This is a genomic window from Phycisphaerae bacterium, assembly GCA_018003015.1.
In the GTDB taxonomy this organism is placed as follows: domain Bacteria; phylum Planctomycetota; class Phycisphaerae; order UBA1845; family PWPN01; genus JAGNEZ01.
Map to the genome: position 1 here is coordinate 1 of JAGNEZ010000007.1, position 115,343 is coordinate 115,343.

Below are 115,343 nucleotides of genomic sequence, written 5' to 3' on the forward strand. Positions count from 1 at the left end.
CTCCGGCGACAACGTGCGATACATTCGTCGAATCCGTTCGATCACTGTTGCATCCTGCATCCACCCAATATCGGAACAACGCGATCGAACCTATCAACAATTGTTCAGGTTATTCTTTTGCGGGCCCATAGCTATTCTCGAGATCATCCACGAAGCCGTCCGCGTCGGAGTCCACTGACCGGACGGTGTTGTGGGCTCCGGGGCACTCGAACACCCGCAGGTTGGGTGCGTACTTGGGATAGTACAGGCCCATGTTATCGCCGCCCAGATTGTAGTAGGTGGAGGAACTCGGGCCGATATCGATCTTGGCCGGGTCCAGGGGTGGGATGTAATCCCTGTGCATGTGCGAGTACTGCATCGCTCCGAGACCCAGCTGGGCGAGGTTGTGGAGGCACACCGTTGACTGCGACACGGCCCTGGCCCGGGTCAGCGAAGGGAACAGGACCGCGATCAGCAAGGCGATGATCGCCACCACCACCAGGACTTCGATGAGGGTGAAGCCCCGCCGACAACGTCCGCTGTGCCAGATGCTGTCCCGCATGAGGCGTATCTCCCGTTTCCGTCGGACCCTCACACCGTCTCGCTCGGATCTCCCGCCTCTTCGGCCTCCAGCCAACGCAGCTGGCGGTCGAAATGCTCTCGAAGAACGCGTGTTGCCAGGGCATCATCGTGGGCGGCCGCGGCCTCGATCAGCAGCCTGTGCTCGTGCACCGTCCTGTCGATTTCTTCCTGATCGAAGTGGCGCTTGACGATGGCGTCCTCCAGGCTGGGATGGGCGAAGAAGGCCCTGAGGAGTCCGACCATATTGGACAAGAGCCGGTTTCCTGAGGCGGCCAGGAACATCTCGTGCAGCCTCAGGTCCAGCTCGATGTGGTCACCGTTGCTGCGGGTTGCGGTCTCAAACCGGCTCTGAACTTCGCGCATCCCCGCGATCTGCTCCGGGGTGACACGCTTGAGCACAAACGGCAAGGCGGCCAGTTCCAGCGCGGCTCGGGCTTCGAGGACCTCACGAAGACTGAGATCGCTGAGGAAGAACTGGGCGACGAGGGCCTCCACCACTTGCTCATAGGCGAACTCGCGCACCCTTGTCCCGCTGCGCGGGCGGGATTCCAGCAGCCCGCTGACCGAGAGGCCCTTGATCGCTTCGCGAAGGGTGGGGCGGCTGACCTTCAGCTGCCGGGCGAGGTCGTGTTCGCCGGGCAGACGATCACCAGGCTTCAACCGGTTGGCGAAGATGTAGTTCTTGACCTGGCGTACCACGTGGTCGGCTCGGGTGCCCTGCCTGCGGGTGTTCAGCTTGTTGGGGGCCTCGGCCATCGCACTCCTCTTCGCTCGAGTCGAATGTGGTGCTCGAGCCCACTCCGCCGGGGAACTGCTGAGGTCATGGTACGGGGAGCGGCCATAAGGGTCAAGAAAAAAAGGTCTATTTGTCTGACAATTGAATCGGCAGAATAGGCCCACAAGAGCATATTCTGGCCTTGATTCAGATGCTCGGGTCTGATAAGGTCCCAATTGTCAGACAAGTCGAACCTGTGGGCAATTGGATATGTCGCCTCGGTGTACCGCGGCGGAAACGGAGAGCCGAGCATGGCGTATGTTCGGATCGAAACCGACTGGAAGTACTGTGATTGCAGGGTTTTACGTCTCGAGAGCGACGAGACTCGGCTGGAGATCATGCCGGAGCTTGGTGGGAAGATCTATCGGTGGATTGACAAGCAGTCTGACCGCGACGTTCTATGGCAGCACCCCAGGCTCAAGCCCGCGGTGGTGGCCCCGGGCGGGTGTTTTGATGACCGGTTCTTTGGTGGCTGGGACGAGCAGTTTCCGAACGACATGCCGGGTTGTCATCAGGGTGAGAGCTATCCGGACCACGGAGAGTACTGGACCACGGGGTTTGACTGGCAGGTCGAGCGTACGGGTGACACGTTGACCCTGTACCTGGTGGCCGAAGGCCCGGTCACGCCCACCCGGATGGAGCGTTGGATTACGGTGACGGCAGGAAGCCGCACGACCACGCTTCGGTATCGGTTGAGCCATCTGGGGCAGCAGGCCTTCGACTACCTATGGAAGCTGCACCCGGCCCTGAATGTGGGACCTGGCTGCAGGCTGATCATTCCGGCGGAGCGGGGGCGGCTGGCGCGAGCGGGGTGCGGGCGGTTCTCTGAGACGAGGGTGGATTTCGAGTGGCCTGATGTGCCCGGGAAGGATGGCAAGCTGATTGACGCGAGCGTCATTCCGGCCGGTTCAGAGGCCTGCGGGTGGGAGATGTTCTACCTTACCCGGCTGCGAGACGGCTGGTGGGCGATTCTGGACGGCGAGAGCCGGTCTGGTTTTGGTCTGGCGTTTGACAAGACGCTGTTCAACACCGTATGGCTATTCCAGACCTTCGGCAGTTGGCGGGGTTTGAACGTGGCGGTGGTCGAACCGGCGACCGGCTACCCGGACACTCTGGCGGAGGCGTCGGCGTCCGGGCGTTTGGCCAGGCTCGAGCCGAAGCAGGTCGTCGAGACGCAGGTCACAGCCACGCTGCTGGCCGGCCGAACCGCCATCAACGGCATCTCACGGGATGGGACGGTGACATGATGGGCCGACTGCAGGGACGAGTGACGATCGTCACGGGTGCAGGTCAGGGGATCGGCGAGGCCATCGCCCGGCGTTTCGCCGAGGAAGGGGCGGCGGTCATTGGCATCGACCGGAACGTGGAGACACTCGAGGCGGTATGCGCGGCCCTGCCTGAGGCGGTGGCCTGCCCGATCGATGTCACCGATCATCAGGCTATGGAGCGGTGCTTCTCGCAGACGGTCGAGCGATTTGGTCGTATCGACGTACTGGTCAACAACGCGGCCACTTCCTATTACGTGCCGGTCGTGGAGACCACGCTCGATCAGTGGCGCGAAACGCTGGCCGTGAACCTGGAGGCCTACTTCCTGGCCGCGCAGCTTGCGGCCCGCCGGATGATCGAGCGGGGCTGTGGACGAATCATCAATGTGGCCTCGACGCAGGCGATCGCGTGTGAGCCGCTGGTCGGGGCCTACGCGGCCAGCAAGGGGGGGGTACTCGCCCTGACCCGCAGCCTGGGCGTGGAGCTGGCTCCGCACGACATTCTGGTGAACGCTGTGGTTCCGGGGTGCATTCACACGCCGATGAGCGTCATCAACGGGATTGACGAGACCCAGACGGAGTTGTTCAAGGAATGGTACGTAGGCCGCCGGAAGATCCCGCTCGGCCGGCCGGGTGAACCTCACGAAGTTGCCGGGGTGGTGCTTTTTTTGGCCTCCGACGACTGTCAGTACATGACCGGCCAGATGCTGGTCGTTGATGGAGGACTGACGATTACCTTCTGACGACCGCCCGCGCAGGCGGATGCCGAGGAAACCGATGGAGATTACCAAGATCGAATGCCATGTGGTCGTGGTTCCCGATGTCAGCCCGGAGGCCTGCAGCAGTGCCCAGGATGACATTGTGGTTTTAGTTCACACCGACGAGGGCATCACCGGAATCGGGGAAGTGGACACGAATCCCTGGGTAGCCCGGGCGATGATTGAGGCCCCGGGAACGCACTGCATGGGACTGGGTCTGCAGGAGATGCTCGTTGGGCAGAACCCGCTGACGCCGGAAGCCTTATGGGACAAGATGTACCTCGGGTCGGCGATGACCGGCCGCCGAGGGCTAGGCATCTGCGCGATGGGGGCACTGGACATGGCCTTGTGGGACATCCGTGGCAAGGCGATGGGCAAACCCTGCTGGCAATTGCTTGGCGGTGCGAAGCAGCCTTTCCTGACGCCGTACGCGTCGTTGTTGCCCACGGGGCGGACGCTCGAGGAGTACCAGCGGAATTTGGTCCAGAAGGCGATCCAGGCCAAGAACGCCGGTTTCAAGGCCGCGAAGATGGAAGTGTGTCTCCGCGGCCCGTACAGCCACAACGCGATCCAGGAGAGTAACGAGGCGATCATCGAGACGGTCGCTGCCTGCCGGGAGGCGGTCGGACCGGAGATGACCATGATGGTCGATGTGGCCTACGCCTGGTGGGATGCCAAAGAAGCCCTGGGCGTACTGGAGCGGTTGGAGAAGTACAATCTGTTCTTCCTTGAGACGCCGCTGAACATCGACGATCTGGACGGCTACGCTTTCTTGGCCGAGCGTGCCCCGTTCCGTATCGCGGCGGGCGAGTGGCAGAACACCCGTTTTGAGTTCATTGACCTGATGGACCGGGGGCGGATCGACGTTGCCCAACCGGACGTGGGGCGGGTCGGGGGGCTGACCGAGGCTCGGCGGGTGGCTGACCTAGCCGCTGTTCGTGGCCGGCTGATCGTCCCTCACTGCTGGAAGACGGGCATCGGGGTGGCTGCCTCGGCTCACCTGGCGGCGGCGACCGCGCATTGTCCGTACATCGAGTATCTTCCGCCGGAGCTGTCCGAGTCGGATCTCCGCAAGGAGCTGGCCGACGACGGACTCAAGATGGACCACGGTCGCGTGGCGTTGCCGGAGCGGCCGGGCCTGGGGATTGAGCTGAACTACGATGCTCTGCGCAGGTATCGCGCGTGATAGAGTGGCCGGCATGGCGTTGACATGCGGCGTGGCACGTACCGGGCGCAGAGCGAGCGGGCATGAGCATGGCGGACTCCACGCACGATCCCGGGCCGGAGGCGGCCGGACAGCTTCGGGCTGATGCCTTGGGCCTGCTCGGCACGGTATCGCTCACTGCGGCGTACATGGCTCCAGCCGCGTCGCTGATCGCACTTTTCGGGCCGATGGTGACCAAGGCCGGGATTGGCGTTGGGTTTGTCATGCTGCTGGGCCTGGCCGTCACCCTCCCTTCGGCGATCAGCTTCGGCGTGATGGCCCGGGAGATGCCGTCGGCCGGTGGAGTATACGCGTGGGCATCGTGCGCGCTGGGCAGGACCTTTGGCCGGTGGATCGGAATCACCACGGCGATCTACTACGTACTCACCGTCGTGTTCCCGCCGATCGTGTTCGGCCAGCTGTTCAACAACCTGCTTGACCTGGCCCATCTGCCGACCGGAAAGGGGACGTGGTTGCTGGGTGCGGGGCTGTCGATACTGATCGCCGGATTCGCGACCTATCGCGGGGTGGCGGTTTCGTCCTACCTGGCTTTTGTACTGCTCATCGTGCAGCTGGTGGTGATGAGTGCTCTGGCGTTGACCTTCGCAATCGTGGCCGGCCGGGAGCAGCATCTGAGTTGGGCGCCGTTTCTGCCTCCTGCCGGCAGCTGGTCGGGGGCGTTGCTCGCCCTGCCGATGGCCATGCTCTCGCTGATCTGCGACGCGGCCACACCGGTGTCCGAGGAGACCCGCGATGCGAAGCGGACGATTCCACTGGCCATCATTCTGACGCTGCTGGTGGTCGGCATCTGGAACGTTCTGGCGTTCGGTGCACTCGGCATGGCTTGTCCTCCTGATCGGCTCATCGATCTGTGCAGGCAATCGGTGGACAACGCGGTTCCCCCGCTGGCCGGTCTCGTCTGGGGCCGGTTCAATGTGCTGGTGACCGTGGTGGGCATGATTGCGATGATTGGAGCCCTGGTCCCGTGCTCGACGGCCGCCTCGCGTCTGCTGTTTTCGCTGGGCCGTGATGGTACGCTTCCACGGGGCCTGGCGGCGGTTCACGCCCGGTACCGCACGCCGTGGAACGCCCTGCACATCGTGTTTCTGGCTACGGCCCTGGCCATCATCCCGTTAGCTCTCATCCGCGAACCCGGCGAAGCCATTGCCTGGTGGAGCCAGGTGATTGCGTGGTTCATTATCGCCGTCTACTTCACCGCCAACCTGTGCAATTTCCTGTTTCATCTGCGATTTCGCCCGGAGCGGTTCAGTATCGCGTGGAACCTAGTTGCCCCCGCCCTGGCGGCGATCATCCAGCTGGCGGTTCTCTGGCAAGTCGTGGTTCTCGAGTTGTGGCGTGCGGGATGGATCGGCATCAGTGCCCAGTTTTTCATCGTGGTTGTCTCGGTTCTCACCGCGGGCTGGGTATACACCCTCCGCGGGTACCGACTGTCGGCGGGTTCAGGAGCATCCCCATGAGATTGCGTGCATCTTTCGCACTGGGAGCGATTTGCCTGGGTTCCCTGGTGACATTCTCGTCAGCCTTGGCGGCCGACGACACGTTCAAGGACGACTACTCATCCGGGCTGGAGCGGTGGAAACCACTGTTCGCCGACGGCGCCTGGTCGGCCCGCGAAGGCGTACTCACCAGCGCCGAACCGAGGGCCACTACCGCTCGCCTGGCCAAGATCAAGCCGGTTGCGGACGCGGTGGTTGAGACCGAGGTGCGCGTGGCCGACATTGGCCGGCGCAACTTCGGCATCGTCTTCCGGGTCACGGACGACGGCACCTGTCATGCGGTGCGGTACTACGACAGTGGCGACCGGCTGGAACTGCTCGATTTTGCGGAGGGCCGGCCGCTGGCGGAGCGGATACAGATATCCAAGACCAAGCTCGATCTGAAGGCAGGGCAATGGTACCGCCTCAAAGCGGCGGCGGTGGATGGTCAGATCGTGGCCAAGATCTGGCCCTCGGGAGCCGCGCGGGAGCCGGATTGGCAGCTTCGAGCCCAGTGCCCGGACAAGCGGGTTGGGCTGATCGGCCTGCTGGTCGATGACGGCAGCCGGATCGACTTCGGCGCCGTCCGGATCGCATGGGGTGCGGAGGTGGAGGCCATGCGGAAGCGGTCGGTGGAGGACCAGGCCGCACGACTGAAGCGGCTCGAGAATGACCTCAAGCTGCAGGTCGACATCACGCCGTTTGTCGTGAGATCGCAGGAGGGTGCCAAGCGGAGGATCCTGGTCGGCACGTTGCTCGAGGGCAAACCCGAGCCGGTCGACGGCAAGCTAGAAGCGGTGATGGGAACGATGAAACGGGCCGTTGATCTGAAGGCCGCCCAATTCGAGGGCGGGGCTTACGAGCTGCTTGTCCCGGAGCCGCAGGCCACCGCCACGCTGCAGGTGAGCTTGACCACCTCGTTCGGCAAGCGATTCGCCGATGAGCAGAAGCTCGACCCGGTGCGCCGGTGGACCTTCCACATGACCCCGCACACCCACTACGACATTGGCTTCACCGAACCGCAGCCGGAGGTCATCGAGCGGTTGAGCCGGGACATGGAAGCGGCGGTCCGGTTCTGCGACCAGACGGCTGACTGGCCGGCCGAGAGCCGCTATCGCTGGACGGTGGAGGTCAGTTCACTGTTTCGCAACTTTGCCGAACGGCACGATGAAGCACAAGTGGCCAGACTGATCGAGCTGGTCCGCCAGAATCGCATCGAGATCTGCGGGTACTACCTGAACATGCCCACCGAGCTGGTCGGCCACGAGGAACTCATCCGCTGTCTGTATTACGCCGAGGGCCTCCGCCGCCGATACGGCGTGACCATCGATACGGCGATGATCAACGACGTGCCCGGCTACGCCTGGGCGCTGCCGCAGCTGTTCAACGAGTTCGGCATCCACAGGGTGGCATTCCGGGCCAACAGCATTCGCGGCCAGTTTCTCTGGTTCAGGCCCGGGGCGGTGGAGCGTCCATTCTATTGGGAGGGTCCAGCCAGCCATAGACTCTTCGTCTGGTACACGGACAGCTATAGAGAGGGCAACTTCTTCCGGGCCCCGGGCCTGCACGAGAACGAGTTCCTGGCGATCATCCGCCGGAACGAGGCTGCGGGCACGTTCGTGGACCACATTCAGCTTCGCATGGGTGGTGACAATCTGCCGCCGGAGTTCAACACCAGCAAGAACGCACGGGCCTGGAACGACAAGTATATCTGGCCGAAGGTCGTCGTAGCCACGAACCGCGAGTATCTCGATCTGCTCGAGAGTCGGTACGGTCCCCGGTGCAAGGCGTACCGCGGCGATATTCCCAGTTGGTGGGCGGAGGGCCCGGCGAGTTCGGCCGCCGAGACCGGCATCACGCGGCTGCTTCACGACAAGCTGGTTGCCGTCGAGGCCTTGTGGACGCTTGCCCGGCTCGGCCAGCCGGAGGCGACGTACCCGGCGAAGGAGATCGAGAGGGCATATGACCGCATGATCCACTACGACGAGCACACCTGGGGAGCTTCTTGCAGCATCGACCGGCCCAAGTCTCCGGAAACGCAGGTCCAATGGCAATGGAAGGCGTCCTGTGCCTATGACGCCCAGAGACTGACCGGCGAGCTGTTTGACCGGGCTGTCCGGCACTTATCCTCCGGTGTCCCCGCCGCGGGCAAGCCCAGCGTTGCGGTGTGGAACACGCTCACTTGGGCGCGGACCGACGTGGTCGAGTTGGCCCTGGCGGGCACGCCGTTCGAGAACGCCACCGGCCTCAAGGTCACGGACACACGGAACGGCGGGCTGGTTGCCTCGCAGCTGGCCGCCGACGGCAAGACCGCATGGTTCATGGCTCGTGAGGTGCCGCCCCTGAGCCACGTCCGGTACACGATCGAGCCCGCGGAATCCGGCCGATCCGGAGCCGTCGGTCGTCCCGCGACCATCGAGAACCGCTTTTACAGACTCTCGCGGTCAGCCGACTCCGCTCTCTGGTCAGGCTGCTACGACAAGGAACTCGGTCGCGAGCTGCTCGATCGCAGGGCTCCGTTCACGATGAATCAAGCGGTTTTCGAGACGGCCATCGGCGGGCGAGCGGCCATCGATCGCAAACAGCCGGTCGAGTTCAAACGCACATCGGCCGGCAGAAACACCCTCGCCAGGAGCCAGTCGGGGCCGGTTTTCAGTGAGTGGACAACCGAGACTTCACTGCCCACCTGTCCGCGCGTCCAACAGACCGTTCGGCTGTACCACGATCTCAAGACGATCGATGTCATCAACGTGGTGGACAAACAGGAGAACTTCGATACCGAGGGGGTCTACTTCGCGTTCCCGTTTGACGTGCCCTCGCCCGACATCCGCTTCCAGATTGCGAACACGACCATGCGTCCGGGCAAGGACCAGCTCACCTACACCTGCCATGACTTTTACTCTATCCAGCACTGGGCTGACGTCGCCGGCAAGGGTTTTGGCGTCACCTGGGTACCGATCGAGGCCCCCCTGGTCGTGGCCAGCGACCTGAACGTCTACAAGTGGGCCGACACCCTGCGATTTGACAAGGGCCATCTCTACTCGCTGGTGATGAACAACTACTGGTCGACGAACTTCAAGGCCGGCCAGAGTGGCACGTTGACGTTCCGCTACCGGCTGACGTCCTATGCCGGGCAGCCAGACCCGATCCGGGCCACACATTTCGCCTGGCAGCCGTTTCATCCCTTGCAGGCGGCCTGGCTCACGAAGGAAGGCGGGGACGAACCCGAAGGCCGGCCCCCGATCGCGCTCGAAGGTGATCCGGCGATCATCAGTTGCGTCAAGATGGCCGAGGACGGCCGGTCGGTCATCGTGCGGCTGCTGGAACTCCGCGGGGCCGCGTCGCGATGTACGCTCAGGTTCGCGCTACCCGGGAAGGTGCGGGTCGCGAGGGCGTTCAAGGCTGACGCGGTCGAACGGGAGGTCGGCGATCTGCCGGTCAGCGGCAACACCGTCGGCGTCGAGCTGCGGGCCAACGAGATCGTCACCGTCGGCGTGGTGCCTCGGTGAGCTCCGGTCTTCTCCCCTCCCAACCGAGCGGACGTCATCGCCCCTCCGTCCATGCGGAAGTCGCTGGCTCGGACCGCGGGCAACCGGTAAAGCCTTGGTTCATGCGCCGGTTCCTTTCTGCGCCGTCGGTCACCGTCCGCAGGATCCAACCACGTCGTCCACGCCGCTCGAGTGCCTCCGGCCCGGCGGCCTGCCCCGCTCGCGAGCCGCGGCGATCCGCTTTGACCATCGACACTCGAGCCGCGGGGGTTTGCAGCTCGCCGAGGCCTTGCCTGTCTGCCCCTGAATTCTCGGGCGATCCGCGGGATTGTTGTGGAACCCACTCGACGCGATCATCAAGTTCCCCTAATCTGGGTGTTCAGAGATTGCCCGCGTTCAGCGTCCCCATTCACCTGAATGCAGGCACTGTACCACCGCAGACTCAATCGCTGGAAGGAGGTCCGTACATGTCGTCGGAACGCATCACCCGCCGCAAGTTCATGATCCAGGGCCGGAACGCAGGCCTGGCGTATGCCGGGGCTGCCGGCCTGGGCGCACTTGGGCAAGGCCAGGATACGGGGCAGCCGCTGGCCGCGAGACGCGAGCGCCGCAAGATCAGCCCCAACGACAAGATCCGCATCGGTCTGATCGGAGCCAACGGACAGGGCAACTGGAACCTGGATCAGCTCCTCCAGCAGCCGGATGTGGAGGTGGTCGCGGTCTGCGAAGTGTGGAAAGATCGACGTGACGCCACGCTGGCCAAGTGCGGCGGGAATGCGAAAGGCTACAACGACTTTCGAGAAGTGCTGGCCCGGGAGGACATTGACGCGGTGCTCATCGCCACGCCGCCGCATTGGCACGCGATCATGGCCGTCGCCGCTGCCGAGGCGGGCAAGGATTTCTACTGCGAGAAGCCGATGACCTTGAGCGTGGGCGAGAGTCTGGCCGTGGTGAAAGCCGCGAAGAAGAACGGTTGTGTCACCCAAGTTGGGACCCAGATCCACGCCACGCCGAACTACCGCAAGATCGTGAATATCGTGCGATCCGGCGTGCTGGGCAAGATCTGCGTTGCCCGCACGTTTCACGTTTTCAACCAGGGTCCCGAGGGCATCGGCAACGTAGCCGACACTGATCCGCCGCCCGGATTGGACTGGGACATGTGGCTGGGGCCGGGTCCCAAGCGGGGCTTCAACGCCCTCCTGGCCAAGGACTCCGCTCATCATCCCTCGTTCATGGCCTACAGCGGTGGCTGGACGCCGGGCATGGCTCCACACCTGGTGGACCTGCCCTTCTGGGCATTGGAGCTCGGTCATCCTCGGTGTGCTACGAGCTCGGGCGGGCGGTACCTGGTTCGCGATTGCGGCGACGCCTATGACTTCCAGGAGGTTCTCTGGCAGTTTCCGGGTTTCACCATGACCTGGACGACCTCGCTGATCAACAGCTTCGCGTTCGACCTCCAGGGTGGTCCCGGTCTGCACCGCCGGCGCGGCATCTACTTCCAGGGCGTGAACGGCACGATCATCGCCGACTACGAGTATCTCAAGATTGTGGAGGAATCGGGCCGGATGAAAGGGGTCAAGATTGACGAGGTGCCCAAGGTCGTCGGCGACTCGCCGGGCCACCACCGGGAGTGGCTGGACTGCATCCGCAGCCGCCAGCAGCCGAGCTGCAACGTCGGGTATCACTACAAGATTGACGTGGCCATCAACCTGGCCATGATGTCGCTCAAGCTGGGGCGGTCGGTTCAGTTCGACCCGGCCACAGAGACGATTCCGAACGACCGGGAGGCGGCCAAGCTGCTCTTCCCGCCGTATCGCGATCCGTGGCGAATGCCCGCCGAATACATGTAAGCGTGCATTCTCGAGTCTGGGCCGCACCGGTTCTGGACGCCCTCGCGGCTTGTACCGGCCGACGACGGTCGAGCGGCCACGAGTTCGAGCAGGGCGACGACCCAGGAGGCGCTGCGCCGGTGGGTCCGCGTGGCGGTTACAGAGTCAGCGGGAGGAATGGTCTATGCGACGCGTGTGTACCTGCCTGATGGCATTTGCGCTCGGTGAAACCGGGGGCTACGCGGCGGCAACCGACCTGGATGCCGGCGTGACCTCGGTGGACATTACCCCGCCGCAAGGCTGGCGTCTCTGCGGCTACTTTCATGAGCGTATCAACACCGCCACGCACGATTCGCTTCACGCCAAGGCGGCGGTCCTGCGTCAGGGCGAGACCCGGATGGCGATGGTCTTCTGCGACCTCATCGGCGTGCCGGCGGAGGTATCGTCCAAGGCCCGCATGCTGGCCAGCACGCGGACGGGCATTCCGGTTCCCCATATCGTGGTAGCCGGCACCCACAGTCACACCGGGCCGCTTTACTTTGGAGCAAGCCGCGACGACTACCATGGGCGGGCCATCGCCAGACACGGGCGGGACGTCTGCGAACCGATCGACTACGCCGCGCAGCTCGTCGAGAAGATCGCCACCGCGATCGAACGCGCCGACGCGGCGGTGCGGCCCGTGGTCCTTGAGGCCGGTCTCGCCCGGCAGGACCCTCTGCTGTCGTTCAACCGCCGTTTTCACATGAAGGACGGGACGGTCCGGTTCAATCCCGGGCAGAAGAATCCCGATATCGTGGGGCCCGCTGGTCCGATCGACCCAGACGTGGGCGTGGTGGTGCTGCGTGACAGGGGCACCAGAGCACCGCTGGCCACCCTGACCGTGCTCACCCTCCACCTGGACACAACCGGCGGCACGGAGTACTCGGCTGACTACCCCTACTACCTGGAGAAGCAGCTGAAAGGGGCGTTCGGACCGGAGTTGGCCTCGTTGTTCGGGGTTGGCTGCTGCGGCGACATCAACCACATCGACGTGAGTACGGCTGATCGCAGGAATGCGGAGGCGATCGGCACGGTCCTGGCCAAGATGGTCCAAGCCGAGATTCCACGGCTTCGACCGCTCGGCCAGGCACAGCTGGCAGCGAGGTCAGCGACGGTCGACGTACCGCTACAGCGGACCACGCCGGAGCAGGTGGCCAAGGCCAAGAGAGTGCTGGCCGAGGCCGAGGCCGGTCAGACCGCGTTCATGGAACTGGTCGAGGCCACCAAGATCCTGGACCTCCAGACGCACAAAGGTCCCACCTTGCCCCTCGAGGTGCAGGTCTTCCGCATTGGAGCGGAACTGGCGGTTGTCACCTTGCCCGGTGAAGTGTTCGTTGAACTGGGCTTGGCCATCAAGCGCGCCTCACCCTTCAAGACCACGTTGGTCATTGAGCTGGCCAACGAGTACCCTGCCTACATTCCGACGAGGAAGGCCTTGGCCGAGGGCAGCTACGAGACCGTCAATAGTCGCATCCTGCCCGGTGGAGGCGAGATGCTGGTCGATGCAGCGGTCAAACTGTTGAAGGAGTTGGCCCCGTCGGCCCCGGAGAAGCGCTGAGGATGGGCCGGAGCCGGCGATCACCCGTTGTCGGACAAGGGGGGCATGGGATGGCCTCTCTTTTTCGGCAAGAAGGATGGGGGCTCAGCCCCCGACGGGCGTAGTTCGATTGGCCGCTCCGGTCCCCTCCCTGGCCGCCTGGGCCTTGCTGAGCCGGGCCAGCAGCGTCGAATCCGGCTCGTAGCGGCCGATGTAGTGGGCGAGCGGCTGCGCGGATGACTCGTAGTAGGCCAGTTGATAGGTGTGCCAGCCGGCGAGCAGATCGCGCATTGCAGACAGCAGATCAGGGCGTTCGTCGACGAGGTTGCGCGTTTCGCCCGGATCGGCCTTGAGGTCGAACAGGTACTCCCGCACGTCGGTGAGGTCGTAGGTGTACTTGATCTTGTTGACGCACGCCACTTCCTGCCAGCGCGTGTACTGGGTCATGGAGAAGACCGGCCGTTCGCGGTCGGAGTAAGCCGGGTCCAGGATGTTGACCCCCTGCCAGCTCGGGTGGGGGGCGAAGCCGACCAGGGCGGCCACGGTCGGAGCGATGTCGATTCCGGAGACGGTGTGCGGCACTCGAGCGGGGATGGTGGCCGGCAGGCGTGGTCGGATATCCGACCCGGCGTACACGATGAGCGGGATGTGGATCATCTCCTCCCAGGTGTGCGTCCCATGGCGTGCCAGGCCGTGCTGCATGAAAGCCTCGCCATGGTCGCCGGTAATCATGATGATCGAGCGATCGAGTTGGCCCGCCTTTGCCAGGGCATCGCGGATCCGGCCGACCCAGTAGTCGGCGTAGCGCATTGCGTTGTCGTACTGGTTGCGAAGCTGGGGCACGATCTCGGCGGGAATGTGAAGGATGCCGTCGCCGTTCGAGTAAAGCGGCGGGACCGGCTGATAATGGCTGAACCAGGGTTCCGGCACCTCATAGTTGAAGTGGGGAGACTGCAGATAGAAGCCGGCGTAGAATGGACGGGGGTTGCTGCGCGCCGCCAGCCATTCCTCGAACCGCCCCACCGCAATCTTGTCGTCCATCCTCATGCAGTCGGCCTGGGCCAGGCCGCACGTATCGTGTGAGAAGTACAGATCGAAGTCCGAAGGCGGACTGAAGTGGTTGATGCGGTCGAAGCTCTCATTACCACTACTGAACATATTAAGCTGGTATCCGGCCAGCTTCAGGGCCCGAGGCAGGCCCATGAACGGGAACTCGTTGCCGAAGTAGTCGAAGCGCCGGCCGCGGAGCATGTACAGTGACGTTGTGATCGAGGTCAGGCCGCAGCTGCTGAACGAGGCCCCGGCCACGCAGTGCTCGAACAGAACGCCCCCCGCCGCCAGGGCGTCAATGTTCGGAGTGATGTCCTCCCTGGGATAGCCATAACAGTGGAGAGCCTTGGCCGAGGTCGATTCCATGAGGATGTAGATGATGTTCGGCGCAGGGTGACGCGGCTTGCCCATCAACGCCTGGTACTGCTGCTCGGTGATGACCGGCGAACCGAAGCGGGTCGGAGCCGGCCGATCGAGATCGATACCCACCAGGGCCCGAGCCAATCCGATGACTCGCAGGGGCGGCGAAGACCGGGCCAGCTCAACCAGCGCGAGGCTCGGCCTGGCGTGGAACTGCCAAGCCAGCACCACGGCGATCACCAGCACCGCCGCCGCCAGTAGCCCGATCAGACGCCCCGGCGACGAGTGGGATGGTGGCGGATCCGTCTGTCCGCGCAACTCCATCGCCCGGTGCGATCGAAGAGCGCGGCGATGGACGACGGCAACGACCAGCACCGTCAGGACGGCAGCGAGCACGAGGTAGCGGGCGGCCATGCGCCAGGCATTCTGGACGACCGCGGCGGTGTCGTGCCACAGCATGGCCAGAGCCCCGATCCCCAGAACCTCGGAAGTCTGCCAGTACAGCAGTTCGTTGAGCAAAAGCCAGAGGAAGGCCGGGGCGATCAGCGCCGTCTCGATGCCGGCGGCCACCGAGGCTCGCCTTTTCGTGGGCACCTGAGCACTGATCAGCGAGACCAGAACCGCCATGCCGCCGCCCGCGATGGCCCCGACGGTAGCAAACAAGGCAACTGCCCAGGCCAGGGCGGCCAGTCGCGTCCCTAGGGCAAGATCGCCGGCCATACGGAAGCAGGCCGTCCACGCCCCATAGAGGGCGAGGAGCATGGCGCCGTAGGCGATGCGTCGTGCGATGTACTGTTCTCCGGTCATGGGCGATTGTCCACCACGACTCACTGCCTTCAAGGTGGGCTTTTCCACCAGGCTTCTATTCTATGCGCGGCCCGCCCTGGGGCAAAACCTGAGCGTTTGTCCCGCCTGAAGCGATGGCGGGCCGTCGGGATTGCGGTTATCTTGGGTTCAGTTGTGGCGAGCGGACCCCACCGTTATGTCAGGAGGAAGCGATGATCGGACACAGGCCAGCATATCTTTGGATGGCTTTGGCGATCGCAGGGCTTGGACTCTGCCCCGCGGGCTGCGCGCTGGCGGAGACGACTGGGAAGGACGTCGCTGCGGCGGGCCAAGCGCAATGGTACAAGGGCAACACGCACACGCACAGCTGGTGGAGCGATGGCGACAGCCCGCCCGAGGTGGTCACCGCGTGGTACAAGGAGCACGGCTACCACTTCCTGGTGATGACCGACCACGGCTCGATCGACGATAGTGATCGGTGGTTCGTACCCAACAACGCCGCTCGCCAGAGAGCGGCCGCCGGGTACGAGAAGGCCTTCGGCCAGCCGTGGGTTGAGAAACGCCCCAAAGGCAAGGAGACGGAGTACCATCTCAAGACGCTGGATCAGATTCGTCAGCGATTCGGGGAACCCGGGCGGTTCCTGCTCATCACCGGCGAGGAGATCACCGATGCCTGCGGCGACAAGCCGGTCCACCTTTGCGGGATCAATCTCCGCCGGCCGATCAAGACGCAGCATGGCGACACCGTGGCCACGACCATCCAGAACAACGTCGATGCGGTGGTGGCCCAGAGTCGGAAGTTCAACACGCCCATGCTGGTACACATCAATCACCCGAACTACAAGTGGGGCATCACCGCGGAAGATCTGTTCCTGGTGAAGGGCACGAAGTTCTTCGAGATCCAGAACGGAGCCGGAGTTCGGGATGCGGGCGACCGGCTCCACACCTCTACCGAACGGGTGTGGGATATTGTTCTCGCCAAGCGACTGGGAGAGCTGGGGCTGCCCATCATGTACGGTGTGGGCACTGACGATGCGCATCGCTTCGTGGCGACGAAAACCAGCCCCGTTGCCGGCGGTCGCTCCTGGATCATGGTCCGGGCCAGGAGCCTCGAGCCCGGTGCCCTGATCGAGGCGATGAACCGAGGCGACTTCTACGCCAGCAACGGCGTGACACTGAAGGATGTCCGCTTCGAGAAGAACACGCTTGCGATTGAGATCGATCCGAAGCCCGGCGTCACCTACCGAACTCAGTTCATCGGCACACTGGCCGGCTTCAACCCGACCAGCCAGCCGGCGGACCCCAAGGACCCGAGGGCTCATCTGACCGGCAGGTACAGCCCGGAGATTGGGGAGGTTCTCAGCGAACAGTCCGGCACCCGGGTGAGCTACAGGCTCACCGGCCGGGAACTGTACGTTCGGGCGAAGGTCACGGCCGAGAATCGAACCGCCACTGCACCCTCAGCGGCGAGCAGTCGGGCGGCCTGGGTACAGCCGGTCCAGCCCGAGAGGTAGCGCCAACGAGCGTGCGACGCCTCGGCGCGGCGACGGTCGGCCTGCGGGCGAGTATCTGCCCTTCGAAGGAACGCGACCGAAGGGCGGGTGGGATGCGTGCTCGTCGAATCGAATCGGCTCAGCTCGTGCCCGGAAGTCCGCAGCGGGAACCAGCAGAACGAAATCGAACGCCAGGTCACGAATCAGGTACTTTCAGCAGCGACGCCATTGCGGAGTCGTGAAGAGACTGGCGGCCGGGCTGCTCCGGCGCAGTCGGTTCCATTGCTCCATCAGGCCGGGCGGGGCAAGCCGGTGGTGTCACACCACGGGAGTCGGCGGATTGGTGAAGGATGACCGGCTGGTGCTCGGTCCGAACCAAGGGTGCCCATCTGCGCCGGCGGCGCGAGCCATGGATATCTTGCGGGCAAGAGCCAGCCAGTGTCGGCGGCCCATCGCGGAACGATAGGTTCCCGGCGACTTCCGGGCCATCACCTCCACTCGCCCCACGGCCAGTTCGTGCATCGCCTCCACGAGGAGCCGGCCGCCAAGCACGGTGGCCTTGGCGAAGAGCGACGGGTAGGTCTCCGCGGCCACCGCGCGAAGATGCTGTCGCTTGAGAATCGGCCCGGTGTCGATTCCCTCGTCGATCAGGTGCACGGAGACCCCTATCCACTCGTGGCGATCTTCCAGAAGACCCCAGGCGATCGACTGACAGCCGCGGATATCGGGCAGGAATCCGTGGTGGACGTTCACCACTCCCTGCCGGGCAAGCTGAATCAGTGGGGAGCGGATGATGCCGGCGCCATTCTGAAACAGAACAGTCACCCCCGCGTCGCGAAGCGCCTGAAGCGACAAGTGATCATGGATGCTGTCTACCAGAACCACCCGCGGGCCCGAGTCATACTCGGAGTGTTCGCCAAGCTCGGCGAAACGACTCTCCAGGTACTGACGGATCTCCCTCTGCCGCTGCCGCTCGAACGACCAATCGAGAACCGAGGAGATGAGCGCCCGGCCACCCTTCCTCGCGACGGTCTCTGCGACCTTCTCTGCCAGACCCAGCGTGCCGCGAGACCGCGCCCGCTGTACCAGGATGATCGGCACATCGAAATGGCGAATGACCTGGTTGCCGAGGTAGAAATCGGTGATTCGGTTCTCGGTGGATGCCAGAATTCCGATTTTCATCTGATGGTCCGCTCCGGGGCTGAAAGCCGCCCGTCACGCAAGCCGCAGACCTGGGCCAGGAACACGTCTTCCGAGGTGTGCAGACCGACGCAGTGTCTCCGCAGGCCCCATACCGACGTACTCGGGGTATTGCACCCGGGCAATTCGGTGACCGCATAGGGCACGTTCAGAGCCTGGAGGCAGATGACGTCGTCGGGGCCGAAATCGCCGGCCAGACCATTGGGATAGGAGAACGGCACGCGATCGAGCCCCAGCCGAGCGGCAATTTCGGCGATGGAACGGGTGATTTCCCGTTGCCGGGTCTCGAGGTCTTCGCGTCCCAGAATCACATGATTGACCGTGTGCGAGCCGATCTCCATCCCCGCATCACGAAGGCAAGCGGCATCTTCCCACGACATCATCCGCAGCGACCGAACCGCAGCCGGGTCGATCTTCTCCATGTTTGTCGACCACAGTGGTTCGATTTCGGATTCGAGAAGCATGTGGTTGTGCTGTTTGTGAAAACCCGGGTGGGCCAGTACCGCCTGCATGAACGGGGACAGGGGCCCCTCGAGCCGTCCGCCGCGCTGCACCTGGCGAAGGAGGCGAATCCGATCGTTGGCCAGGAGACGATCCCCCCCCATGTAGCCGGTCGTCAGGAAGAAAGAGGCGCGGAAATCGCGCTGCCGGAGTATGGGCAACGCAAGCGACACGTTATCGCCAAAGCCGTCATCGAAGGTCAGGCAGACGACGGGCTCGTCCATGATCCCGCCGCGCTGACAGCGGTTGACCACCTCTCCCAGCGGGCGGACGGTACCGGAGCCGAAGCTGGCCAGGAGGTTCATCTGCCGTTCAAACTGTGACACGGTGACATAGTGCGGCGGCACCCAGGGCCGATCGGCCAGTCCGTCGGGCACCAGCCCGTGATATGCCAGGACGCGGAACTGACCGGTTGACGAACGGAATCGGTGCTTGGCCCATCCGGTTCGAATGGCCAAGGTCTCCGCGGCACGGTTGGCGAGTCTGGTCAGGCGTGCGGGCATGGAATCCTCGCGACCTTGTCGTCCATGCGTGTTTATCGGAAGCAGCCGCGACGGGCTCAACTTGCGACTGGCTGAACAGGCACGCGATCCGAATCGCCGGGCCGTCCATACCCTCGACCGATAACATCGGGCCCCTTGCCTGCTGGTGGGCCTCGGCGTCAGGGAGGTCGGGAGGACGGGGGCCGGCGGACTCGGTTGGCGCGATCCGCTTCCGTCTGCTCGGGACTGGCGAGTGAGCGACCCTTCCCCAACCGCCAGCCAGGGCGGTGAATGCGTGGCGACACCACCTGGCGGCACGAGTTCCCGGTCTATCTCGAGCCCGAGAACACGGTTCCCAACGTGCGCAGCAGAATGATCAGGTCCAGTTCCACGGACATGTGCTTCAGATACCAGAGGTCGAGCTGGAGCTTACGACGGGCGTCATCCACGCTGGCTCCGTAGCGGTAGTTGATCTGTGCCCATCCGCTCAGGCCGGGCTTGACGAGGTGCCGCTCGTTGTAGAACCGGATCTTGGTGGCCAGTTCCTGGACGAACTCCGGGCGCTCCGGGCGCGGCCCGACCACGGACATATGGCCGCGTAGGATATTCCAGAGCTGCGGCAGCTCGTCGAGTCTTGTTTTGCGGAGGTACCAGCCGATGCGTGTGATCCGCGGGTCGTCTTCCGTGGCCCAGGTGTGGCCGTTGCGTTCTGCTCCCTGCTTCATGGTGCGGAACTTGTAGAGTCGGAAGGGCCGGCCGTTGAGTCCCACGCGGCGCTGGGAGTAGAAGACCGGCCCGGCGCTGTCGATGGTGATCAGTAAGGCGATGAGCGGCCAGAATGGCAGGCTCAGCAGGAGGCCGATGGTCGCGCCGATCAGGTCGAAGACCCGCTTCATGATGAGCTGAGCTTCACGGTAGTGTTTGAGGTCGGCGAACAGGAACCAGTTGGGCTCGAGGTGGACGACGGGAACCTCGCTCATCACCTGCTCGTAGAAGGTAGCCAGGTTGGTCACTCGGCAGCCGAGTTTGAGGCATCCCAGAACGCGATCCAGGACGCGCGGGTTGCGGGCTGGTCCCGCCCCGACGACCACCTCGTCGATTTCGTGGTCGACGCAGATTTGTTCGAGATCGTCGATGGTGCCGAGCACGCGTGAATCGTCGATCTCGCGGCCGACCTCGATTGAGTCCATCGCGATGTAGCCGACCAGCCGATAGCGGCGTGACAGGGCGTCGCCATGCCGGGTGTCCTGACTGGTCAGCGAGAGTCTGGACTTGCGGTCCGTTCCCACGATCACGAATTTGCGGCTGTGGCTGTTCACGCACCAGCCCACGAACAGGCGAAGCGAAGGCCCGACGGCGAGGTAGAAGACGCCGGCCATGAACAGCACGCGTCGACTCAACTCTTCGTACAGGAAGAGGTGAATGAAGATCGAAGCCAGAATCACCGAGGCCGCGGTGCCGAGCACCGACCGAGCCAGAATTCGCGAATGACGGAGGAGGGCCTGCTGTTCATACAGACCGAAGATGAGGCTGGCGAACAGGAAGGCCCCGCTCTGGATCAGGCCGGTCTGCCACCAGGCCAGGCGCAGCCACTCGAGGCCCTGCCCCCACGCGATCATCCGGTAGCCGAGATAGACGCCCAGGTTGACCAGCATGGCGTCGAAGGCGATCCAGGCCAGCCAGGGCAGTTCCAGGAGCGTGCTGCCCACGGCGGCCAGCCAATGGCGGCGAGTGGCCGGTTCAGCCGGCTCCGTGTAGGCCAGGCGGGGATAGACTTGCCAACGATCGACGGATGCCGGCGACCGTGTCCCGACTGCCGCTGTACCCATGCCTATGGATGAGTCGAAACCCACGATCTTCTCCTTGGACTTGTTCTGGTATCGTCGCGAAGCGGACCCTGAATGAGTTATGCGGTCCCTAAAACCGGACCTTGGATTCGTCCGGATATAACTCAAGCCGGGACGGCAATTACCGATAACTTGCGCGGAAGGTCACAGGCTCACAGTGATCCGGAGTATCGCCATGCGAGTGCGGAGTGGTGGCAATCTGAGTTGTGCGACGGCCGGCGTGGCCTCGGCCATTGTGATCGTGCTTACGGTACCCGCCGGCTGTCACAAGCCGGAACCGCCGCCGGTCGCCTACACGGGCGAGACCCTGGCCAGCACCGCCCTGGGCGTGAAGCAGGTACCGCCCGACGCGTCGAGCTTCCTTCTCATGGAACCCGGTCGCTCACAAGGCCGTTTTCCAGCCGCCATCGCCCTCAGCCGGCTGGAGCCGCCACAGGACTACTTCTCAGAAGACTATAAAGGAGGTCCGACCCGCCAGCGATGGTGGGCCGGGGACATCGATTGGGAAGAGCGGATGCAGTGGAACTCGCTATGCAACACGATCCCCCAGGTCCGCGAGATGATCGTGATGGACTCCAAGTCGCCCGTTGTTCCGGAGACGACGTTGCCGGATCTGGTGGAGAGTGCTCGGCGGCTGCGGGCCTCGCTGTGCCTGGTTTACGGCCCGAGTCCGGCCGAGCCCAGCTACGCCGGTTTGTGGGGCACCATCCTGGACACCCAGACCGGCAACCAAGTGGCGTTCGTTCAGGCCCAGGCCGGACCGGAGGACTTCCAGCCGCTGCAACCCGACCGCAGGAAGGGCGACCTCCGTCGCTGCGACGTCAATTACCTGGCCTACCGCAAATTCCAGGAGCAGACCCGCCAGTGCATCATGGCCCTCATCGCCAAGGACACCACGCCGGCCACAACCCAGCCCAGCCCGTGGAAGGATGACGATCCGCGGCTCAAGCTGTATCTCATCCCCACGCGGGCGACGAACTGGTGAGAAGAACGAGATTTCTCGGAGCGCTGGTCGAAGGCTCAGACGCCGCCGGCCGCGCGACCCGGCTGCCCTGATGCGGTGGACGGTTCCTAGCCATCCGGCCGCGGTCGTGCCCAATACCCTCAACGCCCTGTGAACCCGCCGTCTCTGCCCATCTCGACCCGCCGGTATCCGCCCGCGCTTTTCCCGGATGACCGCATGCCATCGGGCTGGTCGCCACGGGGAATCCCTGCTGCTGCCGCCGAACCGCGATTGACGACCGCGCTGGACCCTGATACAAGCGTGGTGCTGCTTTGGCGGTGCTCAAACGCAGAGCACGGGTCGGTGTTTCGCCGACCGGGTCGAGTCAGACCCAGTGAGATCGAGGCTACAGGAGTCGCACTCCTGCGCAAAGCAGCGGCGGGTGCGGTCGGCCGGCCGGTTGATCGCCCCGCCCATCTTTGGGTTCGCACATCGGGACCGCGACATGGGGATTCTCAACTGGCTACTGGGCAGGCGGCTTCGGGCGAGGCGGCCGGCGGAATACGGCCCGCCGCGTTTTGGCCTCGCTGATCTGGTCCGCCGACTGGGCTTGTCCGAGGCGGAACTGCGCGCCGTCCGTGCATCCTACCGGGAGTTCGAAGTGCCCAAGCGATCAGGCGGCACGCGGCGGCTGGCGGCCCCCGAACCGGCCCTCAAAGCGCTGCAGAAGCGGATTCTCCGCCGTGCTCTTGGCCGCCTCAAGGCTCATCCGGCCGCCACCGGATTTGAGCGAGGCCACTCGATCGTGACCCACGCCCTTTTTCACGCCGGCAAGGCCGTCGTTGTCCGAATCGACATCCAAGAGTTCTTCGCGTCGACGGCAGCGTGCCGGGTTGAGGACTATCTGCGGCGCATCGGCTGGGATGCGGAGGCCACCGCCGCCCTGGTCAAGCTATGCACCCACAACGGCGGACTGCCTCAGGGAGCGCCGACCAGTCCAAGGCTGTCGAACCTGGTGAACCGCGGCCTGGACGCACGGATGCAGCGGCTGGCCGCCGGTTTGTCAGCCTGTTACTCGCGGTACGCGGATGACCTGACGTTCTCGTTTGACCGGGACCAGTCTTCCGCGGATGTGCGCCGGCTGATTGGCGGAGCCAAGGCGATCATCACCGCGTGCGGGTACCGGATGCACTTGAAGCGCAAGCTCCATGTTCGCCGCTGTCACCAGCGCCAGCAGGTGACCGGTCTGGTCGTCAACGGCCAACCGTCCCTGCCAAGGGAGACCCGCCGCCGCCTTCGTGCGATCGAGCATCACCTTCGAACCGGCCGGCCGGCGAGTTTGACTCCCGAGCAGCTGGCGGGTTGGGACTCCCTGCGTTCGATGATCGAGACCCAGCGGGCGCAGTCCCCGGGCGGGACGGGATGACATGCGACTCGTGAAAACCAGTCAGACTGCGATCACCATCATCCCTCCAGAGGAGATGTGGCCGCCGATCCAGGCGATCCGTCGGGTGCACGACCGGCACGCCCGACGGTGGATGCCGCACTTCACGCTCATCTATCCGTTCCTCCCGAGGGTGTTTTTTTCCGCGCTGGAACCGCGTATCGGAGAGGTCTGCTCACAGCTTGAGCCGTTCGAGATCCGACTGGCCGAGTTGGGCCATTTCGAGCACAATCCGCACAGCTACACGATTTGGCTGGTTCCGGAACCAGCGGATCCATTTTTTCGTCTTCAGGCTGCTTTGGTGGCCGCCTTCCCGCAATATGACGACACTTCCCTGTACCCGCAGGGTTTCATCCCCCACTTGAGTCTCGGCCAGGCTCGGCGAAACGACGTTCTGGAGAAGCTGAAGGAGGAAGCACGGGCCGACTGGCAGCCGCTGTCTTTCGTGGTCCGAGAGTTGAGCCTGATCTACCGGAACGCCCGCCCGGACGACATCTTCCGCGTCGACCGGACCATCCCGCTGGGTCGACGCTGAAGCCTGTCTCTGACACGGTGGCCGCGTCAGCCTGCAGCCAGTCCGATGCCCATGGGTCGTTTACGGCCGCTCCGCGAGGACCCGCCGAATCCGGCGAACGGTCTTGATCTTGCCCAGCAGGATCAGGGTGTCGTAGATGGCCGGGCTGACGGTGGTTCCGGAAACCGCCACCCGGATTGGCTGGGCGACCTGGCCCATGCCGGCCGATTGCTCTTCGCAGACCGCCTTGATCAGAGCCTCGAGGCTGGCGGCCGTCCAGGGCTCGAGCCCCTCCAGCCTGGGCAGAAGGAGCTGGAGCATCTTGTAGCCGGCGGCATCGTCCTTGGCGAGGACCTTCTTGACCGCGGCCGGGTCGTGGGAGATCGCCGCGTCGTCCTGGTAGATGAAACCACACTTACGTTGGATGTCGCTGAAGGTGCGGAACCCGCGGTTGATCTCCAGAATGACTCGCCGGGTCGGCTCGTCGAGGCCGGCCTTGCTCAGCGGGGACTCCGGGTTGACCGACAGCCAGTCACTGAGTGCCTCCATAAGCCTCTTCGGATCCGCTGCAGCGATTGCATCGGTGTTGAAGGCGAGGAGCTTCTCGCGGTCGAACTTGGAGTTCACGCGGCTGATGCGGTCGATGCTGAACGCCTTGACGAGTTCGGCCAGGGTGAACTTCTCGCGATCCCCGCCGGGGGACCAGCCGAGGAGGGCCACGAAGTTGAGCAGCGTCTCGGGCAGATAGCCTGCTTTGCGGAACGAGGACAGCTCCACGTCGCCGTCGCGTTTGGAGAGTTTACGGCCCTTCATGTCGAGAATGGTGGGCACGTGAGCATAGCGCGGCGTGGGGTAGCCCAAGGCCCGCTGCAGAGCGATGTGCCGCGGTGTCTGAGCAAGGAACTCCTGCCCGCGGATCACCAGCGTGGTCCGCATGTCAAAGTCGTCGACCACGTTGGCCATGTGGTAGGTGGGAATGCCGTCCGCCTTGAGAATGATGAAATCGTCAAGTTCAGCCGCACCGACGGTGACATCGCCCATCACCTCGTCATGGACGGTGATATCCTCATCGAACGTCTTGAATCGGACTACAACCGGCCGCCCGGCCCGGCGAGCCTGCTCCGCTTCCTCTCCGGTGGCGAACCTCATGGGACGAGGATAGCGAAAGGCCAGCTTCCGGGCTTCGGCCTGCTTGCGCAGGGCGTCCAGTTCCTCCGGCGTATCGAACGCGTAGTAAGCTTGGCCGGCGTCGAGGAGCTTCCTCACGGCGGCGTTGTATCGATCGAGCCGCTGCATCTGGTAGTACGGGCCGTGTGCGCCGCCGACATCGATGCCCTCGTCCCACTGCAGGCCGAGCCAGCGCATGTCTTCCATGATCTGGCGATCAGCGCCCGGGACGTTCCGATCGACATCCGTGTCCTCGATACGCAGAATGAACACGCCGCCGCTCTGGCGGGCGACCAGCCAGTTGAACAGCGCGGTACGGACGCTGCCGATGTGCAGGTGGCCGGTGGGCGACGGCGCGAAACGAACGCGAACGGGCGACTTCTCGTTCATTGGGCTTTTCGATCCGAAGTTGGGGTCGATGACGCGGCCTGGGAGTCGGAATCTGGGGCGACGGCCGGATGAACCGGGCGACCCGCGATCAGTCGCAAGGCGTAACGAATCGGGCCGCTGAACACAAACGCCCAGGCCAGGATGACCAGGACCTGCTGGGGATACAGAAGCAGAAGCAGCACGCCGAGCAGCATAAGTGGAAGCTGCCCGAACGGTCGGCGGCTCAGCAGCAGACTGACCAGATGCGTGTACGGGACTCGGCTGACCATCAGCAGACTAACCGCCAGTGTGCCGATGGGCAGAAAGACGGTGATGGCGCCCGTCAACCGGTCGAATCCGCCAACGCTGTCGAGGTGATCATGCAGGAAGATGAGGCTGATCACCGCCGCCGCGGCTCCCGGCGAGGGAAGCCCTTTGAATCCGTAGTGGGCCGCCTCCTCGAGCGAGGCCTCGACGTTGAACCGGGCCAGGCGCAACGCCGTGCAGCAGGCGAAGACCGCCCCGATCAGCACGGCGGCCTGCCCGAACCGCTCAAAGCCGAGCGGCACCTGGGCCCATTCGGCGAGTTCCCGTCGAAGGAGAGTCACCATCATGAAACCAGGGGCCACGCCGAAACTCACCACGTCCGCCAGAGAGTCCATCTGAATGCCGAACTTGCTGGCCGCGCCGGTCATGCGAGCCACGCGGCCATCCAGTGAATCGCAGATCATCGCCCCGATCAACATGATCACGCCGACGGCCAGATAGGAGGGGGCGATCGCCTCCAGTCGCTGACTCTTGAGCGTGAGAACCGTGGCGGCATCAACCTTGGCACCCAGGTCGTGCATCTCGCGGCCGCAGTAGTAGATTGCCAGGAAACCGCAATAGAGATTGCCCAACGTCAGCAACGTGGGCAGCATGGCCACGGTACGCAGACGCTTGTGGCGGTGCTTGGGCCTCGGTTCCGGATTTGTCGGATCAGACGATGGCTTTTTCGGCTGCCACACGGGCTTGAGCGTCATTCCGATTTCTCCCGTTCCGCCTGAGTCCCGACCGAGAAAGGCGGCAGGGACGGCCCGGCGTTTGTGCCGGCCAGGGGCATCCGACGGGCCAGGACGGTCATGGCCCCGCGAACCTTGTCGCCGACCGCGACCGCCGGCTCATAGGCGTCATGGCCGGCAATAATCAACTCGGTTCGTGAACCGAACTTGATGAGGCCAATCCGCTGGCCGCGTTCGACGCGGTCGCCGGCCTTTACAGTACAGATCACGCGCCGGGCGATCAGGCCGGCGATCTGGCGGACGACCACCGGCCCCAGACCCGGTTCGTCGGGGTCAATCACGATCGTGTTTGCCTCGTTCAGCGAGCCGGAGCTCGGGTCTCGGGCGTCCAGGAACTTGCCCGGCTTGTAGTGAGTCGACCGGATCACGCCGGTGCACGGGCTGCGATTCACATGGACGTTGAAGACGCTGAGAAAGATGCTGATCCGGGTGGCTGGCCCACCCACCCAATCATTGTGATCCTGTCGGATGGTCTCGGTCGTGGTTCCGTCGGCCGGCGACACCATGATCCCCGGGACGCCAGGAACCGCGCGTTCCGGGTCACGGAAGAAAAGCAGGCCGAACGCCCAGAGGGCCAGCAGCAGAATGCCCGGTACCCAAGCCCAGCCCCAGGCCCACGCGACGGCCGCACAGACGAGCACCGCGCCGGGGATACCCAGCAGCAGGCTGAGCATGAGCATCTCCCGAGTCCCACCCGGGTGGAGAGGAATCCGCATGTCGCAAGTCTCCAATACGCGGCCACTTATCATAACCCCATCCGACCAGGAACGGAAGCGGCTGTCCGCACTGTCTCCCGCATGAGCCGAGGCCCCGTATGATCTCCCGTGGCGGGTGAGGAGCGGCGTGCGGCCATTCACCCATGCCGAGAAGCCCCTGTTCGGTACGGGTACCTGAAGCCCTAGAGACACGCAAGTTCGGGCCGTGTTCCACCCACCAACCGGGTCAACCAGGCGAAAACACCCTTCCTGTCCGTTGAAGCCCCCCCGCCCAAGCCAGAGGTCCGTCGATCCGGCGGGTGAAGACCCGGAATCTCCCTGCGTCTGGTCACGAGATCGACTGAGTTTCAGTTTGACTTTTGTATCAGCGTCCAGTAAGCTTCAGGCCGTGGAGGACCCCGCCTTGGACCGGTCATGTCTACACTCCTATCACGTGTCCGGACCAGGGATTGGATGCCGTTCTTTGTGCTGACGGGCGAGCGAAGCCTCGTCGCGGACTCAGCAATCCGGCCGGTATGCAACGTCTCGAACGCCACGCCCAGCCGGTAGTCAAAGGGGGGTCAGGCCACGCTGGAGTGCACACGATGTCTCGCCAGCTGCCGGCCTTCGTCGTCTCCTGCATCGGCCTAGTAATCACAGGCTGCCTCGCAGCCCCTTCACCGCCAGACGAGGTCGCAGTAGCGGACACGGAAATGCCCGCCGCCGACGAGGCCTCGCGAATCCCCTCCCCTTCGGACGATGGCACCGACGCGCCACTCGAGGACAGTGATTCGGACTCCGACCGAGACGAACTCGAGGCGGCGGTGCTTGCCCTGCTGCTACTCGACAGCGACGGCGACGGCTGCACGGACCTGCAGGAGTTGGCCGTCGGTGCGGATCCCAACGACGCCTCAGATGGCCCGGACACCGACGCCGACGGCGTGCCTGATGCCGTCGACGATGACATGGATGGCGACGGACTCCTCGACGGCTGGGACGCGGATACGGATGGCGATGGCCTGCCGAACATGGTTGACCCCGACGTTGATGGAGACGGGATTCCGAACATGGCCGATCCTGACGTCGACGGCGATGGAATCATGAATGGCGCCGACTTCGACGTCGACGGCGATGGCCGTCTGAACGAAGTCGACGATGACATTGACGGCGACGGGCTCAAGAACGACATGGACGACGATGAAGACGGTGACGCCATTCCTAATGGTCAAGATCCTGACGTGGACGGTGATCAAAGACCCAATGAGAAGGACGATGACATCGACGGCGACAAGAAACCCAATGAAGAGGACGACGACATCGACAACGATAATGAGCCCAATGAAAAGGACAAGGACCCCTACGGACTCGAATCCAAGGACAAGCCTGGTGACAAACCCGAGGACAAGCCGGGTGACGAACCCGATGACAAGCCCGGTGACGAAGCCGATGAGAAGGACTAGGGACCTCGACGGCGACAAGGTAGCGTACCATCAGAACGGTGACGCCGACTGCGATAGACAGGCAGATGAGATCGACGCAGCCGCCGATGGAGACGGCATGCCGAATGCCATGGATCCCGAGCCCGTCGTCAATCAAGCCGACGACGCTGGATCGGTAGATCAGTCCGGTTGACGAACGCACTCCGCGCGTCGAACGCGCTTTGCCGGGTAAAGGGAGACTCGCCATGTGTCGAAACCGTTTCTTTTCTTGCCGTGGGTTCCTCACTGTGACCCTCCTGGTGCTGTCGGTAGCGTGGATCGGTGCCGGATGCGACCCTTCGCAGCTGCTGCCGAACGGCCAATCGGGCGATCCGGTTCGGCCTGTGGCCGAACTGCCGGTTGTGCTTGAGATCACGCCCGATATCGGCCGGATCGAAGGTGGCACGTCTGTGACCGTGACCGGGGAGAGGTTCGATTCCCAGGCCGGCCTGCTCTTTGGCGAACTCGAGGGCCTGGCTGTCGAAGTGGTCGACGAAAACACGATCAAGGCGGTGACACCGCCTCAACTCGCCGGCAAGGTGGCCGTCACGGTGCGGAATGGCACCGGGGAGATCGGTTCTCTCGAAGACGCCTTTGAATACGTGCCCTCCGTGTCTCCGGCCCTCGGACCGACTGGCGGCGGAACGGAAGTCACGATTCTCGGCACTGGTTTTCCCGACACGGGTCTGCTGGTGCTCTTCGATGCTAGCCCTGCGGTGGATGTTCAGGTGGTCAACACAACCACGGTCATCGCTGTGACGCCGCCGCACGCCGCCGGTGCGGTGTCCATCACCCTCAAGGGCGTCGCCGAAGAGGACATCGTGTTCGCGGACGCATTCCAGTACGTCGGCGTGATCACCGCCGAGGACGGCCCGCGTCTCGTCTCGGCCGTGGCGACGAGCAACACCACGGTACTGGTCACGTTCAGCGAAGCGGTTGGCGAGGGCGCCGACGACGCGGCACGCTACAGTATCACCCAGATGAACGTGAACCCCGAATCTGGCCGGCTCATCGTTCAACAGGCCGTTCCTGGGGTAGACGGCACCACGGTGCTACTGACCACGGCCTCCCAGAACGAGGTGACCTACGAGCTCCATGTCACCGGCATCCAGGATCTTGCCGGTAACCCGCTGGCCGCCCCCGAGCTGCTTGTGGACCCGACGCGGACCGAGTTCGCAGGCAAGCCCTTCGCCGCCGGCACCGATGACGGGACCGGCATTCCCGACACCGACGGCGATGGACTGACGGACAACGTCGAGCAATCCGGATGGATGGTAGCGGTTGAACTGGTCAGCCGGACCACCGTCGCCCGCACGGTCACGAGCGACCCGAACCGCAAGGACACCGACAACGACGGCCTGAGCGACGCCGAGGAGCTGGCGATCGGCAGCGACCCACGGAACGCCGACACCGATGGAGATATGCTCGAGGATGCCGCGGAGTGGAACGAGTGGTTCAGCAGCCCGACGGACCAGGACAGTGACAATGACACGCTGTCGGACTCCATCGAGGTCTTCTTCAAGACCTCACCGGTCCTGGCCGACACGGATGGCGACCAGCTGAGCGACACGGTCGAACTCATCGAACGCAACCGGAACCCGCTGATCGCGGATCTGCCGCGGCCACAGATCACCGTCGATGAAGTTCGCCTCGATCTCAAGATCCGATCGCAGTACACCGACGAGAAGGGCCAGGCCCAGGCGGTCACCGATGCCACATCGGCGAGTTTTTCGCAGAGTCGCAGCGAGACCAAGGGTCGCAGCGACACGACCAGCACCATGGCTGAAAACACGGTCGGGGCGAAGCTGGGGGGCGAAATCGGGGGTAGCGCTGAGAAAGGCATTTTCGGCAGGGTCTGGGGCGAATCGTCATACAGCAACAAGGAATCGCGCGGGTTCACCTCCACGGTCAGCAGTGAACAAGTCCGCAGCTCCCAGGAGCAGTACCAGCAATCCGTCGCCCGCGCCCTGATCGGTAGCCAGCGACGCGCCGTCACCCGTAGCATCGACCAGGCCGAGATTGTGGCCAACGTCAACATCTCCAACGGCAGCGATATCGCCTTCACGGTGACCAATCTCGAGATCTCCGTTCAGCAGCAGGACCGCCGCAACAGCCGGCAGTTCCGGCCGATTGCGACGTTGTGGCCCTCCACCGCAATCACCGGCGATTCGCCGAAGTACAACCTTGGCCCCTTCGACCCCGAGCGCGGCCCGATCATTTTCCGCAACGTCGAGGTATTCCCGAATCTGGTCGACGACCTGATGCGCGAGCCCACCGGCCTGGTGTTCCAGGTGGTCAACTACGACATTCTCGACGAGTTCGGACGCAACTTCGTCTTCGCCTCGCAGGAGACGAACGATCGCACCGCCGGCATCACGATCGACTTCGGCGACGGCACCGTGGAAAGCTATCGCATTGCGACGGCCAGCAAGTTCGATTCGCAGGGCCGTGCCCTTGGCATCACCATGGAGCGGGGGCTCGAAATCGCCGGCTTGACCCGGGTTGTCGGCAACGATGCCCCCGTTGTGGTCATCGAAGACCCCGTACCCGCCGAGATACGCGATACCTACGGCACCCGGATCGACGACGATGGCGTTGAACGGCTGACCCGCATTCGCCGCGTCCAGAACGATCTCCGCGCCGTGTCCGCAAAGGACAAACGTTTCTGGGCCATCCTCTCGTCCAACACGAATCTGAGTCCGGATGCCAGCTTCAGCACCATCCCGCTGCACGCCGGCGACGATTTCGTCCTAATGTTCACCCGCGATGTAGATCGTGACAACCTGTTCGAACGCGAGGAATACCTGTACGGGTGCAGCGATCACAGCCGGGATACGGATAGCGATGGACTCGACGATTTCTTCGAAGTGCGTACCGGTTGGCTGGTATATCGTCTGCCCGGACTCCCGTACAAGGCGTTCCCAAGCCCGGCTCTGGCCGATTCGGACGGTGACGAATTGCCCGACGACCAGGAACGCAAGTTCGCGACCGATCCCAATCGCGCCGACACCGACGATGACGCCCTGTCAGACCTCGATGAGAGCTCGGGCCAGATCGAAATCGTGCTGTTCGACGGCGATGCCGACGACACGAACGACTGGCTGCTGATCGTCACGCCTTACAGCAGTTGGGCCATCACCGACGGCGGAAACGGCCTGGCCGACACTACGGCCACCGGCGACGACCTGCAGGTCATCCCGGCGGGAGATGCAGTCGCCCCGGGCGGCGTCGTGATCGAGCCCGGGCCGAACGGCGTCATGGACACGGTGCCGGCCGGGGATGACGTGGCCAACGTGACCGAAGCGGTCGCCAATGGCCCGAACAGCACCTGCGATACCTTCGCCGCGGGAGATGATCTGCAAATCGTGGAACCGGGCGACCCGGCGTTACCTGGACAGGTGGTCGTCCGCGCAGGACCGAACGGGGTGATCGACTCGACGCCCAGCCCCAGCGGCGACGACTACATCCGCGTCAGGCACGAGCGGCTGTTCAGCACCAACCCGCTCAGCCAGGATACTGATGGTGACGGCCTCGGCGACGGCCGTGAGGTGCTGGTCGGCACGAATCCGAACGCCCGCGATGCGGGCAAGGTGATCGACAGCGATGGCGATGGTCTGTTCGACGACGAAGAGGATGCCGGGTGGGATGTCACCGTCTATGCAGCGGACGGAAGCTTCACCACAACGGAGAACGTGAAATCTAACAAGAATCGCCCGGACACGGACCTCGACGGGCTGCCGGACGTGTATGAGCGGGCGATCGGCTCCAATCCCCAGCGGTCGGACACCGACGGCGACGGCCTGATCGATTCGGCTGAGTTCGATCCGGAGGACACGGATCTCTACTACTCCGCGGCCGCCCTGCGTGACGCCGCCAATCGCTGCGCGAACGCGGACCACTGCGCGGCCCCGGAGGTTAAACCGCTCGCGGAGCGGCTGCGCTCGCATGTCTGCAAGGCCGACACCGACGGCGACACGCTGAGCGACTACTTCGAACTCAAGCTGGGCTGGACCGTGACCGTGGCGGGCCAGCCGTCCCACGACGTGTACTCGAAGCCCTACGCTTCGGATTCCGATGGCGACGGGCTGAACGATGCTCAGGAGCAAACCGGCATGCTGACCTTCGGCCCCACCGATCCGCTGCTGGCCGATACGGACGGGGATACCACGAACGACAACATCGAGGTCAACGCCGGCCGTCTCTCGGACCCGTGTGCCAAGGACAAGTACCTGCGATTCACCATCGTCTCGGTAGTTTGTGAGCGGGCTGACGATGCCTACAACGCCGCTGGGAACTACTGGCTGGATATGCACTACGAGCTGTACATCCAGGAGTCGACCGGGGTGGAGCAGACGGTGACGGTCTTCGGCATCGTGGAGTTTGCCGAGAATGGCACGTATGCGATCAACAAAACGTACGATTTCATCATCCGAGAGGATGAATCGGTCCGCCTCTACACCAAGAATGTCTACGACGAGGACGATGGAAACGATGACTACTTCGCGGACATCAACGTCTCCTTCCGGTACGAAATGATCTACCCGATGCTGGACAAGGCGGAGTACCAGGAGAACGATGACGGGAAGCTCGCGACCCACTACAAGGTCGAGGAGATTCACGGCGTGCCGTAAACCCAGCGTCGCCTCGTTTTTCTGGGGTCGTCGGCGGGCGGGCCAGTGAACAGGCTGCCGTCGGGATGGAGGGACGGGCGGCCTGCTCGATCGGGAAGCTCTTTCTTGGTTGCGATTCGGATCACCAGTACAGATGTGTTCTGCGCCGGCGGTGCGAAGGCACCTGCGAAGCCGCGTCCGTCGGCCGAGTGCGGTGCACGTCATCCTCACGCCCCGATGACTTGGCGTTGAGTTCGTTTTCCGCGTAGCATGGCCATTCTGACGTTTTCGATGTTCTCTCAGGAGGTGGTATGGCCATCACCCGAAACTTGACTATCGCACTGCTGTTCACCGGAGGCGGGATTGTCCCAGCTTGGGGGGCCGGGCCGATGGGCTACTACCGTCAACCCGCCGTCTGCGACCAGACGGTCGTTTTCGTGGCCGAGGGGGATCTGTGGAAAGTGAGCGTCACCGGCGGCGTCGCGACGCGACTGACCAGCCACCCGGGCGAGGAGTCCTGGCCGCGCATTTCGCCGGACGGCGCCACCATCGGCTTCACCGCGGGCTACGAAGGCCCGCTCGAGGTCTACACCATGCCCTTGGCCGGTGGTCTCCCGGTACGGCGAAGCTACGACGGCGAGAAGAAGTCGGTCTGCGGCTTCTCGCCCGACGGCAGGCTGCTTTACGCCACCGCCGGGCGGACCACCCTGCCGGGCATGCAGCTCATGCTCGTGAACCTGTCCGGAGCAGGCGACGTCGCAGCCGACGAGCTCCTGCCGCTCTCCCAAGCGGCCGAGGGGTGCTTCGACGACACCGGCCGGACCCTCTTCTTCACCCGGTTCGCCTTTCAGGGCAGTTCGACCAAACGCTACAAGGGCGGCACAGCCCAGAACCTCTGGCGGTTCGACCTGAATGGCCCGGAGGCCGTCCCGCTGACCAAAGACTATGCCGGCACCAGCAAGGCCCCCATGTGGTGGTCCGGCCGACTGTACTTCGCCTCCGACCGCGACGGGACCATGAATCTCTGGTCGATGAGGCCGGACGGCAGCGACTTGGGCCAGCACACCCGTCACGTCGGCTGGGACGTCATCGCCCCGGCCATGTCCGGCCACCGGATTGTCTACCAACTCGGTGCCGACCTGCGGCTGTACGACGCCGCGATCGAGCTCGACAAGGCCCTTGCCATCACCCTGGATTCCGATCTGGACCAGACCCGCGAACACTGGGTCAAGAAGCCTTCAGAGTACATCACCTCGGCACATGTCTCCCCCGACGGCGACCGGGTCGCATTGACCGCCCGCGGACAGGTCTTTGTTGCCCCCCGGTCGCAGGGCCGGCTCGCCCAAGTCACCCGGAAGGAGGGTGTGCGCTATCGTGACGCACGCTTCCTGCCCGACGGCAAGACGCTGCTGGTCATGTCGGACGAGTCCGGCGAGGTCGAGTTCTGGAAGTTACCGGCCAACGGCGTCGGCGACGACGAGCAGCTCACCCATGACGGCGACATCCTCCGCTGGGGAGGCTTGCCTTCACCCGACGGCAAGATCATCGCCCACCACGACAAGAATCGCCGGCTCTTCCTCTACGATTGCCGGAGCAGGCAAAACCGCAGGATCGACGAATCGAAATACGAGGATTTTGCCGACCTGTGCTGGTCCGCGGACAGCAAGTGGCTGGCCTATGTGGCCTATGCGGACAATCAGTTCAAGCGGGTCCGGCTGTACTGCACCAAGACCGGTGAGATCACTGACGTCACCAGCGACCGCTTCGACAGCCGCGACCCAGCCTTCAGTTCAGATGGCAAATGGCTCTATCTGCTGTCCGACCGGAATCTCAAGTCCAGCACCACCAGCCCGTGGGGCAACTACCAGCCCGAGCCGTTCATGGACAAGAAAACCGAGATCTTGCTCATTGCCTTGAGGGCCGACGAGACTCGCAGCCCCTTCGCGGCCAGGGATGAACTTCACCCCGACAAAGCCGAGAAGAACGACAAGACGGCCACAACCCTGCCTACCGGCCGGTCCGCAACCCAAAGCGCCCCGGGTGACACTCGGAACCACCGGGCCGCGTTGACGACCCGTTCCTTCCTCCGCCGATGGCTCCCGGCGGTCCAGCGACCTACAAGCCGCCCGGCAAGCCGGCCTGCAACCGAGGCCCGCGTGGATCTCGCCGGGATCCAGTCGCGACTGATCAAGGCACCGGTGCCACCGGGCAACTACGAATCGCTCAAGGTAACCGAGAAGGCCCTTTTCTGGCTGTCGAAGACGACCGGCGAAACCTCGTCGCTGCAAGCCATGGAGATCGGCAAGGAGACCCACGAGGTCAAGACCGTCGCCCCGAACGTGAGCCGATTCGAGCTGTCCCAGGACGGCAAGAAGATCCTGGTGCAGACCCGCGGCGGGGGCTACCACATCATCGACGCCAACCCCGCTCCGGCCGATCTGGGCAAGAACGCTGTCGATCTCTCCCGATGGTCGCTGTCGGTCATTCCTCGGCAGGAATGGCGGCAGATGTTCATCGAGGCTTGGCGCCTGGAGCGGGACTACTTCTACGATCCGCACATGCACGGTGTGGACTGGAAGGCGGTCCGGGAGAAGTACCGGCCCCTGGTGGACCGGGTCACGAGCCGGGAGGAGTTGTCCGACCTGCTCGCCCAGATGGTCTCGGAGCTCAGCGCTCTGCACATCTTCGTCAAGGGCGGCGACCTACGTAAGGGAGACGACGACATCGCCCCCTCGTCGTTGGGTGCGGTTCTCGCTCGCGATCCCCGAGCCGGCGGCTACCGCGTCGGGCGCGTCTGCCAAACCGATCCCGACGAGCCTGACCTGACCGGACCGCTGCGCAAGCTCGAGGTCGATGTGAAGGAGGGTGACGTCATCGAGATGGTCAACGGCCGGCCTGCGCTCGGCGTACCGGATATCAGGGTACTCCTTCGGGGCCAGGCGGGTCAGCAAGTGCTGCTTCGCATCAAGCCCCAAACCGGCGGCAAGAGCCGTGACGTCATCGTCGTGCCCATCTCCATGGAGGCGGAGAGGAATCTCCGGTATCACGACTGGGAACACTCCCGCCGATTGATCGTCGAGGAGCTGGGCCAGGGACGAATCGGCTATGTGCATCTCCGCGCGATGGGCGACGAGAACTGGACCGAGTGGTCCAAGGGCTTTTATCCGGTATGGGATCGGCAAGGGCTGGTCATCGACGTCCGCAACAACCGCGGCGGGAACATCGACCCCTGGATTCTGGGCCGGCTACTCCGGAAGGAGTGGTTCTACTGGGCCGATCGCTTCGGCCGCAATCCGATCGGAGCGATGCAATACGCCTTCTCCGGCCATGTAGCGGTGCTGTGCAACGAGCGTACTTCTTCCGACGGCGAGGCCTTCTGCGACGGCATCCAGCGACTCAAGATCGGGAAGGTGTTTGGCACGCGTACGTGGGGCGGTGCCATCTGGCTGTCCGCGAACAACTTCCTGGTGGACCGCGGCATTGCCACGGCCGCCGAGTCCGGCACCTATGGACCGGACGGGAACTGGCTGATTGAAGGCCGCGGCCTCGAACCCGACGTCGTGGTCGAGAACCTCCCGCACGCCACCTTCAAGGGCGAGGACGCCCAGCTCAGGGCCGCGATCGAGTACCTGCAGAAGCGGATCAAGGAGCAACCGCTAACCCGGCCCGCGCCGGCGAAGTTCCCGGACAAGTCGCTGCCCAAGCCGGCGATGACGCCGTCGTGAACGAGTCGGGGTCGCCCCGAGTCGCCGGTCAGTGGACCGCGGGGGCCGCCTCGACATCCGAGCCAGTGGTGCCTGGGGGCCGGATGACCGCATCCAGGCAGAACCGTCGCGATCTGGAGAACAGAATGAGAAGGCTCAAGATGCACATGCCCAGGTTCTTGGGGATCTTGCCGCAGATCCACTCGATCCCGGTTCCGCACCCGCAGTCGAAGTAGATCGCACAGAAGGCCTTACCCTCTGTGAAGTAGATGTTGAGTGCCCGGACCGTCACCGCGATGGTGAATCCCACCAGCATGGTCAGGATCAGCAGGGCCGATCCGCGCATGGCCAGGCCAAGGATCAGAAGCAGGCCGCACCAGATCTCGAGCCACGGAAGAACCGAACCGATCAGGTTCAGGTAGACGGCCGGATGATCGGGCACCATGTGGTACTCGCGAACCATCTTCATGAAGTCGAAGGGGTGCGACGCCTTGACCGCCCCGTTGTAGACGAAGACGCCGCCCAGCACCAGGCGGGCGATCAACACGGGCACACCGGTTTGATCCAGTCTCCTCAGCAGGCCGAGTCGGTTATCCATGCGGTTCTCCCAGCAGCGTGCGGCCCTTGACCAGGTCGCCGCTGCCCCGTTCGCCCTTCTCCACCGGCAGATCGCGGTCCTTCCATTGGTCCATGCCGCCCGGATACACGTAGATGAGCATGGCGTTGACGTTCTCCCGCTGCATCTGGATGGCGGCGAAGGTACTGTCCTCGCAATTGCCTCCGCTGCAGTACACGATGATCTTGATTGCCTGGTCCAATGCCGGCCGAATCGATTCGACGCTCTCCTTGGCCCGTTCCCGTTCCATGTGATACGCACCGGGGATGTGACCGGTCAGGTACAGGTCGCGGGTTCTGGCGTCAATGAAGACATACGCGCCGGACGGATAGGCCGGATCTTCGTAAAGGGCCTTGACCTCCGCATGCGAGATCGGCTGCAGGCCCTGCTCGCGAACGTACTTGAAGCCCTCATCCTCCGCAGGTTCGGGGAGTGTCGTCGCATCCTGGCTTGACAGGGTGGTGCTCGTGGCGGGAGGTGCGGGCTGAGTGGGCGGTGGCGAGCTTCTGGGAAAGTAGTCCTCGCTCAGCCGCAACCCGCGCGGCGAGACCGTGTTCAGCCCCAGGCTGATCACCACGCCGCTCAATCCGATCCAGACGAACTCTCTCAGGATGCGTTTCATGCCGCGGGTTCCCTGTGGGCCCTGCGCCGCCGCCGATCGGCGACTGACCGGACGCTTGGCCGTTCGAGGCCATTATAGAGGCTCGCGGCCTGTCTTGAAAACCGATGATCAGCGTAAAGGCGCCTTGCGCCGGATCCGGGACCGCTCGGCGTCGAAGGCCGAGCCGTTGCCTTCGAGCATGGTCCGGAAGGTGAGGGCGGCCTCGATCAGCAAAGCGCACGCCCAGCCGTGCGGGGCGGCCCAGTAATCGAAGCCGTTCTTGGGAATCAACTCCGGCAGCTGGCCGGTGGGGCTGGTGTTGGCCAGGACAACGCGGATATCGTCCATGGCCGCCTGAACGAGGTCGTTCCGTTCGGCCGCGTCCGTGGCGGTGGCAGCCAAATGCAGCCGGCACAAGGCCAGCCACAGCGTATTCACGCAGCCGGGACCGCCGCCCATGTAGGCCTCGCCGGCGAAGCGGAGCACCGCTCGCCCCGCCTTGACGTCGCTCCGCAGGTCCTGGCTGATGCCGCTGATGGTCTGCATGGCCAGTTGCCGGTCGGCCGGGTCGTGGAGGTTGAGAATGCCCCACGGCTCAATGATCCCCAGGGCCGAGGAATCGAGTGTCGCGTCCTGATGGCCTTCGGGAGTGATCCGGCGGAGCCAGCGCTGGCGGTCATTCTGCCAGAAGGTGTCGATGAGCCGCTGTCGCAATCGAGCCCGGGCTCCCAGACCGGTCCACTCCTGCTCGATTCCGAAAACCTCGTCGGCCTCACGGAACGCAGCAATGACCCCGGCCTGCGTGTACGCGAAGGACCCCAGGCTGTTCTCCCACAGGTCCGTGGCCGGCTTGTGCAAGCCGTTCTCGCCCACATAGTCGAGGATCGCGCGCGTGGCCCGCTGGGCTACCGCTCGGTAGGAATCGACGAAAGCCGCCGCCGAGTCGCACAGCCGTCGGGCATACAGGCCCGCCGCGTGAAGGATCGCGCACGTCTGGTCGAGCTGGATCTGGTCGTTGCGAACACACCAGGAAGGAGCGGCCGATCCGTCCGTCCAGTACCGCTGAAACCAGTGCCCGTTGGCCAGCTGCGTTCGCGTGCTCCATTCAAAGAAGCGGCGAGCGATGTCCGGCCTCCCGATCCGCTGGGCGGTCAAGGCACAGATGACTGCATCCCGCGGCCAGCAGTAGCCGTAGCCGCCGGAAAGCTCGTAGGCCTGGTCGAACTCCGGAGCCGCGATGAATGTCCCCTGGGATTCGTCGTACAGGTCGTGTAACGAGATCACCGCTCGGTCGAAGGCATCGGCCAGCTCGGGCAGCGGGCACTTGCCCGCGTCGGCGAGTTCGCCGGCCGCCCGGTCGTTGGCCTCGCGGACCGCCCCCTCGAAACCCGTCCCGAGCAACCGCTTGGCGAGCGCCAAGGCGCCTTCACGCGACGGGGCACCGGCCAATACGAGCGTGGTTTGCCAGCGATACTCCCGCACCGGCTCGAAGCCGATCGCGAAGTCCACGCGCCCGATAGCCTGCGGGGAGCTCCCGAAGTGCCCCGCGACCATGGCGTTCTTGGACGGACTGTCACCGATGTGCTTCACGGAACTGCACTGGGTGGCAAAAGGTTCTGTCGCGGAGATGGCCAGGGCGATGTCCCTGAAATGCTGAATCACGGCGTTCTGCTCGGGGTAGGCCTGCACGCCGTTACGCCACTCCACGTCGCCGAGACACAGGCGGAAGTAGTGAACGAACTGGGCCGGCGGCACATTCTCGCCCCGGGTGACCACAATGCGCCTCAGCAGGGCTCGCTGGCCCGGCGGGAGCACGTCGCTGATCTCCAGGCTCAGGTCCATGTGCCGATGAGCGAGCCGGGTGACCAGGATGTTGCTGGCCGGCTCAAAAGACTGGGCCGTCTGCCAGTTCGGGTCGAAGCACCAGAAGAACTGCCCGGCCGAGGACTCATCCAGCAAACGCAGCCCCGTCATGCCCTCCCGAACGTTCTGGGCGAAGTCGATCCTCGGGTAGAAAAAACCCATCAGTTCGCCGGTTCGCCCGAAGGTGGCAAGACTCAATCCGTTCCCGGCCGCGGCAGTTGGGATGAAGAAGCTCATAGCTCTAGCATTGTCCTATAACTGAGTACATCCAGATTCTAGCCGCGCCGGCCGTGTTGTGACAGACCTGGTCCGGGACGCGTCCCGGATTCTATCGGCACATCTCGACGAGGCTGACCATCCGGATTCGGTAGTAGGCTTGGACGGGTCGGTCGGTGTCAACTATCGGACCCTGGCTGCGGTCCCGAGGCTGGCCTCGCGCGGGGCGCTTCGCGCCCGGCCCTGATCGCCGTCGCGGCCTCTGCGGCACGCGCGAACCCCTGTCCGGCCGCAGAGAGCACCTCACCTGTCAATGCCCGAAACGTCGACTCGCGGAGCCAGGCTCGCGACGTCGCGGGAAATGGCACGAGAACGGCCGTGAAACCTGCCTGGACGGCGTCGTCAGGTGTCGACTCTTCCCTCCAGGTTCTCACTTGCCGGATTTGCCTGGCGCGATATCGGGGGTAAGATGCTCCGATGCATCCGAAAGAGCCCAAACGACATGAACTGGCCCAATTGCCGACGCCTGTGGTCGAACTGAAGCACCTGGCGGCCGAACTCGGCTTGCCTCGGCTCCTGGTCAAGCGCGATGATCTGACCGGCTTCGAGACCAGCGGCAACAAGGTACGCAAGCTGGAGTACGTCATCGCCGACGCCATCGCTCAGGGTGCAGACACCCTAGTGACTTGTGGCGGCTTTCAGTCCAACCACTGCCGGGCGACCGCGGCTCTCGGGGCAAGGCTCGGGCTGCGCGTCCGTCTGTTCCTGCGGTCCACAGAACCGCACCCTGCCAATGTTGGTAACCTTTTGCTTGACAGGCTCTTCGGTGCAGACGTGAGCTTCCACGAACCCATTGAGTACAACCAGCACCGCAAGAACCTGGTCGAGAAGATCATGGCCGCCGAGCAGGCCGCAGGTCGCAAGCCATACTACTTCGGAACTGGGGCGTCGATCCCGCTGGGCTGCTGGGGCTACATCCGCTGCTTCGAGGAACTGACCCGTCAGCTTGGCCCGGCCACACGGGTGGATCTCTTCTGCACCGTCGGCTCCGGCGGCACCATGACCGGCCTCATCCTCGGCAAGGCGCTATCTTGCTGCGAGAACTGGCGGGTGATTGGCGTACCCATCTGTGATGACATCGATTTCTGGCGGGCCGATCTCCGAAAGCTCGAGCGCGAGACCGTGGCTGCCTACCGGCTAGGGCTCGACGAGTCCGCCTGCCCCATCGAACTGATCGACGGCTTCATCGGCGAGGGGTATGCCATCCCCTATCCCGAAGAGGTCGAGACTATCCGCCAGATCGCACGTCTTGAAGGGCTGGTCCTGGACCCCACCTACACCGGCAAGGCCATGACCGGCATGCTGGCGACCATCCGCGCAGGGGGACTCCGGAAGGACGCCCTGCCGGTCTTCCTGCACACTGGGGGCGCGTTCGGGACCTTGGCTCGTAGCGATCTGTTCTGAGGTCATCCTGCCGGACAACACCCCCGCCAGCCAAGTCTGAGAAGCGGCGAAGCGGCACACCCCTGACCAACGGAGAATCCTTGCTCGGCCCCGGCCGGACCCATGCCCGTCCGGTGGCGCCTGAGACACCATCTGACCACTGGGGCAGCGCGGGGCACTTTTTTTGCGGGAATTGCGGTTTCCGAGGTGAGGATTCTTGACCCTGGGTGCAGAAATGCAACAATGTTCGCATGGCAAAACTTCATCACCCGATTTTCGCGACGGCGGACACCTTCCGGGCATGGACGGTCCGCGATTCGATGGACCTCTATCACATCCGCAACTGGGGCGGAGGCTATTTCGGCATCAACGATGCCGGCAACGCATCGGTGTGGCCCCAGGGACCTACCGGCCCAGCCGTAGACCTCAAGCAGATCGTGGACGAACTCAGACGGCGGGGTATCCAACTCCCCATCCTGATCCGATTCTCCGAAATCCTCCGGTCCAGAATCGACGCCCTGAACGAGGCCTTTCAGAACGCGATCAAGGAGTGCAGCTACCGCGGCCGGTACCTGGGTGTCTATCCGATCAAGGTCAACCAGCAGCGGCACGTCGTCGAGGAAATCGTGAACCACGGCCGGCAGTACCAGTATGGGCTGGAAGCCGGCTCGAAAACCGAGTTGATCGCCGTCCTGGCCCTTCTGGACTCCACCGAATCGCTGATCATCTGCAACGGCTACAAGGACTTCGAGTACATCGAGATGGCCCTGCTGGCCACCAAGATCGGCAAGCGGGTCATCCTGGTCGTCGAGAAGGTCAGCGAGCTTCCGATGATCATCGAGCAGGCCCGGAAACTCAACGTTGTGCCACACATCGGCGTGCGTGCCCGGCTCACCAGCCGCGGAGCGGGTAAGTGGGAAGCGTCCGGCGGCGACCGATCCAAGTTCGGGCTCAGCGTGCGCGAACTCATGCGGGCCATCGACATTCTCCGCCAGCACGAGATGCTCGATTGCCTGGAACTGCTCCACTTCCACCTCGGCAGTCAGATCACCGACATTCGATCCATCCGCGAAGGCCTTCAGGAAGCCTGCCGCATCTACACCGAGATGTGCAAACTGGGCGCGTCACTTCGCTTCATGGATGTCGGCGGCGGTCTGGCAGTGGACTACGACGGCTCCCAGACCAACTTCGCCAGCAGCACGAACTACTCCATGCAGGAATACGCCAACGACATCGTGTCCGCCCTCTACGATGCCTGCGAGGCGGCCGAAGTCCCCCACCCGGCCATCGTGACCGAGTCCGGCCGGGCGGTCACGGCCCACCACTCCGTACTGGTCTTCGATGTGCTCGGCACCAACGCCTTTGACGAGGCCACAGTCCCGGACACGATTCCCGAGGACAAGCCGGATCCCCTGCTCAACCTGCTCGAGGTCCACAAGAACATCACCCGCAAGAACTTCCAGGAGAGCTATCACGACTCGATTCACTACCGGGACGAGTGCATGAGCCTCTTCCGTCACGGTTACCTGTCGCTCGAGGATCGAAGCCAGGCAGAAACGCTCTTCTACGCCTGCACGCAGAAGATCCTGCGCATCGTCCACGAGCTCGAATACGTGCCCGACGATCTTGAAGGACTGGAACGCTCGCTGGCTGACACCTACTACTGCAATTTCTCCTGCTTCCAGTCGCTGCCGGACTTCTGGGCGGTGCAACAGCTCTTCCCGATCATGCCGATCCACCGCCTGAACGAGCAGCCGACCCGGCGCGGCCTGCTGGTGGACATCACCTGCGACTCCGACGGCAAGATCGACCACTTCATCGACCTTCGCGACGTCAAGGATGTTCTGGAACTGCATGCCCACAACGGCGAGGACTACATCCTCGGCGTGTTCCTCACCGGCGCGTACCAGGAAATCCTCGGCGACATGCACAATCTGTTCGGGGACACCAACGCTGTACATGTCAACCTGGACCCCGCCGGCGGTTACCGCATCGAGCACGTGGTCAAGGGCGACACGGTGGGCGAAGTCCTCCAGTTCGTGCAGTACTCCAGGGTGGATCTCACCCACTGCCTGCGAAAAGCGGTCGAATCGGCCGTCCGGTCAGGAACCATCTCCTTCGAGGAGGCCGGACATTTCATCGATATGTACGAACGTGGGCTGGAAGGCTACACGTACCTGGAGCGGGAGTAGGACGCAGAACCCAAAACACCAACCCGACCCGACCGTTTCCGACAGGCTGGAGTCCCGAGCCTGCCACACGGCTTCAGACAAGCACGCCCAAAACCTCGCGGTGCCGCTGACTGCAGATCACCCATGCCGTCCCGGATCTCTTCTACCACGCCGGGCAGACCTTCACCGGCCGGAGCATGACCGGTCCCAGCAGACCCGAGGGCAGGAGCGGCGTGTCTTTGGTATTGTGGTGCCAGGTGGTGAAAGTCTTGCGCCGCGGCTCGGGACGCGGCGTGCCCTTGAGCAACCACTCGGGCCATTTGCTCATCGTCTCGCCCTGCCAGCCGACGTCGTCGGGCAGTTGCTCGTCGCCAACCAGCCGGTTCACCCACAGGTTGGTCACGCGGACCTCCAAAGCATTGTCCCCGGCCTTGACCAGACCGGTCACGTCCGCTCGGAACGGCGGCCACCACATGACCGGCAGATCCTTGCCGTTCAACCGCACCTGGGCAACCTCACGGACAACGCCGAGATCCAGGATGAGCCGCCGGCCCGCGCCGAGCAGGTCGGCTGGAACCGTGAACGTCTTGGTGTAGGTAGCCGTGCCGGAGAAATACCTGATCCCGGACTCGGCGCGGTCAGTCCAGGAGATCAGCTTGTCGAACGTCGCAGTCTCGGGGGCGTCCCAGCCGGCCGGGAAGCGGACCTCCCACGGTCCGGCGACCGCGACCGGCGAGGGCACTTCCGCCGCAATCTCCTTGCGTGCCCCCGAGGCGGCCGCGACAAGGTACTTGCCTGACTGCCAAGCGAGCAAGTTGGCCTTTCCTGCCTCCATCCACACTTGCCAGATCGGAGGCGGCGTCGGCAACGCGGCCCCAGCTACGAAGACCTCATGCTCCGGAACGGTGACCGTCCGCTCCCTGCCGCCATCGACGTAGGTCACACGCAACGCCTTGACCACCATGTAGGCAGGATCTCCGCCCAAGGCATCGTTTTCCGCCTGCACTTCGCCCCCTCCGGCCACCGCGTCAGCCACTAGCTGGGTCACGTCGCGGGTCTTCGACGGGTCGTTCAGCACCCCGTACTCGGCCTTGACGATCTTCGGACCGGCGACCTTCGGCTCGGACCGAACATCCGCCTTCACCTCTGCGATCGAGTCGGCACCCGCGGCCTGCTCCGTGAAAACGACGAACACCGAACCGGCGGGCTCGAATCGCAGCGCCACCTCCACCCCGCCCGGCACCGCCCGCCATATCGGGGCAGCCTCAACCTGGCCGGTCTCGGGGTGCCAGAGTTCCGGCCGTCGTCCTTCAATACGGAAAAAGCACGTCTGCTCGACCACCGACCGGCCAAACCAGGCGACGAAATAGACGTCCACATCGCCGATGCGACGGTGAATGGCGCTGACGTTCGGAGCTTCACACCGGAAGTCGGGCGGCAACTTCAGATCGCCGAGCACCGCGTCGAGCGGCCGATCGACTATCACCTTGGCTTCCTTCAACAGCCCCGCAACCTCGGCGTCACCCTCGCCCGCGTCCTGAAGACCGAACGCCCTTCGCGGCCTGGGACCGACGACGATCGCCCCGGCGGCGGCCAGGTCCCTTACCTTGCGGGCCATGGCTGGCGACATGTAATCGGCAGTCGGCAAAGCCAGGATGCGGTAGCTCATGCCGCCGGCGAGAACGACTCGCCCGTTTTTGACCGAAGCCTGCATCACTTGCGGAGCGCCGCAGACATCGTAATCGTACCCGCGCAGAACCTGGGCCAGCCCGTGCATCTGCTCGCGGTAAGCCTGCGGGGCGTTCTCACCAGTGTAGAGGCAAACGTCGGCCACGAACCGCCCGGCTTGCAGCAGGTGCTGGCAGCGAGCCAAGTACTCGTTCCACGACAACGCCATCGGCCACCAAGTCTGGGTGCGGTCGACGTGCGAACCCCACGGCCCCATGGTCATCCCGGGGAGGATTTGGGCCGGCCAGGGCTGGTGGGTGAACCGATGGTAGATGATCCGATTGATGCCGTTGGTGTAGCCGCGATCGGCGAAGGGCTTCCATTCCCAGGGGTGGTTCCTCCAGCCAGCACGGTCAGGGACGGCGGTTAGGGCTTCGGCCCCAACAATCGGCCGGCCCAACACGTGGGCAATGGAGGCGGCCAGCCTGACGCTCGAACCGATCGATCCCTCCCCCACCCAGTACTCGCCCATGATCAGTTGGGCGGGGTCGGAATAGGAAAAAGCGTTGAAGGTGCCGTTGCCGTACGGCTCGACCGCCAGGCTGAGGCGGTACTCCTTCAGCCGCTTGGCAAAGTGGCCGCAGTAGTTGTCTGCCCACATCTCCTCGATCGTCCGGCGGAAGTCGTACAGGAACCGCAGCGTCGTCTCGGGCTTCTCGATCGCCACCCCCGCAAGCGCTGGCAGGTACGGCCGGAGGTCGTAGCCGCGGCGCTTCTTGAACTCGTCGGCCATGCCGGCCGTCCAGTTCTGCTCACCAGTCTCGTAGCTGTCGATCAGCACGGTCGTGAATGAATCGCCGGCCAGCGGTCCGGCCTCCTTGATGAGTGGCAGCACGCCGACGTCCAGGAACCGATCCAGGCATTCCGTCGAGAGCTTGTCCACCTCGAGTCCGCGGCCGCTGTCACTGGAGGCAACGTTCATGGCCCCGGTCAGCGTGTACCCCAGCCGCAGGATCGTCCATTTTCCCGTGGGAGGCGTCCAGTGGAGGCGCCCATCCTTCAGGTTCGCCGAGATGTCGACGACATCCTTGGCCTGAACCACCGGCCACTTGAGCTCGCCAAACGGATCGCCGTCATTGCCGCCCATGCCGGTCAGGTTCGCCTGCCGGCCATCGGGTTTGGCCGGAATCTCCGTCTCGGGCAGCGCAAACACGGCGATGTCGCGGTAGAAGCCGTGGTTCGTCGGCGGTACCGGCAGCTCCACCTTGGAAGAAGCAGGACCTTGCACTTTCGCCGTGGACCACACCACCTTCTTCATGGCATCCTCGTGTTTGACCCACGGTCCACCGCTCGAAGACCACCCGCAGCAGTTGTGGATGGTGATTTCCAGGCCCAGCCGCTGGGCCTCGGCCATGGCATGGACCATCATCTTCCGCCACTTGGGGGTGTTGTACTCGAAGGGCCCCTTGGGCATCACCGCCCTGCCGCCGCCGAATCCGCCGGCGTTGAAGATGTGGGCCCCGCCGATACCGGCCGCCTTCATCGCTTCGAGGTCGGCAGTGATCCCTTCCTTACTGATGTTGCCATCAATCCAATGCCACCAGGTGTGCGGGCGAGCCGCGGGCGGCGGCGAGGCGAACTGCTCGCGAAGAGAATCCGCGCCACCGGCGATCCCGGCAGCGCACGACAGCCATGCAATCGAGGCAACGATTCTGTTTTTGTAGCTACTGGTTTTCATGCCGAGGAGCGTACGCCGTCGCCCGGGTGCTCGCAAGTCCCATCTCCCCGACGAACGGATCAAAGAGGAGAGCCTCTCCGGATCCCGCGATCGGTTTCAGATGTCCCTCGGCGTTCTGCTTTCCTGTCTCTTCATCGGCGCAATCTGTCGACTGACTGCATCTCGGCCGATGCGACCAGACATCCCGGAGACGCCATGAAGGGAGCGTAATACGAACGCCCAATCTCCGTAGACACTATCAGCCGGGATGGTAGAGTGGTGATCCGCGCCGCGCGGCCATCGAGACGGCGCGACCCGCTGCTCGCGGTCGCGACAGGGAGCGAATACCTGATGAATACGGGATTATCCTTCACCTGGGTCATCATCCTGATCGTGCCTGTGGTTGGCGGGCTGCTTCTGCTGGTCGGCGGGCTACGCACCCGGCGAAGGGGACGCACGCCCCACTGCCGGAACTGCGAGTACAACCTGACCGGACTCACCGGGGACCACTGCCCGGAATGCGGGACTGAGGTGACGCCCTTCACGGTTGCCTACGGTGAACGACACCGAAGGCCACGGCGAGCCGTGGCCGGGGCAGCATTGCTGCTCTTGGCCGCCGCCCTGATGGTCGGCGCGGTCGGCAACTTCGACTGGTACTCGCTCTCCCCCACTGCCCTGCTCATCTACCAGACCAACTCCAGCGACCCCGCGACCGCCGCGAAGGCCTGGAACGAACTGGATCGACGCATCAAGGCCGGGCAGCTCTCGGCCGGAGAACACGCCAGACTGATCGACCGGGCTCTGAAAGAGCAAGGGGCAACCGGCAAGCCGATGCGTGGCAATGTCATAGACTACCTGGGCGACTGCTACTTCAGGGGACTCCTGTCCCAGGCTCAACAGAAGCTGTTCTTTGACCAGATGACGACTGTGAAACTGACCGTCCGCCCTACGGTGATCCTCGGTGACAGCGTGCCTTATCAAGTCAACCATCAGTCGCGTTCGCCCTCGACGGGCATGTGGTACCGCGTGGGAACAGGGCAGGGCACATCTCTTGATGGGAAGGCACTCCCAGGACGAGGAGGCAGCTACGGCAGCGGATCGGGCGGAGGGGGCGGATCCATGAGCACTTCGCTGGAATGCAAAGTGCCCGGCAAGCACACGTTGAAGGTGACGCCGGAGGTGGCCGTGTTCAGCGGAACCAGCTTCGACGAGAATACCAGTCCCGTCCTGAACAAGCGGGACCTACCCCTGGAAGCCACGTTTGAAGTCCTGGCCACCGAACCACCGGACTACATCCGGGCCATGAAGGATCCGTCACAGGCGGCAAGGTTGAAGTCCACCATCACACCCAACCAGTTCAAATGGCAGAGATCACTCGACACCAAGAGAGGTATCCGCTACGAACTCAACGCCCAGATCGAGCTCAAGCGCCCGCCCGTTGATGTCGCCTTCGACGTGATCGCGCGGATCAATGGCAAGGAATACAGGATGGGATCCATCCACCTGCCGCGCGGAAAGTCAACCAGTTGGGGCATCGGGCACGGCGACGCCATTCTGCCCGAGCAGGCCGCCAGGGTGGACGTCATCTTTCGCGGCAGCAAGAAGGTCGCCCGGGCAACCGTAGACCAGTTCAGCTACTGGGACGGCGAGTTGGTCTATGAAGACGTGCCGGTGGAGATGATCGCGACAAGCCCGGCACCGGACAGCACGGCAGCGCCCTAGACCGGGCGGGAGCCCTCGCAACGCCAGCGGCGCTGGGTAACGCGGCCCAGGCTTGCAGCGAGCGCGCCGCCCGGCTGATGCTCATGATCATACGATCTCGTCCGCGATCTTCCGCACCTCGGCAATCAGGGCCTCGGCCCGGGCCTGGGTCGGAGCCTCGGCGATGATCCGGATAATCGGCTCGGTGTTGGAGCCCCGGACATGAACCCAACCGTCGGGCCAGTCTACGCGGACACCGTCGATATCGTTGACCCGCTCCCTGGCGAACCGCTCGCGAACCGCGACGAGGACCTTGGCAATCCGCTCCTTCGAGCACTCGAACTTCGTCTTGATCATGGTGTACGCAGGGATTTCGGCCACCAGGGCGCTGAGCGTCTTGCCGGTCTCGGTCATGAGCTGGAGCACGATGGCCATGGCGACCAGGCTGTCGCGAACCACGCCGACGCGAGGATCGATCACCCCGCCGTTACCTTCGCCGCCGAAGACGCAGCCGTTGGCCTTCATGGTCGCCACGACGTTGGCCTCGCCGACGGCCGAGCGGAACACCTTGCACGGTTTACCCGCCTGGGCGGCCAGGTCGTCGATCATCCGCGAGGTCGAGAGATTGGCGGCTGCCGGCCCGGGGCGACTGGCGAACAACAGCTTGGCCATCAGGGCCAGGGTGTACTCCTCGCCGATATACCGCCCAGTCTGGTCCACAATTGCCAGCCGGTCGGCGTCCGGATCCTGGGCGAATCCGGCAACGGCCTTCTCCCGCCTGACCGCATCGCAGAGTTGAGTGAGGTTTTCAGCCAGCGGCTCGGGGGTGTGAGCAAACCGCCCGGTGGGCTCGCCATTGATGTGCACGACCTGGCAACCAAGCCTCTCCAGCAGGGCGCGGCCTTCCTCGCCGCCGGCCCCGTTCACGCTGTCGAGCACGACTCTGAACCTGCGGGCGGCCACTGCCTTGACGTCCGCCAGGCTGAGCGATGCCTCCACGTGCTGGTCGGCGGCCGTCGCATCGCTCCGCGGCGCCGAGACGCCTTCGGCATCGACCAGTCTGAACGCCCGCTCGCGATGAATCGCGAAGAGCTGCTCCGCCTTCTGCGGCGGCGGGGCCAGACCTTCGTCCGTCAGGAACTTGATGCCGTTCCAGATGATGGGATTGTGGCTGGCCGTGATGACGATGCCGCCCGCAGCCTTGTGGCGGCGAACCATCATGGCCGTCGCGGGCGTCGAAGCGATCCCCAGCAGCACCGGCCTGCATCCGGCCGCGAGCAGCCCGGCGACGACGGCCGCCTCGAGCATCGGACCACTCGGTCGCGAATCGCGGCCGATCACCACCGTGCCGCCGCCCAGGTGGGTCCCGAACGCGCAGCCCAACTCCGTGGCCAGCACGGGCGTCAACGTCTCGCCGATCACACCGCGCACGCCGGAGACACTCATCATCAGTCGCATCAGCGGAAGTTCCCCATATCGCGGCGTACCACGACCTTGCGGATCAACAGGTAATTCTGACCTCTGTAGGTAGTGATCTCGCCGGTAACCGAGAAGACGACGCCGCGCGTCCCTCCACCGGACAGTGCGATCGCGGTCTCGAGCAAACGGCTGGGCAGCAGGCGAACCGGCTTGCGACTGGCTTCCTGGCCGCGGTTCTCGAAAGCCAGCGACCACCACGTCCCGCCGGCGGGCACGACCCGGCCGAGTTGATCGATCAGCCAGGTTGACTCCGACCAGGCGACGGCCGCGCGGGCCGCATCACCGGTGGCCAGTTCGACCGACGCCGGTGACGGTGGCCCCGGCGCGGTCGCCGTCTTCGACTCCTCGACCGGCGCGGAAGTCACCGCCTGGTCGGTGCGATCCCGCGGCAGAACCAAGGCCCGGGCGGGCTCGGTCTGCATAAGCTGGCGAATGACCTCCTCAGCACTGGGCTCGCGGTCAGTAGCCGGGCGAGAGGCCTGCGGCGCCGCACGGTTGTCGACCGCCGGCGGACTTGAGACCGAACCGTTCCTGACGCCTTGGCCACCCGAGGCCGGCTTGGCCGTCGCCGACTGGATTCCTGCCGCGGGTGGGAGCAACTGAGCGATGTGCTCAACCAACAGGTAGTTGACACCCTGGAACTCGGTCACGCGGCCGGTCGTGAGGAATTGGCTGGAGGCCCCGGCCTCGGCCAGAACGGTCTCAATCATCTCCAGGTATTGATTGGGCAGAAGCCGCAACGGCGGGGTCTCGGGCAACCCTTCCTGGGGCACCAGATAGGCGACATGCCATTCGCCGTCCCGCTGGATTCGAGCCGGCCGAGCGCCGATCACGTATCCCTCGGGCAGCCGCTGGATCTCGGGCGTGAGTTTGGCCACGACGCCCCCGGACCCCTCCGGAGCCTCGTCACTTTCGCGCGGCTCAGACGGCAGCACCACAGTCTGTCGGCGGCTGCCGCTGAGCAATTCGTCGGGCAGTCGCTGGGCGCGGCCATAGGACGGCGGGATGGCGCTCGGCACCGCAGCCGGGCCCGGCCGGCTAGCCGGCGGCTTGGAGACCCCAGGCACCTGGCCCAAGGCCCAAGGATGCGGACCGGCCATCATTGCCGCGCCCGCCAACGCCACCATCGCCGACGTGATCAGCAGTCGTTTCATGGGAATCATCATGCCCTATCCGCCACGGCTTGGCAACTCTGCCGCCAATGCAGCATTCATCGGCATCAGAGCTGCTTGAGACGATCCTCAATGTCGCGTTTCTGCAGGGCGACGATGAGTTCGTCGAGCTCGCCCTGCATCACCCGGTCAAGGCTGTACAGGTCCATGTTGATGCGATGGTCGGTGCAGCGGTTCTGCGGGAAATTGTAGGTCCGGATCCGTTGGCTGCGATCGCCGGAACCGATCATGTTCCGGCGAGTGGCGTCACGGGCCGATCGCTGCTTCTGCATGATGCTGTCGTAGATGCGGCTGAGCAGGATGCGGCGGGCCTTGGCCCGGTTTTTGTGCTGGCTCTTCTCGTCCCGCATGGAGACGGTGATGCCCGTGGGGACATGCTCAAGGCGAATGGCGGACGAAACCTTGTTCACGTTCTGGCCCCCCGGACCGCCTGCCCGGCTCACGTGCTCTATGACGTCCTTCTCCCAGTCGATCTGCACGTCCACATCCTCGGCCTCGGGGAGCACCGCAACCGTGGCCGCCGAAGTGTGGATCCGTCCCTGGGCCTCGGTCTCCGGAACGCGCTGCACACGGTGCCCACCGCCTTCGTATCCCAGGTGCTGGTACACGCCGTTGCCCTTGACGTTGAGCACGATTTCCTTGAAGCCGCCCAGATCGGACGGCGAGGCATCGAGGACCTCCAGAACGAAGCCGTGCCGGTCGCAGTAGCGCTGGTACATCTCGAACAGATCTCGAGCAAACAAAGCCGCTTCCTCGCCCCCCGTGCCGGCCCGGATCTCGACCATCACCGACCCGATCGCGGCATCCTCGCCGGTCACCAGAGCAGCCCGCATCTGCGTCAGCAGCGATTCCGCCCTCGTCCGGGCCGGAGCGACCTCCTCGGCAGCCATCGCCTTGAAGTCCTCGTCGGCGGCTGGGTCCACCAGGATCGCTTCACTTTCGGCCACGTCCGCCATGGCCTTGCGGTACTGCTCGTAAGGTTCCATGATCCGCTTGAGGGCACCATGTTCCTTGGCCAGCTTGACCAGCTGAACCGAATCACCGGCCACTTCCGGCCGGTTCATCTCCTCGGCGATGGCATCGTAGCGGGCGCGGATCTCCTCCAGCTTGCGGAGTACGGATACGTTGGCCGTCGTCTCACTCATGCGTTTGGCCCCGGCGGCGATGGCCGCGCCAAAAGAACCACGCCGGATCGGCTGCTCTGATCGCGCTGCCGATCCGGCGTGGATGATATCACAAGCAGCGCCCAGGCCGACCGCCCCCCGCCTTCAGGCACACGCATGCGCGCCCATCGGCGACAGGCTCCCGGCGCTAGGCTTTCTTGGGACTGGCTTTCTTGGTGAAGTAGTCGCCACCGAACTTCTTGGTGAACCGCTCGACACGACCGGCCGTGTCCAGGAACTTCTGCTGGCCGGTGAAAAACGGATGACACGCAGAGCAGATTTCCACCTTGAGTTCCTTCGCCGTTGACCGCGTCTTGAAGGAGTTGCCACAACCGCAGGTCACCGTGCACTCGTTGTACTTGGGATGAACGCCGTCTTTCATTGCTCGCCAGCCTCAGCTCATCGAGGATCTCGTCTGTCGGTGACCCGGTTCCGCGGGTCTGACCGCCGTAGTGGGCCGGATGCGCCAGGCACTACCCTGGCCCGAATACAGATTTTTCAGTATACCACCGGACGGCCTAGCTTTCAATCGATCGGCCGCTCTCCGTCGGCTCTCGTAAACGCCTGCAGACCAAAGCGTTACGACTCTCCCGCCGATCGGAGCTACTGCTCGAGCACCCCGCGCAGGACCGGCGCCAGGGCCTGGGCGATCCGCAGGAAACCCAGGTCGGTGGGATGCACACCATCCACAGCACCCTCTCCGTCGCCGCCGAGAAGCCCGTCGCCCGACACGTAGGTCAGGCGGCCGACACCCTTGGCCTTGAGCTGCTCGTAGGCGTTGCGGAGTGCCCCGTTCTTCTCCGCGAGGCCGCTGGCCACGTCTGGCAGGACGGCCGCGTGCTCGTACAGCTCATTCTCGACCAGAACAATGGGCGTATGCGGTCGAGCCTTGCGCAGCGTCTCGACAAACGGCTCGATCCGCTCGCTCACCATGGCCGTGGTCATGTTCGGCAGACAGTCGAGAACATAGACAGCCGCATCCACCTCGCAGAGCAGATCGGCCATCGCCGGTTCCATCTTCCCGCTTCCCGAGAAACCCAGATTGACCGTCGGCCGCTCGAGCATCCTTCCGAGAATCGCCACGTGAGCCATCCCCGGACGTGAGGCACAGCCGCCCTGGGCAATCGATGTACCATAGACCAGAATCGGCTTGGAGCGAGTGGCCGGACGGGGCGGAGGCTGAGACAGGATTGCACTCGGAGCCACACCGATCTCCAGCGACTTGATGCCGTTGTAGAGCGGCAAGTACAGCAGGTACTCATGCGGACCAGCTGGAACGTTGTCCACCAGGTTAACCTCGTTGGTCGGGGAATTGACAGGTCGTCCGGCACCCAGCCAGCGCCACTTTCCCTGATGCCGCACATACAGATCCAGGCCGCTGACACCCGTGGCGGGCATGTGCGGCATGGCCAGCGACTTGGACGTCACCGTCCACCGGGCAGCGATTCGGCTTGCATCCGTCACGAACCGCACGCACAGACCGGCGCTGTCCGTACTGAGTCCCCATACCGATTTCGGCACCACGCCTTTGGCCTTGGCCGGCAGGCGATGGTAGAACTCCTCGGTGTGGTTCCAGCCCCGGCCCTCAACCACCAACTCCCGGGCGTCGTACCACAGCATCTCGCCCTTGGCGTCCCTGGCCGCCTTGGCAGGATCGACGGGCTGCAGGTCGGCCAGACGAAGCGGCCCAATCGCCTCAGGCTGCTGACAGCCCGCAGCGAGCATCCACAGCGAGCCGGCCAGAACGAGCAAGTCCTGATTCCGTCCCTTGCGAGCCCTTTTCATCGGACACCTCTCAAGGCTCAGCCTCATGGTTCTGCACCTCATTCGAGAACACACTAATCGCTCTCATCCGCGGTCATCTCGAATCACATCGAGGAATTGGCAGTGGGCTTCATCGATCGCGAACGACCGGACCCTGGCCCCGGTAGTGCTTGATGACCTTCCGAAGCGCATCCCCGGCTCAACACTACCAGGAGCTTCCAGCGTTCAGGCGAGACCCCGGGTTTCGACGTTCTCTGGGGGCCATGGGCGTTTCGGCTTCACCCGGCGATCCACGCCGCCAGCAGATCGATGCCCGCCTCAACGTCCTTGCGGTGCACGGTCTCGGTCGGAGTGTGAACGTAACGGCAGGGAATCGACAGCGTGAAGGCCTTCCGTCCGGCACCGGCCCGCTGCATCGAGCCGGCGTCGGTGCCGCCCATAGGCAGAATCTCGAGTTGATGCGGGATCTTGTGCTTGTGGGCGGTGGCGATGAACTCGTCAAGCAGCCCGCGATCGCTGATCGAGGCACTGTCCATCACCTTGAGGGCCACACCCTTGCCCAACTGGCTGATGGAATCGGTCTTGTCGGTACCGGGTGTGTCGCAGCTCAGCGTCACGTCCACCGCAATGGCCACGTCGGTATCAAGGCCGTAGGCTCCCGGCCCCGACCCGCGACAGCCCACCTCCTCCTGAACCGTACCGACGAAGTAGATGTCGCAGGCACTCTTCCGGGCCACCTTGCGAACCGCGCTGATCGCCGTCCAGACCGCAATCCGGTCGTCCATGGCCTTGCCCGTCCAGAAATCGCCGACCACCGCCAGATCCTGAATCCAGGTGACCGGGTCGCCGATCCGTACCGCCTTCTCGACCTCATCCTTGGGCATGAACAGGTCCACGAAGAAGTCCTTCACGTCCAGCACTTTCTTACGTTCCTCTTCGCTGGCCACGTGGGTCGGGCGAATGCCAGGATTCATCACCCCGATCAGGTCCTTGCGGCCCTGAACCAGCACCCGTCGAGCAAACAGATTGCGCGGTTCGAAGCCGCCGACCTTCTGCACGCGCAGCCAGCCTTGCTCGTCGATCGCCCGAACGTAGAAACCGATCTCGTCCATGTGGGCGGCAATCATCACCTTCCGGGCAGCCTTCTTGCCACTCTTGGCCGGCTTCTTGTGACAAATGACGTTGCCCAGGGGATCAACCGTGGTCTCGTCCCACAGTCCCTTGGTTTCCTTGAGAATCAGTTCGCGCACCCGCTCCTCGCGGCCGGATGTGCCCGGTGTGGAAATCAGCTTCCTCAGAAACTCCATCGCACCCTTGCTCCAAAGAGACCCGCGAACGCCTGGACGCCCAAGTAGGACTTTCGAGCAGCCAGGGCAAATCGAATCATTCCATGACCAACTTCTTGAAGTCGACGGTCAGCTGCTTGGTGATCGGGCCGGGCTCGCCGGTGCCGATCGGGCGGCCATCGATCTTGGTGACCGGGATGATCTCGGCAGCCGTGCCGGTGAAGAAGCACTCGTCGGCGATGTAGAGGTCGTGACGGGTCAGCTCGCGCTCGCGGAAGGGCAGGCCCCGCTTGCGAACCAGCTCGATGGCCGCGTTCCGGGTGACGCCCTCGAGGATGCCGGCGTTCAACGGCGGCGTCTCCACGTCGCCGTTACGGACCAGGAACAGGTTGTCACCGGTGCACTCGGCGACGTAACCCTGCGTATTGAACATGATTGCCTCGTACACGCCCGCATCCAGAGCCTCGATCTTGGCCAAAATGTTGTTCAGGTAGTTGAGGCTCTTGATCCGCGGACTGAGGGCGTTGGGATGGTTGCGCTGCACGCTGCAGCTGATCACCGCCATGCCCTTGTCGTACAGCTCCTTCGGGTACAGCTCGATCTGATCGGCGATGATGAAAACGCTGGGGCATTCGGTGCGATTGGGACTCAGGCCCAGGTATCCCACACCGCGGGTGACGACGAGACGAATGTAACCGTCGGTCAGGTCATTGGCCTTCAGCGTGTCATAGGCGGCCTTGACGAGTTCCTGGCGGTTCATGGGAATAACCAGCCGGATCGCCCGGGCGGATTCCTCCAGACGCTTCAAGTGCTCGTCGAGTCGGAAGACCTTGCCGCCATAGCTGCGGATGCCTTCGAAGACACCGTCCCCGTAAAGCAGACCGTGGTCGAAAACACTGATCGAGGCTTCGGCAACAGGTACGATCCGTCCGTCGAGAAAGACCTTCAGGTTGGGTTTCGGAGCAAACTTGTTTGTCTTGCCGAAGTCCATGTGCGTACCGTTCCTCTGCTAATAGTGTCCTGCCCCCGACATCGAGCCCTGGAGGCGGCTGGTAAAACCATGCCGCCAGGAAGCCCGCCAGCGGCCAGGAGGATCCAGACTGGATGTGCCGCTCGGCAGTTACTCGTCGAGAGCCTTGATGCGGCCATCTGCCAGGGTCACGGTCCGATGGGCCGCGGAGGCGACCTTAGGATCGTGAGTCACCATGACGACGGTCTGGCCCTTCTCATTGAGGGCCTTGAGCAGACCGAGGATGCCCTCGCCGGTCCTGGCATCCAGATTACCGGTTGGCTCGTCGGCGAGCAAGACTTGCGGTTCGTTGATCAGCGCCCGGCCGATCGCCACCCTTTGACGCTCCCCGCCGGACAGCTCGTTCGGCCGGTGGCGAAAACGATCCTTCAGACCCATCAGCTCGAGAACCTCCGCCGCCCGGCGGTTCAGCTTGGACCGCTCCTTGAACCAGTCGAACAGACCAAACCGAACCATGGTCGGCAGCAGCACGTTCTCCAGAGTATTCAGCTCGGGCAGTAGATGATAGAACTGGAACACGAAACCAAAGTGCAGATTGCGGTAACGGTCGCGCTCGGAGGCCGATCCGCCAAACACGTTCTGACCCTCAAAGGTCACCGTACCCCGGTCGGGCACGTCCAGGGCCCCCAGAAGATGCAGGAGCGTGCTCTTGCCGCTGCCGCTGGCCCCCATGATGGCCACAAACTCGCCCCGATGGACCGAGATCGACGCCCCACGTAGCACGTGAACCTTGTCCTGACCCAGCAGGTAGGTCTTGTGAACCCCGGCGGCATGGAGGATCAGGCTACTCATAGCGCAACGACTCCACCGGCCAGATCCGGGCGGCTCGCACCGCGGCAATCACTGAACCTAGCATCGACGCCACGATCGCGGTCAGGTAAATGTACACCACGTTCATCGGTTCGACGTGGTTGGGAATCCGGTCAAACGAGTACACCCTCGGATCCCACACCTCCAGGGATGGATTCAGCCAGATCAGCAGAGCCTGAACCTCGTTGATGTACCTCACGAAGAGCGTACCCAGGACGCTGCCCACGATTCCGCCAACCACCCCCACGGCCGCCCCGTAGGCCAGGAAGATGCCCGCCACCCCCCACGACGTGGCCCCGACGCTCTTGACCACGCCGATGTCCCGGGTCTTCTGCTGGACAATCATGTAGAAGATGCAGCCCACCAGGAACACCGCCACGACGCTGATCACGCCGAACAGGACGGTCACCAGGACCTTCTCCTTCTTGACCGCGCCGATGAACCGCTCCTGCTTCTCCTCCCAGGTCCGCACCTTCACTCGATCCAGGTGCTGCACGGCAACGACTTCATCCGGGTGGGCCGCTCGAACCTGATTCCATGTCGCCAGGATCTTCTCGCGCACCCGGTGCACGTAAGCCGGCACATCACCCTCGCCGGGCGGGATCTTGAGCTTGATCTGGATCTGGGTGGTCCGGGCAGGAATCCTGGCCCCGCTCTCCGGCTGGCTTGAGGCATTCATCGCCACCTTGCTCTGGAGCAGGTCGAAATCAACGTACACGCTCATTGAGTCAATGTCGTAGATCCCGGTCTTGCCGTCATCCGCATACCGGAACATCATCTTCGGCATGTCCATCGAGTCGATGGGGCTGCCCGTCATGTTGAACGGCACCAGGGTGAGCAGAGCCTTCATCCCTCGCCAGTAATAGCGTTCATACTTGCCCTTCTGCCGGATGTCCGCAACCAGATCTGTACCGAAGATGATGCCGGGCAGCGTCCGATCGGTATCCAGCCACGCCGGCTGGACCGATTGAGTCAAGGGGTCGGAGGGGATCCGGCGGTAGTAGCCGGGCCGCTGGTACTCCATCTCCTTGTCGATGTCCTGCCTGGCCTTCTCGAGACCACCCGGGCCGGAGGTCTCCAGGTACTTTTGCCAGGCGGCTTCGAGATCCGGCGGCAGAATGGCATTGCCCCGGCCGTCGTAACCGTAGGCCGGCTCGCCCTGCTTGTCCAGGGTGGTGGTGCCTGGATAGTACTTTTCGTAAAAGAGGCCGCCCTTGAAGTCGTTGACTTCGTAAGTCTCTTTGAGCTTAATGCCGACGATCTGCACGGCTTTCGTGATCTGATCGACCGGAAACCGAAGCACGCCGAAGGTGATGATGACCGGCGTGGCCTCGTGGATCTCGTTCGGCATCTCCGTCTTGATCCGGTTGATGAGATCATCGTAAAAGGGAAAACCCAGCAGCGAGTCGTTCTCGACCACCAGATCCGCCAGCATCCCGCGCGAACGATCCTTGACCATCTGCAGGAAGCCGTCCATGACGCTGACCACGATCAAAACCATGGCCACGCACAGGCAGACCGCCGCCACGGCAAAAAAGGCGATCCGCCGGCGACGAAGATACCGTAGACAGAGGAAAAGCTTGTACATTAGACCTCGTCCGCCAAGTCATCCGGTCCGACCAGGTCCTCCTCCTCACCGATGGCCTTCGGCCGTTGGAGTGGAAACAGAATGACATCGCGGATACTACTCGAGTTCGTGAGCATCATGACCAGTCGGTCGATCCCCACGCCAAGACCGCCGGCTGGAGGCATGCCGTACTGCAGGGCGAGAACGAAGTCCTCGTCGAATACGGCCATGGTCTCATCACGCTTCTCGCCGACCAGCGTGCGGCGGAAGTTCTCCTCCTGCACGGCCGGGTCGTTCAACTCCGTGTAGGCGTTGGCCAGCTCGCAACCGGCGACAAACGCCTCAAACCTCAGCGCAATGCTCGGGTCATCCGCCTTCCGGCGGGTCAGCGGACACAGCGGAGCCGGATAGTCGAGGACAAATGCCGGCTGGATCAGCTTCGGCTCGACCGCGGCCTCAAACAGCTCGTTCACGACCAGTTCATCGGCCAGTCCCTCGTGTTCGATCCCCAGCGAAGCCGCCTTCTTCCGGACCGCGGAATAGTCGGTCATTTTCACGCCGGCATGTTCCTCAAGTAGATCCGCGTAGTGGCGCCGCGGCCAGGGCGGGGCAAAGTCGATATCGTGCCTGTCGAACTGCCGCTTGAAGCCGCCGCCGATCCGCTCGATCGCGGCCGCGACCATGGCCTCGGTGATGTCCATCATGTCGTTGTAGTCGCCGTAAGCCTGATATACTTCCAGCAGAGTGAACTCCGGGTTGTGCTGGGTGTCGATTCCTTCGTTGCGGAACACCCGGGCGAACTCGAAAACCCGCTCGATCCCCCCTACCAGCAGCCGCTTGAGGTACAGCTCCGGACTGATCCGCAGGAAGAGCTGCATGTCCAGCGTGTTGTGGTGAGTCGTGAACGGCCGGGCCGCCGCGCCGCCGTAAATCGGCTGCAGGACCGGCGTCTCGACCTCAAAAAACGCCCGATCCACCAGGCAGCGACGGATCGCGTCGATGATCAGACTCCGCTGCTTGAAGGTCTCGCGAACCTGCGGATTGGTGAACAGGTCCACATACCGGCGCCGATAGCGGAGGTCAACGTCCTTGAGGCCGTGCCACTTGGCCGGCGGAGGCTGAATCGCCTTGCTCAGTACGGTGAGTGAGGTCGGCCAGATGGTCAGCTCCCCGGTCTTGGTCTTCCCCATCGGGCCTTCCACGCCGATGATGTCACCAAGGTTGAGCAACTTGATCGCCACCTCAAACTCCTCGGGCTTCACCGCCGCCTTGCTGACCCCGATTTGGAAATCGCCGGTCCCGTCGCGGAGTGTCATGAAGACCAGCTTGCCGCACGGGCGATGAAGCATGACCCGCCCGGCAACGCGGTAGCTCTGGTCGGGGGCGTGCTGGCCAGGTTGAAGATTGAGGGCCTCACCCTTGTGGCGGAGTTCTACGAGCGGCACCGCCCCAGGAAACCGCCGCCCGTAGGGATCCACCTGCAGTTCTCGGAGCTTGTCAAGCTTGAGCTTACGATCCAGAACTTGTTGGTTTTCAGCCATAGGCGGGTCATCGTAAAGCCCGCAGGGATCTGACGCAACGGCCTGACGAGGCCCCAGAAGAACCTCTGAGCCCGTCAGGCAAACCGCCGGCGCGGTCTCACCGCTCCCTCCGCACTTCCGGCGTCCCCGCGGCCTGGGCCTCCAAGGCCAGCGAGTCCATCCGGCCAGCCGCGAGCAGGTGTACCCCCAACGCCGCGATCATCGCCCCGTTGTCCGTACAGTAGCACATCGGCGTCAGGTGAAGGGTCACGCTTGTCTTCTGGCAGGCGGCGGCCAGAGATTCACGCAGGTACCGGTTGGCCGCAACCCCCCCGCCGATCACGACCGTCCGCGTGCCAGTCCGCTCAACCGCTCGCAGAGTCTTGGCCACCAGAACCCCAACTGCGGCGCTCTGGAAACTGGCGGCCACGTCGGCCACATCCTGCGAACTCATGCGCGCCAAACCTCCGGTGGTCTTGCCCGGCCCGTGGACCCGGTACAGAACCGCCGTCTTGATCCCGCTGAAACTGAAATCGAGCGACTCGTCACCTAGCATGGTCCGAGGAAAATCATACGCCCGGGAGTTGCCCGAAGCCGCCGCCTTCTCCACAACCGGCCCACCTGGAAAGCCCAAACCCAGGATGCTGGCCACCTTGTCGAACGCCTCGCCCGCTGCATCGTCAATCGTCGTACCCAAAGTCTCGATATCCAGCGGCCCGCGAACCAGCATCAGGGATGTGTGACCGCCGCTAACCACCAAAGCGACCGCCGGCCAAGGCAAGGCGGCCGGCCCCAGATCAATCGCCGCACTGCAGGCGTGGGCGTGAACATGGTTCACGCCGATCAACGGCTTGCCCCAAGCCAGAGCCAGAGTCTTGGCCGCGGTAACACCGATCAACAGGCAACCCATCAGCCCAGGCCGGGCGGTAACGGCTATGGCGTCGATCTCATCCCGCCCTACCCCTGCACCCGCCATCGCTTCCTGAATCGCACCATCGAGATTCTCAATGTGAGCCCGGGACGCCAATTCCGGCACGACCCCACCGTACTTGGCGTGAACATCGAACTGGGTCGCAACCACATTGGATCGCACCCGGTGGGCACCGGTCATGACCGCGACCGAGGTCTCGTCGCACGACGTCTCTATACCCAAAACGGTGAGCCCGCGACCACCCTCTGACATCGAGCAAGCCGTCATCTCTGTCATCCGTTCCCTTTTACAGGACCGGCCACCGCGGGGCAAACGAGCAAACCCTGGACATGACGGAAACAACACCCGGCGAGGCAAGCGGGGGGACGTGAACGCGGTCGCTTGCCCAGCGACACGTTCTACTCGATACTCAGATACGGTCGGCCGCAGACCTGTCTCTTTGGAGGACAGAACGATGAGCGAGTCGTCGCTTGCCTTGCCCGCCTTGATTGAATCCGAGGAACAGTTGGACGACGTCCTGACTGAACCCACCCCCAGCCTGGTTAAGAACTTGAGCGGTCTCGACGGGGATATCATCATCCTGGGCGTCGCCGGCAAGATGGGTCCCACGCTCGCTCGACTGGCACGGCGGGCGCTCGACCAGGCGGGCAGCACCTCGCGGGTGATCGGCGTGGCCCGGTTCAGCGAGCCCGGGCTCCGCGAGCAGCTGGAGCGGCGAGGAATCGAGACCCTCGCCGGTGACCTCCTGGAACCCGACGTGCTGGCCGGCTTGCCGGACGCACCCAACGTCATCTATCTGGCCGGACGAAAGTTCGGATCGACCGGCCAGGAGGAACTGACCTGGGCCATGAATGCCTACCTGCCTGCCCGAGTGGCGGAGAAGTACAGGCAATCACGCATCGTCGCCCTCTCGACCGGCAACGTCTATCCGCTGACTCCGGTGAGCAGACCCGGGCCGGACGAGACGACCCCAACCAGACCGATCGGTGAGTACGCCCAATCCTGCCTCGGCCGCGAGCGGATGTTCCAGTACTTCAGCGCACGGAACAAGACCCCCGTCGCCCTTGTGCGGCTCAATTACGCCGTCGATCTGCGCTACGGCGTGCTGGTCGACGTGGCCCGGAAAGTACACGACGGCGAGCCGGTCTCGCTGGCCATGGGCTACGCGAACGTGATCTGGCAAGGCGACGCCAACGCGGCCATCCTGCGGTGCCTGAGACACTGCACTTCCCCCCCGTTCATCCTCAACCTCACCGGGCTGGAGATTCTGTCCATCCGCGAGGTAGCCGAGGTGTTCGGCAACATGTTCGGCCGCAAGCCAGTCTTCGAGGGCAAGGAAGAGCCGACCGCACTCCTGAGCAATGCCGGGAGATACGGCGACCTCATGGGTCCGCCGTTGGTATCCGCCGATCAGCTCATCAACTGGGTTGCCCATTGGGTAGCCGCCGGCGGCCGCCTGCTGAACAAACCCACACACTTCGAGGCTCGCGACGGCCGTTTCTGAACCGCATGCCACCGCACCTCCCCCCTCAGCAGCAGCCAGCTGCTTGACCGACCAGGCTCGCCGCTTGCGGACTCAACCCCGAAGGAAGGGCTTCAACTTTGGGCGCGGTACCTTCGCCGACGAACCAACTCGTCAAACCAGCTCCCTGGCGGAACGGGTCATGCGCCTGCCCACCCAACACGATGCTTGGCGGGCGCAAGAGAAAAGAGCCGGGCGCGCCAAGGGCGCTCCCGGCTCCATGATTTTGCCATCTTCCCTTCCTCAACCCGCTGTGAGGATCAGCGACGACGCAGGAAGAGGCCGCCGAGCGCAAGCAGGCACAGGGTTGCCGGCTCGGGCAGAAGGCGGATGTCATCGTAGCCGACGCCCCCACCACCGCTGTCAGCCCACAGGTCCAGCGCCGCAATCGACTTGACGTGATTCGCGTCGCCCGCATTGTACCAGTCGGCCGTTCCAACATAGGCACCGCCGTAATAGGTGGTCTGGGTGTTGGCGTCCAGATCGATCGCCACCTTGATCTGCTTCCACTGATCGTAGGCGATCGGAACACCCGGCTTCTCCGAACTCTCGTCGTCGGTGACCAGGTTCGTCCCGTAGTCGAACTTCATCTGTACGCTCCAACCCTTCGGAGCAGAGCCGCCGATGTTGTAGTTGTTCATCATGATGAAGTACGTCTGGGTACCCGCGTGAGTGCTCGGAATGTACTGCATCGCGGTGAACACGTACTTGCCGCTGGTGTAGCCGCTGTACTGCTGAACCAGATCGTCGCCCGCGGTCATCTCGACCATCTGGTCACCCGCTGAACTGGGCTTCGGATCCACCTTCACGGCAGCATTCACGCCACCGGCGTCCCAGCCATCCCAGCCGCCTACACCGTCCAGCACGGTGCCTGCGGCATACGACTGGAAATCGTCGGACCAAAGGGCGCCCATGGCGGGGACGGCCATCAAGGCCAGAAGGGCCACAGCTGACATGACATGCTTCATGATCTCTCCTCCCGAATGATTGAGGTTTCTGCAGGGCGTCTGGCGCAGACACACGAGCACCATTCAGGAAACACCCCGCTGGTCTTCCGAATATGCCAAGTACCCCTCCTCCTCGAACGAGATGGGCCATGGCATCCTTCAGGATACAGCCGATGTTCTGGGACTTCAATGAGATTCTCGCACTTTTTTGACGGATTTCTGTCTCCTGGAGATGGTATGCCGCCATCTGGCTCTGGCGTCATCGAGAAGCCTAACCACCTGCGAACACATTGCTTATGCCCTCACTTTGTGTTCCCGGGAGGCATCTGAAGGGAAGGGAGAACACATGCCGAAACACCTGAAAGCCGGATCAGAACGGCGAGATGCTCCCCAGGAGAGGCCTTCTGCGCAGGGCGTGGATCCGGTGATCACCCTCGCTAAATCGATTTCCTACGCCACGTCGAACCACGAAGGCCACACCAAGGCAGCTTCCGGTCACAGCCAGTGAGGGCTATACTGGGGAATCATGCCAGTCCAACCTCGACCTGCGGGAATCGTTGCGTCGGCCCGTCTTCGCCCCTGCTTGGCCTGTGCCCTCCCATGGGCCCTGGCCATCCTGGGCGGATGCACCGGAATCAAGACCATCGTGGATCCGCTCAATGTCCTCGGCGGAGCCAAGCCCCCGATCCGCGTCGGCGTAACCACGCTCGACTTGGCCCCCCCGCTACTCATGCTGCCGAAACGCGAGCTGTTCAACCTGGCCATGGCCGACTACCTCAAGGAGCAGGTCCATTTCGAACTGCTGACACCACGGCAGATCCGAGTGCATCTAGGCACAGGACGCATGGCGTTCGCCATGCTCCGGCCGGTCGACTACGCCCGGATGACGCCGACCGACACCTGCGAGGTTCTGGCCATGCCGCTGAACCTCGATGGGCGACCTTACCGACAGGGTTTGATCATTACCGCACCCAAGTCGGCGATCACCAAGCTGGGCGACGCCCGATCGGCCCGCGTGCACTTCATGCCCGACGGCAACCCGCTCAACACTGCACTGATCGGAGCCATGGTCGAAGCAGGCATTCCCAAGGAACGGATCGACAAGGGAATTCTCGGCCTCGGGCTGGACACGCACCACATCAGCTCGCTGGAGGTGGCCAAGAGCGTTGTGCTTGAGGAGAAGGCCGTTGGGGTGATCGACCAGGCCGACTACGACAAGTGGCCTAAGACCGGCGGCTCATTCGTACTTCTGGCTCCGTCACAAGACCAGGTGAGGGTGATCGGCAAAACGCCTCGGACACCCGAGGGCTATTTCGTCGTCTCGACGAAAGCTCCCTCGGAACTGAGAAACCAGCTCGAAGAGTTCCTATTCACCGTGGCGCCCAAGCACCACAAGCTCGCTTTGGCTTCCATGGACATCACCGGCTATTCGCGGCTGTCGGATCAACAGTCGTATGAGGATTACCACCGGCTGATCCGCGGAATATACGGCTCGGACACGCCACCCCCGTCCAGCGGCGAGACACCGTCCACTCAACCCGCCAAGGCCGGCTCATGATGCGGGCAATCTCGTCGCAGAGGCAAACAAAGCCCCAATCAGGCCCGGGCTGCCGGCCGGCACAGTGTGCGGCGGCTGTCGATCAGCGCAGCACCCGACCCCGCACCAGCCGAGACTGATGACCACCACTGGAACGGAAGGAGGACTCAGGACACGATGTCGCTGACCGTTACCCGGATGTAATCCTGGCGATGTCCGGTCTTGCGACGATACCGCTTGCGGCGACGGAACTTGACCACGTCAATCTTGGGACCTCGAAGCTCGCCCTGGATCCTGGCCACGACTTTCGCGCCTTGCACGAATGGCTGCCCGATGCGGGCATCAGCGCCCTCACCGAGCGCCAGGACGCGGTCGAACTCGATGGTGCTCTGCCCCTCGGCCAGATCGCGCAAGTCCACATACATCTTGTCGCCTGGGGCTACCTTGAACTGCCGGCCACCGTCCTCGATGATCGCGTACACGAGTCACACTCCATTCGTCAAGCCAGGTCGGTCTCGCACGTCGCGGTTACCTGGTACCATGTCTCTTGAGCCCCGTATTATGTGGCAAAGGCGACCAAGGGTCAAGGTTCTCCCCACCCGCGGCCGGGGCGTGCTCTCGCGGTCCGGCACAAGTCGGCCTAAACCGCACGCGTCTTGCACTGCCCGGCAAGTCAACGCCGACCTAACTAGTGCATCGCCAGACAGTTGGGTATGCCCCCAAGCCACCCTCGAACTAGGCAGAAGGCCCACCGGGCAGCGCCCGACAACGCGGCCACCCCCGCCCCCCTTCACGCCGGCGACCGGCATCTCCGCCCGCAACCGACGGCCACCCAATCCCTCACGCCACCACACAGCCACCGCTGGCTGTCAACAACGGATCCCACCGTCGTGATCCGCCCCGGCATCCCCGGAGTCCCGAACGCGTGACACCGCTCAGAAAACCCATGACGCCCAAGCCCAACGGGCGGTTCCCATTCGGCGAGTACCTTCCCGCGAAACCCCGGCCTCGTGAATCACCGGAAAGCGTCGTGATGAGCCGAAAACGCCAACCGTTCCGTCAAGACATCCACCCGACCACCTCATGCCGCAACTGCCGGCTAAACAAGAGGTGACACGCAAAACGCCAAGGCCGCCCGCGATCTTTTCACAGGACCAGTCCCGAAAGAACACTCAGACGCACGCCGATCCATGTTCTGCCTCGCGGGGCCCGGGGTGCTCGAAAGCGCCTGAAGCTGCATTCTCGGTATCAAAGACCCAGTGGTCGGAAGTTTCCCTACGCACCTTCAGCCGTACCGCGAACTACCGGGGAGTTGACGGCCAATCCCGGAATCGAGCCACGGTCACCCGCGCCTCGAGCCCCTGCATGCTCCATTGCCTATTGACCAGAGCCTCTTGACACACCCAACCCGCATGCATGGGCGAGTAAACACCCCGGCACACAACAGGGCACGAGTCCGACTGAATGTCCCACGCTGAGACTGGATAGTCCCGTAAAAAACCGGAATTTCCTCAAAATTGGGGTCGACTTGACTCGTGTTTTCTGTTACCTTTGCCTTCGGTACGCCGATAGACGGACTTGGGCGAAAGAAGCGCTTGCGAGTCCCCATCCAACTCGGCGCAATGGACCACCTCCTTCGCCGCTCGTGTCTTCCGCTCAACTCGCGGAATGACTGGTTGGATGCGGACATGCAGGGAACGAGACGTAGATCATTGGTCATCACCGCCCGTGTTCCTTGTCGCGTAATCACAAGTCGGAAGCCGCGGCCGAACCGAACCAGAGGTTGCGACCTGCAGGCGCGTGATCTGCCTGGGCAGTACCTGTTTGCCGAGGCGGTCGTGAGACAACTGGGTTGAAGTCACCGGGATGCAGTGAAAGAGGATCTGAGGTTGTCCATCTCGCTGAAGATGGAGCGAATAAAGGTCTTTTCGAGGGCGTATTCAGATGCAGCGATCCAAGGGATTGGACATGTTAATTGTCTCTCTGTTGCTGGTGGCCGCGACCGGACGCGTCGCGCAAGCCAACGTGTTTGCCTCGGGTTTGGCGGCGCCGTTGTCATGGGACTTCCAGCAACAGGGTCCGCTCACGATCCATTACCGGCTGAACGAACCCGCCACGGAAGTGCGGATCGAGGTCTTCCGGACCTCTCAACCGACGACCGTGATCGCCACGCTGGTCGGCACCACATCCTACGGGATGAACTCGGCGATCTGGGATGGACGAAGGGACACAGGAGGCCCGGCGGCCTCGGCGGACGATTACCAGTTCCGGATCATCGCAAGCCATGCCAGGGGCCACGCTCAGTGGGAAGATATCACTCCCGAGGTTAACGGAGAGACAATCAGTTCCACCGAGTTCGTGGCACCCCAGGGCGTTGCCGCCCAAGCCAATCAGGCTAGCCCCGATTTCGGATGCGTGTTTGTCAACAACAGTCAACCAGAACCCTCATCGGACTCCGTTCTGCAGGCCAGCAAACAAGGGGTTTACGTACTCACCGCCGATCTCGCCTGGTACGGGGGGACCGCAGCATCAGCCTACGCCGCCGGCAAGAACGATCCGGCCAACCATTGGGACTCCCAGGACGACTGGAGCCCTAACAAGATCAAGATCGGGCTCCACGACAGCCACACCTACATCGGCGACTCGGGAGCGTACCAGCGAAGCGACGACCTTTACGTCTCTTCAGGCACGCAGGGCCCTACCGCGACACCCGTTCTCGTGGTTCGTGGCCCCAACCATGGACGCGTCCCGGCAGCCATCTCGATGGGCGCCGGCAGCGAGAAGGTCCTGTATGGAATCGACCGGGATCAAGGTGGCGACGCCTACCCGGACTTCTACCGCTGGGACATCGGTGAGACCGCAGTCAACTTCACCGGACAACCCGTGAAGATCTTCGACGCCAAGGCGGACGCCAATCCGACGGGAATGCTCCTGTGGTCGCTGCGCGACTTCGATCTCGGCACGACCGGCGACCATGACGCCTACTTCGCCAACCGCACCTATCCTCCGGCAGAGGTGCGCGTGTTCAGGCTTTCCCTGGAAGGATCGAAAATGATCTGGAGCAAGACCGGCCTTGAGCTCCAGGCCATGTTCCCGGCGCTCGGCACGCATCCCTATTGCTGCGCCATCGCCGTCGACGAGAACCAGAATCGACTTGCGGTGATGATGGACGGCAGCGCGACGACGGATTCCGGAAAGGTCATGATCCTCCGGACATCGGATGGTGAGTTCCTCGCAGGATGGCAGGCCAGCCCGGCGGGAGATGCGGCCACGAAACAAGGCAAGTGCCTGGACTTCGACGCAGCCGGCAACCTGCTCGTGGGGAGCCTGACCGACCAGCGCCTCCGGCTCTGGTCTCCACCGGACGGGCCCAACAGCTACACGACAACCTTCGTCGGCACCATCGAGATCCATAACGGCATCGTGCTTGAACCACCGGCCATCGTCTCCGCCGTCTCGCGCAAGTCACATGGCAGCGCCGGAGACTTCGACATCCCGGTCGGCCTCGACACCTCAGGGTCTGAATGCCGCGAGGGAGGCGTAAGCCATCTCCTCGTCTCATTCGACAAGGACATACAGATCACCGGGAATCCACTCCTCGGCAGCGTCGTGGTCACCACCGAACAAGGAACAGCCATCGTTCCAACAGGCCTCTCAGCCCAGCAGAGCACCCTGGACATCGAACTGCCGGAGACGCCAAGCGCGTGCGAACTAACGGTCCAGTTCCCGGGCATCTCCAGCTCGGAGGGCGTCACCTGCATCGCAGCCCTGCTCATTCCGGTGCTGACCGGCGATGTCAACCAGGATACCAGGGTGAACGTGCTCGACCTGGCCGCTATTCGCATCGACCTGGGACAGCCTGTGACCGCCGCGACGTTTCGGGCGGATCTCAAGGTCGACGGACGGGTCAACGTCCAGGATCTGACTATAGCCCGGTCGATGATCGGCGCTGAGAAATGACCGGGGCCACGACTTCCGGTGCTCGCGGCGGGCTGAGCGCCCATGGTGCGCCCCGTGGCCACAAGCCTGGAGAGCCGGCAACCGTCGCCTGAAGCGTCACCCTCAGATCCGCGGGCCTATTCTTGCGCTCTCCACCCGTAGGTCACGTACCGGCATGAGCATGTTCCGTCGGCATACAGATCGACAAGGGCATAACCCGGTTCGCATTCCTGGTAGCCGCCCTTCCACCATCCACCGCCGACCGCCCCGTTGCAGAAGTATGAAACTCCAAGATAGTCTACCCGGTCGACCAGGTGCAGATGACCACTCAGGCAGACCTTCACGTTCGGGTGCTTGACAAACAGGTCCTTGATCTTGCGGGCATCAATGTGCATCCACGCCCCCGGCACCTGCCAGTCGCCGGTCTTCTCGTTCTCCCCGTCCATGAACGCGGCCACAGACAGAATCGGGATGTGCGAAAGCACCAGAACCGGAACGTCGGGCTGCACCTTCGCCAAGTCGCCCTTCAACCAGGCAAACTGCTCATCGTCCAGCTTGGCGGTGTATCCCTGGTCAACCGGAAACGTGCTGTCGAGCACAATGAAATGCCACCCTGCGCGATCGAAACTCCGATACGGGCGACTCAGCCCTAAAACCTCAATCGCCCATTTCTTGCCGTACCTCGCCTCGAAACCCGAAGTGCGGCTGTCCTTCCGGTTCAAACCCCACACGTCGTGGTTCCCAATACAGTGCTCGGTCGGCAACGAGTTCTCGGCCTTCATCACCTTGGCAAACAGCTCCCACTGTACCCGTACCCGAGCTTCATCCGCGCCCAACGAGTCCATGATCACGTCGCCGCCGGTCAGCACCAATTCCGGACGATCATCCTGGCTCTGGACGTGCCGAAGGCAGGCGGCCAACCCCTCCCCAGCACGGCGCTCGGGCTGCACGTGAATGTCGGTCAAATGGGCAAGGCGGACAACTCGCTTGCGATTGGCCCCCGCCGGGGAACCCTCTGAACCGACCACCGAGAGCGCCCCGAGGCCCAGGGCAGCGGTCACGGAGCTCGCCTTCACCACCTCACGCCTGGTCAACGAACAGCCACCGGCGTTTTCCGTCATCGTCCACACTCCTTCATTCCCTTCAGACCACCCCGCTCGGCATCGGCAGGCCTGCCTACACTATAGGACCTCTTCGGCCGGGACAAGGGTCAATTGGTTGCCCCAGGGCGGTTTCCGCCTTGTCAATTGACTCTGCGAGTCGTTGAGCAATACAATGATTGTGGCTTGAGGTAAGTGTGGGAATCGCCGTCTGACTTGCAGGATGGGACTGCTATGAAACTTGCGTACGATTATCGGCATGGTTTGGTGCTGGCGAGTATCGCCTTGGCCGCCCTGGGATTCGGCTGTGCCCCAGGATCCCCCCTCGACCCCGGCGGGAATCCGGATACCGGGCACGGTACACCCATCGCCTCGGTCATTCCGGTAGGCTCATACAGCGGGGGCGGCCAGCTCAACAGCACATTGCTCAGCGGCGCGGAGAGCGAGACCCTGCGCACCTTCTCTCGCGCTTCGGACTCCATCTCCATGCTTGCGGCCTTCGGAGCGTCCGGTGAGATCCTGACCCCGACGGGCGAGGCGATGGCCGTCGGCTATCAGAAGAGCCTGACCTTCCTCCTCCAGGATCCAGAGGACGGGACCAAGCTGATCGGTGAACCAGTCACCCTGACCGTGACTTCGATCACCCCGACCACCACCGGTCTGATCATCAACTACAGCGCCACAATGAACACCCTTCCGCCTCAGGGCGGTGGCCAGGTCACCATCTCCGGTACGCAGGCAAGCGAGACCTATATTCTGCAGCAATCAGGCGAGATCATGGTCCTGATCCAGATCCTGATGGGCGCGCCTGCGGATCAGCCGCGGTTGACCGCCATCCTGTCCGGCCAGGTCATCTTGGCCAAGTGACGGGACCGGCGGCGGAATTCCTCCTTCGAGTAGACACCCGATGAGCAGGCGTTGTGGAGGGTCACAACGCCTGCTCCGTTTTGTCGGTAGAAGCCAGGCTCGATTCATAACCCCGGCTTGCCCGCAAAATGATCGATCGAGCCGCGGACCAATCGACGGAACTGCTCGGCGTCACACTGCTCGATGCGCTGCAGCCAGAACTGAACCTGGTCCTCCTCCGGCCGAAGGTGGCGAATCACCACGTCCAGGCCAAGCCGGTCCACCATCGCAGGCGTAAACTGGCCCCGGCCTGCACGGACTTCGACCCTCAAAGCCTGGGCATGATTGGTCACCACACGCCCCCAGACCCCTTTGACCCGCGGATGCTCCATCACCACCATCACCTTCCGACCCCAGTCTTCGACAATCGCCGGCTCCACCTTCTTGAACCGCCCAAGCAGCTCCACAATCAACGTCCCGCGCCACAGGCGAGCCTGGCTCCTGGGAATGACATCCTGTGAAAGGTGCCATTGCCGGCCGTTGACCTTCCACGGCTGCCTGGAGGCGACGTCGGCGGCCAGCTTGCGAACCAGCCGCTCGTAAGCCTTCACCACCAGCTTGATGAACTGCTTACCGCCGACCGTGGCGATCTCCCTGCGGCTGTGGATCAGCACGCGGATATCGTCCGTGTGGGCACCAGAATGACGAACCGTCACCCGAGGCTCCCGGCCGTAGATCGGCAGTTCCTCACATTCGTCTAACGTCCTGAGTGGTACGAGCTTGCGTACCTCCGCGGCACTGAACGCCCGAGTGGGCACGCGGAAGTTCAGATCCAGCAACCACGGGTGAGCCGTCCGGGCATGGAAGAACCACGGCGTGCCGCTGCCGGGCATCTTGATCTCCACCCGGCTGCGGTGATTCCAGTCGGTCGCCGAGAAACGCTTTGAGCCGGCGGATTCGATCTCATCCACCACCCAATCCAGAGCCTCCCCCTCCCATCGCACCTTTTCGCCCCGATGCCCCACACGATCGCGGGTGTGCCACCGCCGGCCGTCCACCTCCCACGGCAGATCGGCCTCCCCCACCTCCGCCAGCTCCAGGGCCGCCTCGTCGGTCACCTCGACCCGGTCCGGGTCAAACACCGCGCGCTCCTCCCGAGGCACGGCCGCGAGCACGCCCCTCAGCACCGCGCCGGTGTGCGAGCCTTTCACCGAGGCGATCCGTTCGGGCGGCCCCTCGGCCACGATCTCCCCGCCACCGACTCCCCCTTCCGGCCCGAGATCTACGACCCAATCGGCGGTCTTGATGACATCCAGGTTGTGCTCGATGCAGATCACCGTGTTGCCCAAATCGCACAACCGGTGAAGCACGTCGAGCAACCTCCGCAAATCGTCAAAATGCAGACCGGTAGTTGGCTCGTCTAGCATGTAGAGGGTCTTGCCGGTACTGGGGCGACCCAGCTCCGCAGCCAGCTTCACACGCTGGGCCTCGCCGCCGGACAACGTCGGGGCAGGCTGACCGAGCTCCAGATACTCCAACCCGACATCGGCCAGCGTCTGCAGCATGCGCCTGACCTTGGGGATGTTGGCGAACAACTCCAGGGCAGCGCCAATCCGCATCGACAACACGTCGGCGATGCTCTTGCCTTTGAAACGCACGCTCAGCGTCTCGGCCTTGTAGCGGGTCCCGCCGCAGGTCTCACAGGTGATCCAGACGTCGGGCAAGAAGTGCATCTCAATCTTGCACTGACCATTGCCCTCGCACGCTTCACATCGCCCGCCCGGCCGGTTGAAGCTGAACCGGTTGACGTTGTAGCCGCGGACCTTCGCCTCCGGCAGACGGGCAAACAACTCGCGGATCAGATCAAAGACACCCGTGTACGTGGCCGGGTTGCTGCTCGGCGAGTTGCCGATCGGCGACTGATCGACGTTGATGACCTTGTCGATGTGCTCCACGCCGATGAGTTCGTCGTGGTCGCCCGGCTCGACGTTGGCCCGGTGAATGCGCCGGGCCAGAGCGCTGTAAAGCACGTCGTTCACCAGCGAGCTCTTCCCGCTGCCGGACACACCCGTCACGGCAATGAAGCAGCCGAGCGGCAAGGCCACATCGACGTTGCGCAGGTTGTTGGCCCGGGCCCCGAGAACCTGGAGAGTCAGACCGCTGCCCTGACGCCGCCGGGCGGGGATCGGAATGACATCCTTGTCCGCCAGGTACCGCCCGGTCAGCGACTCGCTCGCCCGCTTGATCTGCAGCGGCGTCCCGGCGGCCACGATCCGCCCACCGTCCGTCCCGGCACCGGGACCGAAATCGAGCACATGATCGGCCGTCGAGATCACCTCCCGATCGTGCTCGACCATGAGCAGCGTGTTCCCCAGATCGCGCAGCCGCTTCAGAGCGGCGATCAACCGCCGGGTATCCCGGGGGTGCAGACCGATGGTCGGCTCGTCCAGGACATACAGCACGCCGGTCAGACCGCTCCCGATCTGCGAGGCCAGTCGAATGCGCTGCGACTCGCCGCCGGAAAGAGTCGGCGCTGAGCGGTTCAAGGTGACGTAGTCAAGCCCGACATCAACCAGGAAGCGAAGCCGATTGCGAATCTCCGTCAGCACTTCGCCGGCGATCTTGCGCTGGCGCCCGTCAAGCTGAAGGGTCTCAACGAATCGCAGGGCCTCACCGAGCGGCATGCGGCAGATCTCAACGATCGTCCTGCCGCCCACGCGGGCTGCTGCAGCCTCGGGCTTCAGCCGGCCTCCGCTGCACTTCTGACACGGGACCTCGGTCGTCAACCCGCTCAGCCTCTGCCGATACTGCCAGCTCGAACGCGTGGCTTCGTCAATCGCCGGATAGAAACCCTTCCACTGGAAGCGAAGACCGTCACCCCGATCCAGCCAATGCCCCGCCGTTCCGTACAGCAGGCCGTGCCGGGCCGGCTCCGGAAGCTCCGACCAGGCCGTGTCCAGGCCAATGCCCAGATGGTCCGCCACCATGCCTACCAGCCGGCTCAGCTCCGGGTTGTCGCCAAGCCTCTCCCAGCCCGTGATCGCGCCGCCCCGGATCGACTCGCGCGGATGAGCCACGATCATGCTTACCGAGGCCCCCTGCTGCGTGCCCAGCCCTTCGCAGGTTTCGCACCAGCCGATCCGCGTGTTGAACGAGAAGTGATGGGGGGTCAGCTCCTCGTAGGCCGTTCCGCACTCCGTGCAGGACCGCCTCTGGGAGAATCGCAATTCCTCCCCGTTCTCGTCGGTGGCCAGCAGGCACCAGCCGTTCCCCAGCGACAGAGCCATCTCGATGCTCTCGGCGATCCGCCCCCGCTGGTTCGCACGGATGACCACGCGATCCACAACCAATTCGACGACATGCCGCATCCGTCGGTCGATCGCCGGGGGCTTGTCGAGTTCGTATACCTGCCCATCGACCCGGACACGGGCGAAGCCGTTGGCCCGCTCTCGAGCGAAAAGGGCCCGGTAGTCCTCGTTGCCGCTTCGCTCGATCGGAGCGAGCAGAAGCACTCGCGTGCCCTCCGGCAAGACCATGACCCGGTCTACGATTTCATCACGGGTCTGGGTGCCGACGGGCACGTCGCACCTGGGACAGTACGGCGTGCCGATCCGCGACCACAGGACGCGAAGATAGTCATACACTTCGGTCACCGTGCCGACCGTCGAGCGCGGCGAACGGCTGGTGGACTTCTGCTCGATGCTGATCGCCGGGGACAGACCCTGCACGTGCTCAACCTTGGGCTTGGCCACCTGGCCGAGAAACTGCCGTGCGTACGCGCTCAGCGACTCGACGTACCGGCGCTGCCCCTCGGCGAACACCGTGTCCATCGCGAAGCTGCTCTTGCCGCTGCCGGAAACCCCGCTGCAGACGGTCATGCGATCCCGCGGGAATCGAACCGTCAGGTCCTTGAGGTTGTGCTGACGAGCGCCGACAACCAGGACTTCCGTGAGTTCACCCGCTCCTCCCCCCCCCTTGCCGGAGCCCACCGCAGAGTCACCCCTGAGCGCTCCTTCGATCCGGACCGACGACCGCCCTCCGGGCACGCGATCCCCAAGCACCCCCCGCAGGGCTACGCCGGTGTGGGAAGACTCGTAGGTCGCCACCTGCTCGGGCGTGCCCGCAGCCACGATATAACCGCCCGCCCCGCCACCTTCCGGCCCCAGATCGATGATCCAGTCGGCGGTCTTCAGGACGTCCAGGTTGTGCTCGATCACGACCACCGTGTTGCCCGCATCCACGAACCCGTGAAGCACTTCCAGCAGTTTGCGGATGTCCTCGAAATGCAGGCCAGTCGTCGGCTCATCGAGAAGGTACAGCGTGCGGCCGGTACTGCGCTTGACCAACTCGCGGGCCAGCTTGACCCGCTGGGCCTCGCCGCCCGACAGGGTCGTCGCCGACTGGCCAAGCTTGATGTAGTCCATGCCGACCTCATGCAGCGTTCTCAGCATGGCCTCGATCCGCGGGATGTTCGCGAAATGCTCCAGGGCCTGCTGCACGTCCATCTCCAGCACGTCCGAGATGCTCTTGCCGCGGTACAGGATCTGGAGCGTCTCGCGGCTGAATCGATGGCCATTGCACACCGGGCAGGTCACCCAGATGTCCGCAAGGAACTCCATGTCCAGCCGGTTCGAGCCGTTGCCCTCGCAGGCTTCGCATCGTCCGCCACCCGTCCTGCCCGCGGGCACGTTGAAGCTGAACCGGCCAGGCTTGTAGCCGCGAACCTTCGCGTCCGGCAGGCGGGCATACAGCTCGCGAATCAGATCGAATACCTTGATGTACGTGGCCGGATTGCTGCGCGGCGTACGCCCGATGGGCTTCTGGTCGATATCGATGACCTTGTCAAGGTAATCCAGACCTTCGATCGAATCGTACGCCCCCGGCGAGACGTTCTCGGCGCCGTTCAGATCCCGGGCCAGTGCTTCCCGCAGGATGTCCACGACGAGCGAGCTCTTTCCGCTCCCGGAAACGCCGGTGATGCAGATGAACCGGCCCAGCGGAAAGTGAACGTCGATGTTCTTCAGGTTGTTGTGCCGGGCGCCGCGCAGGGTCAGCCATCGCTGCCGGCCGGCGGCAGCCCTCGCGCTCCGCCCTGAAGTCTTGATCTTCGCGGTCCTCACGCCCAAGCCTCGCGCGTCACCCCGCCGATCAGGCCATCTGCCCCGCTCATGACTTCGCCTTCCCCGATTTCGCCGGAAGGGTGCTGACGTCGACCGGCCGTCGGCACTGCGGAACCTCAATCCGCCTTCTGCCCGCCAGGTAGGCCCCGGTCACCGAGTCGCCGGTCGCCGCGATCTCATCGATCGTGCCGACAGCCACCACATGTCCGCCGCAGATCCCCGGCCCCGGGCCGAAATCGACGATCAGATCCGCCGCCCGCATCGTCTCCTCGTCGTGCTCCACCACCACCACCGTGTTGCCCATGTCCCGAAGCCGCATCAGGCTCGCCAGGAGCTGCTTGTTGTCCCGCGGATGAAGACCAATCGAAGGCTCGTCCAGCACATACAAGACCCCGACCAAACCGCAGCCGATCTGGCCGGCCAGCCGGATTCGCTGCGACTCGCCGCCCGACAGGCTCGGGGCCGCCCGGTCCAGCGTGAGATAGTCCAGCCCGACATTCGACAGGAACTCCAGACGGGCGCGAACCTCCTTGAGGACCTCCGCGGCGATGAACGCCTGGGTCGCGTTCAGTTGCAGGCCATCCAGAAACTGCCGCGCATCCTTGATCGACAGAGCACAGAACCCGGGCAGGCTGAGCTCGCCAACCCGCACCGCCCGAGCCTGCTCGTTGAGCCGCCCGCCGTCGCATGCCTCACACTCGCGAAGCCGCATGAACTGTTCGTAGTAGGTCCGGACGAAATCGGCTTTGCTCTGACGGTACTTGGCGTTCAATTCGGCGATCACGCCCTCGTAAGTCCCCCCGTGCTTCCACCGCCGGCTGCCATGACCCCACTCGAAGGTGATATGCTCGTCCCCGGTACCGTACAGCAGCGCATCGCGGGCCCTCTGCGGGAGCTTGTTCCATGGCAGACGGATGTCGAAGCCGACGTGGCGAGCCACGCCCGCGTAAATGTGCCGCCGCCATCGACCCGGCGCGGTCCGCATGGGGGCAACGCACGGCGCGAAGAACGGCAGACTCGAGTCCGGCACCAGCAACTCCGGGTCAAAATCGTAACTCGTCCCCATCCCATCGCATGCCAGGCACATCCCGGTCGGCGAGTTGAAGCTGAACAACTGCGGCGACGGCGGGTCGAACCCGATCCCGCACTCGGCACAGGCATACTGCGACGAGAGCAGCAGGTCATCCGTCGCGCCACCTCGGCGCGAAACGGCCCCGACGCCGCCCGGTTTCGAAGCCGGTTCTCCGCCCGGGGCCACAATGACAGTACCTCCCCCTACCTGTAAAGCGCTCTCAACCGCTTCGGCCACCCGGGCACGGGCCCCTTCACGCAGCACCAACCGGTCAACCACGACTTCGATGTCGTGCCGGTTGTAGCGGACAAGCTTCGGCGCCTGGTCCAGATGCACAACCACCCCGTCAATCCGAGCCCGGGCGTACCCGCGTCGACGCAGATCCTCGATCAATTCGACATGCTCCCCCTTCTGACCGCGAATCACCGGAGCCAGAACAAGCACCTGGGCATCGGCCGGCAGAAGCAGAATGCGGGCGACAATGGACTCGGCGGTCTGGGCCGTAATCGGGCGGTCACACTTCGGACAGTGCTGAAGGCCCACTCGGGCATACAGCACGCGAAGAAAATCATAGATCCCGGTCACCGTGCCCACGGTGCTGCGCGGATTCCAGCCCGTGGCTTTCTGCTGGATGGCCACCGCAGGACTCAGCCCGGTGATCTGGTCCACGTCCGGCTTGGCCAGCGTCCCCAGGAACTGGCGCGCGTAGGCACTGAGCGACTCGATGTAACGCCGTTGACCCTCGGCGTAGAGCGTGTCGAACGCCAGGCTGCTCTTGCCGCTGCCGGACACGCCGGTGAAGCAGATCAGGCAGTTGCGCGGCAGTTCCAGCCCCACGCTTCGCAGGTTGTGCTCGCGAGCTCCACGGATCGTAATCACCGTCGGGTCCATAGACGTTCCAGGTCGGCTCTCCGGCAGCCGGAGGCGGCCGCGGTGAGCAGCCCCGTATTGTACCTGCTCGTAACCCCTTGACAAATCGAGAACTTGCGCCACGCAGCCCTTCGACACGCCGACCGCTAACTTTCCTCGGAGATCCAATGTCTGATAGGATGAACCGACGGCGCGGTTCACCGAATACCAGGGAGTGTCCTCTGAACCGTAAGTCACGCCGCGAGGGAAGCTAAGACATGCACCGGCTACTCACCCGCCTATTCAGAGCCATGATGGTCCTCTCCATGGCCGCGCTGCCTGCGTACACCATTGACTGCGATCACGAGGACGGCGAACTGGAAATCGACATCGACCATCACGGCTGCCACGACTACTGCGACGACGACAGCTGGTACTGGTGGACCGACGTCTACGGCTGGTAGGCCAGGCCTCCAACCCCTCAGAACCGCCTTTGACGGTCGACCAGGAACTGGATCAGGGCCCGATCGAACGACATGGACGTATCCACCTGAACGAGGTCCGAGCGCATGGCGGCCAGCTCCCGCCGGTACCGGTCGGACAGCTCGCGAAGGGCCTCCAAGTACGCCGTCCGAACGGCCTCCGGCTGAACCGTCAGCTTCTGACCGGTCTCCGGGTCCTCAAGCGTACGCATGCCGGTGAACGGAAAGTGCGTTTCGGTCCAGTCGAGCACGTGGAACACGATGATGTCGTGCCCGCGGAAGCGCAAGTGATGCAGGGCGTCAAGGGTCTCATCTGCATCGGCCAGAAGATCGCTCAGCAGGATCATGAGCCCCTTGCGCCGAACGCGGCGGGCAATGTCGTGCAGGGCGGTCGCCAGCCCTTTATCGGTCCGATCGGCCACCGGCTTCACCCCCGCCAATTCGCTGATGATCCGCAGCAGGTGAGAGCGTTTGCTGCGTGCCGGCAGGAATGAGCGCACCCGATTGTCGAACCGGGCGAAACCGACCGCGTCCTGCTGGTTGACCATCATGTAGCCCAGCGCCGCCGCCAGGCAGATGGAGTAGTCGAGCTTGCTCAGCCGCCCTTCGCGAGCCGCTTCTTTTGCCCCTGGGTAGGCCATGCTCGCCGAGGTATCCACCAGCAGATAGCCCTCCAGATTGGTTTCGGCGTCGTACTTCTTGATGAAGAACCGGTCGGTCTTGGCGAAAACCGCCCAGTCGATCAGCCGGAGATCGTCGCCCTGCTCGTACTTGCGATGCTCGGAAAACTCGACCGAGAAGCCCTGGAACGGTGAACCGTGCAGGCCGGTCAGAAACCCCTCGACAATGAACCGGGCCCGCAGGTCCAGCCGGGACACCTGGGCAATCACTTCCGGACGCAAGTACCGTGTGGCGTTCATCCGCGAACTTTCAGCAGTCGGCGGCCGGCGATCCGCATGCGACACCGGGCAGCAAGCGACACCGGGCGCTCGGCAAGCTCAGTCCAGTCATGCCTCATCGTTCATTATCCTCCGTTGGACCGCCCATATCCACTCCCGTACAATGCCGGCATGAGGATTCTCCTGAGTAATGACGACGGCATCCTGGCCCCGGGTCTGGCCGCCTTGTGGAACGAGCTGCGGTCGTTGGGCGAAGTCGCGGTGGTGGCACCATCCTCGCCGCAATCTGCGGCTGCCCACGGCATCACCGTCCACGGACCGATCGTGGTTCAGCGAGTCCACGTCCAGGACGCGTTCGTGGGCTACAGCGTATCCGGCCGGCCGGCGGATTGCGTCAAACTGGCCGTCACCGAGCTCCTCGACCGCAAGCCGGATCTGGTCGTCAGCGGCATCAACGACGGGGCCAATGTCAGCATCAACATCCTCTACTCCGGCACCGTGGCCGCCGCAGCCGAGGGAGCGCTGCTGGGTTGTCCGGCCATCGCGGTCTCCATGCGCCAGGGCCAGGAACGCGATTTCTCGCGAGCGGCCCGGCTCGCCCTGCCCATCATTCGCCGTCTCCTCGACAACGGGCTGGCAGCGGGACAGTTGATCAACGTCAACCTGCCCGACCTGACGCCCGGTGACCCGAAGGGCATTCGCGTCGTCCCGCAGGCAACACGCACCTTTCGCGACCGCTTCACCCGCCACACCGGCCCCGACCAGCTGGATTACTACTGGCTCAGCGGCGGGGACTTCGACTTCACCGAGAAACACGAGGCGGAAGGCGACCTCGATGCGGTCGACAACGGATACATCGCCATCACCCCTCTCCAGTTTGATCTGACCGAGTACGACCTGATGCGGCATCTCGCGACGCTGAAGTGGGAGCAGGACGTGGCCGAGCCATGCCTCCCCGACGGCCCGTGGCAGACGGCGGGCCAAACGCCGAACGCCAATCGCTGACCAATGGGAGTTGACTGTCCCATCCCGGGCGTTGAGAGGAGAGCCGACACCCCGCCCCGGTTGCCGCAGCCCGCTGGTCGGCGGTTGGAGCCGGTTGCCCCGCGGGGCGAATGCGGCTATGGTACGCGCGATGGGTTCGCTCAATACCATCATCGAGTTCGAAGGGCCGGTCGTCGATGTTCGCCGCCGCTGGTGGGCGGCCCACAAGACGGCCGCAGCGGCTATCGGCCTGGATGGCCCGCCGGAAGAGGAGTTCTGGCGCCTGGTGCGCAAGGGCTCGCCCGATGGCATGATCATGCGGCATGCACGGCCGCAGCAACTGCTCGAATACACCCGCATCCGGACCGAGCAGCAGGACAGTACTGCCCTGATGGCCCTCGATGAGCCCCAGCCCGTTCTGAAGGAGAACCTCCGGGTCCTCAAACAGTTGGGAACCTGCCGCCTGATCACCACCTGCCGCAACCAGGAGGGCATCAACGCGACGCTGGACCGCCTCGATGTCTGGATGTGTTTCGAGCGCCGCATCATTCTGCCCGAAGACCGCAACCGACGACTGTCCCTACTCAGGGAACTGGCCGCCGGATACTCTTCGACCCTGGCGATTGTCGGCTCCGTACCGGTCGCTTTGGCCGCCGCCAACGCTGGCTGCCGATGCGTGGGCCTCAAGGATGGCCTGGCCTACCCGAGCAACCTCCGCCAGGTCGGTGTTGACGCGTTCTTCGACACGCTCGACGCGCTCACCGACGCGGTCATCTCGCGGCACGCTGATCTCCAACGCATCGGGTTGCACTTCTGATTCACCCGCTCCCGGCAACCGGTCGGGCCGCTTGTTGCCCAGCTTAACATCGACCGTCGGCGTACATTCCGGCGACTGAACACTGGTTATCCAACCGGGCGTTCTCGGCTCCAGGTCGGTGTCGGCACCCTCCATCTGTTGACTCCCACCGCTCGATCCTGCTCTTCGTCAACCGCTTGATTCTGGGCAGTCCGGTCGGTATACCCATGTTCGAACCGGGTCCGCGCCGACCCGAAGCGGACATGATGTCACAAGATCCTACCCATCGGTTTGCGAAAGGAGATGGAGACAATGGCCAAGGCCTGCAACGTCGCCCTGATCGGTCAGGGATTCATGGGACGGACACACAGCAACGCATATCTGAAGGTCAGCAAGTTCTTCAACGATCTGCCGCTCAACCCGGTCATGCACACGGTGTTCGGCATGCCGGAGGAGAAGCCGGAGGCTTTCGCTCTGCGATGGGGCTGGAAGAACTTCAAGACCAACTGGAAGGAAGCGATTGCCGATCCGGAGGTGAACTACGTTGACGTCGTGACCCCGAACTACATGCATAAAGAGCCGGCGATGGCCGCCCTCGCCGCCAAGAAGCCGGTGGCCTCGGAGAAGCCGATTGCCGGCACGCTGGCCGACGCTCGGGAGATGGTTGAGGCCGCCAAGAAGGCCAAGGTGAAGACCTTCGTCTGGTACAATTACCGCCGCTGCCCGGCGGTGGCGTTGGCTCATCAACTGGTCCAGGAAGGCCGGCTCGGGCAGATCTACCACGTTCGCGCGATCTACCTGCAGGACTGGGGGGGCCCGGAGACCCCGTTGCTCTGGCGGTTCAAGAAGGAGCTGGCCGGCAGCGGCGCCCACGGCGACCTGAACGCTCACATCGTGGACATGTCCCGCTTCATCACCGGCGACGAGATCGTCGAGGTCAGCGGTGCGATCGCCGAGACGTTCATCAAGGAGCGGGTGATTCCGTCGCAGGGTTCGGCCGGCGGTATTGCCGCGGGAGCGAAGGGAGGCTTGAAGAAGGGCAAGTCCACCGTTGACGACGCGGTTCTGTTCCTGGCCCGGTTCAAGAAGGGCGCGGTTGCCAGCTTCGAGGCCACCCGCCTGGCCACCGGCTGCAAGAACCAGAACGGGATCGAGGTTCACGGCGACAAGGGCGCCATCCGGTTCCGCTTCGAGGACATGAACTACCTGGAGTTCTATGACAACACGCTGGAGAAGAAGCTCCAGGGCTGGAACAAGATCATGTGTACCTCTGGCGGGAACCATCCATACGTTGGGAACTGGTGGCCGGACGCCCACATCATCGGCTACGAGCACGGCTTCGTGAACCAGGCCAGCGACATCATGCGGGTGCTTGGCGGCCAGAAACCGGTCGTGCCGATCCCCGACTTCGCCGACGCCTACGAGACCCAACGTGTCCTCGAGGCCGCTCTGCTCTCGGCCGAGAACCGCTGCGCGGTCAAGATGAGCGAGGTGAAGTAGAGGCCGGTGCTGGTGCGGGGCCGGCGAGTGCGCTCAGTTTGGGTTTGCCCCCCGGTCGTTGCTGGCTGTCCCGCTGGTGAGGTCGCAAGCGGGACGGCTTCTGCGTCCGATTGGGTACGGCTCGGGCGAGGGCCCTGGGCTGGTGCTGCCGCCCTTCCCTGAATCCCAACTCAAGGCTTGGCAGGCATTTGCGGCGTTCTCGCCTGGTTTGCTGGCCATGCCTTCTGCAGAAACAACGTTTGCGCCAAACGAACCCAATGAGCGGTCGGTGGCGATCCGTTGACCGCCAGCGGTTGGCCAAGGGGGAAGGCGCTGACCTTTGAGCCTATCCCAGCGGGTTGCGTGAGACAGCGAAGCTGCTTGAAGCAGCGCTGGCGCGACCGGGGTGCCGCGTGTCCTGAGATCGGTTCCACCCCAATACAGGGTATGAGGGTCGGGTGCCCTCGGCGGGTTTGGCGGCCGTGTCGCTGATCAAGTCTTGCCCGTGCGGCACGCACCGTCCTGGGATGGGGACTGGTGGTCAGTCACGCCCGTTGACCTGGTATGCCCCGCGCCAGTCGTTGAGGCGGATGCGGCAGAGATCGCGGAGCATGCGACTGCCGTCGCGGAGGAGCGAGACGCGGCTGTCGTGCACGTGGTTCCAGCGTACCGGGAGTTCAACGACTCGGAGGCCGGATTTGGCCGCCAGATAGAGCAGTTCGACGTCGAAGGCGAAACGTTCGATTTTCTGGAGGGCGAAGATTGGGGTGATGGTCGTTCGGCGGAAGGCCTTGAAGCCGCACTGGGTGTCGCCCAGGTCGAGTCGGGTGATCCAGCGTACCATGTAGTTGAACAGCCGCCCCGAACCGCGCCGGACGCGGCTCTGGGGCGTGCCGATCATTGACGGATTCACTGCCCGGGAGCCGATGGCCAGGTCACAAGTGCCCTCTTCGATGGGGCGGATGAGGTGCAGGGCTTCGGAGATGGGAGCGGACAAGTCCGCGTCGGTGAAAAGGACGATATCTCCGCGGGCGTGGTTGAAGCCGGTGCGGACGGCCGCCCCCTTGCCGCGGTTGGTTCCCTGCCGGACGAGTGTCACGGGCGGGTCCTGGGGGAGGAGTCGCGAGCGGAGCGCCTCGACCAGATCTGGGGTCGCGTCCGTGGAGCCATCGTCCACCACGATCACATCGACGGGCCGCCCATAGGGGCGGGCGAAGGCGAGGATCTCGCCCAGGGACGATTCAATGCAGTCGGCCTCGTTGTAGGCGGGCACAATAATGGACAACGACTCGTTCATCGCCGCGAGAGGATCCCCACCATCATCAACAGACCGATGCCGCTCAGCGAGGCGATCAGCCCATGTTGGAAGCTTGCCGGCTCGAACCGGAACGTCACCTGGTGCTCCCCTGCGGGCACTGAGACGCCGCGGAAGATCCCGTTGACCTTCCACAACTCGGCTGGGTTACCGTCCAGATAGACGTTCCAGCCGGGATAGTGGAGGTCACACCATACCAGCATCTGTCGGCGGTTCAAGGAGACCTTGGCTGTAGCGGAGGAGAAGCCGTAGTATTCGATCGTCACGGTGGTGCTGTGGGCCTCACCTGGCTCAGCCAGGGCTTGTGCGCGGTCGGCCGGTGCCTCCGCCACCGCGGTTTGAGCGAGATCCAGTTGGCCGCTCTTGAGGCGAGCCAGAGCCGCAGCGAGGGAGTCTACCGCTTCCACCCGATCCACGAGGAACGCGCGTGGCAGCTCCTTTTCGGGGCGAACGCGGTAGAGCTTGACGTTGCCGGGCAACGGCACCTCCTGCCAGTCTGGATGCTCGAAGGGCTTAGCCGACATGAGATACCGAATCCCGAGCAGTGGCAGGAGGGGTGAATCGAGGGCCTTTTTCCGCTCGATGGTCATGATGATGTTGTACATGAGCAGGTTCTGCGGCTCGATGGCCTTCATGAATTCCGCGAAGTCGGTGAGGATGATCGAGTCATAGCCCCCGTAGTCCTGGAGGCCGTAGAGGCCCGGCTGGTTGGCATAGAAGACCTTCTCGGGGCCGAACCGACCGACGCGGAACAAGCCCTTGTCTTCCTGCATGTGCTGGATTGAGGCTGGGACGCGGCCGAGGACGGCTGGATCCGCGTGGGTATTGAAGGAGAAGCTAGCCTGCCCGAGGTCGAGGGCCACCAGGGACAGGGCCGCCAGGGAGACGGCCGGGGCGGCGTGCGGCCTGTGCGACTGCCACCAGGCCGTCGCCAGGGTCGTGGTCGCGATGAGCACGAGCGTTCCGAGCCGCCAGCCGTTGAGCCACAGCAGGCCGGCCAGATCGGCGGGTGCCTTGAACACACCCCGGGCTCGGGTATCGGCGGTCAACAGGGAGGCGGCCAGCGACTCCATAGGTTCCGGTAGGAAGAACAAGGCGCTTGTCCCGGCGAAGACGGCCACTCCGAACACCACGAGGAGCGTGGCCACCTCGCGGCGAGTCTTTCCAGTCGCGGCCACGAGCCGGTCGTACCAGTACTGAGCCCCGGTCGCGGCCAGGTAGGTTCCCGCGAAGACCGCCAAAAGGAGCCACCGGTACGGCGTGCGTACCTGATCAGCGCCGGGAACGAGGTGGAAGAACGCCCGGTAGACGGGTGTCACCAGGGCGAACGCCAGGGCCAGGGCGATCAACAGGCAGAAGAAGAGTCGCTCCCGAGCGGGCACCCAGAGTCCCAGCAGGGCAAACGCCAATGGAATCACGCCGAAGTACCAGCCTGACTCAACGTAGTTCTTCGGCCCGAAGTAGTGGAAGTCGTCACCCGTGGCGCTGGTGATCGGATGCCAGGCGTGATCATGCAGGTCCAAGGACTCGTGCCTGGCCGGATTGCCGAACGCGTCGGGCACGACCAGGGTGAGGAGTTCGCGGGGCCACAATGCGCTGGTCCTGGCGGTCTCCCAGCTTCCCTGACCCGCCCGAACGTTGCGTTTCATCACTTCGAGGAAGGGCAGGATCTGCGGAGCGGATATCACGGCGGCCATGAAGGCGACGGCGGCCACCTTACCCAGGAAGATGCCGCACCTGGAGGCTGACCGATGCCGTGCCGCCAGGCGAACGCCGGCCACTATGGTGAAGAGCCCGCAGGCCGCGAACGAGTAGAATGCGATTTCGAAGAAGCCTGACAGGATGGGCAGGGCAAACAGCAGCGAACCGAGGAACAGGCCGCGGAGCCTGCCTCCCGACGCGCGCGGCTCGGCCATGACATCGATCCAGAGGAGCATGAGTGGGAGCCAGATGATCGAGCCGAGCAGCATAGGCCACAGCACGCGTACGGCCAGGAATCCGCCCATCGCGAAGGTGACGCCACCGACCGCGGCTCCGAATTCCCCGGCGCCGAAGCGGCGGAAGAGCAGGTAGGTGAACACTCCGCCGAGGAGCAGATGCAGCCAGGTGAAGATCGCGTAGGCGTGGAGCACGGGGGCGAACCAGGACACGGCCCAGAAGATCGCGTTCAACGGGTAGAACGTGGACGCCTGCCCGGTGGTGTAGATGGGATGGCCGCAGAAGCTAGCCGGGTTCCAGAGGGGCAGTTCGCCGGCGGCCAGGCTTCGCCGCTGGAACTCCTTCCAGGGGAGGTTCTCGTTGACCATATCGCCGATCAATGCGTTGTGGACGGGCCCTGGGTCAGCCGGCTGGTGAGGCGGATTGTGGGCCACGATGTCGAGCGGCATGAGGACTTTGCCGCCGAAGATCGACGGCCCGAGCCAGATCGCGAGGGCGAGAGCCAGGAATAGCGCGAAACGCGGCGTTGTCCACTTCAAGCGAGGCTACCTTGCGGCGAACCGACCCACCCACGGGCGGACCCGTGGCTCCATACGTGCGGACATTCTAACGGGGTGGGGCTGGAGATGCACGCGACCTGCGGTTATCAGACCGTCCATCGACCTCCGACCGCCGACGTTTGCCTTTCGGCAGGCTGGGGGACGGTTCACCCCGGGGAGTTGAAGCCTTGATTCGATCGTGCCGATGTCAAGACAGAAGGGGCGACGTGATCTGATCGATCATGGACTGTTCTGACGAGACGACGCGATGCCAGAGAAACTGCACACGTTCTTACTTGACGAGTCCCGAGGGGACCTGGAGTCTTTCCGGAAGCCGTTCGATGATCAGGAGCAGCTTCAGGTGGTGGGTCTATGTACTCGCCTACGGGAACTCCAGCCGCACATCCAGTGCTCGCGCATTGACGTGATGATCGTGAATCTGGATACCCCTGATGAGAAGACCGGCCCAGCGGCGGTGCAGCGCATCGCCGAGCTGAATCCCCGATGCGGCATCATCGGCGTCAGCAAGAACAAGCAGTCGGACGCCATCATGTCGGCGATGCGTTCGGGGTGCTGGCGGTTCGTTCACTGGCCGATTGACCCGACCGACCTGACCGCTGCTCTGGACCACATCCGGCGGATCCGCATGCCGCAGCGTGACACCTGCCAGTACATCTGCGTGATGGCATCGGCCGGAGGCGCCGGGGCGACCACGCTGGCCACGAACCTCGCGGTTGAACTGGCAACTGTTGTTGAGAGCCGCTGTGCCCTGATTGATCTTGACCTCGAGTTTCCGGAAGTTGCCGCGGCCTACGACTTCCGACCCTCGCACAGCATCATGGACCTTTTGGCGAGTGACACCGAGATTGACCGGATGCTTGTCGAGCAGGCCATGGAGCACCTGCAGTGCAACGTATCGATCCTGCCCGGCTCGGAGGGCATCGGCAACCCGTGGGATATCGCCCCAGAGCGGATTCAGGGGCTGCTCCGGGTGCTGAGCGACATGTTTCCGTTCGCGGTCCTGAGCATGCCGCGCACGCTATCGCCCCTGGCCGCGGAAGCCCTGGCCGTTGCCCATCGGGTGTTCATCGTCAGCCAGCTTTCCGTTCCTCATCTCCGTAACGCCCTGTTCATCCACGACAGGTTGGCCGAGATGAGCCTTTCGAAGGATGGGATCGACCTGGTTCTGAATCGCTGCGACTCCGCTTTTGAGCGGATCGCCATCGAGGATGTGGAGGCCAAGCTCGGGCGGCCGGTGTACGCCCGCATTCCCAACGACTACAAGAACGTTTGCGCCGCCCGCGACCACGGGCGAATGCTCATGGCCTACTGCCCCACCAGTCGGGTGCGTCATGCGATCGTGGACATCGTCAAGCGTCTGGTCCGCGAGCAGATCGGCGAACCCTCGGTCAAGTCCGATGGTGGCTCGAGGCTTGGTTCGCTGCTGGGTCTGTTCCGCAAGCCGCGTGAGACGGCTCCGCAACCGAGCGAGGCGTGCAGCTGCCCCTGACGGGCCGGCGCGGGTCGGCACCGGAATTTCAGCCTGACTGCGAGAGCCGATGAAGAGCGGTCCCTGGCTTCCCAGCCTTGCCGCCGTTTGCCTCTTGGCGGGTATGGGTTGGCCAGCCGGCCGGGGCGGGCTCGTAGGTCCCATTCCAGCAGGGATACGAGAACCTGGGCATGTTCTGATGCGACGAGTTCGCTCGCGGGGAGCTGCAGCGATGCGGAGAAAGGGGCGCGGATCGGGATCGCCCCGGGGTGGCCGACCGGCCCGGGGATTCGCCCTCGGCGGGAAGGGTGGCTGAAGCGACCTTGCGACAGGCCGGCGGTCATCCGCATAGACAGGCTGACCTTCTTTCCGAAGCCGCGGTCGAGTTTGCCGCCCGATTAGTCACCGGCCGATCACGTCTCGGCCCGGGAAAACGCTTGTCTTGGGAGGGAGAAAGCGTATACTGGCAGAATGGTACCCGAGCGAAGTGTTTCGGGCATGACTGGGGGCGTCGGCCTGGCAGAGGAAGGGAGCTTTTTCCGCAGGGCCGCATCCCACCCAAAAGCGAGAGGCATGGGCACTTCCGAACCATGAGCTTCGCTCTGCAGGTTGACGAGTTCGCCGGTGAGCCTGGCCGGGCGGAATCGCCAACCTGACCATTCGTATTTGAGAAGATTCGTCGACCGGCCTCCCGAGACAAGCCTGGAAGTTGAGGGGGAGGTCACCTGAGCACGCCGGAAATGGAGGAGAAACGCCATGCGATGTGGAATCTGTTCTTGGTCACTGTTCGCGTCAGGACTTGCTCTGCTGCTGGTTGCACTGCCCGGTGTTACCCAGGCCGCGGACTGCAACGGCAATGGCATTGACGATCATCTTGACCTGCAGCCGTCCGGCTTCGGCTTTGCCGCGGCCGTCCACTACGCGGCTGGCGATTATGCCAAGCACGTTGCCGCGGCCGATCTTGACGGGGACGGCGACCTCGACCTCGCGGTGGTCAATCAGGAAGCCAACACCATCAGCGTCTTCAAGAACAACGGGAACGGCACCTATGCGGCGAGGGTGAATTACGCCGTAGGCGACACGCCGGTCTGGATTGTCGCCGCGAAGCTGGACGGGGACGCCGACATTGATCTGGCTGTGGCGAACAACGTGTCCGACAACGTGTCGATCCTCAAGAACAACGGCAATGCCACGTTTGCGGCGGCGGTGAACTACCCTGTTGGGGACGCCCCGACGTCGCGCGGCCCGGCGACAGCTGTTGCCGCGGCTGAGCTCGACCTCGATGGGGATGTCGATCTGGTGGTGACCGTCGCCGGTATCACCGGTCATTACGTTTCGATTCTGCGGAACGACGGGAATGCCGCCTTTGCGGCTCCCGAGAACATCTATGTCGCGGGCATGCCCGATTCGCTGGTGGTTACCGATCTGGACGGCGACGGCGACCCGGACGTGGCCGCGACCACGGGCTCCTACAACAAGGTGGCGGTGCTCAAGCACAACGGAGTCAGTTCGTTGTCATGGCCGGTGTACTATTCCTGCCCCGGCGGCTGGCGGGTTACGGCCGGCGACCTGGACCAAGACGGCGACGCGGACCTGGCGGTCACGGGGTATTGGACTGACAGGTTGTCCATCCTTCTGAACACCGGTACAGGTCTCTTTGGGGCACCCATCGACTACACAACCGGTGAAGGCCCGGAAACGCCCACGGTCGGGGACTTCGACGCCGACGGCGACCTCGATGTGGCCGTACCCACCGAGATCGACGGTGAAGTATCGATCTTCCGGAACAACGGTGATGGCACCTTGGCCGCCCCGCTGAATTATGCGGTTGGGACCACGCCGTCCTGTGCGACGGCCGCGGACCTCGACGGGGATGGGATCCTTGACCTGGCGGTTACCAATGCGGGATCGGACAACGTATCGGTGCTGATCAACCAGACGCAGCCGCCGTTCAGCCAGGACTGCAACCGCAACAACAGGCCTGACGAGTGCGACATTGCCGCGGGCACGGCGCAGGACTGCAACCAAAACGGGATCCCGGATTCGTGCGACATCGCTGGAGGCGCCGAGGACGACTGCAACCACAACGGCGTTCCGGACACCTGTGATCTTCGGGTTACGCTGTCGTTTTCTAAGCCAAAAACGATCCCGACCGGCAATGGCGCTCACGGCCTCTCCCTGGCCGACATCAACCAGGACGGTCATGCGGACCTGGTGGTGTCGAACTACGCCGCGGACAACGTTTCCCTGCTGCTCAACAACGGATTCGGCAAGTTCACGACGAGCACTCAGTCGCCCCTGACTGCAGGCAACTCACCGTATGGTGTTGCGGTCGGCTTGCTGAACGGAGACATGTACCCTGACATTGTCACCTGCAACTACAACGACGACACCGTGTCGGTCTTCCTCACGGGCAAGACCGGCAAGTACGGGGCGCAAGTCACCTACCCTGTGGGAAATGCCCCCTTCGGGGTTGCGATCGGCGACGTGACCGGAGACGGCGACAATGACATTGTGACGGCCAACTACCTGGATGACAGCGTGTCGGTGCTCAAGAACCTTGGCACGGGGACATTCCAGGTTCCATCGACCGACTACGTGGTCGGAAGCCGGCCGGTCGCGGTAGCCATTGCCCGTCTTGACGCCGGCTCCGCCCGGGACCTGGCGGTGGCCAACTTCCTTTCCGACGACGTGACGATCCTGCGGAATGCCGGGCTGGCTGGCTTCGTGACGGTGGGCACCTACGACGCGGGCAACGGCCCCCGGGGCTTTGCGGTGCAGGATCTCGACGCGGACGGCGACCTGGACCTGGCCGTCCCGAACGCTGACACCTCGCAGATGACCGTGCTCTACAATGCCGGCAATGCGACCTTTGCCAACTCGCGGTCATTCGTGGTGGGTTCTTCTATCTCGCCGCTGAACCCGCAAGGCATTGCCGCCGCGGACCTGGACAAGGACGGCGACGCGGACATTATTACTGCCAACCGCGGCACGGACGACGTTTCTGTGCTGTTGAACTACGGCAACGGCACGTTCCTTCCGGCCGTTCAGTTTGCTGCGGGGGATGGACCCGTCGCGGTTGTCGCCTGGGACTTCAGCGGCGACGGCTACCGTGACCTGGCGATCGCCAACGTCAACTCCGACGACGTATCGATTCTGGCCGGCGACCCGTTGCCGCCGGATGATCCGGACTGCAACAGCAACCAGGTACCCGACTCATGCGATATCGCCGCGGGGACGGTTCAGGACCAGAACCACGACGGCGTGCCCGACGTCTGCCAGATCGCGGCCGACTTCAACACAGACCTGGACGTCGACAGGAACGATCTGGCCAAGCTGATCCACTGCATTACTGGACCGACCATCGCCTACGACCCGCTGGCGTTGCCTTCCGGCTGCACGCTGTCCCCTGACGGATTTGGTCGCATTGCGGCCGACTTTGACCGCGACGGCGATGTCGACCAGCGGGACTTTGGGGCCTTCCAGAAATGCTACAGCGGGGAGGACATCGTTGCTGATCCGTATTGTGCGGACTGACGACGGCAAGTGTTTTCTCCTCCCGGCCAGGAGGGCCGGTCGGGCAACGGGGTCAATCGGGGTGAAGCCGCGCAAGCCGCGATGTTGTCTGGAGGCGAGGTCGGGGAGAGCTACCCGCTTCCCGGGGAGAGGACCCGAGTGGCCCTGAGACAATAAGTCCAGCAAGACCGCAAGGCCCAACTTTGTGGGCCAGGATCGCGTACAATACCGCGGAGTGTCCGTGCCGCCTGGTCGTCGCTCGCACGCGGACGAAAGGTGGAAGCGTCATCGGGGGACATCGCAGAGGAGCTCTGAGGAGGTTTGGGATTTGAAGGGACGCACGTATACCCGAAGGCAGGCGATCCGGTCAGGTGTGGCGGCGAGTCTTGCAGCCGCAGCGAGTTCGACCACTCGGGCAGCGACCTACCCGACCACGAACCCAGCCCGTTCCGAGGTCGGCAACATCATCTTCATGGTGGCCGACGGGATGAGTGCCGGTGTGCCGTCCATGACCGAGTTGCTCTCGCGTCGGGCCCGAGGCCGGGGTACGCACTGGTACGATCTGCAGCAGCATCCGGAAACGACGTGCGGGTATTTCGAGACCCACTCGCTCAACTCGCCGGTGACGGACTCGTCTGCGGCCTCGAGTGCCTGGGGCAGCGGCTCGCGGATTTTCAACGGGGCGCTCAACAAGCTGCCCGACGGCACGAATCTCACGCCTATTGCGATGCTAGTCAAGGACACCCGTCGGCGTGTCGGGCTGGTCACGACGACCACGATCACTCACGCGACTCCGGCCGGTTTCGCCGCCGTGGAGAAGGCCCGCAGCAGCGAGGATGAGATTGCCGAACAGTATCTGGACCGGGTCGATGTGCTCATGGGTGGCGGTTTGGAGTTCTTCAAGGCCGACCGCCGCAAGGATGAGAAGGATCTCATCGATGCCTACCGGGACAAGGGCTACGCGTACTGGGATCATCGGCAGCAGGTTGTGGACGGCAGCCACCCGGAGAAGGTACTCGGGTTGTTCGAGTCGGGTCATCTGCCCTATGCCATCGACCGCCAAAATCAGGAGAATCTGGCCGCGAAGCTGCCCACGCTGGCGGAGATGACCCGGGCCGCGCTAAACAGCCTGGCGCCTTCGCCGAACGGTTTCTTGCTGCAGATTGAAGGTGGGCGGGTGGATCATGCGGCGCACGCCAACGACGCTGCGGCGCTCCTATGGGAACAACTCGCGTTTGATGATGCGATCGGGGTGGTTCGCGACTTCCTGGCCGGTCACCCGGAGACGCTGGTGGTCATCACCACCGACCACGGGAACGCCAACCCCGGTCTGCGTGGCATGGGATCCGGTTACTCCGATACGGAGAAGTGCTTCGACATTCTGGCTGGCGTTCGGGGTTCGTTCGACGTTCTGCAGCAGGAGCTCAAGCGGGCCGCCCGCGATTCGGGCGGGTTGCGTGATGCGATCGTCGAGGTGGTTCGATCCACATGCGGCATCGAGCTTGCCCGGAAGGACGCTGACACGGTGGTCTCGATCGTTGCGGGCAAGCTGCCCTACGAGGCCAACAAGCAACTGGCCAATGCCCACGGTCTGCTTGGTCAGATCCTGGGGAACTACACGGGGGTGGGCTTCAACGGGACCAAGCACACCGAGGATCTTGCCCCGGTTCTGGCCTTGGGCGCGGGCCGCTCACAGTTCAGCGGCCTGCTTCGGAACACGGACGCGTTCGTCCGGATGACCGGGGCATTCGGCATCGAGTACCGAAACCCCTCGATGACCGCTGCCAGAGCCCGGGCCTACCTTTCACAAGCGCCGGAGGTGGATCCCGTCCACTGGGCATGAGCACGCGGCGGGCACGGGCCCGTCTGGCTGGGGCCGAGCTTCGGGATCGGGGGGTTGCTGCCGAAGGCTGGGCGCGGTCCTACCGAACCGTGATGTCCATGCCGATATCCAGGGCCGGGGCGGAATGGGTGATGGCCCCGACGGCGATCCGCTCGACGCCGGTGGCGGCGATCTCGCGGACGGTCTCCAGGTTGACTCCCCCCGAGGCCTCGAGCTGCGTGCGGCCGGCCGGACCGGAGGCGTTGCGTCGTCGGACGGCCTCCTGGATCTGCTTGGGGCTGAAGTTGTCGACCAGGATGACGTCGATGCCGGGCACCTTGAGCAGTTCGTCGAGTTGGCCGAGCGTGTCCACTTCGAACTCGATGAAGTCGGGGCGGGGATCCAGCTGTCGGCATCGATCGACCACCCGCCCGGCGGCGGCGGCCAGGCCGGCCACGGCCACACCCGTCAGATGGTTGTCCTTGATGAGCACCGCGTCGTGCAGGCCGATCCGGTGATTAAAGCCGCCGCCACAGCGGACCGCGTACTTGTCCAGCAGCCGCCAGCCGGGAATGGTCTTGCGTGTATCGTAGATCCGGGCCTTTGTGCCGGCCACGGCGTCCACGAACCGCCGCGTCAGCGTTGCCACGCCGCAGAGCCGTTCGAGGAAGTTCAGCAGTGTCCGCTCGATACCCAGCAGCAGGGGCAGCGGTCCATTGAGCACGGCAATCGGCGTGGTCGGGTGGATTCGATCCCCGTCCGCGAGTCGCGCGTTGACCTTGAGCTGCTCCGGATGGGCGTCGGCCAGCATGTCGAGCAGAGCTCGCCCGGCGAACACGCCCGGCTGGCGGGCGTTCAGATGAGCCGTGCCTGCCATCGGCCGATCGAACGCCACCCGCGTGGTCACGTCGAGATCGGCCCCGTCTTCCTGCAGAGCCTGATGCCACAAGATGGCCAGATGGGCTCGGTCCACGATGGGTTGGGTGCTTTCGCTCATTGCCTGAAATGCTTGCTCCTCGGTTTCCAGAATGATGGCCTGCCCTTCCGTCGTTGAGTCGGGTCAGGCTCCTCGTCGTCTTGGCCAGTTTCGTCTTTCCTGAAGGCGATCTCGGTCTGCCGGCCGGCGGTATCTTTGCCCCCTGTTTCCAGCCTGGGAACCGCCTGCAGCTCGCGCAGCCGGTCGCGGAGCATGGCCGCCCGTTCGAAGTCGAGTTTCTCGGCCGCCTCGAGCATTTCTTCCTCGACCTTGGCGATCATCTCGTCGCGATCATACTCATCCTCGCTCGCCCTGACCGCTTCGCGAGCCACCCGGCGTGCGGAGATTTCCTGCTCCAGTGAGTTGCGGATGGCCTTCTTGATCGTCTCCGGCTCAATGTGATGCTCCTGGTTGTACCTGATCTGTAGCTCGCGGCGGCGGTTGGTTTCGTCGATAGCCCGTTGCATGCTGGGCGTCATTTTGTCGGCGTACAGAACGACCACGGCGTTCACGTTGCGGGCGGTACGGCCGATCATCTGGATCAGGGACGTCTCGCTGCGAAGGAAGCCCTCCTTGTCGGCATCCATGATCGCGACCATGGACACCTCTGGAAGGTCGAGCCCTTCGCGGAGCAGGTTCACGCCGACCAGCACGTCGAAGTTGCCCCGCCGCAGGTCATTGAGGATTTCGACTCGCTCCAGGGTTTCGATATCGCTGTGCAGATAGCGGCCGCGGAAGCCCTTCTGATCGATGTAGGCCGAGAGGTCCTCGGCCAAGCGTTTGGTCAGGGTGGTTACCAGGACGCGTTCGCCGGCGGCCACCCGGCCCTCGATGCGCTTGAGCAGATCGGGGACCTGTCCGCGAGCCGCCGCGACCTCGATGGCCGGATCGACCAAGCCGGTAGGCCGGATGATCTGCTCGACAATCTCGCCGCCGCATCGTTCGAGTTCGTAGGGCCCGGGTGTGGCACTCACGAACATGGTCTGGTTCCACATGCTCTCGAATTCCTCGAACCGCAGGGGGCGGTTGTCGAGGCACGAGGGCAGCCGGAATCCGTGTTCGACCAGGACCTCCTTGCGGCTGCGGTCGCCGGCGAACATCGCTCGAAGCTGGGGCACGGTCGCGTGTGATTCGTCGAGGATCAGCAGGAAATCCCTGGGGAAGTAGTCGATCAGGGTGTACGGCCGGGAACCCGGCGGCGTGCCGTTGAAGTGCCGGGAGTAGTTTTCGATGCCGCTGCAGTAGCCGACCTCGCGGATCATCTCGAGGTCGTACTTGGTCCGAGCCAGCAACCGCTGGGCTTCGAGCAGCTTGCCCAGCCGGCGGAGTTCCATGACCCGGAGGTCCAGCTCCGCCTGAATGGTTGCCAGGGCGGCTTCTTTGCGGTCCTCGGGCATGACGTAGTGGACGGCGGGGAAGATGAAGATCTGGTCCTGCGAGGTAATCGTCTCGTTGGTCAACGAATCGATCAGGTCGATGCGGTCGATCGCGTCGCCGAAAAACTCGATGCGGTAGGCGAACTCCTCGTCGCCGGGGTGAAGTTCGACCACGTCGCCGCGCACCCGGAATTTGCCCCGCCGGAAGTCGATATCGTTACGGCTGTACTGCAGATCGACGAAGCGTTTGAGCAGCTCGTCGCGGTCCATGGTATCGCCGACGCGGATTGGAATGACGCTCCGCTTGAAGTCTTCGGGCGAGCCGAGGCCGAAGATGCAGGACACGCTGGCCACGATGACCACGTCGCGTCGCGAGGCCAGCGAAGTCGTCGCCTTGAGCCGCAGTCGGTCGAGGTCGTCGTTGCGCGAGGCGTCCTTCTCGATGTAGATGTCCCGCTGCGGAATGTAGGCCTCGGGCTGGTAGTAGTCGTAGTAGCTGACGAAGTACTCGACGGAGTTCTCGGGGAACAGCCCGGTGAACTCCTCGTAGAGCTGGGCGGCCAAGGTCTTGTTGTGGCTGATCACCAGCGCCGGCCGGTTCAGATTACGGATCACGTGGGCCATGGTGAACGTCTTGCCCGAGCCGGTCACCCCGAGCAGGCACTGGTTTCTCTGGTCGGCCTGATACGCCGCGGTCAGCTTGGCTATGGCCGCCGGCTGATCCCCCGCCGGCTCGAACGAACTGTGGATCTTGAACTCGGACATCCTGAATGACCTATCCTTCACTCAGATCGAGCGCACGCCAGGCGAACCCGCGTGCCTGAACCGCTCGGATCAGATCATAGACGCCGGAACGATGCGGTTCAAATCGGCGCTGGCACAACAGACCGTGGTATTCAGGATGGATCGAGATCCGCCAACCCGGAGGGCGACGGCCAGTGGATGGCCGAGGCATCCTGAGCCCGAGATGGCCCTCCTTTTACCACTACCGGTACGCGCGTATCTCGAACACCCGGGCCGAAGGATCGCCCCAGGAGGCCTTCACCAGCAGGCGAATACCCGACGCCGTCGCAGGCTCGAACGTGTGGACGCGCTTGCGCTGGTAGTTGCCCTGGACTGAAGCGACGCTCCGCTCCTTGTCGCCGTCGAGCAGGAACAACTCGTAGTCCCGCACCGTCTCGGGCTGCGGCCCGCGGATCATGCGGGCGTCGAAGCTGTCGCTGTGGCTCAGCGTCAGCTTGCGGATAAGCGCGGTATCGAAAGTCAGGTGGACCTCCCGCACGAGCTTCGGCGCGTCAAACCGCAATTCAAGCCACTGGGGCATTGGCCTGGCGGGATCGGACATCCAGCGGTTGGACTTATCGTAGACCACGCGATGGACGCCGTTTACGACGTTGGCCGCCGGGCCGACCGGCGTTTCACTGGACGCTCGCACCGTCGCCTTCCGGGCCAGATCGGCCGGATCGGCATTCGATGCACCCACGAGGTAGGCATCGTCCTTGAGCAACTGCTGGCGAAGGTCCTCGATTCCCTCACGCCTGAGTTGTCGTATCGAGCAGCCGCGTTTGACGCACATGGCGGCGGCCGTACCAACTGCCTGCCCCATGGTGCTGCACGTACCCATGACCCGCGTGGTGCCGAAGGCCACGTGGCTGACGCTGATGTTACGACCGGCGAGGAGCAAGTTGCTGACGTTGCGCGAGTACAAGCACCGGAATGGGATATTATACAGCGGTATGGGGATCGAAAGGAACGGCTTGTCCTTGCACAGGATACCTTCGGGGGGATGCAGATCGATTGGCCAGCCGCCCAGCGCGACCCCATCCTCGAAGGTCGCCCCCTTCTGCACGTCCTGCTGGCGAAGCACATAGTCGCCGATGAATCGCCGGCTCTCGCGCTTGCCGGGCAGGAAGCCGATCCAATCAAGCGCCCAGTTGGCGCTGTTAGGATGCTTGCCGCTGTTTTTGATGTGATCCCAGACTCCGAGGGCCATGGCCAGCAGTTGGTCGCGGATCCGTTCGTTGTCCTTGATCGTATCCAGTTCCCCGCCCCACTCGATCCACCAGAAACCGTACTCCCACGAACCGTGCCCGCGATGTGGCAGGTCGCTGCAATCCGGGAACCGCCGGATCCACTTTGGCGGCACGAAGGGCATTGGCCGCTCGTGCTTGCGGGTCATGAACATGATGGAGCTGCCGAGGGTCTTGCTGTCGGCGGTTTCCGGGGCGAGCGATTCGCCGTATTCCGCCTGGGCCTCGCGTCCCATGCGGAATTCCGCCCCCGCCTCGGCCGCCAACCGTCCATCCCCGGTGCAGTCGATGAAGAGCTTGCCCTGGACGGTGAAGGACTCCTCCGTGCTCTCCCGCGTTGCGAACAACCGGATGATCCGACCGGCGTCCATTTGCACACCCGCGCACGAGGTGTTCAGCAGCAGGGAGATGTTCGGTTCCCGCTTGACGGCGTCATAGAGGAGGACATCCCACATGCTTGGGGACCGTTGCGGATTCCGAACGGCGTCTTCGAGACGGAGTTCCTCGATGATCCCGGATTCCCGGGCGTCGGTTTTTCCCGCCTGACCCCCACCATCGGAGCCTACAATGTGCATACGGATTTCGCTGGATGCGTTGCCGCCCAGGACGGGGCGATCCTGTAGGAGCAGGACGGACACGCCGTTCCGTGCAGCCGCGATGGCGGCACAGACGCCGGCCATACCGCCACCGGCCACGATGACTTGGGCTTCCAGGCGTTGGGGGGTGACCAGGCGTCCGGACTGGGGCTGCCCGGACGGTTCTCCGCCGGCGAGGGGTTTCGCGACGGCGAGGGAGTTGCCCTCGAGTGCCCGACCGGTTATGGTAGCGGTGATCAAGCCGCCGGCTCCGGCCGTCCTGAGGATGTCTCGCCGCGTTACACTTTGCTCATGGCTTCGTTCAGTCATTGGTACACTCCTGCCGAAATCATAACCATCCGGGAGTGGGGACGGAACCACAGGCGATGCAACCGCACGGAAACAAGGGAGTTGTCTGATCATGTTGACTGATCGAGCAGAACGCCGACAAGGCAAGGTGTCCGCCCTGACGATGGCAGCAGCCCTTTGTTGTGCTGCCATAACGTTCATGTTGGTGGCGGGTTGTGGAGACTCGTTTTCCTCGGGGCCCGATCGAGAAGGCCAACAGGTGGCCGGACCGGACTATGATCAGCAGGTCGCCGAGTTGCGGAATGTTGTCGCTCAGGATCCCGGCAGCACGAAGAACCAGATTCGGCTGGCGGAGATCGAATCGAAGGCTGCGGACTGGCACTTCGCCCGGGCCGAGGAGTTCCGCGGCCAGAAGCGGTTGCGGGATGCACAGGTCGAGCTGGCAACTGCGCTGGATCTGGTACCCGCTCACCCCAAAGCCCTGACCATGAGGGTGGCGATCCAGAAGGAGCTTGAGCGGGCCGAGAATCTGGCCAAGCAAGCCCAGGCGGCGGTAGATCAGCAGGACTTCAAGACTGCCCGTCGGCTGGCCACCGAATCTGCGGAGCTTGACCCCGCCCTGGCGACTGCGACCCAGATCCGCGAGCAGGCGAGCAGTGCGGCGGTCAAGAACAACCTGGATGCGGCCGCCAAGGCCCTGGAAGCTCGCCAGTGGGACGGGGCGCTCGCCGCGGCGGCGAAGGTCAAGGAGTTTGAGCCCGCCAATGCGATGGCGGCGGCGATCGAGAAGCAGGTGGAGAGCCGCAGTGCGGCCATGCGCATGCTGGAGTCGGCCAGGGCGGCGATGGAGAAGAAGGACCACTCGGCAGCGATCAAGTTGTACGAGAAGGCCGCGAACCTGTGGCCGGAGAACGCCGAGTTGACCGGCGAGCGCGACCAAGCGATGCGAACGACGGTGGAGCGGGCGATAGCCCAGGCTGATGGCGAGGCAGCCAAGGATCGATATCCGGCGGCTCTGGGTGCGATTGATGAGATCCAGCCCGCGTTGCCGGGGCAAGAGGATTTTGCCAAGCGTCGGGCGGACCTTCACCAGCGTTGGAATCGCAGCGTGCTGGAGCGTTACGAGAAGCATGCCCTGGCGGGCGAGTGGGAGTTGGCCTGGGTCGCAGCCATCGAGGCGGCGGCGGTCGCCCTGCCCGGCAATCCGCAGAATATCCAGAACCTGAGTCGGGCGGAGGAGATGATTGGCCAGGCCCTTTCGTATCGCCTGAGCATTGTGCCGATGAGGACGCCGACGGTCTCACCGGAGGTGGCTCTCGCGGCATGCAGGCCCCTGGCGGACAGCATCCGCACGAGGAAGCCCAAACACGTTCAGTTGGCGGAGTTCGCCCTGCCTGGCTTGCCGATCGAGGAAAGCGATCTCTCGCCCCCGCCGGCCGCCCCCCCTTCGAGCCAGCCGGCTGGGGGGATACTGGCACGGAAGCTTCCCGAGGCTGACTTGGCCTTGCTGGTGGACGTCTTGGCGGGCCTATCGGACAGCAAGCTGGCCGGCCAGCCTGGAGCCGCCAAGTTCCTGGCCGGGCGGAAGAACATTCAGAATCCCGCGTATGCCACGGCCGAGGTCACGCTTCGCGAGGCCCGCAAGGTTCTCAACCAGGCGCGGTCGGAGGCCAAGCTGAATGAGAGGACGTGGGACGTGCCCGGGCGCCGGGCCCTGGCCAGTGAGCAGACTTTCGCGGAGCTCGCCGCCACCGGCTACTACGGCGGCGCGGCCAAGGAAGCGGCGGACCGCTACGCTGCCGCGGTCAAAGCCCGGGACGAGATTCCGCAATGGACGCAGGTGGACAACTGGCAGGAACACCAGTACCCGGTCCACCGGATCAGTCGTGAGGTTGACCTCCGGGTGCGGATGCGGCTGGTCGAGGTAGCCACGGCCAGAGTCATCTGGCAGGACGATGGGATCACCAGCCGGGCGAGCCACGCCGACACCCAGGTTGACGGCGATGCCGTCCACCACGTGACCGCGAAGGCCGCCAACCTGAAGGGCTCGCCTGAGCTCGTTGCCGAGGCCGTGGCGAAGGTTCTCCCTGCGTTGCAGGCCAAGGGGCGCGATGCAATCGCCCGCCGGCCGGCCTACTTCCTGGAGCAAGCCCGGAGCAGCTCCGGGGACGCCAGGATTGCCGCTCAAGTACGGTTCCTGTTCGACAGCGGTCCGGCGTGCAGCGAGGAGGAAGCCATGGCCGCGCTGACCGAGCTTTTTGGCGACCGGGCTTCCCCGAGCGGCGTCGACGCCTGCCAGCGGCTGGCCCTGGACCGGCTCAACCTCCGGTTTCCGGCAGCGGTCCGATCGCCTGTCGCCCTGGCCCGAGCCGATCAGCCCCAGAGCCAGCAAAGACCACCTTTAGCCTCCGGTCAGGCCGGGAGCCAGCGAAAGCCGTCCGCTCCCGAGGCGTCGGCAGCGAGAAGGGCGGCGCCGGCGAGGCCGGTCCCGGCCCCTCCGCCGAGCGATCGGGCCGCGGACATGAATGCGGGCCGGGTGTATCAGGGCATCGTGAGCCGGGATGATGATCGCTACCGGAAGGAGGTTCTGACCGCTGACGGGATCCTGGTGAAGCTCAAGGACATCGACGGTCCGCCGCTGGTCGCGGACGTCGAGGTGACGGTAGGCAGGATCACGACGCGGCAGAACGACCTGCCGATTGGGACGCGGATGCTGATCCGAGGTGTCTCCGGCCGGCGATATGAGCTGGTCGTGCAGGCTTTGGACCGCAAGAGTGAGACGATGTGGTTCACCATGCAGCAGACGACGCTCGAGTCGCTGCCGCGCTGACGGTCAGCGTTTGGCGTCGAGCCGGCAGACCGGATCGAACAGGCTGGCCCGCATCCACTTGACCACGGCCCGGTCCTTGAGCATAGCGACGCGCCAGACATCGCACTTGAACTCCTCGGTCCAATTGCTTTCAACACCGCGGCCCATGCCCTCGAGCACGAGGAGGTCGATGTCGGCCGCGGCGGCGTTGCATTCCTCGCTGACCTGGCCGAGGTCGATCAGGGGTGTATCCCCGCCGGACGCCACGGTGGTGAGCATTCCGCCGGCGACCAGATTGCGCAATTCGGGATCGCGCCCGCACAGATCCTCCAGCAGGGGAACGAGTTCCGCAAGGGTGATGTCGTTCAAGGCGGGCTTGCTGTTAGGTGCGAGCACGACGCGGGTGCCGCAGAGGGCCATCTGCCGGGCCAGAGGAAGGACGCCGAGGACGATATCCGTGCCGGCGTTGTCCACGAAGAACATGGCCTTTCGCCACGCGTTTCGGGCCAGTCTCTCGCGTACTGCATCGGCATGGTCGACGAACCACGGCCGGGGGGGCACGTTCGCCAGGATGCGGAGGAAATCGACCTCACCCCGCTGGTACATGGCAATGGTGTCCGGCGAGCCGAGATCGAACATGTTGCCCGCCAGGATGCCGCGGAGCAGGAGGTCCCAGCGATGGGACAAGGGCGTGGCCTCCAGCTGGGCCACGATGCGGGGGTAGAGCTCGGCCGCCAGGCGGTTTTCCCGACGTTTGATGCCCTCGTAGGGGTCGGGGAATCCGTACTTGCTGACCAGCCGCTGGCGGAAGCGGGTTAGGTCGATGGTTTGCAGAACTCCGGCCTTCTCGGCTTCGGCTTGCAGGGCGGCCAGCTCGCGATCGTAGTCGACGCGAAACGCGGGCCACCGTTGCTCGAAGTTCTCGCCTGCCAGGTTATCCTCGACGAGTTGCCGGTCGAAGCGTTCCGGGAAGGTCGCGAACAGGTTGAGCCAGTAGGCCGCGATTTCCGGATCGTCCATCACGTTCCAGTTCGAGACGCGGTATCGATCCGGATGCATGAGCTGGCAGAAGATGGCCATGTCGATTTCTAGTCCTGGTGTGGCCCGGTGATTTCAGGGGGGATAGGGATCACCTGCCCCTGGCGGTCGACGCAGGCCAGCACGCTGGTCGCCTCGCACAGCAGCAGGCCGTCACGGTACAGCTCGTACCGATGGTCGATTCTCGCCCGTCCCATGCGGCAGATCTGGACCTTCATCAGGAGGTCGTCGTCATACCGGGCTGGCCGGCGGAACTTGCACTCGACCTTGGCCACGACGAACAGAACTCCCTTGTCCTCCAGATCGCGGTAGCGGATCCCGGTCGAGCGGAGCAGTTCTGTCCGGCCCATTTCGAAGTACTCGAAGTACTTCGAATGGTGAACGAAACCCATCGGGTCGCACTCGGCGTAGCGGACCCGAATGGGGATCTCGCAGGCTATCGTCTGATTGGCCATGCCCTCGGGTTCCTCGTGGACAACGAAAGCGGCCATGGTACTCGCGGTGGCGCACGAATCAATGGGGCCAGCCCTGATGGGGGGCGCTTGTGGTTTGTCTTTGGCCCGAGGCAGGGATATCATGGAGCTGCGGTCGACCGTCATTCGTCCGACCGCTGATGGGTGTCGCCCGTATTCATCCTGGCAACATGAGGGTCGTGGCCATGTCAGTAGTCCGGTTCTGGAGCCGCGTTCGGTGGGCGGGTATGTTGATTGCCCTGGGGGTCTCGACGAGTTGGGCGGTTGCCCAGGTACCGGGAACCGCGCCGGCGAGGGCTTTGAACACGCCGTCGGCCACGCCTTCGGCCAATGCCCGCCCGGTGATCACCGTGGACAACGCGGTTCATGATTTCGGGACCAACTGGGCGGGGACACGACTTGAGCACACCTTCAAGATCACCAATACCGGCAACGCGACGCTGGAGATCAGGGAAGTCCGCCCGGGCTGCAGCTGCGCCACCGCGGGGGCCTATCCCAAGTCGCTCCAGCCCGGCGAGACGGGTTCGTTCCCGCTGGTCCTCGACACCACCAGCATCTACGGGCAGTACACACGAACGCCGGTGATCGCCTCGAACGATCCGGCCACGCCGCAGCTCATGTTGCAGTTGAAGGGCACGGTCAAGCGCATCATCGAGGTCAGCCCGCTGATGGCGTCGTTCGGCGTGGTGTACGGTGGCACACCGCAGACCCTGACGCTGAAGATCGTCAACAATGGTGAGGTGCCCCTTCGACTGGCGCTGGATCCTTTTGCGTCGGTTGGACCGTTCCGGTTCGAGCTGACGGAGACGACGCCGGGCGAGGCGTTTGACCTGAAGGTCACGGCCATGATGCCGTTCGACACGCCGGGGCTCAAGCGGACCGAGGGGCGACTCATGACCAATCTGGCCAGTCAGCGCGATCTCGCCGTCGTCGCCTCGCTGGTGGTCCGAGACCGCCTTGACGTGCAGCCGCCGTCGGTGATCGTGTACCCGCCGGCAGATCCGGCCGCAGCGATGACGACGATGACTCGCCTGTTGTCGTTCACCAACAGCGGTGCGGATCCGGTCAAGATTTTGGAGGTAAGCTCGGACGAGCCGCAGTTCAAGGTAAGCTTTCAGCCCCAGCTAGCCGGCAAGAACTATCTGGTTCGGATCGAGATGCCGGGCAACTACGCCGTTCCGCCCGAGGGGCGCAAGATTGTCATCAAGACCGACGACAAGATGAAACCCGTCCTGCACGTTCCGGTCATCAAGGCCTTCACTCCGACGGCGGCTACCCGGCCCGCGCCGGTCGCGTCAGCTCCGGTTGCACCCCGGTCAGCCCGCAGACCGGCGGAGCTGATGATCGGCCAGAAGGCACCGGATTTCAAGCTGACCACGGTGTCCGGCAAGTCCGCTTCTCGCGCGGATGTCAGCGGGAAGATCACCGTGCTCAACTTTGTCTCGTCGCGCTGCGGCTACTGCAAGAGGCAACTGCCACGGGTGGAGGCTTTGCGACCCAAGTACGAGGAGAAGGGCGTCCGGTACCTGATCGTCGGCGAGACCATGGGGAGAAGCGAGGAGACCAAGGAGATGCTCCAGGCCGTCCTCACTCAGCTCAACGTCAAGGCGGATTTCGCCATGGATGCTGGCAACGCGGTCGGCCGGATGTTCCAAGCCACCGGCTATCCGACCATGGTGATCCTGGGAAAGACGGGGATGATCGAAGCGGTGAACATTGGCAACAAGGTTGATCTTGAGGATCTGATGAAAGGCCAGCTTGACGCGCTCCTCGACGGGAAAGCGATTCCCGAGAAGTTCCTGCCGCCCAAGGGATGAGCAGCCGCAACGGGCATTTCGCCACGAGGATGCCGCGATGGTGCAAGGCAGACTCTTGACCCCGTACGGAGTCCGGACATGGGCCGAGTTCCAGATCGCCTGCTTCCGCGGGACAGTCTTCTACTGGTCGTTGACTACCAGGACAAGCTCTTGCCAGCCATCCATGAGGCTGATGCCTGCGTGGCGGCGGCCAGGAAACTGATCGACGCTGCCCGGGTGCTCGACGTGCCCATGCTGATCACCGAGCAGTACCCGGCGGGTCTGGGCCACACCTGTGCCGTGCTGGGCGAGGCCCTTGCGGGCGTACCCGTGGTCGAGAAGATCCTGTTCAGCGCCTGTGTACCGGAGGTACTGAACCGACTGACCGGCTGGGCCCGACCGAACATCATCGTGATCGGCATCGAGGCCCATGTCTGCGTGCAGCAAAGCGTTCTCGACCTTCTTCGCCTGGGCTACACGGTCCATCTCTGTGCCGACGCGACCGGTTCTCGCCGCCCGTCGGACCGTGATCTGGCGATCGCGCGGATGCGGCAGGCCGGGGCGATCGTCACCAGCGTGGAAAGCGCGATCTTTGAGCTGCTAGGCCAGGCGGGGACGGATGCCTTCAAGCGCGTGCTGAAGATCGTGAAGTGAAGGCTGCTTGCCCCTGGGGTGCACGGCAGCTCGGGGTGCGGGGACGGTGGGCTCCGATGATTCCCGGACCTTGGTGCGAGAGAGGGTGGTGTACGGTCAGGCTTTACGCTGGTATTGACCGAATCCGGCGGAAAGTCGATCATGTCTCTGGGGTTAACACCCCCGGGAACCAAAGGGACCACCTGGGCATCTAAGATGGCGAAGGACAGCACGCTGCCGGCCGCCGCGGGCCTCTCGGTAGACGAGACGGCACTGGTGGAGCAGGCACGCGCGGGTGATATGGGGGCCTTCAGCCGCCTGGTGGGCAAGTACCAGGAACGGATCGTCAATACCTGCTGGCGCGTCTGCGGGAACAAGGACGATGCCGAGGACCTGGCCCAGGAGGCGATTCTGAAGGCGTTGGAAGCGATCGGCTCATTTCAGCAGCGAGCGGCCTTCTACACCTGGCTGTTCCGCATCGCGGTGAACGTGTCGATCGCCCATCGCCGCAGGGCGGCCCGAGCTCCCAAGCTGGCTCTGCACGCTGGCGACGGCGAATGGGGCGGCGATTATCAGGCGGCCAGGCTCGTGGGCCACGCGTCTCGGGAGGTGACGGACCCACCCGCCAGACTTTCGGCGCGCGAGACGGAGCGCAAGCTGGCCGAGGGACTGGAACAGCTCGACGACGATCACCGGGCGGTGATCGTACTGCGTGATATTGAAGGGCTCGACTACCGGCAGATTGGGGAGATTCTCGACCTGCCGGCGGGAACGGTGAGATCGCGGATCCACCGGGCCCGATTGGAGCTGAAGGAGTACTTGAGACCGCTGGTTGAGTGAGTGAAGTGAGTTTCCGCGTGGCGCTGGTTGAGTGACATGGATCCGAAGCGACGCCAATATCTGGAAGCCCAGCTTTCGGCCTACCTGGACGGAGAACTGGCCGCTGCGGAGCGGACCGAGGTCGAGGATTTCCTGGCCGTCGACGCTGACGCCCGCAAGTTGCTGGCAGAGCTGGAGGATATCGCGGCCGGCCTGAGGGCTCTGCCTCGGGCCAGGGTGTCGCCGGATCTCATGGAAGGGCTGCGGAGCCGGCTGGAACGGCGGGCGTTGCTGGGCGTCCAGACTTCGAAGGCACCACCGGTGACCACGATTCCGTTCGGCGGGCGGTGGCTGGCGGCGGCGGCGGTGATGGCGATGATGGTCACCGCCGGCTACGTCATGTGGTCAATCCGATCGCCCGAGCCGGATTTTCCCACTAAAGAGTACGTTATGGTAGAATCGGCGAATCGCCCGGTCCAGCGGTCGACAGACGGCAAGGGGGCGGAGCCGGCCGCACCATCGGTGCGGCATGGGCAGGAGGAGGCGGAGAAGTCTGCCTCGGCCGGACGCGGGGCCGCCCAGGGCTATGGGGCCGGTGATACCAAGCTCGAGCTGCCGGCCGTTTTGCCTCCGGCGGCGTTCTCGGCCAAGGGGGACAGGACGCTCGCCGCCGCGCCTCGGTCTGCGGGCGACGCCACCGGCTCAGGATCAAGTCCGACGTCTGGCGGAATCGAGGCCTCACCGACAAGGAGAGTTAACCTTGGCAGGACCAAGGAGGAACACGACAGCAGCACTGTGCTCGACCATGTCGCTCGAGGTGAGCCGGCCGCCTTGGCAGAACGCGTCGCCAGGTTGCCGCAGAGGCCGGATGAGGAGCAGGTCAGAGTCGCCCTCGGCGATGAGACCGCCGGCTCGACTGGCAATGAGGGCGATGCGGCGGGGGTGCGAACCTCGAAGGGTATCCCGACGGAGGGTCGTTATCGCGGTCGGATGGCGGTGGAGGCCACCCAGCCCGCGGCGCTGCGGCCGAAGATGGTGGCAGGGGCCGAGAAAAGAAAGTACCAGTCCGAGCGAGCGGCGTCGCGAAGGGAAGAAGCGGCCCTGTCGGCACCGGCTCTGGCCAGCGCGGACCTGATCCCGCAGGTGGCCGAGGCAGAGAAGCCAGGCAACGGCCTCGACCGGGAAGCCAGGACGCTGAACAGGGCCACAGGTGCTGGTGACGGCGTATCCGGTCCGCCCGCCGAACCGGCCGCGGTACCCGAGTCGACGGGCGTGGTGGTGGGCACGACGCTGGAGGCGGCGGACGTTGCGGGCGGGCGCCGAGGTACGCCGGCCTGGCAAGGCTTCGACCGCAAGGAGGTCTTCGTCCGCGAACCGGGCCATCCCTGGGACAAGAGTGCCGGCGGCGGTTTTGGCGGCATGGGCGGCATGGGCGGCACTGGTGCGGACCAGGCTGACCTCGGCAGAAGTGGCGGCGTGTTCGGCAGCTTCGGCAGAGCTGCCGGCGGCATGGCGTACGGCGCTGGTGCTGAGGTCAAGGACCGTTCCGGCATCTTGGGTCTCTCCCTTGCCGACAGCGACGTCGCGGAGCGGTTCTTGCTGGCGACGCCGGGCGAGCCTCCGTGGCGACCGGACACGAACGACGTACCTCGGGACGTTTTCCGATCCCTGTGGACGACAGGGTATGCGGCGGGCAAGCGGAGTACCTTCGATTCGCAGAATGCCGACCCGCAGAATGCGGCCACGGCAGGGCACGCCACAGGAGCCGCTGCGGCCGCGTCCGGGCGAGCGCCGATCGGCAACATCTACGGCGATCTGCAAGTTGCCGGTCAAGCCGCCGGCCAGCGAACGTCGGAGGCCGGGAGTGGCGTCCTGAGGGCCGCCGGCCGGCCGACGACTCAGCCCGCCAGCGTCCCTGCCACCGCCCCGACCTCGCAGCCGACAAGTCGCCCCGATGTTGCACCCGGCTCATCCAGGTAGGGACATTTCCCCTTGGGCAAGCTACGGCTTCTGTGTGGTTGCGAGGTGTTGGGTTTTTCCTGCGGCTCTGGCTCCTATCCCCTCAACTGCTCGAACTTGCGATAGGGTGCGTCCCATCGCCCGGACTCGTTGGGCTCATAGACGGAAACCTCGAACGAGCGGCGAATGAGTTGCCGGGCGGCCTTGAGATCGGGCAGCACGCCGGTGGCTACGGCCTGTACGGCGATATTGCCTGCCGCCGTCGCCTCGACCGGCCCGGCCACGATTGTCCGCCCGGTGGCGTCCGCCGCCCACTGGCAGAGGTGCTTGTTTTGGATGCCGCCGCCGACGATGTGAATGACCTCGGCTTTGCGGCCGGTGCATGATTCGATCCGACCGAGGGTTTGGCGGTAGGTCATGGCCAGGCTCTCCAGGCAGATCCGCACGAATTGGCCGGGCGACTCGGGCACGTGCTGGCCGGTCTTGCGGCAGTACTCGGCGATTCGGGTGGGCATGTCGCCCGGGGCGAGGAATGAGGGATCGTCCGGGTCGAGAATGGCGCGATACGGTTCGGCCTTGCCGGCCAGGTCGGCCAGTTCGGCGTAGCTGTAAGCCCTGCCGGCTCGCTCCCAGGTCCGCCGGCACTCCTGGACCAGCCAGAGCCCCATGATGTTTTTGAGGAACCGGTAGGTTCCGGCCACGCCGCCCTCGTTCGTGAAGTTGAAGCGAAGCGACTGCTCGTTGATAATCGGCTGGGGCACTTCCATGCCCATCAGCGACCAAGTGCCCGAGCTGAGGAAGGCCCAGCTCTTCTCCCCCACCGCGGGGACGGCGGCCACGGCCGATCCGGTGTCGTGCTGGGCCGGCGCGATCATGGGCACGTTGCCCACGCCGGTCTCTTCGCGGATCTCCTGGCGAAGCGGCCCGAGCACGGTGCCGGGCGGGACGACTTCGCCGAAGATCCTGGTCGGGATATCCAGCTTCTGGATCAAGGGTATGGCCCAACCTCTCTTGCGCGGATCGTAGGCCTGGGTCGTGGTCGCGTCGGTGAACTCGCAGCACTTGCGGCCGGTGAACCAGTAGTTGAACAGGTCGGGCATCATCAGCAGCGTCTCGGCGGCATCCAGCAGAGCCGACTTGCCGAGGCGCATGGCCAGGAGTTGGAAGATGGTGTTGAACTGCATGAACTGGATGCCGGTCTGATCGAAGACCTCGGCGCGGGGCACGATGGCGAAGGCCTTTTCGAGAATGCCGTTGGTGCGCGGGTCGCGGTAGTGGAACGGGTTACCCAGCAAGGCATCGCCGCGGCCGAGCAGGGCAAAGTCGACGCCCCAGGTGTCGATGCCCACGCCGGCCAGCATGCCCGCCTGCTTGCCGGCCAGGGCCAAGCCGTGCTTCATCTCCGACCATAGCCGGAGTCCATCCCAGTGCAGTTCGTCCAAAGTGCGGATCGGCCCGTTGGGGAAGCGATGCACCTCGGACAACTCGAGCTTCTGATCGGATACCTTGCCGAGGACCAGACGACCGCTCTCGGCCCCGAGGTCAATCGCCGCGAAACTTGCTGGCTTGGTCATACACTACGTCCTTCCAGATTCATAGGAATTGTCCGAACCGCCAAGACGCCAAGGGTGCCAAGATGCGTCAATGCTTGAAATGGCGTGTGCCCGTGATGATCATGGCCACACCCGCGGTGTCGCAGAGGGCGACGGTCTCGGCATCCCGGTTGCTCCCGCCGGGGTGGATGATGGCCGTGATGCCGGCGTCAATCAACTTCTGCGGGCCGTCGGGCACGGGGAAGAACGCATCCCCGGCCGCCACCGCACCCTTGAGCTTATCGCCGTGGCCGTTCTCGCGGGAGAGCTGAACCGCCAAGTCACAGCTCTTCACGCGGGACATTTGCCCGGCACCGTTGCCCAGGAGCATGCCGTCCTGGCAGATGGTGATGGCATTGCTCTTGGTGTGCTTGCAGACCAGCCAGGCGAATTGCAGGTCTGCCATTTCGGATTCCGTCGGCTTGCGCTTGGTGACGATCTTCCACTGGTCTTCGTTGAGGCCAAGCAGGTCACGGGTCTGAACGAGCATGCCGCCGACGATCTTCTTGTAGTCGAGCTCATTCGGATCGGGCGGTCCGTCCATCGGCCCGACCGACAGCAGCCGGCACTCCTTGCCCCATTTGCGTTTTTCGGTCGGGGTGGTGATCAACTCCAAGGCATCATCGTCGAAGCTGGGGGCAATCCAGACATCGAGCTTGAAGAATGCCGCCCCGGCCGCCTTGCCCCACTTGCCGAAGGAGTTCATGACCGTGTCGGCAATCTGGTGGGTGACCGGGTAGTTCATGCACAGCACCCCACCGGCCGCGGCGATGGGGTCGCCCAGGTAAGCGCGGCGATAGGTCTCGACAGGGTCGTCGCCGATGGCACAACCGCAAGCGTTTGTGTGCTTGATGAAAGCTACTGCATGCCGCCCTGGTGTGGGACCGGCATCTTGCGGAGCTGACCGGCAGGATGCCGGTTTCACACGGAGATTCGCCCGGCTCAGCTCCTTCACCAGAGACAAGGCCGAGTCGCCATCGACGTAGTTGTTGAAGGACATGCTTCCGCCGCTTCGACACGGACTCGGGAAGGGAGGCTGGGGCTGCGTATAGAGCGTATTGCATTCGGATGTCGTGCGGTCGTCAAAACGGAATGGCCGTGCCGCTTGATCAGGATTCTCTCCATAGCGGAGTACCGCTGGGGAAACGAGGGCTTGCATGCGGAAGCTGGGCAGCTTCTCATACCTTCCGTCGCCTAAGTACTGGGAAATGAGCGCGTCGTAGGATGCCGTGAGCCTGTAAACCCAGCTGGCGAACTGCTGACTGTGCACGTCGGCGATGGCTCCACGGGTTCTGAGGGCCTGAAGTGCCACCTCTTGGGCGAGAGGGGTTGGCAGCACCACTACATGCCGATGGTTTTTCGCTGCCGCGCGGAGCATGCAGGGACCGCCAATGTCGATCATTTCGATAGCCTGCTCGAAGGTGCAGTTCGGGTCGGCGATGGTCTTCTCGAAGGGGTAGAGGTTGACCACCACCATGTCAATCGGCTTGATGCCGTGCTTCTCGAGCGTCTTCAGGTGCTCGGGGTTGTCGCGGTCGGCGAGGATTGCGGCGTGGATCATGGGGTGGAGGGTCTTGACCCGGCCGTCAAGCATTTCGGGAAAGCCGGTGACCTCCTCGACCATGGTGACGGGGATGCCGGCCGCCTTGAGGTGCTTGGCGGTGCCGCCGGTACTGATGATCTCGATGCCGAACTCGTCGACCAGGGCTCGGGCGAAATCGGCGATGCCGGTTTTGTCATAGACGGCGATGATGGCACGTTTGATTTGGATGTCACTCATGGGCGAGCATCATAGCCCAACGCAAGTCGTGGAACAAAGGCTGACCGGAGAGGGAGGAATGGAGAATCGAGCATGGACATGGACGGTGGGCAGCTGCTTCCGTCCGGGTCGCGTGTGCGAAATCCTGGTGTTGTTTTGCGACAGAGAGAGGTCGCATGCACAGCATTCCTGCCGGCGACAAGCGAAGAGCCACGAGGCGTTGAGGGCTACTTGCGGAGTCGGCGCTCAGAGCGAAGCGGATCGAGGAGGAGTATCTGATCGGACGTCCTGCCTGGGACGGTTGCGGCCTTGGCTTCCTCGCCGCTCTCGGCCGGTGCACTGGCGGCATCATTGGCCGTGACCACCGGCAAGGCAGCGGGCTCATCCTTGGGAGGCGTTGCGGAGTGATCAGGCTTCTTCTCGCGGACCATCACCCGGCCGGCGGGAGCTCGGAACGCCGCCAGGGTCAGGGGTTGGGTTCTCATCGGGCGAATGCAGCGAACCTCGCCGTGGGCGTTGGTCAGCAGGACAGCATCGTTGTAGGGGTTGGGCAGGCCCTCGGTCGCGGTGACAGAATCGGCGAACTCGCTGATCTTGCCGGAGACGGGGTTGACCAGAGCGAGCCGGCCGTTGGCGTGCAGGACCACGGTTCCCTGGGGCCACTCGGCCAGGAACTGCACCGCCTCGGGATCGATCCAACTGGTCCCAAACCTGGGCGTGGGGCGCTGGGCTATCGCGGTTGCAGGGGCGGTGGTCGGCGACTTTACGGCTGACTCGGCGTCCTCGGCCGCCGGCGGACTTGCGAGGGGCGTCTCGGCCACCCGGGCGTCGGCAACGGTCTCGGCAGATTCGGTCGCGGGAGCGCTGGTCGGTCCGGCGGCAGGTGGGGCTATGGTGCGGCGAGCAAGACCGATGCGATGCAGCCCGCTTCTGGTCGCCTGATAGACGCTCTCTCGAGTCACCACCGGGCCGCCAGCGGGTCGATCGATCAACCGGTACTTCCAAAGGACTCCCCCGTCCGAAAGATCGAGTGCGTGGAGGTCGGCGTTTGACGTGGCGATGTACACAACTCCCCCGTCGACCGCAAGCCATCCCTGGGCCGCGCCGTCCAGCGTCCGGTAGAACAAGGTGGTCTTGTCGGAGCCCAGTGCCCCGACATTGCCCTGGATATCGGCGAGAACGACCGCGTCTGCGGCCGGGGCGTAAACCGGAGCGAGGCGGACGTGTTTGCCCAGGCCAGACTGCCACAGGAGCCTGCTCCGGTCGACGGTCAGACACCATACCCAGCCTTGCGGCCCGACCTGAAAGACCTGATCGCGGGACAGCGCCACCGGGGCCAGATTGGCGAGCGGAAGGCGGATACGAGTCATTTCGCGGCCACTGGCGGGATCGAGAACCACGGCCGCGCGTGCGAGGGTCACGACCAATCGATCGCCTGAAGCCGCGTGCCAGACCACTGGCGGATAAAGGGTATCGAGTTCCTTGGCCAGCTGAGCAGTCCAGAGATACTCTCCCGTATCCGCCCGGAAGGTCCTGACCGCCCCATCCGAGCAAGTGGCACAGACGTAGCCCTCGATCAGTTGGTAGGAGCGGACGGAGGCGAGATGCCCCATGGGCAGTCGCACCTGCCAAGCGACGTCGGCGGCGGGTGTGGCCCCCAGGCCGGCGAGGTCATCGGCAGATCCGGCCGCATGGGCCCAACCGCCGACGGTCATCGAGGCGGCCATGACCACGACCATCCACCCCATTCCCGGCGAGACACGTCCGCACCTGCTGGTCAGCTGGCTCATTCAACGACTCCTCACGAGGGCTCAAAACAACCATTCAATCCGGAGGCTGCTCGGCGGTCAAGGGCAGGGATCGAAAACCGTTGGAGCGTCTCCGTCAGACGGAGCGGCGCCTGCCCCTGGATCGACCGTGAGGCCGCGAGGAGTTGCCCCAGCCGGGCATCATCCGGGCCTTCGGGGCGGCGGGGTCTCCCCGGCCAGCCGGTGAGCTCCTTGGGGACCGGGAGTGGATCCCAGGAGGAGGATTCGCGGTCCCGGGAAATCTTTCCTTTCCGGGGGCTTGCAAAGCAGCGTCCGGCCAGTTACTCTTTGACCGGACGCGTTGGTGGGACTGTAGTTACGCCGCGCCCGCCCGCGCGGGGGCCGCTAGGGCTGCAGAACGGTCCCTCCATCCGAGGCCCTCTGTTGTAAGGCAGGGCACAAAGTCGAGTCAGTTAGCAGGAGCCCGCAGGTGACGACCATAACCAAGATCTTCGTCATCCTGGTCTGTTTGTTCGCCTTCATCTTCACGCCCTTGGCGGTGTCCTTTGCCGCCCGGTCGAACAACTGGCGGAAACTCACCGAGGATTACGCTTCCGCGTTGGAGGTCGCCAACGCCCATGAGCGCAGCGCTCTGGCCATCGCCGCTTCCGAAATTGAGCGCTACAAGGCGATGTGGAAGAAGGAGAACGACCAGTATCAGGCGCTCCAGAGCCAGTACAGTCAGCTGGTGAAGGAGAAGGGCGACCTGACGCTCAAGCACGACGACCTGGCTCGCAGTCGGGCCGCCTGGGAGACTTCGGCGGGCCTGCTGGCCGCCGAGATGGCGGTCAAGAGCAAGCACAACGAGGAGCTGGGCAAGGCCAAGGAAGATGCTCTCGCCCGGGAGCGGGAGTTGCGGGTGCGCAATCTGGAGTTGAGCGACCGGGTGAAAGAGCTGAGCGCCCAACAGGTGGTTCTCACCCAGCAGCTCAACCAGAAGATCCAGGAGATCACCGCCTACCGGGACGAGAACAAGCGGCTTCGTGAAGGCTCCATCCTGAGTGCGGCTTCTCCGGCGGCAGCCTCTCCCACCCCGACGGCTCAGTCGACGCACGCGGCTCGGACCAGCCCGATCCTGGGCAAGGTTCGAGCGATCCGCGGCACGCTGGCGACCATCGACGTGGGCAGTTCTTCCGGCGTTCAAGCCGGGATGAGGATGGTCGTGCTGCGTAACGGGGACTGGGTCTGCGATCTGGAGATCACCTCGCAGGTGCTGCCGACCGAGGCGGTCGGTGAGATCCGGCTTCAGGCCGAGAACAAGCAGATTCGGGAGGGTGATGTCGTCGAGGACGCGGAGAGCTTTTCCCGGTCGTAGGATCCGGTTCGAGTAGCCAGGGCATACACAGCCAAGGAGAATGACGTTGGCCCCCATCGCCTCCAACCGCCGAAATGTTGTCCCTGCGGATGACCTCTACCTGATCCTGTTGATCACCGCGACGGTTATCCTGCTGATCGGCATCGTCTTCATGGCCGTCCGCTCCTATCAGTACTTTGAGTCCCTCTGGCCGGTCGGCGGCGTTTGACATCTCGCCATCGACCCGCACCCGTGGTACAATCCATGCCGGTTCGGCCGCTGGCGCGGTGCCGGATCGAACGGAAGGGAACGGGGCTCGGCGCGCGCGACGGAAGCCTGGCTGTTAAGCTTCGGCAGGAAGACGGAAGGGTAGCCTCGTGTTTAACTCACTGCTCGGTCTCTTCAGCGTGGACATGGGTATTGACCTAGGCACGTGCAACACGCTGGTCTGCGTCCGAGGCCAGGGCATTGTGCTCAACGAGCCCTCGGTGGTCGCGGTCAAGAAGGGAACGAATCGGGTTCTCAAGAACGG

77 protein-coding genes (1 of these 77 running past the window's edge) are annotated in these 115,343 nt (G+C 64.0%); 37 read left to right on the plus strand and 40 right to left on the minus strand.

From position 1 onward, the window contains the following. Nucleotides 1-109 precede the first annotated feature (109 nt). Both KA354_04765 and KA354_04770 read right to left on the minus strand, forming a co-directional pair. Nucleotides 110-541: a type II secretion system protein gene (locus tag KA354_04765; protein ID MBP7933942.1), complete on the minus strand. Its 432-nt coding sequence runs from the start codon at nucleotides 539-541 to the stop codon at nucleotides 110-112. 29 nt (nucleotides 542-570) lie between these two features. Beyond that, entirely contained in the window at nucleotides 571-1,317 is a 747-nt protein-coding gene (locus tag KA354_04770) for a FadR family transcriptional regulator (protein MBP7933943.1), read from the minus strand. Nucleotides 1,318-1,587: 270 nt separating this feature from the next. On the opposite strand from KA354_04770, the gene KA354_04775 reads away from it, so the two are divergent. The 7 genes from KA354_04775 to KA354_04805 all read left to right on the plus strand — a co-directional run bounded on the left by KA354_04775 (nucleotide 1,588) and on the right by KA354_04805 (nucleotide 12,973). Next, nucleotides 1,588-2,583 (plus strand): DUF5107 domain-containing protein, encoded by a 996-nt coding sequence (locus tag KA354_04775; protein MBP7933944.1) that lies wholly within the window; start codon nucleotides 1,588-1,590, stop codon nucleotides 2,581-2,583. Then, a complete protein-coding gene (locus KA354_04780; protein ID MBP7933945.1) occupies nucleotides 2,583-3,344 on the plus strand; it encodes an SDR family oxidoreductase in 762 nt (253 codons plus the stop codon). The genes KA354_04775 and KA354_04780 overlap by 1 nt, the downstream gene beginning before the upstream one ends. A gap of 34 nt (nucleotides 3,345-3,378) precedes the next feature. Next, on the plus strand, nucleotides 3,379-4,545 hold the full coding sequence (locus KA354_04785) for a mandelate racemase/muconate lactonizing enzyme family protein (protein ID MBP7933946.1): 1,167 nt from the start codon (nucleotides 3,379-3,381) through the stop codon (nucleotides 4,543-4,545). Between the two features lie 62 nt (nucleotides 4,546-4,607). Beyond that, on the plus strand, nucleotides 4,608-6,041 hold the full coding sequence (locus tag KA354_04790; GenBank protein MBP7933947.1) for an APC family permease: 1,434 nt from the start codon (nucleotides 4,608-4,610) through the stop codon (nucleotides 6,039-6,041). After that, on the plus strand, nucleotides 6,038-9,568 hold the full coding sequence (locus tag KA354_04795; protein ID MBP7933948.1) for a hypothetical protein: 3,531 nt from the start codon (nucleotides 6,038-6,040) through the stop codon (nucleotides 9,566-9,568). The genes KA354_04790 and KA354_04795 overlap by 4 nt, the downstream gene beginning before the upstream one ends. Nucleotides 9,569-10,014: 446 nt before the next feature. Further along, entirely contained in the window at nucleotides 10,015-11,397 is a 1,383-nt protein-coding gene (locus KA354_04800; GenBank protein ID MBP7933949.1) for a Gfo/Idh/MocA family oxidoreductase, read from the plus strand. Nucleotides 11,398-11,560: 163 nt separating this feature from the next. Then, entirely contained in the window at nucleotides 11,561-12,973 is a 1,413-nt protein-coding gene (locus KA354_04805; protein ID MBP7933950.1) for a hypothetical protein, read from the plus strand. An 84-nt stretch (nucleotides 12,974-13,057) separates the two neighbouring features. Here KA354_04805 and KA354_04810 read toward each other — a convergent pair whose 3' ends face one another. Continuing rightward, nucleotides 13,058-15,169 carry a sulfatase gene (locus KA354_04810; protein MBP7933951.1) on the minus strand — a complete coding sequence of 704 codons (2,112 nt, stop codon included), beginning with the start codon at nucleotides 15,167-15,169 and terminating at the stop codon, nucleotides 13,058-13,060. Nucleotides 15,170-15,390: 221 nt separating this feature from the next. Here KA354_04810 and KA354_04815 point away from each other — a divergent pair, with 221 nt between their 5' ends. Continuing rightward, nucleotides 15,391-16,662, plus strand: coding sequence for a hypothetical protein (locus KA354_04815; protein MBP7933952.1), 1,272 nt, complete (start codon nucleotides 15,391-15,393; stop codon nucleotides 16,660-16,662). A 297-nt stretch (nucleotides 16,663-16,959) separates the two neighbouring features. Here the strand turns inward: KA354_04815 and KA354_04820 are convergent, their stop codons facing one another. The 3 genes from KA354_04820 to KA354_04830 form a co-directional block, all read right to left on the minus strand. Then, on the minus strand, nucleotides 16,960-17,823 hold the full coding sequence (locus tag KA354_04820; protein ID MBP7933953.1) for a hypothetical protein: 864 nt from the start codon (nucleotides 17,821-17,823) through the stop codon (nucleotides 16,960-16,962). Then, nucleotides 17,820-18,845, minus strand: a complete 1,026-nt coding sequence (locus tag KA354_04825; GenBank protein ID MBP7933954.1) for a polysaccharide deacetylase family protein — start codon at nucleotides 18,843-18,845, stop codon at nucleotides 17,820-17,822. The genes KA354_04820 and KA354_04825 overlap by 4 nt, the downstream gene beginning before the upstream one ends. Before the next feature lie 308 nt (nucleotides 18,846-19,153). Continuing rightward, a complete protein-coding gene (locus tag KA354_04830) occupies nucleotides 19,154-20,677 on the minus strand; it encodes a sugar transferase (GenBank protein ID MBP7933955.1) in 1,524 nt (507 codons plus the stop codon). Between the two features lie 169 nt (nucleotides 20,678-20,846). Here KA354_04830 and KA354_04835 point away from each other — a divergent pair, with 169 nt between their 5' ends. From KA354_04835 to KA354_04845, 3 genes are all read left to right on the plus strand, one after another. After that, nucleotides 20,847-21,656 carry a hypothetical protein gene (locus KA354_04835; GenBank protein ID MBP7933956.1) on the plus strand — a complete coding sequence of 270 codons (810 nt, stop codon included), beginning with the start codon at nucleotides 20,847-20,849 and terminating at the stop codon, nucleotides 21,654-21,656. 463 nt (nucleotides 21,657-22,119) lie between these two features. After that, nucleotides 22,120-23,040 carry an RNA-directed DNA polymerase gene (locus KA354_04840; protein MBP7933957.1) on the plus strand — a complete coding sequence of 307 codons (921 nt, stop codon included), beginning with the start codon at nucleotides 22,120-22,122 and terminating at the stop codon, nucleotides 23,038-23,040. 1 nt (nucleotide 23,041) lies between these two features. Continuing rightward, on the plus strand, nucleotides 23,042-23,593 hold the full coding sequence (locus tag KA354_04845) for a 2'-5' RNA ligase family protein (protein ID MBP7933958.1): 552 nt from the start codon (nucleotides 23,042-23,044) through the stop codon (nucleotides 23,591-23,593). Between the two features lie 60 nt (nucleotides 23,594-23,653). Here the strand turns inward: KA354_04845 and KA354_04850 are convergent, their stop codons facing one another. From KA354_04850 to KA354_04860, 3 genes are read right to left on the minus strand one after another with little or no spacing between them, the layout of a single operon-like run. Beyond that, nucleotides 23,654-25,129: a glutamate--tRNA ligase gene (locus KA354_04850; protein MBP7933959.1), complete on the minus strand. Its 1,476-nt coding sequence runs from the start codon at nucleotides 25,127-25,129 to the stop codon at nucleotides 23,654-23,656. Then, nucleotides 25,126-26,130 carry a phosphatidylcholine/phosphatidylserine synthase gene (locus KA354_04855; protein ID MBP7933960.1) on the minus strand — a complete coding sequence of 335 codons (1,005 nt, stop codon included), beginning with the start codon at nucleotides 26,128-26,130 and terminating at the stop codon, nucleotides 25,126-25,128. The genes KA354_04850 and KA354_04855 overlap by 4 nt, the downstream gene beginning before the upstream one ends. Beyond that, a complete protein-coding gene (locus KA354_04860) occupies nucleotides 26,127-26,885 on the minus strand; it encodes a phosphatidylserine decarboxylase family protein (GenBank protein MBP7933961.1) in 759 nt (252 codons plus the stop codon). The genes KA354_04855 and KA354_04860 overlap by 4 nt, the downstream gene beginning before the upstream one ends. Nucleotides 26,886-27,469: 584 nt before the next feature. On the opposite strand from KA354_04860, the gene KA354_04865 reads away from it, so the two are divergent. The 4 genes from KA354_04865 (at nucleotide 27,470) to KA354_04880 (ending at nucleotide 36,677) form a co-directional block, all read left to right on the plus strand. Continuing rightward, nucleotides 27,470-28,324 (plus strand): hypothetical protein, encoded by an 855-nt coding sequence (locus KA354_04865; protein MBP7933962.1) that lies wholly within the window; start codon nucleotides 27,470-27,472, stop codon nucleotides 28,322-28,324. Continuing rightward, nucleotides 28,311-28,496 carry a hypothetical protein gene (locus KA354_04870; GenBank protein MBP7933963.1) on the plus strand — a complete coding sequence of 62 codons (186 nt, stop codon included), beginning with the start codon at nucleotides 28,311-28,313 and terminating at the stop codon, nucleotides 28,494-28,496. The genes KA354_04865 and KA354_04870 overlap by 14 nt, the downstream gene beginning before the upstream one ends. 331 nt (nucleotides 28,497-28,827) lie before the next feature. Further along, the gene (locus tag KA354_04875) at nucleotides 28,828-32,973 is read left to right on the plus strand and encodes an IPT/TIG domain-containing protein (protein MBP7933964.1); all 4,146 of its coding nucleotides are present in this window, start codon (nucleotides 28,828-28,830) and stop codon (nucleotides 32,971-32,973) included. 290 nt (nucleotides 32,974-33,263) lie between these two features. Next, complete coding sequence (locus KA354_04880; protein ID MBP7933965.1) at nucleotides 33,264-36,677, plus strand: PD40 domain-containing protein; 3,414 nt, start codon at nucleotides 33,264-33,266, stop codon at nucleotides 36,675-36,677. Nucleotides 36,678-36,705: 28 nt separating this feature from the next. Here the strand turns inward: KA354_04880 and KA354_04885 are convergent, their stop codons facing one another. The 3 genes from KA354_04885 to KA354_04895 all read right to left on the minus strand — a co-directional run bounded on the left by KA354_04885 (nucleotide 36,706) and on the right by KA354_04895 (nucleotide 39,973). Further along, nucleotides 36,706-37,254 carry a DoxX family membrane protein gene (locus KA354_04885; GenBank protein MBP7933966.1) on the minus strand — a complete coding sequence of 183 codons (549 nt, stop codon included), beginning with the start codon at nucleotides 37,252-37,254 and terminating at the stop codon, nucleotides 36,706-36,708. Beyond that, on the minus strand, nucleotides 37,247-37,894 hold the full coding sequence (locus KA354_04890) for a rhodanese-like domain-containing protein (GenBank protein ID MBP7933967.1): 648 nt from the start codon (nucleotides 37,892-37,894) through the stop codon (nucleotides 37,247-37,249). The genes KA354_04885 and KA354_04890 overlap by 8 nt, the downstream gene beginning before the upstream one ends. Nucleotides 37,895-38,002: 108 nt before the next feature. After that, nucleotides 38,003-39,973: a hypothetical protein gene (locus KA354_04895; protein ID MBP7933968.1), complete on the minus strand. Its 1,971-nt coding sequence runs from the start codon at nucleotides 39,971-39,973 to the stop codon at nucleotides 38,003-38,005. A gap of 456 nt (nucleotides 39,974-40,429) precedes the next feature. Between KA354_04895 and KA354_04900 the strand changes: the two genes are divergently transcribed. Together KA354_04900 and speA are read left to right on the plus strand one after the other, a co-directional pair. Next, nucleotides 40,430-41,416, plus strand: a complete 987-nt coding sequence (locus KA354_04900) for a D-cysteine desulfhydrase family protein (GenBank protein MBP7933969.1) — start codon at nucleotides 40,430-40,432, stop codon at nucleotides 41,414-41,416. 230 nt (nucleotides 41,417-41,646) lie between these two features. Next, nucleotides 41,647-43,587, plus strand: coding sequence for a biosynthetic arginine decarboxylase (speA, locus tag KA354_04905; GenBank protein ID MBP7933970.1), 1,941 nt, complete (start codon nucleotides 41,647-41,649; stop codon nucleotides 43,585-43,587). 142 nt (nucleotides 43,588-43,729) lie between these two features. Here the strand turns inward: speA and KA354_04910 are convergent, their stop codons facing one another. Continuing rightward, nucleotides 43,730-46,972 (minus strand): hypothetical protein, encoded by a 3,243-nt coding sequence (locus tag KA354_04910; protein ID MBP7933971.1) that lies wholly within the window; start codon nucleotides 46,970-46,972, stop codon nucleotides 43,730-43,732. Nucleotides 46,973-47,302: 330 nt separating this feature from the next. On the opposite strand from KA354_04910, the gene KA354_04915 reads away from it, so the two are divergent. Next, a complete protein-coding gene (locus tag KA354_04915) occupies nucleotides 47,303-48,673 on the plus strand; it encodes a hypothetical protein (GenBank protein MBP7933972.1) in 1,371 nt (456 codons plus the stop codon). A gap of 87 nt (nucleotides 48,674-48,760) precedes the next feature. On the opposite strand, the gene glmM is transcribed toward KA354_04915, so the two are convergent. From glmM to tsaD, 11 genes are all read right to left on the minus strand, one after another. Then, nucleotides 48,761-50,110, minus strand: a complete 1,350-nt coding sequence (gene glmM / locus KA354_04920) for a phosphoglucosamine mutase (protein ID MBP7933973.1) — start codon at nucleotides 50,108-50,110, stop codon at nucleotides 48,761-48,763. Beyond that, a complete protein-coding gene (locus tag KA354_04925; protein MBP7933974.1) occupies nucleotides 50,110-51,285 on the minus strand; it encodes a hypothetical protein in 1,176 nt (391 codons plus the stop codon). The genes glmM and KA354_04925 overlap by 1 nt, the downstream gene beginning before the upstream one ends. Before the next feature lie 65 nt (nucleotides 51,286-51,350). Further along, on the minus strand, nucleotides 51,351-52,448 hold the full coding sequence (gene prfA / locus KA354_04930) for a peptide chain release factor 1 (protein MBP7933975.1): 1,098 nt from the start codon (nucleotides 52,446-52,448) through the stop codon (nucleotides 51,351-51,353). A gap of 166 nt (nucleotides 52,449-52,614) precedes the next feature. Further along, the gene (gene rpmE / locus KA354_04935; GenBank protein ID MBP7933976.1) at nucleotides 52,615-52,848 is read right to left on the minus strand and encodes a 50S ribosomal protein L31; all 234 of its coding nucleotides are present in this window, start codon (nucleotides 52,846-52,848) and stop codon (nucleotides 52,615-52,617) included. Between the two features lie 221 nt (nucleotides 52,849-53,069). After that, a complete protein-coding gene (locus KA354_04940) occupies nucleotides 53,070-54,191 on the minus strand; it encodes an SGNH/GDSL hydrolase family protein (protein MBP7933977.1) in 1,122 nt (373 codons plus the stop codon). 317 nt (nucleotides 54,192-54,508) lie between these two features. Next, nucleotides 54,509-55,537 carry a M42 family metallopeptidase gene (locus KA354_04945; GenBank protein MBP7933978.1) on the minus strand — a complete coding sequence of 343 codons (1,029 nt, stop codon included), beginning with the start codon at nucleotides 55,535-55,537 and terminating at the stop codon, nucleotides 54,509-54,511. Nucleotides 55,538-55,613: 76 nt separating this feature from the next. Further along, nucleotides 55,614-56,507 carry a branched-chain-amino-acid transaminase gene (gene ilvE, locus KA354_04950; GenBank protein ID MBP7933979.1) on the minus strand — a complete coding sequence of 298 codons (894 nt, stop codon included), beginning with the start codon at nucleotides 56,505-56,507 and terminating at the stop codon, nucleotides 55,614-55,616. Nucleotides 56,508-56,636: 129 nt separating this feature from the next. After that, nucleotides 56,637-57,338 carry an ABC transporter ATP-binding protein gene (locus tag KA354_04955; protein MBP7933980.1) on the minus strand — a complete coding sequence of 234 codons (702 nt, stop codon included), beginning with the start codon at nucleotides 57,336-57,338 and terminating at the stop codon, nucleotides 56,637-56,639. Beyond that, a complete protein-coding gene (locus tag KA354_04960) occupies nucleotides 57,331-58,944 on the minus strand; it encodes an ABC transporter permease (protein MBP7933981.1) in 1,614 nt (537 codons plus the stop codon). Before KA354_04960 ends, KA354_04955 begins: the two co-directional genes overlap by 8 nt. Then, on the minus strand, nucleotides 58,944-60,464 hold the full coding sequence (gene lysS, locus KA354_04965) for a lysine--tRNA ligase (GenBank protein MBP7933982.1): 1,521 nt from the start codon (nucleotides 60,462-60,464) through the stop codon (nucleotides 58,944-58,946). Before lysS ends, KA354_04960 begins: the two co-directional genes overlap by 1 nt. 97 nt (nucleotides 60,465-60,561) lie before the next feature. After that, a complete protein-coding gene (gene tsaD, locus KA354_04970) occupies nucleotides 60,562-61,626 on the minus strand; it encodes a tRNA (adenosine(37)-N6)-threonylcarbamoyltransferase complex transferase subunit TsaD (GenBank protein MBP7933983.1) in 1,065 nt (354 codons plus the stop codon). Nucleotides 61,627-61,861: 235 nt separating this feature from the next. Between tsaD and KA354_04975 the strand changes: the two genes are divergently transcribed. Then, nucleotides 61,862-62,878 (plus strand): NAD(P)-dependent oxidoreductase, encoded by a 1,017-nt coding sequence (locus tag KA354_04975; GenBank protein ID MBP7933984.1) that lies wholly within the window; start codon nucleotides 61,862-61,864, stop codon nucleotides 62,876-62,878. A gap of 278 nt (nucleotides 62,879-63,156) precedes the next feature. On the opposite strand, the gene KA354_04980 is transcribed toward KA354_04975, so the two are convergent. After that, entirely contained in the window at nucleotides 63,157-63,864 is a 708-nt protein-coding gene (locus KA354_04980; protein MBP7933985.1) for a PEP-CTERM sorting domain-containing protein, read from the minus strand. A gap of 505 nt (nucleotides 63,865-64,369) precedes the next feature. Between KA354_04980 and KA354_04985 the strand changes: the two genes are divergently transcribed. After that, nucleotides 64,370-65,401, plus strand: a complete 1,032-nt coding sequence (locus KA354_04985; GenBank protein MBP7933986.1) for a PhnD/SsuA/transferrin family substrate-binding protein — start codon at nucleotides 64,370-64,372, stop codon at nucleotides 65,399-65,401. Between the two features lie 146 nt (nucleotides 65,402-65,547). On the opposite strand, the gene rplU is transcribed toward KA354_04985, so the two are convergent. Beyond that, nucleotides 65,548-65,862, minus strand: a complete 315-nt coding sequence (gene rplU, locus KA354_04990) for a 50S ribosomal protein L21 (protein ID MBP7933987.1) — start codon at nucleotides 65,860-65,862, stop codon at nucleotides 65,548-65,550. Nucleotides 65,863-67,348: 1,486 nt separating this feature from the next. Between rplU and KA354_04995 the strand changes: the two genes are divergently transcribed. Then, entirely contained in the window at nucleotides 67,349-69,340 is a 1,992-nt protein-coding gene (locus KA354_04995; protein ID MBP7933988.1) for a dockerin type I repeat-containing protein, read from the plus strand. Nucleotides 69,341-69,456: 116 nt separating this feature from the next. On the opposite strand, the gene KA354_05000 is transcribed toward KA354_04995, so the two are convergent. Further along, entirely contained in the window at nucleotides 69,457-70,440 is a 984-nt protein-coding gene (locus KA354_05000; GenBank protein ID MBP7933989.1) for a metallophosphoesterase, read from the minus strand. 213 nt (nucleotides 70,441-70,653) lie between these two features. Here KA354_05000 and KA354_05005 point away from each other — a divergent pair, with 213 nt between their 5' ends. Further along, on the plus strand, nucleotides 70,654-71,286 hold the full coding sequence (locus tag KA354_05005) for a hypothetical protein (GenBank protein MBP7933990.1): 633 nt from the start codon (nucleotides 70,654-70,656) through the stop codon (nucleotides 71,284-71,286). Nucleotides 71,287-71,390: 104 nt separating this feature from the next. On the opposite strand, the gene uvrA (KA354_05010) is transcribed toward KA354_05005, so the two are convergent. Together uvrA (KA354_05010) and uvrA (KA354_05015) are read right to left on the minus strand one after the other, a co-directional pair. Next, nucleotides 71,391-76,505, minus strand: a complete 5,115-nt coding sequence (gene uvrA / locus KA354_05010; protein MBP7933991.1) for an excinuclease ABC subunit UvrA — start codon at nucleotides 76,503-76,505, stop codon at nucleotides 71,391-71,393. Next, nucleotides 76,432-78,348: an excinuclease ABC subunit UvrA gene (gene uvrA, locus KA354_05015; protein MBP7933992.1), complete on the minus strand. Its 1,917-nt coding sequence runs from the start codon at nucleotides 78,346-78,348 to the stop codon at nucleotides 76,432-76,434. The genes uvrA (KA354_05010) and uvrA (KA354_05015) overlap by 74 nt, the downstream gene beginning before the upstream one ends. A gap of 236 nt (nucleotides 78,349-78,584) precedes the next feature. On the opposite strand from uvrA (KA354_05015), the gene KA354_05020 reads away from it, so the two are divergent. After that, nucleotides 78,585-78,770: a hypothetical protein gene (locus KA354_05020; GenBank protein MBP7933993.1), complete on the plus strand. Its 186-nt coding sequence runs from the start codon at nucleotides 78,585-78,587 to the stop codon at nucleotides 78,768-78,770. Between the two features lie 17 nt (nucleotides 78,771-78,787). On the opposite strand, the gene KA354_05025 is transcribed toward KA354_05020, so the two are convergent. After that, complete coding sequence (locus KA354_05025; GenBank protein MBP7933994.1) at nucleotides 78,788-79,708, minus strand: DUF58 domain-containing protein; 921 nt, start codon at nucleotides 79,706-79,708, stop codon at nucleotides 78,788-78,790. A 150-nt stretch (nucleotides 79,709-79,858) separates the two neighbouring features. Between KA354_05025 and surE the strand changes: the two genes are divergently transcribed. The 3 genes from surE (at nucleotide 79,859) to KA354_05040 (ending at nucleotide 82,967) form a co-directional block, all read left to right on the plus strand. Then, nucleotides 79,859-80,692: a 5'/3'-nucleotidase SurE gene (gene surE / locus KA354_05030; GenBank protein ID MBP7933995.1), complete on the plus strand. Its 834-nt coding sequence runs from the start codon at nucleotides 79,859-79,861 to the stop codon at nucleotides 80,690-80,692. 130 nt (nucleotides 80,693-80,822) lie between these two features. Next, nucleotides 80,823-81,488: an HAD family hydrolase gene (locus tag KA354_05035; GenBank protein MBP7933996.1), complete on the plus strand. Its 666-nt coding sequence runs from the start codon at nucleotides 80,823-80,825 to the stop codon at nucleotides 81,486-81,488. A 291-nt stretch (nucleotides 81,489-81,779) separates the two neighbouring features. Next, nucleotides 81,780-82,967, plus strand: coding sequence for a Gfo/Idh/MocA family oxidoreductase (locus tag KA354_05040; protein MBP7933997.1), 1,188 nt, complete (start codon nucleotides 81,780-81,782; stop codon nucleotides 82,965-82,967). Nucleotides 82,968-83,487: 520 nt separating this feature from the next. On the opposite strand, the gene KA354_05045 is transcribed toward KA354_05040, so the two are convergent. Both KA354_05045 and KA354_05050 read right to left on the minus strand, forming a co-directional pair. Further along, complete coding sequence (locus KA354_05045; GenBank protein ID MBP7933998.1) at nucleotides 83,488-84,243, minus strand: glycosyltransferase family 2 protein; 756 nt, start codon at nucleotides 84,241-84,243, stop codon at nucleotides 83,488-83,490. Continuing rightward, on the minus strand, nucleotides 84,240-86,738 hold the full coding sequence (locus KA354_05050) for a YfhO family protein (protein MBP7933999.1): 2,499 nt from the start codon (nucleotides 86,736-86,738) through the stop codon (nucleotides 84,240-84,242). The genes KA354_05045 and KA354_05050 overlap by 4 nt, the downstream gene beginning before the upstream one ends. A 268-nt stretch (nucleotides 86,739-87,006) precedes the next feature. On the opposite strand from KA354_05050, the gene KA354_05055 reads away from it, so the two are divergent. The 3 genes from KA354_05055 to KA354_05065 all read left to right on the plus strand — a co-directional run bounded on the left by KA354_05055 (nucleotide 87,007) and on the right by KA354_05065 (nucleotide 93,586). Further along, nucleotides 87,007-88,248 carry a response regulator gene (locus KA354_05055; protein ID MBP7934000.1) on the plus strand — a complete coding sequence of 414 codons (1,242 nt, stop codon included), beginning with the start codon at nucleotides 87,007-87,009 and terminating at the stop codon, nucleotides 88,246-88,248. A 735-nt stretch (nucleotides 88,249-88,983) separates the two neighbouring features. Next, nucleotides 88,984-91,764 carry a VCBS repeat-containing protein gene (locus KA354_05060; protein ID MBP7934001.1) on the plus strand — a complete coding sequence of 927 codons (2,781 nt, stop codon included), beginning with the start codon at nucleotides 88,984-88,986 and terminating at the stop codon, nucleotides 91,762-91,764. Between the two features lie 307 nt (nucleotides 91,765-92,071). Continuing rightward, nucleotides 92,072-93,586 carry an alkaline phosphatase gene (locus KA354_05065; protein MBP7934002.1) on the plus strand — a complete coding sequence of 505 codons (1,515 nt, stop codon included), beginning with the start codon at nucleotides 92,072-92,074 and terminating at the stop codon, nucleotides 93,584-93,586. 79 nt (nucleotides 93,587-93,665) lie between these two features. Here the strand turns inward: KA354_05065 and nadC are convergent, their stop codons facing one another. From nadC to KA354_05080, 3 genes are all read right to left on the minus strand, one after another. Next, nucleotides 93,666-94,562, minus strand: a complete 897-nt coding sequence (nadC, locus tag KA354_05070) for a carboxylating nicotinate-nucleotide diphosphorylase (GenBank protein ID MBP7934003.1) — start codon at nucleotides 94,560-94,562, stop codon at nucleotides 93,666-93,668. Then, nucleotides 94,559-96,682, minus strand: coding sequence for an excinuclease ABC subunit UvrB (gene uvrB / locus KA354_05075; GenBank protein ID MBP7934004.1), 2,124 nt, complete (start codon nucleotides 96,680-96,682; stop codon nucleotides 94,559-94,561). Before uvrB ends, nadC begins: the two co-directional genes overlap by 4 nt. Before the next feature lie 220 nt (nucleotides 96,683-96,902). Further along, nucleotides 96,903-98,852: an FAD-dependent oxidoreductase gene (locus KA354_05080; protein MBP7934005.1), complete on the minus strand. Its 1,950-nt coding sequence runs from the start codon at nucleotides 98,850-98,852 to the stop codon at nucleotides 96,903-96,905. Nucleotides 98,853-99,090: 238 nt separating this feature from the next. Here KA354_05080 and KA354_05085 point away from each other — a divergent pair, with 238 nt between their 5' ends. Then, entirely contained in the window at nucleotides 99,091-101,661 is a 2,571-nt protein-coding gene (locus KA354_05085) for a hypothetical protein (protein ID MBP7934006.1), read from the plus strand. A gap of 3 nt (nucleotides 101,662-101,664) precedes the next feature. Here KA354_05085 and KA354_05090 read toward each other — a convergent pair whose 3' ends face one another. Continuing rightward, nucleotides 101,665-102,720 carry a DUF89 family protein gene (locus tag KA354_05090; GenBank protein ID MBP7934007.1) on the minus strand — a complete coding sequence of 352 codons (1,056 nt, stop codon included), beginning with the start codon at nucleotides 102,718-102,720 and terminating at the stop codon, nucleotides 101,665-101,667. Nucleotides 102,721-102,728: 8 nt separating this feature from the next. Then, nucleotides 102,729-103,133 carry an acyl-CoA thioesterase gene (locus KA354_05095; GenBank protein ID MBP7934008.1) on the minus strand — a complete coding sequence of 135 codons (405 nt, stop codon included), beginning with the start codon at nucleotides 103,131-103,133 and terminating at the stop codon, nucleotides 102,729-102,731. Between the two features lie 203 nt (nucleotides 103,134-103,336). On the opposite strand from KA354_05095, the gene KA354_05100 reads away from it, so the two are divergent. The 4 genes from KA354_05100 (at nucleotide 103,337) to KA354_05115 (ending at nucleotide 108,379) form a co-directional block, all read left to right on the plus strand. After that, nucleotides 103,337-104,968, plus strand: coding sequence for a DUF1573 domain-containing protein (locus tag KA354_05100; protein ID MBP7934009.1), 1,632 nt, complete (start codon nucleotides 103,337-103,339; stop codon nucleotides 104,966-104,968). 78 nt (nucleotides 104,969-105,046) lie between these two features. After that, nucleotides 105,047-105,601, plus strand: a complete 555-nt coding sequence (locus tag KA354_05105) for a hydrolase (GenBank protein ID MBP7934010.1) — start codon at nucleotides 105,047-105,049, stop codon at nucleotides 105,599-105,601. Nucleotides 105,602-105,742: 141 nt separating this feature from the next. Beyond that, nucleotides 105,743-106,420: a sigma-70 family RNA polymerase sigma factor gene (locus KA354_05110; protein ID MBP7934011.1), complete on the plus strand. Its 678-nt coding sequence runs from the start codon at nucleotides 105,743-105,745 to the stop codon at nucleotides 106,418-106,420. Nucleotides 106,421-106,456: 36 nt separating this feature from the next. Then, nucleotides 106,457-108,379 carry a hypothetical protein gene (locus tag KA354_05115; protein ID MBP7934012.1) on the plus strand — a complete coding sequence of 641 codons (1,923 nt, stop codon included), beginning with the start codon at nucleotides 106,457-106,459 and terminating at the stop codon, nucleotides 108,377-108,379. Between the two features lie 74 nt (nucleotides 108,380-108,453). On the opposite strand, the gene KA354_05120 is transcribed toward KA354_05115, so the two are convergent. From KA354_05120 to KA354_05130, 3 genes are all read right to left on the minus strand, one after another. Beyond that, complete coding sequence (locus KA354_05120) at nucleotides 108,454-109,932, minus strand: rhamnulokinase (GenBank protein MBP7934013.1); 1,479 nt, start codon at nucleotides 109,930-109,932, stop codon at nucleotides 108,454-108,456. 67 nt (nucleotides 109,933-109,999) lie between these two features. Continuing rightward, nucleotides 110,000-111,730 (minus strand): bifunctional phosphoribosylaminoimidazolecarboxamide formyltransferase/IMP cyclohydrolase, encoded by a 1,731-nt coding sequence (gene purH, locus KA354_05125; GenBank protein ID MBP7934014.1) that lies wholly within the window; start codon nucleotides 111,728-111,730, stop codon nucleotides 110,000-110,002. Nucleotides 111,731-111,936: 206 nt separating this feature from the next. Then, complete coding sequence (locus KA354_05130; protein MBP7934015.1) at nucleotides 111,937-113,499, minus strand: PQQ-binding-like beta-propeller repeat protein; 1,563 nt, start codon at nucleotides 113,497-113,499, stop codon at nucleotides 111,937-111,939. A 448-nt stretch (nucleotides 113,500-113,947) separates the two neighbouring features. Here KA354_05130 and KA354_05135 point away from each other — a divergent pair, with 448 nt between their 5' ends. The 3 genes from KA354_05135 to KA354_05145 all read left to right on the plus strand — a co-directional run. After that, complete coding sequence (locus KA354_05135) at nucleotides 113,948-114,832, plus strand: hypothetical protein (protein ID MBP7934016.1); 885 nt, start codon at nucleotides 113,948-113,950, stop codon at nucleotides 114,830-114,832. Nucleotides 114,833-114,878: 46 nt separating this feature from the next. Then, on the plus strand, nucleotides 114,879-115,040 hold the full coding sequence (locus KA354_05140; GenBank protein MBP7934017.1) for a hypothetical protein: 162 nt from the start codon (nucleotides 114,879-114,881) through the stop codon (nucleotides 115,038-115,040). Nucleotides 115,041-115,188: 148 nt separating this feature from the next. Continuing rightward, nucleotides 115,189-115,343, plus strand: the start of a protein-coding gene (locus tag KA354_05145; protein MBP7934018.1) for a rod shape-determining protein. It continues 895 nt past the right edge of the window; the window shows 155 of its 1,050 coding nt (coding positions 1-155); it begins with the start codon at nucleotides 115,189-115,191; its stop codon lies beyond the right edge, outside the window.

Coding starts and splice junctions, on each gene's coding strand:
- KA354_05110 (MBP7934011.1), top strand. CDS start 105,743: ATGTCTCTGGGGTTAACACCCCCGGGAACCAAAGGGACCACCTGGGCA.
- purH (MBP7934014.1), bottom strand. CDS start 111,730: ATGAGTGACATCCAAATCAAACGTGCCATCATCGCCGTCTATGACAAA.
- KA354_05100 (MBP7934009.1), top strand. CDS start 103,337: ATGTCAGTAGTCCGGTTCTGGAGCCGCGTTCGGTGGGCGGGTATGTTG.
- KA354_05040 (MBP7933997.1), top strand. CDS start 81,780: ATGGCCAAGGCCTGCAACGTCGCCCTGATCGGTCAGGGATTCATGGGA.
- KA354_05045 (MBP7933998.1), bottom strand. CDS start 84,243: ATGAACGAGTCGTTGTCCATTATTGTGCCCGCCTACAACGAGGCCGAC.
- KA354_04770 (MBP7933943.1), bottom strand. CDS start 1,317: ATGGCCGAGGCCCCCAACAAGCTGAACACCCGCAGGCAGGGCACCCGA.
- KA354_05090 (MBP7934007.1), bottom strand. CDS start 102,720: ATGGCCATCTTCTGCCAGCTCATGCATCCGGATCGATACCGCGTCTCG.
- KA354_05095 (MBP7934008.1), bottom strand. CDS start 103,133: ATGGCCAATCAGACGATAGCCTGCGAGATCCCCATTCGGGTCCGCTAC.
- KA354_04870 (MBP7933963.1), top strand. CDS start 28,311: ATGAGAAGGACTAGGGACCTCGACGGCGACAAGGTAGCGTACCATCAG.
- prfA (MBP7933975.1), bottom strand. CDS start 52,448: ATGAGTGAGACGACGGCCAACGTATCCGTACTCCGCAAGCTGGAGGAG.
- KA354_04900 (MBP7933969.1), top strand. CDS start 40,430: ATGCATCCGAAAGAGCCCAAACGACATGAACTGGCCCAATTGCCGACG.
- KA354_04885 (MBP7933966.1), bottom strand. CDS start 37,254: ATGGATAACCGACTCGGCCTGCTGAGGAGACTGGATCAAACCGGTGTG.
- uvrA (MBP7933992.1), bottom strand. CDS start 78,348: ATGGACCCGACGGTGATTACGATCCGTGGAGCTCGCGAGCACAACCTG.
- KA354_04800 (MBP7933949.1), top strand. CDS start 10,015: ATGTCGTCGGAACGCATCACCCGCCGCAAGTTCATGATCCAGGGCCGG.
- KA354_04890 (MBP7933967.1), bottom strand. CDS start 37,894: ATGAAACGCATCCTGAGAGAGTTCGTCTGGATCGGATTGAGCGGCGTG.
- KA354_04910 (MBP7933971.1), bottom strand. CDS start 46,972: ATGAAAACCAGTAGCTACAAAAACAGAATCGTTGCCTCGATTGCATGG.
- glmM (MBP7933973.1), bottom strand. CDS start 50,110: ATGCGACTGATGATGAGTGTCTCCGGCGTGCGCGGTGTGATCGGCGAG.
- surE (MBP7933995.1), top strand. CDS start 79,859: ATGAGGATTCTCCTGAGTAATGACGACGGCATCCTGGCCCCGGGTCTG.
- KA354_04835 (MBP7933956.1), top strand. CDS start 20,847: ATGCGAGTGCGGAGTGGTGGCAATCTGAGTTGTGCGACGGCCGGCGTG.
- KA354_04865 (MBP7933962.1), top strand. CDS start 27,470: ATGTCTCGCCAGCTGCCGGCCTTCGTCGTCTCCTGCATCGGCCTAGTA.
- KA354_04810 (MBP7933951.1), bottom strand. CDS start 15,169: ATGACCGGAGAACAGTACATCGCACGACGCATCGCCTACGGCGCCATG.
- KA354_05035 (MBP7933996.1), top strand. CDS start 80,823: ATGGGTTCGCTCAATACCATCATCGAGTTCGAAGGGCCGGTCGTCGAT.
- KA354_05115 (MBP7934012.1), top strand. CDS start 106,457: ATGGATCCGAAGCGACGCCAATATCTGGAAGCCCAGCTTTCGGCCTAC.
- KA354_04765 (MBP7933942.1), bottom strand. CDS start 541: ATGCGGGACAGCATCTGGCACAGCGGACGTTGTCGGCGGGGCTTCACC.
- KA354_05000 (MBP7933989.1), bottom strand. CDS start 70,440: ATGACGGAAAACGCCGGTGGCTGTTCGTTGACCAGGCGTGAGGTGGTG.
- lysS (MBP7933982.1), bottom strand. CDS start 60,464: ATGGCTGAAAACCAACAAGTTCTGGATCGTAAGCTCAAGCTTGACAAG.
- KA354_05025 (MBP7933994.1), bottom strand. CDS start 79,708: ATGAACGCCACACGGTACTTGCGTCCGGAAGTGATTGCCCAGGTGTCC.
- KA354_04815 (MBP7933952.1), top strand. CDS start 15,391: ATGGCTTTGGCGATCGCAGGGCTTGGACTCTGCCCCGCGGGCTGCGCG.
- KA354_04805 (MBP7933950.1), top strand. CDS start 11,561: ATGCGACGCGTGTGTACCTGCCTGATGGCATTTGCGCTCGGTGAAACC.
- KA354_05060 (MBP7934001.1), top strand. CDS start 88,984: ATGCGATGTGGAATCTGTTCTTGGTCACTGTTCGCGTCAGGACTTGCT.
- KA354_05005 (MBP7933990.1), top strand. CDS start 70,654: ATGAAACTTGCGTACGATTATCGGCATGGTTTGGTGCTGGCGAGTATC.
- KA354_04790 (MBP7933947.1), top strand. CDS start 4,608: ATGAGCATGGCGGACTCCACGCACGATCCCGGGCCGGAGGCGGCCGGA.
- nadC (MBP7934003.1), bottom strand. CDS start 94,562: ATGAGCGAAAGCACCCAACCCATCGTGGACCGAGCCCATCTGGCCATC.
- KA354_04785 (MBP7933946.1), top strand. CDS start 3,379: ATGGAGATTACCAAGATCGAATGCCATGTGGTCGTGGTTCCCGATGTC.
- tsaD (MBP7933983.1), bottom strand. CDS start 61,626: ATGTCAGAGGGTGGTCGCGGGCTCACCGTTTTGGGTATAGAGACGTCG.
- KA354_04795 (MBP7933948.1), top strand. CDS start 6,038: ATGAGATTGCGTGCATCTTTCGCACTGGGAGCGATTTGCCTGGGTTCC.
- KA354_04915 (MBP7933972.1), top strand. CDS start 47,303: ATGAATACGGGATTATCCTTCACCTGGGTCATCATCCTGATCGTGCCT.
- KA354_04880 (MBP7933965.1), top strand. CDS start 33,264: ATGGCCATCACCCGAAACTTGACTATCGCACTGCTGTTCACCGGAGGC.
- KA354_04995 (MBP7933988.1), top strand. CDS start 67,349: ATGTTAATTGTCTCTCTGTTGCTGGTGGCCGCGACCGGACGCGTCGCG.
- KA354_04955 (MBP7933980.1), bottom strand. CDS start 57,338: ATGAGTAGCCTGATCCTCCATGCCGCCGGGGTTCACAAGACCTACCTG.
- KA354_04940 (MBP7933977.1), bottom strand. CDS start 54,191: ATGCTCGCTGCGGGCTGTCAGCAGCCTGAGGCGATTGGGCCGCTTCGT.
- KA354_04985 (MBP7933986.1), top strand. CDS start 64,370: ATGCCAGTCCAACCTCGACCTGCGGGAATCGTTGCGTCGGCCCGTCTT.
- KA354_05105 (MBP7934010.1), top strand. CDS start 105,047: ATGGGCCGAGTTCCAGATCGCCTGCTTCCGCGGGACAGTCTTCTACTG.
- KA354_04945 (MBP7933978.1), bottom strand. CDS start 55,537: ATGGAGTTTCTGAGGAAGCTGATTTCCACACCGGGCACATCCGGCCGC.
- KA354_05130 (MBP7934015.1), bottom strand. CDS start 113,499: ATGAGCCAGCTGACCAGCAGGTGCGGACGTGTCTCGCCGGGAATGGGG.
- KA354_05020 (MBP7933993.1), top strand. CDS start 78,585: ATGCACCGGCTACTCACCCGCCTATTCAGAGCCATGATGGTCCTCTCC.
- KA354_05055 (MBP7934000.1), top strand. CDS start 87,007: ATGCCAGAGAAACTGCACACGTTCTTACTTGACGAGTCCCGAGGGGAC.
- KA354_04780 (MBP7933945.1), top strand. CDS start 2,583: ATGGGCCGACTGCAGGGACGAGTGACGATCGTCACGGGTGCAGGTCAG.
- KA354_05080 (MBP7934005.1), bottom strand. CDS start 98,852: ATGACTGAACGAAGCCATGAGCAAAGTGTAACGCGGCGAGACATCCTC.
- KA354_04980 (MBP7933985.1), bottom strand. CDS start 63,864: ATGAAGCATGTCATGTCAGCTGTGGCCCTTCTGGCCTTGATGGCCGTC.
- ilvE (MBP7933979.1), bottom strand. CDS start 56,507: ATGGACTTCGGCAAGACAAACAAGTTTGCTCCGAAACCCAACCTGAAG.
- KA354_04925 (MBP7933974.1), bottom strand. CDS start 51,285: ATGAAACGACTGCTGATCACGTCGGCGATGGTGGCGTTGGCGGGCGCG.
- speA (MBP7933970.1), top strand. CDS start 41,647: ATGGCAAAACTTCATCACCCGATTTTCGCGACGGCGGACACCTTCCGG.
- KA354_04840 (MBP7933957.1), top strand. CDS start 22,120: ATGGGGATTCTCAACTGGCTACTGGGCAGGCGGCTTCGGGCGAGGCGG.
- KA354_05120 (MBP7934013.1), bottom strand. CDS start 109,932: ATGACCAAGCCAGCAAGTTTCGCGGCGATTGACCTCGGGGCCGAGAGC.
- KA354_04845 (MBP7933958.1), top strand. CDS start 23,042: ATGCGACTCGTGAAAACCAGTCAGACTGCGATCACCATCATCCCTCCA.
- KA354_04775 (MBP7933944.1), top strand. CDS start 1,588: ATGGCGTATGTTCGGATCGAAACCGACTGGAAGTACTGTGATTGCAGG.
- KA354_04960 (MBP7933981.1), bottom strand. CDS start 58,944: ATGTACAAGCTTTTCCTCTGTCTACGGTATCTTCGTCGCCGGCGGATC.
- KA354_04825 (MBP7933954.1), bottom strand. CDS start 18,845: ATGCCCGCACGCCTGACCAGACTCGCCAACCGTGCCGCGGAGACCTTG.
- KA354_04860 (MBP7933961.1), bottom strand. CDS start 26,885: ATGCGGATTCCTCTCCACCCGGGTGGGACTCGGGAGATGCTCATGCTC.
- KA354_04855 (MBP7933960.1), bottom strand. CDS start 26,130: ATGACGCTCAAGCCCGTGTGGCAGCCGAAAAAGCCATCGTCTGATCCG.
- KA354_04820 (MBP7933953.1), bottom strand. CDS start 17,823: ATGAAAATCGGAATTCTGGCATCCACCGAGAACCGAATCACCGATTTC.
- rpmE (MBP7933976.1), bottom strand. CDS start 52,848: ATGAAAGACGGCGTTCATCCCAAGTACAACGAGTGCACGGTGACCTGC.
- uvrB (MBP7934004.1), bottom strand. CDS start 96,682: ATGTCCGAGTTCAAGATCCACAGTTCGTTCGAGCCGGCGGGGGATCAG.
- KA354_04895 (MBP7933968.1), bottom strand. CDS start 39,973: ATGAGCTTCTTCATCCCAACTGCCGCGGCCGGGAACGGATTGAGTCTT.
- KA354_04850 (MBP7933959.1), bottom strand. CDS start 25,129: ATGAACGAGAAGTCGCCCGTTCGCGTTCGTTTCGCGCCGTCGCCCACC.